We start from the raw sequence: 115343 nt of genomic DNA, 5'->3' as shown, positions 1-115343 counted from the left end.
TGCCCGAACCTTCTTTGCCGATCTGCCGCAAAACCATGCGGTCATCTGGAATGACAGCCCCCGCCTGACCGCGCTGGAATCCCATCTGCGTGAAATGGGTCTGGCCCCGCAAGAGCCGGGCAAAGGCAAAAACGTATGGTCCTGCATCGGTTATCTTCTGGCCTGCGCCGACAGTTCGGTGATGGCGATCCATGATTGTGATATCGTCACCTATAACCGCGAGATGTTGGACCGGCTGGTCTATCCGGTGGTCAACCCGACTTTTCCCTTTCAGATGGCCAAGGGGTTCTATCCCCGCGTCGGCAACGGCAAGCTGAACGGCCGCGTCACGCGCCTGTTGGTAAGTCCGCTGCTGATTGCGCTGAAAAAGGTCATTGGCGACCGGGATTACCTCGATTACCTGCGCAGTTTCCGTTATCCGCTGTCGGGCGAATTCGCCATCCGCACCCCTACCCTGCCCGACTTGCGTATCCCCTCGGATTGGGGGCTTGAGATCGGCGTGTTGTCCGAGGCGTGGCGTAATCTGGCTCCGAAATCCGTCTGCCAAGTCGAAATTGCCGATAACTATGACCACAAGCATCAGGACTTATCACCCGAGGACGCAAATCGGGGGTTGTCGCGTATGTCCACGGATATCTGCAAGGCGATCTTCCGCAAATTGGCCGCTGACGGCACGGTGTTCACGCCTAACACCTTCCGCACACTCAAGGCGACCTATTACCGTTCGGCGCTGGATCTGCTCGAGGGTTACTATACTGACGCCAAGATGAACGGGCTGGAACTGGATCGTCACAAGGAAGAGAAATCCATCGAGCTGTTCGCCGAGAACATCATCCGTGCCGGGCAAATATTTCTGGACAACCCGCATGAGACACCCTTCATCCCCACGTGGAACCGCGTGCATTCGGCTGATCCAGAGTTTCTGCTACGTCTGAAAGCCGCCGTTTCCGACGATCTGGACGAATTCAGCCCGCGTTCGTGATCCAACGACACTGATATGGGGCCAGTACTATGTCGGGACCGTTGGTGGTAAGGATTTCGCCCGTCAATGCGTCGGTCCAGACCTCTTCGGCGATCATGTTGATCTCGGCGGGGCTGACATGGACCTGCTCGGCCGAGACATTGTGCAGCGCAAAGATCGACTGGCTGCGATCCAGACTCTGCCGCCAGATGCCAAAGACGCGATCATCTAGCCGCAGAGTAAACTGCGTGGCGTTAGGGTGAAACGCCGGTTGCTGCGACCGCAGGCGCAGACGTTTGGACAGCTCCGACAACACCAGCGCCTGATTTGACCCCGGATCTGCCAGACGTGCCAACAAATCGGGATAGTGCCAGCGATGCCTGTTGATCGCCCGGTTCATGCCGCGCCGTTCGACCGCCTCGTGATCATTCGGCGTGGCCAACAGGGAATGAATGTAGAAGGCTGGTATCCCCTCTAGCGACATCACGATGGTCTGCGAGCAGATGAAACGCGCCAGATGGTATTGATCGGGGCCGTGAAATGTCTCGGTCATGGCTTCAAAATAACCGCAGTTCAGCTCGTAGGGTTCTTCCCGCCCGTCCGGCAGTGCGCGCATCGAGACCAGCCCTCCGATCCTGCGGACCGTGTCGATCATGCGGTCTTTTTCGTCCGGCGGCAGCAGTCCCTCAGCAGGGCGCATCCCGATACCGTCGTGAGAGGCGGTAAAGTTCAGATACGCGCAACCCAATTGCGCCGGGGGCATGGCGGCCTGCCATTCGCGTAGAAATTGCGCTGTGCCTGATTGCAGCGCGTGCAGGACCAACGGTGGCAGAGGGAAATTGTAAACCGCGTGCGCCTCGTTCCGGTTGCCAAAATAACTAAGGTTCTCGGTCCGGGGTACATTGGTTTCCGTCAACAGAACCAGCGTTTCGGTCGCATAGTCGCACAGCAGTCGCAGCAGCTGCACGATGGCATGGGTTTGAGGCAGGTGAATACAGTTTGTTCCAATTTCCTTCCAAACAAAAGCAACCGCATCAAGGCGCAGAATACGAACGCCTTTGTCGATGTGGAGTCGTATGATCCGCAGCATTTCGATCAGAACTGCGGGATTTGAGAAATCCAGGTCGACCTGATCGTGGGAAAATGTGCACCAGACGTATTTTTCACCTGTGCTGGTCTCGACTTGCCGCAGCAAGGGCGTGGTGCGCGGCCTGACAACTTGCGACAGGTCGTCTTCGGGAGAGGCTTCAAAGAAAAACCGATCATGTGGCGCTTTGCCCTGCAAGTAGTTTGTGAACCAGCTGCCCTGACTGGACACATGGTTCAGGACCAGATCGGACATCAGATGAAAATCAGTGGCGATACGGGTGATATCAGGCCAATCCCCAAGCTGAGTACTGACGCTGTAGTAGTCTGAGACTGCAAAACCGTCATCGGAGGTGAATGGAAAAAACGGCAGGATATGCACACCGTTGACCACCCCACTTAGATGTCGCACCAAAAAGTCGTGCAGCAGGTCAAGGGGCTTGTGGACCTGATCTTCGATCGAGTTGCCATAGGTGATCAAGACGCTGTCTTTTTCCGACCATAACTTGTTCCCCGGCTTGCGACCTTGTCTGCGTCGGTGCGTTTGCGATGGCCAAAATGCCTGTGTAATCTGCTCGGCGAGTGCGACCTGATCGTGATCCGGATAAATCCGGTCGAGCAACTCGCCCAACCGGCGCGAAAAACTGTTGGAGTCACTGGTCAATGGTCGAATACCCTTAGCTTGCTGTGATCAAGGGTTCTTCAGAACGCGCAACCTGTCAAATCTAAGGACGGCGCTGTGCAGGATGTTGAAACAAGTGCTTAAATTTTGGTCAGTTCAGGTTGTGCCCGGTCGTCATGCACCGTACCGCGCCATGAACATGTCGACTGCTTGCGAAGCTATTTCATCAATTTCGTTTTGTGAGAAGCTTGTCTGAATACCAAAGGCCGACAATGTCCAAATCCGCACCTTGCACAATTCCGAGAATTGTTCAGCAGCAAGTTGAACATCGTCAATAAGCAGTTCCCCTTTGTTTACCGCTTTTTGCAGATACTCGGCGATGTGGCCGGTGCCGTGTTTTGGTCCGGCCTCGTAGAATGCTTCGCCCAGTTCTGGGAACCTGTCGCGTTCGGCCACGCAAATGCGAAAAACCTGCTGCGCAAAATCTGAGACCAAGAAGGCCGTCAGTTGTTTGGCCGTGATCATCATGACTTCGCGTGCCGGAAGTGAGTCATCGACCAGGGACACCACATGCTCGGCCATACGTGTGCATTCGGTTTGGGCAACTTCCATGAACAAAAGGCGTTTGTCGGGGAAGTAACTATAAAGTGTTGCCTTCGAGACGCCGGCAACGCGGGCGATGTCATCAACGCTTGCACCTTCGAAACCATCGGCCATGAAGACTTCTCGCGCGCCTTTCAGAACCTGATCGAATTTGCGACCTGTGCGCAGAATGGCTGCGGTTTCAGACATGCTCTCTCCCAACAGTATATGTAGGAGTTTATAAACCGGTCAGTTCAGATACAACGATTCGCACCAAAGCAATTCTGAACGCGCAATCAAATATTGTAATTTCGCCAGTCAGGCTGTCGAATATCGGACCTTGCGATGGAGCTTGCCGCGCGATCAATCTGTGCTAACACTTCCGGCATGGTCGATATCTTTCTGCGCACGCTTCCTTTTTTTGCGATCATCGGCCTTGGATATTGGGCGGGTCGTACCCGGTTCTTCACCGAGGAAGCGACGGCTTATCTGACCAAATTCGTGTTCTATTTTGCCTTGTCGGCCATGTTGTTCCGCTTTGCCGCGACCCTGCCCTTTGCCGAGATCTTCAACCCCAGGCTTGTTATCGGGTATCTAGCGGGAACAGTAGTGGTTTATCTGCTGGCAACGCTTGTCGCCTGGTTCCGAGGGCTGGACGTGCCGACCGCAGCGGTAGAAGCACAGTGCGCAGCCATCGGCAATGTCGGTTTCCTTGGCTTGCCTATGCTGGCCCTTCTTTTCACAGAAGCCGCCATTGGCCCCGTGATGCTGGTTTTGACGGTTGATCTGGTGGTGTTTTCGTCATTGATCGTGATCCTGATCAACGGGGGCAGAGACGGACGGCTCACCCCAGCCACTTTCAAACTGATTGGGTTGGGTCTGGTGAAAAACCCGATGATAGTCTCGATTTCGGCAGGGATGCTTTGGTCCGCGTTTCAGATGCCTGTTCCCGCGCCGCTCAATGATTTTCTCACGATCCTTGGGGGGGCTGCTACGCCCGGCGCTCTGTTCGCTATCGGAGCCTCGCTGGCCAGCAAGTCGGCTGAGCGCGTGCATGTGGCCGGTTGGCTGAGTTTCTGCAAACTTGTCATCCATCCGGCATGTGTGGCCATTGCGCTGCTTTGGATATTTCCCATCGCGCCCTTCCCCGCTGCTGTCGCGATTGCGGCGGCCGCGCTGCCGGTCGCTGGGAACGTCTATATGCTTGCGGCGCATTACAACGTTGCGCCACATCGGGCGTCGGCCGCGATCTTGCTGTCAACTGCGGCCAGCATCCTGACTGTGCCATTGGTGATCGCTTGGGTCGGAACGCCCTGATCTTCACCTTTTTTAAAAATGCCAGCAGTATTGACCACCGCACTTTACGAGCCGTGTTGGGAACGTTAGCCATGGCGCAAACCTAACGTAAGGACAAAAGCCAGATGGAAACCGTTTCGGAAAACACCTGCTTCGGAGGCGTTCAGGGCGTCTACCGCCATGCCTCGACTGCCTGCCAATGTGACATGACCTTTGGCCTGTTTCTGCCGGCCGAGGCCAAGGACGGCCCCGTCCCGGTCCTCTGGTATCTTTCGGGCCTGACCTGCACCCATGAAAACGCCATGACCAAAGCGGGCGCGCAGGCCTGGGCGGCGGAACAGGGCATCGCGGTGGTGTTCCCCGATACCTCGCCCCGTGGTGAAGGCGTGGCTGATCACGAGGACTACGATCTGGGTCAAGGTGCGGGCTTTTACGTGAACGCGACCCAGACCCCCTGGGCACCACATTTCAACATGTGGGATTACGTGGCCGAGGAGCTGCCCGCCCTGCTGGCCGAGAACTTTGCCATCGACATGGATCGTCAGGCCATCACTGGCCATTCGATGGGCGGCCATGGTGCGCTGACGCTGGCAATGAACCTGCCGGGGCGCTATCGCTCGGTCTCGGCCTTTGCGCCGATCTCGAACCCAACGGGGGCCGATTGGGGCCGCAAGCAGCTGAGCGCCTATCTGGGTGAGGATGAGGCCGCATGGGCCAAACATGACGCCTCGCTTATGATGAAGGAAAAGGGCTTTGACGGCCCCGTCCTGATCGACACCGGCGCCAGCGACCAGTTCATCGACCTGCTACGCCCCGAGGCGCTGGCGCAGGCGATTGCGGAGCGTCGCCAACAGGCAACCTATCGTCTGCAGCCGGGCTATGACCATTCGTATTTCTTTGTGTCGACCTTCATGGAAGATCACATCACCTTCCACGCCGAGGCGCTGTACGGGGACTAACGCATGAGCGATTACGATTACGACCTGATTATCATCGGGTCTGGCCCTTCGGGACGGGCTGCTGCGATTCAGGCAGGCAAGCTGCAACGCCGGGTGCTGGTGATCGACCGCAAAGATCGGCTTGGCGGAGTGTCGGTACATACTGGCACCATCCCATCCAAGACCCTGCGCGAAACGGTGCTGAACCTGTCAGGCTGGCGCGAGCGCAGCTTTTACGGCCGCTCGTATCGGGTAAAAGATCAGATCCGGGCCGAAGACCTCAAGGCGAGGTTGCACATGACGTTGGACCACGAAGTTGACGTGCTGGAGCATCAGTTCAACCGCAACCATGTGGAAACGCTGAACGGTCTAGCCAAATTCACCGGTCCACACGAGGTCGAGGTTGCTACCGATGCGGGCGAGACCTCTCGCCTGACTGCCGCCAAATTCCTGATCGCCACGGGCACCAAGACCTATAGGCCCGATTACGTGCCCTTCAACGGCAAGACCGTGGTCGACGGCGACGATTTCCTTGAGATGGCTGAAATCCCTCGCTCCTTGTGCGTGATTGGCGCGGGCGTGATCGGGGTGGAATATGCCACCATGTTCTCGGCACTGGATGTGCGGGTCACGCTGATCGAACCGCGCGACACGTTCTTGGATTTCGTCGACAGCCGGTTGATCCACGATTTCACCCATCAGATCCGCGAAAACGGCGTGGATTTGCGGTTGGGTTCGGCGGTCGAAAAGATCGAAGATGCAGGCGGTCATGTCGAAGTGACGCTTGATAACGGCCGCCATGTGCGGGCCGAGATGCTGCTGTTTGCCGCCGGACGCATGGGCGCGACATCGGCCCTGAACCTGTCGGCGGTAGGTCTTGAGACGGATCACCGCAACCGGATCACGGTAGATCGCAAGACTTATCAAACCGCTGTGCCGCATATATATGCGACGGGCGACGTGATCGGGCACCCCTCGCTGGCGTCAACCTCATTGCAGCAAGGCCGCGTTGCGGCGTGTCACGCGCTGGAGACCCCGACCCTGCCGGAAAGCCCGTGGTACCCCTACGGCATCTACTCCGTCCCCGAAATTTCCACCTGCGGCATGTCCGAGGAAGAATTGCAGGAACGCGGCATCCCCTATGAGGTCGGCGTGGCGCGGTTCCGTGAAACCTCGCGCGGTCATATCATGGGATTGGAACATGGCATGCTGAAGATGCTATTTTCGCTGAAAACCCGCCGGGTTCTGGGGGTTCAGATCGTTGGCGAAGGCGCGACCGAGTTGATCCACATCGCACAGGCTGTGCTGAACCTGAAGGGCACCGTGGACTACTTTGTCCAGAACACGTTCAACTACCCGACGCTGGCCGAGGCCTATAAGATCGCCGGATTAGATGCGTTCAACCGGATGCCGATCCCCGAGGAGTTCAAGGTTAAGAAAAAGCCCGCTGAGAAACAGGCTAAGAAGTCGTGACGACGCTCTATATCGACGGCGACGCCTGCCCGGTGAAAGCAGAGGCAGAGCGGGTCGCCACCCGCCACAAAGTACCTATGGCGCTGGTTTCCAATGGCGGGCTGCGGCCTTCAGCCAACCCGTTGGTGCAGGTCGTGATCGTCTCTGAGGGCGCGGATGAGGCGGATAAATGGATCGCCGAACGCTGTGGGGTTGGGGATGTGGTAGTGACGTCCGACATCCCCTTGGCCGCGAAATGCGTCGAGGCAGGCGCGCGGGTGCTACGCCCAAATGGCGAGGCATTCACGGCGGCCAATATAGGGCAGCAACTGGCGATGCGCGATCTGATGGCTGATCTGCGCGCAGCCAACCCCTTGGGTGCGGGCGGCGGCGGTAAACCCTTTGGCAAGGCTGACCGGTCGCGGTTTCTGGATGCGCTGGAGCGGGAACTGAGGGCGGCGCTGAGGGCGTAACCCTCCCGCCGGTTGTCTGCGCTTCAAAGATGCGCGTCCTCCCGTTGGGCCAGGCAGCGCGTTCCGCGCTGCGGTTTCGCCTTGTAAATTGCGTTGGGGATTGGTTCAGTTGGCGCAATCACAGATTGATTTGACAGGGGCGCAGCATGCCGATTGAAGCGGTGATTTTTGACATCGGGAATGTGCTGATCGAATGGCAACCCGAGCGATATTACGACAAGACCATCGGCGAGGATCGCCGTCGCGCCATGTTTGCCGAAGTGGACCTGCACGGCATGAACGATCTGGTCGATCAGGGGCATCATTTTACCGACACCATCTATGACTGGGCCGAGAAATACCCGGAATGGCGCGATGAGATCCGTATGTGGCATGACAAATGGATCGAACTGGCGGCCCCTGAAATTCCGCACTCGGTCCGGCTGCAGCGGGCGTTGCGGACAAAAGGTGTTCCGGTCTTTGCGCTGACCAATTTCGGGGTGCAGAATTTTGACTATGCCACCACGGTTTATCCGTTTCTGAATGAATTTGACCGGCAGTATGTCTCAGGGCGGATGAAGGCGGTCAAACCTCATGCGCCGATCTATGAAATGGTCGAGGATGATTGCGGGTTATCGCCTGCATCGCTGCTGTTCGCTGATGACCGGCTGGAAAATCTCGAAACAGCACGCGCGCGCGGCTGGCAGACGCATCATTTCGATGGTCCGCAGGGTTGGGCCGACCGGCTGGTGGCTGAAGGATTACTTGACTCGGAAGAGGCGCTCTAGCTCAGGCGGCGACTGCACTGCGGTTTTCGCGGATCGGTAGGTGGACGATGGCGCTGAACGCGCCGATGGCGACGCCGATCCACCACACCATCGTGTAATCTCCGTAAACGTCGTACATGCGCCCGCCCAGCCAGACACCCAGAAAGCTACCAAGCTGATGGCTGAAGAAGATGATGCCATAAAGCGTGCCCATGTAACGCAGCCCATAAAGATGCGCGACCAACCCCGAGGTCAGGGGCACCGTCGCCAGCCACAGCGATCCCATCACCAGCGAAAAGACGATGACCGAGATTGGCGTGATCGGAAAGACGATAAACGCTGCCGCCGCAAGTGTGCGCGCGGTGTAGACCCCTGCCAGCAGGTATTTCTTGGGAAAGTGGTTGCCCGCCCAACCGGCCAGTAAGGTGCCGCCGATATTGGCCAGACCGATCAATGAGATCGAGATGGCCCCCAGTGCGGATGTCGAGGTGATGCCGATGGAATGCAGGACGCCTCCGGGTTGGATGGGACCACACATCTCGGTCACGAAGGCGGGGAAATGGGCGGTGATAAAGCCCAGCTGATAGCCGCAACTAAAAAAGCCCAGAAATATCAGTGCATAAGACGGATCACGAAAGGCGCGGCCGACGATCTGGCCCATGCTCTCTTCCAGTTGCGCGCGTGTGGCGGGTTGCGGCGCGCGCATGAAGGGTAAGGTCAGCACAAGGGCCAGAATCGCCACGGCAAAGACAATGAAGACCTGTTGCCAGGGCAGAAAGCTCAGCATCCACTCGGCAGTGGGCGCGCCCAGCACCTGTCCGAAACTGCCCGCCGCCGTGACGATGGCCAGCGACATCGAACGGTTTTCGTCTGACGAGGCCCTGCCTACGACGGCCAGAACCACGCCAAATCCGGTGCCTGCGATGCCAAACCCCACCAGCCACGCATAGGTCTGATGTTCAAACGGGGTCACGGACCAGGCAGACAAGACCATCCCAGCCGCATAAGTCAGCGCACCCAGTATGATCGCGCGTCTGTCGCCCACTTTTTCGGCAATCGCACCAAAAATCGGTTGGCCGATACCCCAGGCCAGGTTCTGGATGGCAATCGCCATCGAGAAATCGGTACGTAACCAGCCGAACTCCTCGGCAATGGGGATCTGAAACACGCCGAACGAGGCGCGCACGGCAAAGCTGACTGTGATGATGATGCAGCCCACGATCAGGATCGGATTAAAAAGACTCGCAGAGTGGGGCATTCAGACCTCGAATTTCCTTTTGCCAGAACGCTAGAGGTTTTTGGCTATTGGTCAAATCAGCAGATTTGCCGCTTCAGTTAAGGAAATTTGATGCGTCAGGAAAATGCCCGCTTTTCAAGCGGCAACCCGGCGGGTAAGGCTCGGGCCTATGACGGATTTGATTTCGCTGTACGAGGCCCGCGTCGCCGATGGCACTTTGACGCGAGATGACGCGCAAGAGGCTGTGCTGCCCCATTTCGAACGCATCCGCGCGGCCCTGTCCGTGCCGGTCAAGCGGGGGTTTTTCCGCAAGGCCCCGCCCGCGCCGCAGGGGCTTTATCTGTGGGGTGGTGTCGGGCGCGGTAAGTCGATGCTGATGGATATGTTCGTGGACGCGCTGGACGATATCCCGGCGCGGCGGGTGCATTTTCACGCCTTCATGCAGGAAATCCACGCCGGGATGCATAGGGCGCGGCAGGAGGGCGTCGAGGATGCGTTGGCCCCGGTCGCGCAGGAGGTGATCAAATCGGTGCGCCTGCTGGCTTTTGATGAGATGCAGATCACCGATATCACCGATGCGATGATCGTGGGGCGGTTGTTCGACCTGCTGCATGCTGGAGGCGTTGTGGTCGTCACCACGTCGAACCGGCACCCGGATGAACTATATAAGGACGGCTTGAACCGGCAGCTGTTTCTGCCTTTCATCGCGCATATCAAAGAGCAGTTGCAGGTGTGGGAGCTGGTCTCGCCCACCGATTATCGCCAGAACCGGCTGGAGGGCGTTCCGGTCTATTTCACACCGATTGGCCCCGAGGCGCGGCAGAACGTGCGCAGCGTGTGGAATGACCTGTCGGGTGGGACGGCGGAACCGCTTGTGCTGCAGGTCAAAGGGCGTGCGGTTGAGTTACCGGCCTTCCGCAACGGCGTGGCGCGGGCTTCGTTTTATGATCTGTGCGGGCGGATGCTGGGTCCAGCGGATTATCTGGCCATTGCCGAAGAGTTGAAGGTGTTGGTGCTGGAGGATATCCCCCGCCTGTCGCGCAACAATTTCAACGAGGCCAAGCGGTTTGTGACGTTGATCGACGCGCTGTACGAGGCAAAGGTCCGGTTGATTTGCTCGGCTGCCGCAGAGCCCGAGATGCTGTATGTCGAAGGAGAAGGGACGTTTGAATTTGAACGCACCGCGTCACGCCTGCGGGAGATGCAAGATCGGGACTGGGGGGGATAGGGGGCTCTGCCCCCGTCGCGCTGCGCGCGCCTCCCCCGAGGTATTTTTAGCCAGATGAAGCTACGCGGATTTGGTTCATCCGTTTTCGCGCAGGATGTGACCGGCCAGATAGAGTGAGCCACAGATCAGGACGCGGGCCTGCGGGTTTTTGGTGGTGATGGCGTTGAGGGCATCAGCGACGCTGTGTGCGGTGGTGGCTGGCAGGTTGACTTTGGCAGCAGCGGATGCGGTGTCTTCCGCGCTGAGTGTTGCGGCCTCACCGGGGATGGACACGGCGGTCAGGCTTTGGGCCTGTTGGGCCAGCGGGGCCAGATAGCCGGTGACGTCTTTAGTGTTGAGCATCCCGCAGATCATATGCGTGGGGCGTTGCGGCAGTTTCGCCAGCACATCGGCCAGAGCAATCCCGGCGGCGGCGTTGTGCCCTCCGTCCAACCACAGTTCGGCCTGGGCGGCGGCCTCGACCAGCGGACCTGTTTTCAGGCGCTGCATTCGTGCGGGCCATTCGGCACGGGTCACGGCAGCCTCATAGGCGTCATCGCCCATATTCAGGTGGCGCAGAACTGCGACTGCAGCGCCTGCATTCTGATTCTGGTGTGCGCCCAACAGGTTCGGCAGCGGCAAGTCGCGCAACCCGGTTTCGTCCTGATAGATCAGGCGTCCGTTTTCCTCATGGACATGCCAGTGTTGGCCTTGGATCAGCAGCGGAGCGCCCAGACGAGCGGCGGTGTACTCGATAACCTCGAGCGCCTCATCCTGCTGCGGCCCGACGATACAGGGCACGCCGGGTTTGATGATGCCTGCCTTTTCTGCGGCAATCTTGCCAAGCGTGTTGCCAAGGAACTGTTCGTGGTCAATGGACACGGGCGTGATCACCGTCACAGCGGGCTCATGTATCACGTTGGTGGCGTCCAGACGGCCACCCAAGCCCACCTCGAGCAAAGTGTAGTCCGCTTGCGTTCTGGCAAAAGCCAGCAGGGCGGCGCAGGTCGTGATTTCGAAATAGGTGATGTTTTCGCCATTATTCGAGGCGTAGCATTCGTCCAGTACCTCGGTCAGAGCGGGTTCCGAAATCAACTGTCCGGCAAGACGGATGCGTTCATGAAAACGAGCCAAATGCGGTGAGGTATAGGCATGAGCCGATAGCCCTGCCCCTTCAAGACCGGCTCGGATCATGGCCTGTGTCGAGCCCTTGCCATTGGTGCCCGCGACATGGATCACCGGTGGCAGTTTGGTCTGCGGATTGTCCAGTGCGGCCAGCAAACGCCAGACGCGGTCCAAGGTCAGGTCAATGATCTTGGGGTGCAGCGCCATCATCCGGTCAAGGATGACGTCAGAAGAGGAGGATATCATTTTTCAGCCGAGGGTGCGGCCGCTTCGGCCTCTTGGGGTGTGGGTGCAGGCAGATCGCCTTTGACCGCGGGCGGCTGGTTCATCAGCATACGGGTGATGGTGATCAGTTCGTCGCGCATTTCGGTCCGTTTGGTCACACGGTCCAGCATTCCGTGATCCAGAAGGTATTCGGCCCGCTGGAACCCTTCGGGCAGTTTTTCACGAATAGTCTGCTCGATCACGCGGGGGCCGGCGAAACAGATCAGTGCGTTGGGCTCGGAAATATGTACGTCGCCCAGCATCGCATAAGACGCGGTCACACCCCCGGTAGTCGGGTGGGTAAGGACGACGATATAAGGTAGGTTCGCTTCCTTTAGCATCTCAACCGCGACCGTGGTGCGGGGCATCTGCATCAGGCTCAGGATGCCTTCCTGCATCCGCGCTCCACCGGCTGCAGAAAACAGGATCAGCGGGCGTTTCAGCTTTACCGCCTCTTGCGCGGCAGCGATGATGGCATTGCCTACGTACATGCCCATCGAACCGCCCATGAACGAGAAGTCCTGAGCAGCGGCAATGATCGGGGTGCGGCCAATTTCGCCAGCGGCGACCAGCATCGCCTCTTTTTCGCCGGTCTTTTTCTGCGCTGCCTTCATGCGATCGGGGTATTTTTTCTGATCGCGGAACTGCAGCGGATCATCCTTGGGGGCAGGTACGTCGACTTCGGTGAAAATGCCGCCATCAAAGAGATGCGCAAAGCGATCGCGCGGGGTGATTGCCATGTGATGGTCGCACTGGGTGCAGACATTCTGGTTTTCTGCCAATTCGCGGTGAAACAACATGGTTCCGCATTCGTCGCACTTGTGCCAGAGATTTTCTGGCACTTCCCGGCGAGAGAAAATCGAGTTGATCCGGGGGCGGACGTAGTTTGTGATCCAGTTCATATCGGAACCTTGCTGATGCGGCTTTGACGTCAAATAAGACGCTACGGAAAGAAATGCAATCAACGCCTGAGTGCAAGTCGCGCAGCGAGCCATCCGACAATCATCACAGCGAAATCGACAAGTAGCCACTGCCGCAGAACATCGGTGTCCGACATGTCGTATGGCAGCACGTAAAGCGCAAGACTGCTGAGGCTATCAGGCAGCGAGATAAACAATAACGCAATGATGTTATTAAAGAAGTGTAGCGCGATAGCGGGCCCCAATGTGCCTGCTCGGGCCGTTAGGTCCGCAGCCAAAACGCCAAACATGCAGGACCACAGCGCAATAAGACCAGCATTGGAACCGGCGGTTCCGGGTGCGTAGTGACCAGCTGCAAATAAAATGGACGGCACACCGATCCAAATAAGTGGCGACCTGAATCGCGCCGCCAAAGACTGTTGTATATAGCCGCGGAACAGGATCTCTTCGGCGCTTGTTTGAATCAGGACAGCTGCAAGCGACAAAGGTAAAAACATCAGCCATGTCGCAAGTGGTGTATTGGAGATCAACTCGGTGCCCATGTCGTAAGGTGGCAAAACGGCAACGACCGCTCCAAGCAAGAGCAATGTCCTGAAAACGCGCCAGAATTGGACAAGGGTTTCCGGAAACGGGCCCAAGACCGATCGCAAGTTTCTGTGGTGTACTTGCCGTACGGCCAATCTTACTCCGACAGTCACGAATGCAAAGCTGGCCAGCAACACAAGCAGCGCGAATGGTGTCGATCCGGTCAAAAGCCCAGCGGCCCAAGCGGAGGATCCCACCCAAGCCGCGAAAGCGAAAATCGCAAGGTTCAATGCGATAACGACCGCCACGATCAATCCTAGACCCGCAAAAAGCCTCCACAATTCAGGGTTTGATCTGGCCTGGGCCACCAACACTTCATGGGCCGAATAAGTCGGACGTGTTCGCTTGCCCATGTTCAAGTTTCCGGACCTGCAGCGTCGGTGCCTTCAAAGAAAATGGTCGAGTCCTTTTCGTTTACACGGACGGCGAGTGATGTCAGGTATCCGGCCACTGTTTGCAACAGCTGCGTTGCGACTTTTGCGTCGCTATCAACAACAGCGCGTAGCTCCTCGGCTCCTATCCGTAAAAAAGAACAATCGCTAACAGCCACGAGGTCCAATTGGCGCGGATCGCCTGTGATGACGGACAGATCCCCAATCAGTCGACCAGGTTCGACATCTGAGATCGGCCGCGCTTCTCCGCCTTCTTCAGGCCATTCCAGCCTTGCTTGACCAGAAATACACAAATAGGCGGCATCTGGAGCCTGTCCGCGTGAAAAGATCACCTGACCGGCGGTTGCGTCATACCATTGGGCAGAAAAGGCCAGCAGTCTTTGGTTGCGGCCATCGACGCCCGAAAACAGCTCGGTCGAGGAAATGATCTTGAGTTTGCGGCTCAAATCGGCCGTGGCATCTGGCTCGTCTTCAACGCGAGCTTTAGATACGCCATCAATCCGACCGTCCTTGATTTCCACAAAAAGGTCATAGGCTTCGGGATGGTCAAACCGGTTTTCCATGAAAATCATGATTGAGTCGGGCAGCAATTCACGCAGCTTAAGACGTGTACGCAAACGGCTTTCCGAATCGTGGCTTGCCAACGCTGTGTCCAGAATCAGAACGTCGGGCCGCTTGATCCCTGCACGGGAAAAGGCCGCACGTTCCTGGAATACTGTCGGGAGATTGTTCCCGCCCAGACCCGATGGCAGGTCATAGATGATGGCCGCTGCGCGGCGGCGCAGACCCGCTTCGTTCATCGCTTCGGCGACTACATCTTCGATGTCTTCGGCGTGGGCACCCGCAGTAAGAGAAATCCGTCCGAACAGTGCGTTTTCCATAACGGTCATGCGGTCGATATAGGTGTCTGGGGCGACAGGAATGAACATGCCATTCATTGAGGCGCGCAACCTTTCGGCCTGACCGCTGCGGATGGAAAGAATCTTTTCCTTATATTCATCGGGAAAGTCGGGGCCAATTTGCTCGGCAGTCAACAAAAACGGAACGGTTAGCAGCAATGCACGCTCACGTTCGTTGATGGCATCGTCGCCCTTGGCCTTACGGCGATCTTCGATGTCCAGCAGACGGTAGTACATGTCCTTTGTCATGCCCAGCCGCAGAAACAGAGGGTGATCTGTTCCATCGCGCCCGAAAGTCTGGTTCAGCGTGTGCAGAACGGCCCGGGCTATAGCCATTGCTTCGTCATCCAGATCATGTGCCCGCAGCATTGCCAGAAACCGCCCGTCACCGGCCAGAATGTCCGGAGAAATATCGCGGGACGGGGCTGCATACAGCAAGTTGCCGCCCAACGGCACAGCCGGGTTAAACCGGTCGGGATCGAACCGGTACACATATCGGTCCAGGTTCTTTTCGCGCAGCCGCTGCGCGACGCTCTCGCGAAGCGCTACAACGTCGCGCGCCAGCGCCGGATGTTGCGCTGGATCAAACTGTGTACGCAAAGTGCGGCGGAACATGAACTCGTCGATCCCCATCGCTTCGACCAGCTCGAACCACCAGTCGCGAATCTGGTCAGCGTTTTCCAGCCCCGCAAGGCCCGGATCAATCCATTCCGCGGAAAGTGAGTCGGTTGGGTTCCCGGATCGCTCGGCTTCTATCTTCCACCGTGTTGGGGTATTCGCTTCATCATCTGATTGTTGCGGATGGGTGCGCAGCGGCATCAAGAGGTTGTCGCCCAATGTCCCGTCAAACAAGTACGGGCGTGAATAGGCGTATCCGATACGGGCGGCAATGACGGCTTGATGCAGGCTCGCAAGGTTATGGCCTGCGATCTTGATATCGCCCTGAACTGGTAACAACTCGCGTGTCAGCACCTGTGCCAGAGCACTTCGTTCTGCTGCGCTCGACGACTTGATGGCGACCCGAGCGCCACTTGGTATCGTCAGGTCGATGTCTTCGAGGATCGTTTTGCCGTCATCGTCGCGGACAGTCACATTGTGCAACTCGATGTCGCCTGTAAGGCGCGGGATCGTTTCAGGCTCACCTACGAACAGCTCTTCCGGGATCATGTTGTCCGGCGCAAAACGCTCGGTAACGATTTCCCAGCGCAATGACATGTCCTGAACTTGATTGTAGTAGGTCAGAAGATCCTTCCAAGGGCCACTCAGATCTTTATACGCGCCCAGAGCCGCAACAAGCGCGCCGACCGTGACCTCTCCGGTGATCGCAAGATAACCGCCGACCGAATAAAACAGAAAGGGCGTCATCTGAGTGATCAGATTGTTGAGGAACTTCATGAAGAACTTTTTGTTGTAAATCTTGAAGCGGATCTCGAACAAAGTCCCAAGTCGGTAACTGAACTGCGCCAGGCGATAACGCCATCCACCGTTCGCGCGCAGATCACTGATGCCAGCTGCACTTTCGCCAATCTCCGAGCTCAGCTGTCGCACCTGCTGAATACGATCCTTGTTCAACAGGTTAATCTGGCGCTGCAGTTTTGGGATCAGCCACGCCTGCAATGGGATCAGGGCGATACTGGCAAGGCCGAACCACACACTTTGCATGAACAAAAAGGTCACGATGGTCATCATCTGGCCGAATTGGAACACTGGTTGTGCGATGGCGTCACCCATTAGCCCGCCCATCGGTTCGGCCTCAGACGTGATCATCGACACCAACTCACCCTGACTGGTGGTGGCAAAGTACGATTTGGGGAACCGCATGGTGCGGTGGATCAAGGTGAATCGCAGACGCCGCAGCATCCGCTCGGCCAGCACGCCCTTCATCGTGTTGATGCGCATCTTCATCAACCCGCTGGCGATGACCGTGGCCAGAAATGCCACACACAAGATCAGCAGGTACTGAACTTGTGTGACCGTTATTCCGAACACTGTGACGGTATCTGCCGGCGCGCCAATCGCGTCATTTATGATCTGTTTCGGCAACTCCAATGAGGCGTAGAGAAAAGGAAAAGACAAGACGGTGAGCACCAACAGAATTAGCTGCTGTTTCTTGGAATATTTCCAAATGAATGAAAAAAGAGTGGGTTCCATGCCCCGGCCCTGCCTCACGGTTTTGGTACGTAGTATTCGGATGATCCACGGCAATCAGGTGCCGGACGGTACGCATTGGCCCGACCGATTGCAAGAACGGTGGATCGCCTATCAGACAACAAACTGCCTGCCCACTAGAAAGCGTTAGCTAAAAATCAAAATTTAATCCCCGCTACACCGTTTGCGCCTTATCTTTGACCCGGTCTTTGATTAAAGAAAGGCAATTTCAGGCGATGGGACCATGGGCAAACTTCTGGATCGCTATATTCACCAACGGGTTCTTGCCCGTTGGCGCCAAGCTGCGCAGGATGCGTCGGCTACAAAAACGCTGCAGTTGAGAAAACAACGTGATGAAGCCCGCAAACTGCGCTCTCATCTGGACAGTTTGATTTCTCAAGCTGACAGTAGGTTAAGGTGGCCGTCGGTCGGGTCCGAGCAGTTTCCCAAACCTCTTGGAACGGATTGGTCTTGGCGTCCGGATTTGTGGCGTCGGCCCCTGCCCCGCCGAGGCGTCGCGTCGGTCCCGCGCAAAGCAGAGTTGGACGGTCAGGTGACATTGTTCCATGACTGCGCCCTGTGTGAGATAGCCGCGCGACAAATTAGAAATGCCACGGATAAAGACCTCGCTCCATTCGGCCTAAGCACAGAGGTATTTGCGTTCAGCGGGTCGTTCCTATCGGTATCAGTGGAACTTCCATCTGAAGCGACCTGGAATCTGACCAAAGAGCATCTTTTCCGGGTCGATCTCGGTTTGCAGGCGGAACGCGAGATAAGCGCCATGGCCCGGCTTAACATACAGCACGGACCGAACACAGATCAGGTGCTGCGCGGGTTAGAGCGATGTGATATGTCCCACGCGATCGATTTTGACCTGGCGCATCTGCCTTTGAATGAACAGCGGATTCAGAAGGTCTGGTTGGACGTGATTTTTGACCGTCCTTCTATGAACAGCGTTGTGCTGCACGATCTGACTTTCTGCCGACACCACCGAGCCGATTTGTGAGGCCCCGTCAATGAAACAGCTTTCTCTCACGCCTCTATTTCTTGAAAACGGCATTTGGCAAGCTCATCTGACCGCAGACGAAGAACCTTGCGTCAAGGTCAGATACCGTGATCAGGAAATCGTGGACACCGAACTGACAGAGATGGATGACGGATGGCGTTTAACTGTGCCGGTCCCCAATTCAGCTTTATCGGATGGGGTGCACACATTTTTAGTTGTCGATGAAGCGACCTCGGAAAAGCTAGGCGATTTCTCGATCATTGCAGGCTCACCGGTTGAAAATGATCTGCGGGTCGAGGTTGAGCTGTTGCGTGCCGAGTTGGATATGTTGAAGCAAGCGTTCCGCAGGTCACACAGCGCTTCGGACTAACCTTCTGCGAATACGTTCCCTCTTTTTTCTATCTTAAAAACCAATTTCATGCATCACTGGTTCCATTTTTTAGACTCAGGATGTTTACATGGATCGCACCAGCATAATCAAAGTCATCGCGTTGATGGTGACTGGGTTTGGCATCGGAATAGATTTTACCGGTGCATTGATCCTGGTACCGGCGATCGAAAACAGCTTTGACGCGGATATCACCAGTACTCAATGGGTTTTGAACATCTATGCTCTGTTCTTTGCGATGACGATGGTCGCCGGAGGACGGATGGGAGATATGTTTGGCCATCGTCGTATGATGCTGAACGGCCTTATTATTTTTCTGTTCGCGTCCCTTATGTGCTTTTTTGCGCCCAGTTTGGATTTTCTGATCGTGTCTCGGGCGTTACAGGGCATCGGTGCGGGCTGTGTCTGGCCGTGTACATTGGCCTTTGGTGCGACCAAAATATCGAAGCCTGAACATCGCGCGATAATTATGGGGATGATCCTCGCTGGCGTCACGACCGGGAACGTCATCGGACCGCTGATCAGTGGCGCGGCGGTCAGTTTTGGTGACTGGCGTTTGTTTTTCCTGGCTAACGTGGTGTTCTCAACCATTTCAATGGTCACCGCGCTGGTGCTGATGGAGCGGGAAACCCAACACAAACAGGGCGAACATTTGGATTTTGCCGGGATGGCCGTTTTGTCTTTTGCCGTTTTGCTTTTACTTTACGGGCTGGACGTTGGTGCGGATTGGGGATGGGTGTCGCCGCCGCTTCTGATGCTGTTCTTCGTTAGCGCTGCTTTGTTCGTTGCCTTTCCAAAGGTCGAAAAGCGCGTGAAAGAACCGTTGCTGTTGCCTCAAATGATGCAAAATCGCGAGTTTCGGATCACGTTGGGCCTGAATATGTTCAATGTGTCGGCGGTTTTTGTAGGGTTACTTTATTTCCCTCAATACATGCAAAAGGTTCTGGGCTGGTCCGTCTTTCACTCGGCGCTGGGATTGGCGCCCCTCACCATATTGCTGGCAGTCGGATCTATTGTATCCGGTACTCTGTACAACGACTTCGGTCCCAAACGCCTGTTGTTATGGGGGTATCTGTTCGCCACGTTTGGAGCAATCAGCATCGTGGTGATGCCAACTGGGCTTGGATACTTCCAGATATTGCCAGGCATGGCCATGATCGGGCTTGGTGCAACATTAACGGTCGGGCCTTCGGGTACAGCCGCCGTGAGCGCAGTCAAGCCTGAACGCGCCGGACTTGTAGGCGGGTTGAGCTTTATGGCCCATCTCGTGTACGGGGCGATCTCGGTCGCGATAGCCACGGCCATTATGTACGTCACCAGCTTGTCCAGCCTTGCCAGACAGCTTGGTGCGGACGGGATTCAGATGTCTGAGACCGATCAGAGGGCCATAAACGGCGGCACGCTCACCACGGACTCTGCAAAAGCTGTCATGGCTAAACTCAGCTCGGCCGAAGCTGAAAAGGTTAAAGCCGCGATCGCTTCGGCGTTTGATGCTGGAATGAATATGGCCTTTGTTTTTGCCGCCCTCTCCGTTTCGGTCGGAGTAATCCTTGCCCTACGGTTGAACGAAGAAAAATTACGAAAGATCGAGGAGTAGAAAAGGGCCGCCTTTTGAGCGGCCCTTTCTTGTTATTGGGATGGGCCGTTCGGGTTGAAGGCCGACAAACCCTTAAGGATATCAATTGCGTAGGCCAACTGATAATCCTCTTCGCGCAACTCCGCTGTTGCTTCGGCTTTCGCGCGATCTTCCTCGATTTGCCGGATTTCATCTTCGCTGAGGCTGTCATTGTTCAGGCTGCCACGCAGGTCAGCTTCGGAGCGTGAGGGACGGTTGTCTTCCTCTTCTTCGGTCGCCGGCGCGGGGCGTGGCTGTTCCACGATGATATCCGGGCTGACTCCAAGTGCCTGAATCGAACGTCCTGATGGAGTGTAGTAGCGCGACGTGGTCAGACGCATCGCCCCATCCCCACGCAACGGCATGACCGTTTGGACCGAGCCTTTGCCAAAGCTCTTGGTGCCGACAACGATAGCGCGGCGGTGATCCTGCAGTGCGCCGGCCACAATCTCGGAGGCCGAGGCAGAACCGCCGTTGATCAGAACCACGATCGGCTTGCCCTCAGCCAGATCGCCAGCGGTAGCGTTGAACCGTTCGCCCTCGCCCGGATCGCGACCACGGGTCGAGACGATTTCGCCTTCGTTCAGGAAGGCGTCCGAAACCTTGATGGCTTGTGTCAGCAACCCGCCAGGGTTGTTTCGAAGGTCCAGTACGACGCCGTTAACTTTGTCGATTCCACCGATTTCTTTGATCTGTTCGTCCAGACCGGTCTGCAGGTTCGGGAAGGTCTGATCGTTAAATGTGGTCACTCGCAATACAACGCTGGTGCCCTCAGTCCGCGCGCGTACGGCGGTCAGTTTGATAGTATCGCGAACAATTGTGACGTCGAATGGTTCCTGCTCGCCTTCGCGCACCACGGTGATCACGATCTCGGACCCAACCGGGCCACGCATCAGATCAACGGCCTTGTCTAGCGTCAGACCCAGAATGCTTTCACCATCGACATGCGTGATGAAATCGCCCGCCTCGATTCCAGCTTCGTCCGCCGGAGTGCCATCTATAGGCGAAACGACTTTCACAAACCCTTCTTCTTGGGTGACTTCAATTCCCAACCCGCCAAATTCGCCTCTGGTCTGCACGCGCATCTGTTCCGCGTCATTCGGGGACAGGTAACTGGAATGCGGGTCCAACGATGTCAGCATCCCGTCAATTGCTGCTTCGATCAAATCTTCCGAGTCGACCTCTTCCACGTACTGTGCGCGAATGCGTTCGAAAATGTCGCCAAACAGATCAAGCTGTTCGTAGACACTGGCCTTGCTTTCGGCCTCTTGCGCCAGCAACGGCCCAGCAATCTGAGTTGTTGCAATTACGCCTGCCAGGGTTCCGGCCAGACCGGCCATCACAAATTTCTTCATACTCGTTTATCCATCCTTGTCGGTCCGAAACCAAGATTCCGGGTCCACGGGGCTATTATCCTGTCTTACCTCTATATAGAGCGTTTCTGACCGGTCAGTTCCAGTGCCATCACCGCTTGTTGACAAAATAGCGCCGATTTCTGGCGTCTCACCCGGCATTAACCCCACCGGAGAGCCTTCGGGGATAACCTGTCCGGTCTCACCGTAAACCTCCTGCAGGCCCGAAAACACAAACAAAAGCCCAGGTTGAGGTTCGAGAATTACCAGATTCCCTAAATCCAGCAGTGGTCCGCGGTATCGGATCGTTGCCGCTGTCGGAGATGTAACAATTGCCCTAGGCCGCGTTGCAAGCACAATACCGGGACGTGTTACGCCCGCAGCATCTGTTTCGTCCGCGTGATGCAGAATGACACCCTGAGTTGGCAGCTGTATCTGCCCTTTCTTACCAGAGACATCCGCGTTTGTGGCTGCAATCTCACCCTCGGAAATCTGAGACAACCCGCTGGCGAACCCGTCCAGAGTTTCGGTGGACGAGATCAGGATCGCTGTGCGGATCGGATCTTCGACAAAGCGGCGGGGCAAGTCGGTACGGTCAGCGATGGCTTCGCTTAAACGGGTGCGCGCGGTTTGTACGCCAGCCAACCCCTCGACCAGTGTCTCGGATGCATTTTGCTGCAGCAAACGTAGTGTTTGTACTTCTTGCAGGTCTCGCGCAAGCGACTGCGCGCGGGCGTTCAAGCTGGGTGTGACCTCTGACAGCATCATCCCCGCGCGCGCCGACCCGAGCGGGCCGGACGGGTGCAGCATCAAAACAGGCGGGCTTGTAGTTTCTATGGTTTGTAAAATACCAAGCAGCTGCGCGACGTCCTTTTCGCGCGCCCGCAGCTCGGCGGACAGTTGCGCTTCACGTGTTGCCGCTTGTCGAAGCCCGTCGCGCATGGCCGTCAATCCAGCCTCATAGGCCTGAATGGTTGCTGTCAGGGCGCGAACCCTGTCACGGGCGCTGTCTGCCTCGGTTAGGGTGATTGACGCTTGCTCCAGTTGCCGGGCTGCATTCAACGCCGCCGTAGCAGGATCTGTCTGCGCGTAAACGGGTGATCCAAGAATGACAAAAGCAAGAGCCGCACGTAGCCTCATGACAGCAGGCTCTGCCCAGTCATTTCCGGCGGTTGGTCCAACCCCATCAGGTTTAGCAAAGTGGGGGCCAAATCGGACAGGCGTCCGTCGCGCAAAGCCGCGCCCTCAGGACCACCAACCAGGGCCACGGGCACCGGATTCAGCGTATGCGCCGTGTGCGGTCCGCCGGTTTCGGGGTCGAACATCATTTCACAGTTGCCGTGGTCGGCGGTCACGATCATCGCACCCCCTGCCTTGTTCAGCGCCTCGATCACCTGCGCCAGCCCCTGATCCACCGCCTCACACGCCTTGATCGCCGCCTGCAGATCGCCGGTATGGCCGACCATATCCGGGTTGGCATAGTTGGTGACGATCAGGTCATACCCGGCCTCAATCGCCTCAACAAATTTCGCTGTCACCTCGGCCGATGACATCTCGGGCTGCAAATCATAAGTAGCGACTTTGGGCGATTTGGGCATGAAGCGGTCCTCGTCCACTTCAGGGGTTTCTTTGCCGCCGTTCAGGAAGAAGGTGACATGGGGGTATTTCTCGGTCTCGGCCAAACGGAACTGACGCAGACCTTGTTTGGCCACCCATTCACCGAGGGTGTTCACAATGTCTCGCTTGGGGAATACAGTGGTCATATAGGCGTTGTGGCCGTCTGAATATTCCACCATTCCCAGCAAAGCCGACAGATGCGGACGCGGCCCGGTGTCGAAATCGGCAAAACCCGGCTCGCCAATCGCGCGCAGGATTTCGCGGGCGCGGTCGGCGCGGAAGTTCAGGCAGAAGAACCCGTCGCCATCGTTCACCCTGTCGAACCCCTCCAGCACCGTTGGCACGATGAATTCATCGGTTTCCGACTGATTGTAGGCGTGGTCGATGGCCCCATGCGCCGTGCTCGCCGCCCGCCCCTGCCCGTTGATCATGGCAGCATAGGCTTCGCTGACACGCTCCCACCGATTGTCGCGGTCCATCGCAAAATAGCGCCCGCTGACGGTGACGATGCGTGCGCCTTTGGGCAGACGCTCTTCCAGCTCGGCGATATATGTGAAAGCCGATTTGGGCGCCACGTCCCTGCCATCGGTCACCGCGTGAAGCGCCACGGGCACGCCCGCATCTGTGATCGCCTTGGCCGCCGCGACGATGTGGTTTAGGTGCCCATGCACGCCGCCATCCGAGACCAAACCCATCAAATGCGCAGTTCCATTCGCCGCCCTAACGTTAGCGATGAAATCCTGAAGGGCCGCGTTGTCAAAAAATGTCCCATCCTCGATCGCCAGATCAATCTGCCCAAGATCCATCGCCACCACGCGGCCTGCGCCAATATTGGTATGGCCGACCTCGGAATTACCCATCTGACCGCTGGGCAAACCCACGTCAGGCCCGTGTGTGATCAGCTGCGCGTGCGGCCCCCGCGCCATGATTGCGTCGAATGTCGGGGTCTGCGCCAGATAGGGGGCATTGGCCTTGGTGTCCTCGGACAGACCCCAACCATCAAGAATGCACAGGACGACAGGTTTGGGCGCGGTCATTCGGACTCTCCGGGATTGCTGCTCTTGCCTGACCTTTTACCCCTTGGCCGACGCCGGGTGAACCGCCTTTTGGCGTAGACGCGGTGAATTTAATCCTTGCCGACAATCTCCCGATACGGGCGCGCTTTGCGGCCTCGGTATTTCACCGTCAACTCCAACGGCATGTCGTTTTCATCATAGATGCCGACAACAACACCCCTGCCCCGGCTTTTGGTCCGCATCTCGATCAATTGCGCCTCGGACCGCGTGGTGCGCTGAGACTGCCTGCGGGTCCACGCAAACAGATGCTCATACATTTGCGCGATGATGTCGGCGTGGTCGGCGCTGTCGCCCAGATCGGTCAATTCCTGTGGATCGTTTTCCAGATCAAACAGCAAAGGACGATGGCCACCCTCGCAATGGATCAGCTTCCACTTCCTGTCGGCGACCATGAACATCACCGCATCGCGGACCGAGGCATTCAGTTTCTCCGCCAGTGGCGAGGCCGAATAATCATATTCGCAAATCACCACATCCCGCGGAGTTTCCGCCTGTGTCCCATGCAGGATCGGCAACAGGGAATGTCCTTCGAGGATATGCGAGGCATCTGCGCCACCGGCCACATCCAGAAAGGTCGGGGCAAGATCGATGGATTCCACCAACGCATCACAGGCCGTGCCGCGCGTGGCGTCAGCGGCGGACGATGGATCATAGATGATCAGCGGCACTTTGGTCGAAGCGTCGTGGAAGAAGGTCTTCTCCCCCATCCAGTGATCGCCCAGAAAATCGCCGTGATCCGAGGTCAGCACGATCATCGTGTCCTCGATCCGGCCGGTTTTTTCCATCCAGTCGAACAGGCGGCCCATCTGGTCGTCGGCCTGTTTGATCAGACCCATGTAGGCGGGGATCACCGCCTCGCGCACATCCTGCCGCGAGAATGTCTGGCCAATCTTTGTGTCCATGAAAGCGCGCAGAACGGGATGTGCGTTGTCACGCTCAGCCTTGGACCGGTTCACCGGCAGCACGTCATCGGGGCCGTATATCGAGGCATAGGGTTCGGGCACGATATAAGGCCAATGGGGCTTGATGAAGCTCAGATGGCAACACCAGGGGCCGTCATGAGTATCCATGAACTCGATCCCGCGCCCGGTCAGGTATGGGGTTTCGCTGTCTTCCTCGGCGATATTTGCCGCCTCGGTCGAGTGCTTCAGGAACCAGCCAGACAGTACGTTGCCATCTGCGTCCAGACCGGAATTGGCAAAATCGTGCCACGGGTTGTCACTCTCATACCCTTTGGCAGTGAGGTACTTGTTGTACTCTTTCGCGCCGTCCGGATCGTAATAACCATCCGGCCCCTCGGGCAGCATCCCGTCATCGCGTTCGAACACGTCAAAACCGCATTCGGCCACACGGGCCCCAATCAGGCTGTCAGGCTCCAGACCCAGCCGGGCCATCCCCTCGGCATCCGCGCGCATATGAGTTTTGCCGACCAGCCAGCACTCCATTCCGGCCTTGCGCAGGTGATCGCCCATCGTCATCTCGCCGACCTTTAGCGGGATGCCGTTCCACGAGGCACCGTGCGAATGCACATAGCGTCCGGTATAGGTCGACATGCGAGAGCTGCCGCAAATGGGTGATTGGATATAAGCCCCGTCAAATCGCACACCGCGCGCCGCCAAACGGTCAATATTCGGCGTGTGAAGATGCGGGTGGCCGTTACAGCTCAGGTAATCCCAGCGCAGCTGGTCGAACATGATGAACAGGATGTTTTTGGCTTTGGCCACGGATGCGCCCCTTTGATCGTCCGGGGCTGAGGCTACCCAATTCCGCGTCAGCGGCGAAGCGGAATTTACACCTGCGCTTCGCGTTCCATCTGTTCCAGCATCTTCTTGGCGCGCTTGCACTGCAACTGATCACGCAGCGGGCTGTTCGGGTCGACATCTTTCTGACAGACCACGCATTTATCCGCACCCGAGATCGCGTTCAGACCGCCACAGCTGCCCTTGATGGTCTTGCCCATCAGCATCACGCCCAGCGACATGCCGACCATCACAAGAGCCAGCAGTATGAAAGCCAGAATAAAGGTGCTCATGATCAGTATCCGTCAGTTGCTGCCCAACGCGTCTTTGAACGCGCTGCTATGGACCGTGATATAGGCATCTTCGCCCCCTGTCACATCCCGCGAGATGAAATACACGGCAAGTTTATGCTTTTCGGCCAGTTCCAGCCCTTTTTCCTGCCCCAGCGCCAACATGGCCGTGGCCCAGGCATCGGCCATCATCGCGTTTTCCGCTAGCACCGTGACCGAGGTGGTCCGGTGCGTGATCGGGCGGCCTGTCACCGGGTCGATAATATGCGAATAGCGCACGCCGTCCTGTTCGAAGAAGTTCTTGTAATCGCCCGAGGTCGCCATCCCCAGATCGTCAAGCTGAACGATCAACTGAATGGCCTGCACGCTGGTTTCAGGTTTTTCGATCCCGATCCGCCAGGCCTCGTTCTTGCCATTCTGACCCATAGTAACCAGATCGCCGCCGATCTCGACCATGTAATTCTCGATCCCGGCGTCGCGCAGCGTTTCGGCCACCGCATCAATGCCATAGCCTTTGGCGATGGCCGACAAGTTGATGCCTACACCCGCATCCGATTTGGCCAGCGTCCCAGCCTCGCGGTCCAGCGTCAACAGGCGGGACTGACCGACGCTGTCTAACGCGGCCTGAATTTCGACATCCGATGGCACTGGATCTTCGGGTTTGCGCGGGCCAAAGCCCCACAGCTCGATCAGCGGGCCAAGGGTGACGTCAAACGTGCCGCCCGATTTCTCGTGCACGTCATTTGCCGCATCAATCACCAACGCAAATTCGTCAGATACTGCCACGGCATCGGTGCTTTCCGACGCAGAAAAGGTGGACACCTCGGAAGTCGGATCCCAGTTGGACATCTTGGCGTTGACCTCGGCCAGAGTCTCATCGACCGCGTCTGCCAAGGCTTCTTCGTCCACGTCCACGCCGATGGCGGTGATGTTGAAGGTCGTTCCCATGGTTTCGCCAGACAGGCGCACGACCTCTGGTTCTTTGTCGAACAAACAGCCAGACACCAGCGCAGCAACAGCCAAAACGGGGACAAGACGCATCACAGCACCCTTTTAAGAAAACGTGCCCGGCATATGCCAGCGCCTCTGATCAGAGTCAAACCAACGTCAGAGTTTAAGCGGCATGAAGCCTAAAACCAAAAGGCCAATGCCGGCAGGCAAACCGAACAGCCAGGCTTTCTTCTGCCAACCCGGCGCTTGCTGTTTCCATGTCATGCGAAAGTTGTGCCCGCAGACCACCACTGCAAAAAAGATCAATGCCGCGATGGGCGGTGTCAAATAGAGGTCGGACAAAAGATCAGATATCCTTGGTTTTTGGCAGTTTTCCCCGGATAGGGCAATTGCACCCTATACAGGTCGCTCGGCTGCGCTAAGGTAAATAACAAAGCAGAAGGAGATTGCCCATGGCCCCAAGCTCTTACCAGCCACCGACCCGCGGCGATAAAGCCGATACCAGCACTCGCAGCCAGTCGGTCGACTCGAACCTGTCACACTCGCAGACGACCGTGGCGAAACTGCTTGAGGGCAAGGGCGACGCGGTCTTCTCGGTGCGTCCGAACGATACGATTCACTCGGTGGTGAACACGCTGAAGGAAAAGAAAATCGGGGCGGTTCTGGTTACAGACCAAAACGGCGCACTGCAAGGCATTCTGTCGGAACGCGATATCGTGCGCCGCATGGCCGACACCCCCGGTCAGACGCTTCCTCAATCGGTCGAGGACCTGATGACGCGTGAGGTCAAAACCTGCGCACCTGATGACCCGCTGAACCAAGTTCTTAAAACCATGACCGAGGGGCGGTTTCGCCACATGCCCGTTCTTTCTGACGGTGCCTTGCGCGGTGTGATCACCATCGGCGACGTTGTGCATTTTCGTCTGAAAGAGCTAGAATACGAAGCCCTTCGCATGAAACAGATGATTGTTGGCTGATCGAATGCAGCGAAAATCCCCTTGACCTCGGCCCCGTGACAGTATCCCTGATGCAGCATCAAACGGCGATGAAACAGAGGGTTGCATGAAACGGGTTCTTGTCACCGGAACGGCCGGGTTCATCGGGTTCCATCTGGCCAAGCTCTTGCTGGCCGAAGGCTTTCGTGTGCACGGCTATGACGGGATGACCGACTATTACGACGTCACCCTCAAGCAGCGCCGCCACCAGATGCTTCTGCAAAATCCGGGCTTTTCTGCAACCGAGGACCTGCTGGAAAATCACGACCGCCTGAAACAGATCGCCGATGACTTCGAGCCCGAGGTCATCGTCCACCTCGCCGCACAAGCCGGGGTTCGGTATAGCCTGGAAGACCCGCGCAGCTATATCAACTCGAACGTCGTGGGCACGTTCAACGTTATGGAGGTCGCCCGCGAACACAAAGTTGCGCATCTGCTGATGGCCTCGACCTCATCCGTTTACGGTGCCAATGAAGAGATGCCCTTTACCGAGGTCGAAAAAGCCGACACCCCCCTGACTATCTACGCTGCCACGAAGAAAGCAAATGAGGCGATGGGCCATTCCTACGCTCATCTGTGGAACCTGCCGACGACGATGTTCCGCTTTTTCACTGTCTACGGCAGTTGGGGCCGCCCCGATCTGGCGCTCTATAAGTTTGTGGACGCCATTCTGGATGACCGCCCGATCGACATCTATAACCACGGCGACATGTACCGCGACTTCACCTATGTCGAGGATCTGGTGCGGGGTATCCGCCTGCTGATCGACGTGCCGCCCGAGCGCCCGGACAGTGCGGACCAGATTGCCGAGGGCGACAGCCTGTCTCCGGCAGCGCCTTGGCGGGTGGTGAATATCGGCAATGGCGACAAGGTGCGGCTGATGGACTTCATCGAGGCCGTTGAGGATGCCTTGGGCAAAAAGGCTATCCGAAACTACATGCCCATGCAGATGGGCGATGTGCCTGCGACATGGGCCGATAATGATCTGCTGCAATCCCTGACAGGGTACCGCCCGCAAACCGATTTCAAAGAGGGCATTGCCCGGTTCGTCGCGTGGTTCCGCGACTATCATGGTAAATGACGGCGATGTTTGAAGCAGACCCCAACGCGCGCAAGATCGCGGTGATCGGACTGGGCTATGTCGGCCTGCCGCTGGCCGTGGCCTTCGGCAAAATAGGCCCTGTGATCGGCTTTGACATCAACACAGCCCGGATAACCGCCCTACGCGCCGGTCAGGACGCAACCCATGAGGTCGAGCCCGAGGATCTGCGCGCCGCAACCGGCCTGTCCTTCACCACCGATCCGGCAGATATCGCGGAATGTGACACCTATATCGTAACCGTCCCCACCCCGATCACAGCGGGCAAGCAGCCTGACTTAACACCGCTGCTCAGCGCGTCTGAAACGGTTGGACGCGTGCTGAAACCTGGTGATCTGGTGATCTACGAATCCACCGTTTACCCCGGCGCGACCGAGGAAGACTGTGTACCAGTGTTGGAACGCGCCTCGGGCCTGGTGTTCAACCGCGATTTCTTTGCAGGCTACAGCCCTGAGCGGATCAACCCCGGCGACAAGACGCATCGGATCGCGGATATCTGCAAGGTTACGTCCGGCTCGACCCCCGAGGTGGCCGACCTGGTTGATGCGCTCTATGCGCGGATCATCTCGGCGGGCACCCACAAGGCCGAGAGCATTCGCGTCGCCGAGGCCGCAAAGGTGATCGAGAACACCCAACGCGACCTGAATATCGCATTGGTGAACGAGCTGGCGATGATCTTTGGCCGGATGGATATCGACACCGATGCAGTTCTGCGCGCCGCGGGGACCAAGTGGAACTTTTTACCCTTCCGCCCCGGTCTGGTGGGCGGGCATTGCATCGGCGTAGACCCGTATTACCTGACCCACAAGGCCGAGGCCGTGGGCCATCACCCGCAGATTATTCTGGCCGGGCGGAGGTTAAATGACAGTATGGGAGGCTATGTGGTCTCGCAACTGGTCAAGCGGATGATGCGCGAGGGGATCAATGTGGCCGCCGCCCGCGTTCTGGTAATGGGGCTGACCTTCAAGGAAAACTGTCCCGACCTGCGCAACACGCGTGTGGTGGATATGATTGACGAGTTGCAAGACTACGGCGTCGCCGTCGATGTCCACGACCCCCATGCGGATGCAGATGCCGCGCAGAAGGAATATGGGATTTCATTGACTTCGCAGCCTGAAACCGGCGCCTATGACGGCATCGTTCTGGCGGTTGCGCATCAGGAATTTCTGGCGCTCGCCCCTGCCGAGATACGCGCCTTTGGCAAGGATCAAAGCGTGTTGTTCGACGTCAAATCCTGTCTGCCGCCAGAGGCCAGCGACCTGCGGCTGTAAAAAAACCGGCGCTGTCCTGCGCCGGTTTTTCCTGTCTTATCCGCCGAAATCGTCCAGCATGATGTCTTCGCGGTCCACGCCCAGATCCAGCAGCATGTTGATGACCGACTGGTTCATGATCGGCGGTCCACACATGTAGAACTCGCAATCCTCGGGCGCAGGGTGGTTCTTGAGGTATTCCTCGAACAGAACGTTGTGGATGAAGCCGGTATAGCCTTTCCAATCGTCCTCGGGCTGCGCGTCCGACAAGGCGACATGCCATTCGAAATTGTCGAACTCTTCGGCCAGTTGGTCGAAATCCTCGACAAAGAACATCTCTTTCTTCGACCGTGCCCCGTACCAGAAGCTGATCTTGCGATCGCGGTTCTGCAACCGCTTGAGCTGATCGAAGATATGGCTGCGCATGGGGGCCATGCCTGCGCCACCGCCGATGAATACCATCTCTTTTTGGGTGTCGCGGGCGAAGAATTCACCAAACGGACCCGAGATGGTGACCTTGTCACCTGGTTTCAGGTTGAAGATATACGACGACATCTGACCCGCTGGGATACCTTCCGACCCCGGAGGCGGCGAGGCCACGCGGACGTTCAGCATGATCATGCCCTTTTCATCCGGATAGTTGGCCATGGAATAAGCCCGCTCAATCGGTTCGGCCACGACGGATTCGTATTGCCACAGATTGAACTTGTCCCAATCTTCGCGGTATTCCTCTTCCACGTCGAAATCGGTGTATTTCAACTGGTGCGCAGGGGCTTCAATCTGGATGTAACCACCGGCGCGGAAGTTCACATCCTCGCCTTCCGGCAGGTCCAGCGTCAGGGCCTTGATGAAGGTCGCCACGTTTTCATTCGAGCGAACGGTACATTCCCATTTCTTGACGCCAAAGACCTCTTCGGGGACTTCGATGTCCATGTCCTGCTTGACTGCGACCTGACAGGACAGACGGTCACCGCACGAAGCCTCGCGCTTGGTGATGTGGCTTTCCTCGGTCGGCAGGATCGAGCCGCCGCCAGAATGCACCCGCACCCGACACTGCGCACAGGTGCCACCGCCGCCACAGGCAGAAGGGACGAACAGCTTCTCGGCCGCCAGGGTTTGCAGCAGCTTGCCCCCGGCAGGGACCGAGATGGTTTTCTCACCGTTGATGGTGATGTTCACGTTCCCGGTCGACACCAGCTTGGACCGCGCAGCCATGATGATGGCCACCAGCCCCAACACGATCAGGGTGAAAAGAACGACGCCTAAGCTAAAAGTTTCCATGCGTCCCTCCTTACAGTTTCACGCCCGAGAAGGACATGAAGGCCATCGCCATCAGACCCGCGGTGATGAAGGTGATCCCAAGCCCTTGCAGGCCGTCGGGAATGTCCGAGTATTTCAGCTTTTCGCGCACGCCCGCCATCGCAGTGATCGCCAGCGCCCAGCCAAAGCCCGAAGACAGACCATAAGTCGTCGCCTCAACAAAGTTATAGTCGCGTTCCACCATGAACAGCGAGCCACCCAGAATGGCGCAGTTCACCGTGATCAGCGGTAGGAATATCCCCAGCGCGTTGTAAAGCGGCGGGAAATACTTATCCAACACCATCTCGAGGATCTGAACCATCGCCGCAATCACGCCGATATATGAGATCAGGCCAAGGAAGGTCAGGTCCACATCCGGGAAGCCCGCCCAAGCCAGCGCACCCGGTTTCAACAGATAGTTCAGCAACAGGTTGTTGGCAGGCACGGTGATGGCCTGCACAACCATGACCGAGATGCCCAGACCCAGCGCGGTCGAAATCTTCTTGGACACGGCGATGAAGGTACACATCCCGAGAAAGAAGCTGAGCGCAAGGTTTTCGACAAAGATGGCCTTTACGGCCAGTGAAATCAGACCTTCCATCAGTGGGCCTCTACCTGCTGAATTTTGTACTCACGCTCTTCCACCTGGTTCGGCTTCCATGTGCGGAAGGCCCAGATGATCAGACCGATTATGAAGAACGCTGACGGAGGCAGCAGCAGCATGCCGTTGGGCACGTACCAGCCACCGTTGTTGACGGTCTCCAGAATGGTGATGCCAAACAGCGACCCGGCCCCGAACAGCTCGCGGATGAAGCCCACCAGCAGCAGGATCAGGCCGTAGCCCATACCGTTGCCCATGCCGTCGATGAACGACGCGACGGGCGGGTTCTTCATCGCAAACGCCTCAGCCCGGCCCATCACGATACAGTTGGTGATGATCAGGCCGACAAAAACCGACAGGGTTTTCGAGATCTCAAACGCATAGGCCTTAAGGATCTGGTCCACCAGGATCACCAGCGAGGCGATGATCACCATCTGCACGATGATCCGGATCGAGCCGGGAATCTGGTTGCGCAGGCATGAGATGAAGAAGGACGAGAACGAGGTCACGAAGATCACCGCCAGCGCCATCACCATCGACACTTGCAGCGACGAGGTCACCGCCAGCGCCGAACAGATGCCCAGCACCTGCAGAGTGATCGGGTTATTGTCGACAAGCGGGTCGACCAGCATCTCTTTCTTGGTCTGAGACATCAGATTTCTCCTGCTTGCAGTTTGGCCAGGAACGGAGCGTAACCCGCATCCCCCATCCAGAATTTCACCAGGTTATCGACACCGACCGAAGTCAGCGTGGCACCGGCCAGCGCGTCGACATAAAAGTCCGGGCCAGCCGCGGGCTGCGATTTGGCGACGGTGATCTGAAGCTCACCCGCGTCATCACGCAGACGTTTTCCATTCCACAGTGCCTTCCAGCGCGGGTTGTCCACCTCAGCCCCAAGGCCCGGCGTCTCACCATGCTGATAGAATTGCAGACCGAAGATATCGTTGCCGTTGTTCTCCAGCGCGATAAAGCCATAGAGCGTGGACCACAGGCCATAGCCATGCAGCGGCAGGATCACCTTGTCCAACTCGCCCGCATCGTCGCGCAACAGATAGATCACGCGGTACTTGGACTGACGTCCTATGCCCGCCGGGTCATTGTCCAGCGCTACGCTCAGGTCGGGATCGCTGGCCGCAGCGATGTCATCAAACGTGGCTGCATCGAACTGATCATCTACGAATGCGCCGGTCGACAGCTCCAGCACATGCGGCTCGAACGCGGCGAATGCCTCGGAGACATCGACACCCGGCTCATAGACACCGGCGACTTGCAGAACGTTGACTTGCTTGTCCTTCAGCGCGTTGGCTTCTTGCACAGGGCGCAGGCTGACGGCTGCGGCGGATACGACCATCGAGGCCACAAGGCAGACAGCGACCGCGACAATGATCGTCTTGCCGACAGAATCCGGCGAGGCGGCCAGAAACTTGGCAATCGCGCCCTTAGGTTCTTGGGACTGCGTATCAGACATGGCGACGCGCCCTCCGTTTAATGTTGGCCTGCACGACGAAATAATCGATCAGCGGCGCAAAGACGTTTCCGAAGAGGATAGCCAGCATCATGCCTTCGGGGAAAGCAGGGTTAATGACGCGGATCATCACAACCATGACACCGATCAGCGCACCGTAGATATAGCGGCCCATGTTGGTGTGGCTGGCCGAAACCGGCTCGGTAACCATGAAAGCCAGACCAAAGGCGTAGCCGCCCAGAACGATGTGCCAGTACCAAGGCATCGCAAACATCGGGTTGGTGTCTGACCCGATCAGGTTCAGCAAGAGCGAGAAGCCGATGGTTCCCGCCAAACAGCCGAGGATCAGGCGGTAGTTGGCGATTTTTGTTGTCAGCAGGAAGGCCAGGCCGATCATACAGGCCAGCGTCGATGTCTCACCGAAACTGCCCTGAATGGTGCCGAAGAACGCATTGGCCCAGGTGATCCCGTCACCCGCCAGCGCCTGAACGCCCTCGGCTGCGGTGATCCCCAACGCGGTCGCGCCCGAGAACCCATCCACCGGAGTCCAGACCGAATCCCCCGACATTTGCGCAGGATAAGCGAAATACAAGAACGCTCGCCCCACCAGTGCGGGGTTGAGAAAGTTCTTACCGGTGCCGCCAAACACCTCTTTGCCGATGACAACGCCGAAGATTATGCCCAAAGCGACCTGCCACAGCGGTGTTGATGCGGGCAAGATCAGCGCGTAGAGCATAGATGTGACAAGGAAGCCCTCGTTCACCTCATGCCCGCGCACGGTGGCAAAGATCACCTCGAAAATACCACCCGCAACCAGCGTCGTGATGTAGATCGGCAGGAAATAAAGCAACCCGTGCAACACGTTGGCAAACAGGCTGGATGGATCCAGCGAGATACCGAACATCTGCAGCAAAACAATCCGCCAGCCGGTAGCCGCATCCGGGCCAAGCGTCGCAATAGCTGAATTCGCCTGATAACCCGTATTCCACATCCCCCACAGGATGCAGGGGATCGTAGCGATCACGACATAGGTCATGATCCGCTTCATATCCACGTAGGACCGTGCGTGTGGGGCAACGGTGGTGACGGTTTTCGGAGTGTAGATGAAGCTTTCGACCATCTCGTAGATGGGGAAAAACTTCTCGTACTTGCCGCCCTTGGTAAAGTTCGGCTCAATCCGATCGAAGAAGCTGCGCAAACCCATGTGGATCAGCCCTCCTTTTCAATCTTGGTCAGGCAGTCGCGCAGCGCCAGCCCGTATTCATATTTTGCCGGACAGGCAAAGCCCACAAGGCCCAAATCCTCCTCGTCCAACTCCAGCGCACCCAGCGCCTGTGCCGTGTCCGTGTCCATGACAAGCAATGCGCGCAACAGCTGCGTGGGCAAATAGTCCTGCGGCATCAGCTCTTCGAACACGCCCGTCGGCACCATCGCACGACGCCCGCCGTTCAGGTTTGAAGTGAACGCATACAGCTTTTTTGCAAAGGCCGAGCCCAATACCGGCTGTACGGCGAATTTCGACGGCATTGGAAGAATCCAACCCATCGTGTGTTGATCGTGATCTTCACGGATGATTGAAACCTGCCGCGCAAAGCGCCCCAGATAGGCGGTTGGACCTTCGGCCTGTGCGCCCGACAGGATCGAGCCCGAGATAATCCGGGGCGTCCCGTCCACATCAACCTCATCTCGGGTCAGATCGTCGGTCGACGCGCCCATGACCGTTCGGATCAAGCGCGGCTGTCGCGCGCCCGGACCGGTCAGAGCGATCACGATATTGGGGTCCAGATGGCCGGTCTGCATCAGGCGACCAATGGCGATGACGTCCTGATACCCGATGGTCCAGACCTGCTTGTCTCCCGCCAGCGGCTCGAGGAAATGGATATGCGTCCCCGCCAGCCCCGACGGGTGCGGACCTGCAAATGCGGCGGCTTCAACTCCCGCCACATCGGCACCCGGTACCGAGTCACCCTCTTTGTGGCACAGATAGGTCTTACCTTCGGTCAGGTTCGCGATCGCCGCCAGACCCGCAGCGAACGCATCCCCTGCATCAGCGATGATCACTGCTGCATCACCCGCCAGAGGCTCACTGTCCATCGCCGTCACGAAAATCGCCGCGGGTGCGCTTCCGGGTTCAGGCATCTTGGAGTAAGGCCGGGTGCGGAACGCCGTCCACAAACCCGCTGCGCATAGTTTCTCGGTGATCCCTGCCGCACTGTCGCCATTGCCCACGCCCGAGAAATCAATGCCAGTGTCATTCGGGTCCGAGACCTCGATTACCACGCTATGCAGCACGCGTCGCGCGCCCCGGTTAATGGCTACGACCTTTCCGGTCATAGGGGCCACCATCATCGCGTCCGGCGCGTCCTTGTGGCAGAACAGTGCCGTGCCGCGCTGAACGGCATCGCCCTCTTGCACCAGCATCTTGGGTTTCAGGCCAATATAGTCGCCGCCGAGAACACCGACAGTCGAAAATTCGGGCCCCGGATGAATCGTCTGATCCGGCGCACCTTGCACCGGCAGCTCGAACCCTTTTTTCAGTTTGAAAGTTTGCATGTCGCTACGGTCTTCCAAGCCTCTTTCCCGTTCTGCCGTGTCTTTTTGCCGGGTGTCCGCCAAAAATCACTGCAGAGATAAACGCCAGCACCCGGCAATACATAAGCTAAGACTGCCTATGATGCGTGACTATGTCATAATCACGGTCCCTTTACGCGGGGAAACGATCAAACGCAAACCCGTTACCGCCCAAAGTGACCCGAGAATGTCACTTTCGTTTGAGAGAGCCTAATAAAATGCATATCGCACCCTGTGCGTGACCGTTGTAAGCACGCTTTATGGAACACACAAATGATCTTGAGATTTTTCTGGTCGCAACACCCGGCCTAGAAGCACCCCTGCATACTGAGGCTGTTGAAAATCGGTTTCAAAACGCCAAAATCGTCCCCGGCGGTGTGAGCTGCCTTGGGTCATGGTCCGAAGTCTGGCGCGCCAATCTGTGTTTGCGCGGCGCGAATAAGGTTCTGGTTCGTCTGGGCAGTTTCCCAGCTGTGCATCTGGCGCAACTGGACAAGCGTGCGCGAAAATTTCCGTGGTCCGAAGTTCTGCGGCCCGATGTTGCCGTCAAAGTCGAGGCGACCAGCCGGAAGTCCCGGATTTACCACGCAGGTGCTGCTCGGCAGAGGATCGAACGCGCGATTGCGGAAACTTTGGGCGTCGAGATCTCGGCGGAAGCTGGTTTGCGTGTGCTTTTGCGTATAGAAAAGGACATCTGCACTTTGTCAGTAGACACCTCCGGTGATCCTTTGCACAAACGCGGCCATAAACCTGCCGTTGCCAAGGCGCCAATGCGGGAAACGATGGCCGCAATGTTCTTGCGTGAATGTGGATTTGATGGGTCCGAGCCTGTTTTGGACCCGATGTGTGGTTCCGGGACGTTCGTCATCGAAGCAGCTGAGATCGCTTTGGGCCTTCACCCGGGCCGCTCGCGAAAGTTCGCTTTCGAAGACTTAAAAAACTTTGATCAAGATAGCTGGAACGAGATGCGAAACGCCACCTCCGTCAAAGAGACCCAAGTGGTGTTCCGAGGCTCGGACCGCAACAGCGGCGCGGTTCAAGCGGCCAGCACCAATGCGGACCGCGCCGGGGTGTCGACCGTTACGGATTTCCAAGCTCGGGCTGTGGGCGATATCAAACCAGGTCACGAAACAGGTGGATTGGTGATCGTTAATCCGCCCTATGGCGCTCGAATCGGGGACGAGAAACGTCTCAGGTCGCTCTATGGTTCATTTGGCAAGGTTCTGATGTCCAGGTTCAGGGGGTGGCGTGCAGGGATCATCACCAGCTCTCCGTCCCTCGCACGCGCGACCCGCCTGCCTTTGCTGCCTGCAGGCCCTGTTGTCGATCATGGCGGTACCAAAATCCGTTTATACAGAACAGAGACGTTGCGCTGAGAGCCTTGGCTCGGGGACTGGTACTATATGATCTGTGTGTTCGAATACCTCTTGCACATCCAAAAGCCGGGGTATAGATCACGCGCCACGGTCGGAGTGTAGCTCAGCCTGGTAGAGCACTGTCTTCGGGAGGCAGGGGTCGGAGGTTCGAATCCTCTCACTCCGACCAATAAAACAAGGCGCCCTAGGGCGCCTTTTTGTTTTTAGAGGAATGGCCGCAACGATATCCGCAACGTTTCGTTCGATAGATGTGCTCAGTTCGTTCACTACGGGCATCCACCAACTGCCGAATTAGCACTTCATATCTTCCAGTCCAAAATTCCCGCTGCGTTCTTAAGCGCATCTTCAATGACGCGGAGGCCTTTCAATGGGCGTGTGACATAATCTGTTCCAAAACCGCTTGAATAAGATTCGAGCCAGATTTGATCGTTGCTTCTGAGGCTCGCAACACTCCTGTAGCAAGTAAAATCAAACCGGCGAGACACCATTCACATTCAGGTAGATCGCGTAAAGGCTGCTGGTTCCGGCTGCGAACAGCCGGTTCAGCTTGGCGCCGCCAAAACACACATTTCCGACCATCTCGGGTATGTGCACCTTGCCGATCAGATCTCCTTGGGGGTTCAGGCAATGAATACCGTCTGCGGCGGAACTCCAGATGCGGCCTTCACGGTCTGGCCTGAAACCGTCGAACAATCCGGCAGAGCAATTGGCGAAGACCTCACCTCCTGAAAGGGTTTTTCCGTCGTTCGATACGTTGAACCGGCGAATATGGGCCGGGCCTTCGGGGTCATGCGTGATACCGGTATCCGAGATATAGAGTGCGCTCTCATCCGGTGAAAAAGCCAAGCCATTAGGTTTGACGAAATCAGTTGCAACCGTTGTCACCTCGCCCGATGCCGGGTCCACGCGATACACGTGGCAAGCGCCAATCTCGCTGTCGGCGCGCTCTCCTTCATAGTCCATCATGATCCCGTAGGAGGGGTCCGTGAACCAGATGGACCCATCCGATTTGACAACCACGTCGTTCGGTGAGTTCAATCGCTTTCCCTGCCATGCGTCCGCCAGAACCGTGATGGATCCATCATGCTCGGTTCGGGTGACACGCCGGGTCAGATGTTCGCAGGACACCAGCCGACCCTGCCGGTCCACAGTGTTGCCGTTGGCATTGTTCGAAGGTTCCCGAAACACCGAGGCCGAGCCATCGGTATCGTCCCAGCGCATCAGACGATTGTTGGGAATGTCAGACCACACCAGATAGCGCCCGGCGGCGAACCACGCAGGCCCTTCGGACCAACGCGCGCCGGTCCACAAACGTTCGACCCTTGCGTGGCCGATGAAACAGGCCTCGAATTCTCTTTCCATGACTTCAAAGCCGGTGCCGTCGAGAACGCCGTACATCCGTTTGCTCCTTTGTTTTTGTAACCGTCACCGGACATGCAGGTCGACAGCGGTTTGGGGTCACAGGGCACCGTCGGGCGGCGTTACCCTTTCACTTCGTCCGGCAGCAGCGCGTCGGGCATGTTCTGGTAACTGACCGGACGCAGCCAACGCACGATACCCAGAGTGCCGACCGAGGTTGCGCGTATGTCGGTGCTGGCTGGGTATGGCCCGCCATGCATCATGGCCGAGCACACTTCGACACCGGTGGGGAAGCCATTAGCCAGCAATCGCCCGGCTTTTTCTTCGAGAACGGGCAACAGGTCGCCAGCAAAGTCTTGATCTGCGTCGTCCAGATGCAGGGTCAGGGTCAACTGCCCTTCCAAAGCTTCCGCCACATCCCGCATCTCATCCAGTGTATCGCACAAAACGATGATACCCGCCGCGCCAAACACTTCGTGCTGCAATTGGGGGTTCGCCATCCACTCTGCGGCGCCGACTTTGAACAACGCGGGCAGGGCTGCACGCTTGCCGGTTGCGGCACCGCAAGATGTGACCTCAGTCATCAGATCACGGAAGGCGCGCACGCCCTGCTCGTAAGCCGCGTGGATGCCATCGGTCAGCATCTTCTGCTCGGCCGTTTGGTTAAGTGCGGCCACACAGGCGGTTTCCAACGCATCCGCGCTCGGTCCTTTCAGCATCACGGCCACGCCAGGATTGGTACAGAACTGCCCGGCTCCCATAGTCAGCGACGCGGCCCATCCCGCGCCAATTTCGGCAGCCCGGGCTCCCATCGCTGAGGGCAGACAGAACATCGGGTTGACCGAACCAAGTTCGCCATAAAACGGAATTGGGTTCGCCCGTGCGTGACACAGATCATAGAGCGCGCGACCACCTGCCAGCGATCCAGTGAAGCCAACCGCCCGAATATCCGGGTGCTGCACCAACGCTGATCCAACCTCACGCCCGGTCCCCTGCACGATCTGGAAGGTGCCCGCAGGCATCTCGCAGAGCTCAATCGCCTTGGCGATGGCTTGAGCCACCAATTCAGCGGTACCCGCATGGGCGCTGTGTCCTTTGACGATCACCGGGCAGCCAGCGGCCAAAGCCGAGGCGGTATCCCCGCCCGCCGTGGAGAAGGCGAGCGGGAAGTTTGACGCCCCAAAGACGGCCACGGGGCCGATGGCTTTGTGCGTCAGGCGCAGATCGGGACGGGGGAGTGGCGCCCGATCGGGTAGTGCGCCGTCTTTGCGGATATCAAGATACCCGGTCTCTTCGATCAGGTCGGCAAACATGCGTAACTGGCCCGTTGTGCGTCCACGTTCACCCACCAGCCGCGCCTCGGGCAGGCCGGTCTCAGCCATGCCGGTTTGCGTGATCTCGTCGCCCAGCACATCCATCTGTTCAGCAATCGTGCGCAAGAATGTGGCGCGCTCGGCCCGCGACTTGCTCGAATAAGCGCGGAAGTCGCGACGTGCGGCGCGGCAGGCGTCATCCACCTGCGCGGCGGTTGCCTGAGCAAAGCTTTGGCCGTCAAGATCGTCTGAGGCACGCAGATTGTCTGACCCGACCCATGCGCCGTCGATCAGATTTTGTCCAAGTATCATGCTATTTTCCCCAATTCAGGACCATTGGGTCCAGCGGTTTTAAAAGGTCGATCAACCGGTCTCGGATGGCCGGTTGCAGCGGATCAATGGGATGGCGGCAGAACTCGGACCCGATGACGCCCCCTTCGACCATCGCCGCTTTGCAGGATTGCCAGCCGCATTGGCGGTTTTCATGGTTGATAACCATCGCCACCCGGCCATAGGCCGCTGTCGCCTCGTCTACGCGGCCAGCAAGGTGATGCGTGATGACCGGCTTTATCTGGTCCACGATCATGCCCGAGGTCATCGAACCCGTCGCCCCCGCATCCAGATCGGCGAGCAGGGTGATACCTTCCTCGCCATCAAAAGGTGCTTCAATCGCCTCTCCACCTTCGGCAATCAGCGCCCGCAGCTTGTTCGCTGCCCGAGGGCATTCGATCTTGAACAGCTTCACCATCTCAATCTCTTGCGCCATGCGCACCAGCAACGGCACTGGCAGATCAACGCCCGACAACGGCGCGTCTTGCACCATGATCGGGATGCCGACCTCGCCCACGGCGGCAAACTGATCATAGGTCTGCTGCGCGTTCCCCTTCAGAAGCGCCCCGTGATAGGGCGGCATCATCATCACGATGTCCGCGCCCAGATCTTTGGCGAATTTGGCCCGTTCCACTGCGATCTGCGTCGCAAAATGGCTGATCGTCACGATCACAGGCACGCGGCCCGCGACATGTTCAAGGCTGAGCCGGGTCAGGATCGCGCGCTCCTCATCCGAGATCAGGAATTGCTCTGAGAAATTAGCCAAAACGCAGATCCCATCCGCGCCTTGATCGATCAGGCAATCCAGAACGCGCTTCATCCCTTCCAGATCAAGTGTTCCGTCATCGTGGAATGGTGTCGGCGCAACGGGCCAGATACCGGTATAGCTCATGGACTACTCCGTAATCTCAAAGTGTTTCAGGTGTTTGTCCGTGATCTCGATCCCCAGACCAGGCTTATTGTCATCCAGATCAAGGAAGCCGTCCACCGCCTCGGGGTCGCCTTCGAAGATGTAGTAGAACAGCTCATTTCCGACCTCGACATCGAAGACAGGGAAATACTCGCTGATCATGCAATTGGCGTTGGCCATGGTCAGATGATAATTGTGCATTTGACCCGCATGCGGGATGACCGGTATCTGATGCGCCTCGGCAATCGCGTTGATCTTTTGTGCGGCCGTAATGCCGCCCACGCGGTTGGTGTCATATTGCAGGACGCTGACGGCCTTTTTCTCGATCAGGTCCTTGCACCCGATGATCGAGAATTCATGCTCACCCCCTGAGATCGGGATGATGTTCATCGCATTCAGCTCGCGATACCCTTCAACGTCATCAGCGATTACGGGCTCTTCCAGCCAGCGGGGCTCATATTTGACCAGCTTGGGCAGCATGCGTTTGGCGTAGTCCAGGTTCCAGCCCATGTAGCACTCGACCATCAGATCAACGTCATAGCCGATGACCTCGCGCACGGCCTCAACCCGTTTGAGGTTTTCGCGCATACCGGCCATGCCGTCCTTTGGCCCCCAACCGAAACGCATTTTATACGCGGAATAGCCGTTCTTTTGCGCCTCGGCGGCCTCGGCCTGCATCACATCGATCGGGCCGGAATACAGCTTGGAATAATATACCGGGATCTTTTCCTTGGTGCGGCCACCCAGCAGTTTGAACACTGGCTTGCCCGCCAGTTTGCCCATCAGGTCCCAGATCGCCAGATCAACGGCCGAGATCGCGATCATCCCGATCCCTTTGCGTCCCCAGGCGTGGCTGCGGCGGTACATCTTTTCCCACAGATAGGCATAGTCGAACGGGTCCTCGCCGATCACCAAAGGCGCAAACCATTCGTCAATGGCGGCCTTCACCACCGAGGGTGCGAGGGCTGCGTTGCCAATGCCGATGGTGCCGTCTTCGGTCTCGATCTCGCAGGTCAGCCATTGGTGAAACCGGAAAGACGACATCGCATCGCCTTTGTCGTACAGCACGTCCGAAGCGTTGGTGCAGAAATTGCCGGTGGGCGGAACGGTCGGCCCAGTCCAGTTCCAGACGCGGGTGCGTACGGATTTAATCTTGGTCATCTTTGTCCTCTCAGTCCGCGCTGCGTTCGGCGCGATGTGTTTTGGCCATGCGCACCAGCAGGTCGAATGCCTGCCGCGTTGCGCCCGGATTGGCCTTGTTCTGTCCGGCGATATCAAAGGCGGTGCCATGGGCGGGGGTGGCCACCGGAATGGGCAAGCCACCCGCCACGGTCACGCCGCGCTCAAACCCCATCAGCTTGATCGCGATCTGGCCCTGGTCGTGGTACATGGTGACGACCGCATCGACCTCACCCCGCTGCGCCTTGAGGAACACAGTGTCCGAGGGCCACGGGCCGGTCACATTCATCTGTTTTTCCTGTGCCTTGCGTACGGCGGGTTCCAGAATGTCGATCTCCTCTCGACCGAACTTTCCATTGTCGCCCGCATGCGGGTTCAAGGCCGCGACCGCGATGTTCGGGCGCGCTTTGCCCGCCTTGCGCAGCGTGTCATTGGCCAGATTGACCGCCTTTAAAATACCCTCTTCGGTGATATTGGCCGCAACATCCTTGAGCCCGATATGAGAGGTCACGCGGGTGGTCATCAGCTCTTCCAGAACATTCAGTTCCGAATGATAGCCGGTATGCCCCATGTAGCGGGCCATATAGCGGTGCTCATCCTCGGCATTCAGCCCGGCGGCGGTCATCGCGGCCTTGTTGAACGGCCCAAAGAGAATGCCATCCACTTGCCCGGCCATCGCCAGATCCATCGCCTTGTCCAGACAGCGCAAGGACGTGATGCCCCCTTCGACCGTGACCTCGGCGATCTGCACGTCTTCGGGCGCAATAGTGTCGAGGTTCATGTGAATCAGGCCGGTCTGATCCGCCACCTCGTCCACCGTGTTCAGCGGCACCTCCAATTCGGCCTGTTCCGCGCCACGCTGCCACAGGTGGGTGTCACCCACCAACACGATATCTGCGGCCTCGCGAACACCGTCTTGGTTCAAGAGCTTGGCGATTAACTCGGGCCCTATCCCGGCGGGATCTCCGGGAACGATAGCGATGCGGGGTTTGGTCATACCGCGGTCTCCCAATATTTTGAAAATCCATCGGGCAGGATGACCATCACATCAGGTTCCTTGCCCGTTTCAAAGGTTTGCACCATTTCGAATGTATCCAGATTGAACCGCTGTACCTGCTCACAATCGATGGCGATGTAGGCGAATGCAGCCTCATCATCGATGCAAAGCGCAAGCGGATTGGCCGGGGTTTTCTGTTCGTGCAGCATCTCACCCGTCGCCTCATCAAAGACCGAGAATGAGCCGCCAAAATGGTTCATCGTGACCAGCCGGTTGCGCTTGTCGTCATAATAGATGCGGCAAGGATCATCCGGAGTTGGAAAGGTGCGCTCAATCTCAAGCGTGTCGGTATTGATCACGGCCACCGTATTCGAAATACGTTGCGAGGTATAAAGTGTGCGGACGTCTTCCCTTAGACAACGCCCTTCTGGCTTCTGCCCGGTTCGAATTGAGATCGGCTCAACCGAAGGTTCATAAGGGTTGAAGACTGTCACGTCGCCTGATGTCAGGTTCATAGAATAGGCCGTGTGCCCGTCTTTGGTCAGCGCGAACAGATGGCACTTTGTACCTCCGGTGGGGGTGATGTGATCCCAGCCTTGATCAAAAGCACGGGGGTTTTCCTTAACCAGCAAGTGTCCCGTCCATTCGGACAGCACATAAAGCCGCCCCTGCTGATCCAACCCAATCCCGTGAGGCCGGGCGTGTTCGCCCAAATCATAAGTATGCACGACCTTCTGTTTACGGATATCGATCACGATCACGGATCGGCCGTCGGTGCCATCAATACCCGAGTTCTGCACGCCATAGTGACCGACATACGCGTAATGGAAGTCATCATCGACGACGAATTCATGAGGAAAATGCGGCAGATCCAACCGCCCCTGCCGCGCGCCGGTTTCTATGTCATACCAACTTACGCAATGGCTGCATTTTTCAATCAACATCATGGATTGCGCCATGCGAACCCCCTTTTTCAGTAGTGTTATTTGAGGTGTCTGTGGCCGGCCACTCGCATGCCGGCCACAGACGGTTTCCTTAGCGTTCCAACGCACCTACGCCAGAAAAGCGGAACGCTTCCTGCTCGAGCGCGTTCAGTTCGTCCGTGCTCATCTGGTCATGGGCAACCGTGATCCGGCCAAGGAAGACAAAGGGCAGTTCATCCTGGCGGTCTTCCAAATGAGCTTTAATCGCCTCGGCTGTTGCAGCACCCACGTCGTCACCCATGCGCATTGGCGTCGCATCAAGTTCACCGCGTCGGATGGCGTCCAATTCCAATCCTGTGCCGCCCCAACCGGTCGAGAAGACCTCTTTTTCTTTTCCAACCGCAAGCTGCGCTTCAACGGATCCCATCGCCATGGCGGTGTTGGCGTTGTGGATGATGGTGGCTTCTGGATAGGCCTGCAGGATCAGGCTGGTGCCTTCAAAACCACCTTCGCGTTGGTACTCACCGTAGTGCTCATAGACGGTGGTCCAGTTTCCCTTATCTTCCACGCAGGCTTTGAAATCACCAGATCTCTGGTCGTCGGTGATACCGGGGATACCTCGGTTCATCGCCATGGTAACGTCTGAGCCGAGGCGCTCTAGCATATAGTCGCACATGGTCAAAGCGCCTGCAGCCGAGCTGAAATCGAACCAGGCATCAGGTTGATTTTTCAACTCTTTTGGCGGCGTATGGAACGCCCAAACGAAGGTTGCAAACCCGTCGGTGCCTGCCATTTTGTCGATATTGTCGGCTTGAATGGCCAGTTCAGAGGGACCAAAGATCACGAAGTCATAAAGATCCTCGTCCTGAACCACCTGATTGGCATAGGTCGATTGCAAGCTGTGCTCGATTTGACGGCTGGCGAATTCGGTTGTCTCGTATTCGATCCCCAACTCATCCAACCGTTTGGTCATTGCAAGATAGTTACGCGCCCAGAAATCCGATGTATCTGCCGATGGATAGATCAGCGCGATCTGCAATGGTCCATCCTGAGCTCCGGCATAAGGCACCGCAGCCGCTCCAGTAGTGGCCTGTAGTGCTTCCAGCTTGCCATCTGCGTTCACTTCGCTAGGAACCCAGTAGTCGCGGTCTTCGATACCAGGCAATTCCCTGAGTGGTAGATTGGTTTCCGCTCCGGCCACGGCGGCACACATGCAAAACGCGCTTGTCGCCAGTAGTGCTTTGTTCAATTGTTTCACGGTAAGTCCTCCCTTTCGCGAATAAGTGGGGTCTTGCAGGTGTGCCGGGGCTCCTACCTCCCGGCACACCACTATTGCTGCCTTAGCCACTTGGCGTAGGCTCAGTTGCCAGCCCCGCCCCAAGGGCCAGCAACAGGATCAAGGCGCCGATCAATGCGGCTGAGAAACGGATAAGCTTTTGGGCTTCTTTGCTGCGCAACCCGGCCAGCAGGCCGTGCGCCCCATCGCGGTCTTTCTTCTGCATCCAGGTGTAAAGCGCGACAGAGCAGACGATCACCACGCCTGAGGCAACGGATTGCCAGAAGAACTCGATCCGCAGAGTCACCAGTGCGTTGATCATCATCGACAGCAGCAGCACCCCGGCCAATGATCCGATAATCGAGGCGCGCCCGCCGAACAGGGACGTACCACCGACAACAACCGCCGCGATGACGTGCAGGTTGAAATATGGGGCGGAGGTTGCCTGAATGGCATTCAGCTTGCCGGTCAGCATGACGCCAGCCATGGCCGCTGCAGCGCCCATCAGTACATAGGCGTAGATCTTGTGGCGATCGACGGCGACACCGGTCATCTCGCTGGCCTCGGGGTTCGAACCGATGGCAATGGTGTAGCGCCCGAAATAAGTGCGGGTCAGGACCACGTAGCCGATGGCCATCGTAATCAGCCCTAGAACCACCGGGACTGGAATGAAGCCCGGGATCTGACCTCGTCCAATATCTGTGATCAGGTCCGGGAAACGGGCCAGAACCAGACCTTTGGCGATGACCAGCGCCAAACCGCGATAGACCAGGTCCATCGCCAGCGTGCCGATCAGGTCGGGAACTTTGAACCGGGTGATGACCAGACCATTGATCAGACCCATCAGCGCCCCAAGAACAATTGCCAAAGGAACGGCGACCCAGGCGGGAAACCCGTATTGTTTGACCAAAAACGCCATCAGGATCGCGGACAGCGCCGCGATAGAGCCAATAGACAAGTCGATCCCACGCTGGGTGATAACGAAAGTCATCGCCATGGCCATCGGCATATAGAGCGCCGCGTCCAGCAGGATCAGGTTCAGGTTGGTCAGACGGAAATATCGCGCCGGTTCAGCAATGCCCATAAAGATGAGGATCGCCAGGATCATCACCATTGGACCAATGAACGCCAGATAGGGCTCTAGCCGGTCCATGATGGTCTTTTGTTCGGGATTTGTGGTGGTTGCGGACATGTCGTTCTCCTTCACGCTGCCGCATCCTGGGCGCCGACGATCAGGCCCAGTACGTCTTGAACGGAACTATCCGCAGTTTTGACAACGCCAACGGCGCGCCCTCGGCGTTGCACATGAACGCGATCGGCGACCTCAAAGACGTCGTCAAGCGAGTGTGAAATCAGTATTACGGCCAGACCCTGTTCGCGCAGCGCCTTGATCAGTTTCAGCGTCCGCGCGGTTTCCTGCGGACCCAAAGCTGCGGTGGGTTCATCCATCACCAGCAAGCGAAGGTCTTCGTGATAGACCGCACGCGAAATAGCAACCGCCTGACGCTGACCGCCCGAAAGGCTTTCTGTCATGACATCCATTGACCGTAACCGGACACCAAGGCGTTCTTCCAAAACCCGCGCGGCCTCGGTCTTCATGCGTTTGTTGTCCAGAAACGGAATGCCGAAAACGTTCTTGGTCAACTCATTGCCAAGAAACATGTTCGCCGCTGGCGACAGATGATCAGCCAACGCCAAAGTCTGATAAACCGCATCAATGCCATTCGCGATTGCGTCAGAGTGGCTGGCCATCTCCAACGGTTTTCCATCCATCAGAATGTGACCTTCGGTGGGCTGATACACTCCCGTCAAAATCTTGATCAGGGTGGACTTACCTGCCCCGTTATCTCCAACAATGGCGAGCACTTCGCCCGCATATGCAGTCAGATCCACTTCCTGCAGCGCCGTTACGCCGCCAAAACGTTTGGTTATTCCGAGCATTTGAACCAATGGCTGGTCGCTCATGGTTTCCTCCTCTGCGCAAAGCTCCGCCATGGCGGTCAAAAGACCGCTGAGTTGGCTGTGCGCTGTGTCATTTTTTGAACGAGGCCCCTACCGATTCAGGCAGGGGCCGCCTGTTCGCTTACTTGCCCCAAATCTTTGCGTAAGCTTCGCGGTAGGGGCTGTCGGGATCGAACTGATTGCTGTCGCCCAGTTTTGCCAAGCCTTCCTCGGTCACCAATGCAGGCGACGTGACATAGCCCGAGCATGGCTTGCCCTGAATGGCGCGGTTCAGTTCATCGACCAATTGCCAGCCCTGCAGGTTCAGCGGCTCGGCCACTGTAATTGTCTGGTAGTTGCCGCTGCGGATACGTTGGAAAGCGGCCTCTGATCCATCACCAGCAGACCCAGCCTTCGGCCCATCTTCGGACGAGATACCGGCCGCAGCCAATGCAGGCCCCATGAAGTCGAAGTATAGATCATTGATCGCAAGCGCATGGGTCCACTGATCACCATATTTCTGCAACAGACTGGTAGTCAGCGGCCCCATCCGCGCCGAGGTATCGGCGATGGGCGTGTCGACATATTCAAGCACCGTACCGCCGGCAGCTTCGATGGTTTCCTTGATCCGGTCCGCTTTGTCGATGGCGATCTGATAGGTTGAATCGGTGAAGATGATGGCACCAACGCCATCGGCGCCGTCATCCATCGCCCATTCCGCGGCCACCTCAGAGACGGTCATGGCATCGGTCGAGACATTGGCGAAAATTCCTCCGGGTGCGTCACACCCGATCTTGGGGCCGGAATGCCAGGCCACCATAGGAATGCCTGCGTTCACCACGCCTTCCAGCGCGGCCTGCTGTTCAATGGCATCGAAGCCGTTGATGATAATCCCGTCAGGTTGCAAAGCCAGTGCCTGGCCAATGGCCCCGGTCCGGCCCTGAATAGAACCCGCACCGTCCAGAACGCGCACGTCCCAGCCAATGGTTCCGACAGCTTCCTCGACGCCATTGGTTACGCCCAGAATACCGCCGTTTTTCAGATCGCCCGCGACGACGACAATGGATTTGCCCTCGGCGGCTTTGGGTCCGCTGGTGGGGCCGTCGAACGCCGTCTCGGCGGTCACCGGAAGTCCTAAACCCGTCAGAAGCGCAGCAGCGGATACTGCCATGAAAGTCCGTTTCAGCATAATCTCCTCCCTTATGCTGTTTACTTGTTGGCGCCTTTGCGACGCTGAGCGTAACCGGCAATACCGATTGCAATCAGCAGCGTGACACCGTTGAACATCGGCTCGACCCAGAAGGATCCTCCGAATTGCTGAATGCCCGAGATGCCAACAGCCAGGATCGCGACACCCACGACTGTTCCCCAAACATTCACGCGTCCCGGCTTGATGGTCGTGGACCCAAGAAAGGCCCCAACCAAAGCAGGTAACAGGAATTCAAGACCGACCGAGGCTTGCCCGATCCGCAATTTCGACGCCAGCAACACCCCGGCAAAAGCCGTGATCAGCCCCGAAGACATGAAAGCGCCGATGACGAATTTCCGGGTCGGAATACCGTTCAGTTGAGCGGCGCGTTGATTGGCCCCAATCGCGTATAGGTACCGGCCAATCGGCGTGTATTCCAGGATCAGCCACATCGCGACCGTAATACCCAGGACATAAAACCCGGTGATCGGCAGGCCGAACACAAAGGTGCCGTTGATCGCGTAGAAACTATCCGGCAATGCGCCGACCATCTGACGCCCGCCGGTATGCCACAGCGCCAGAGCGTAAAGAACCGTGCCCGTGCCCAAGGTCGCAATGAAGCTGTCGATCTTGGCTACCTCGACCAGCAGTCCGTTCAGGAACCCGGTTAGCAAACCCAGCGATAGGACGATTGCCACAGCAATCGGCCATGGAATTCCAAACGTGGTTTGCAACGAGATAGCAAGGATATGCCACAGCACGATCCCGTATCCCACGGTTAGATCGATACGACCCGCCGCCATCGGAATCATCGCCCCCAGCGACAGAAGCGCGATAATCGCTTTGTCCGAGATAATCGCCCGCAGGTTCAGAAGCGTTGGGAAGGTGTTGGGCAGAAGGATCGAGAAAAGGATGATCAGAAAACCTGTCAGCAAAACTAGGCCATAGACCGGTAAGAACCTGAGGATCCTCGTCTTTAACGAAACATCTTTCAGCTCAGCCTTGGTTGGTTCCAGCGCATTGGATTCAAGCGATTGCATTCTCGTATTCCTTAACTCGCGACGGCGTTCGAGGCCGAAGCAGCTTGTATCAGGTTTTCAGTGGTCAGTTCGGTTCCGGTCAATTCGCGCACGATCTGACCCTGACTGAAGACAATGGCGCGATGGCAAATGGCTGCAACTTCCTCGAAATCGGTGGAAACGACGATGATGCCGACGCCTTCTTCCATTGCACGGTTCAACAGCGCGTAAATTTCTGCTTTCGCACCAACATCAACCCCCGCGGTCGGGTCTTCGCAGATCAACAGCTTGCGTTTGGTTTCCAGCCAGCGTCCGATGACCACCTTTTGCTGGTTTCCGCCCGACAAGCTTTCAATCGCCATGCTTTGATCATTGGGAGACAAGGCGACGTCCGCACCGATCCGGGTGGCGCTCTCTGTTTCAGCTTTGTGGCTCATGAACGACAACAGCGACCGCCCGATCGCGGCAGGGTTCAGGAACGTGTTCTCTCGGATGGTCAGTGACATGGCGACGGACTCTTCAGTTCTGTCCCGCGCAACCAGCCCGATCCCTGATGCCATCGCCGTTTGCGGCGTGCTCAGGTCAGGCGTTTCACCATGCAGGGTTATCTGGCCGCTAAACCCTTCCGACCCAAACAGCGCGCGCGAGACATTCTCATGACCCGCCCCGCGCAGCCCAACCAGCCCGACGATTTCATTTGTCTGCAACTGGAAACTGACGTTGTGCGCTGCTTCCATGTTCAGGCCAGACACCTCAAGCAACGTTGCACCCGGCGGCATGTCTGGTTTCATCACCTGCCGAGTCTTGCGGCCGACGATCATATAAACCAACTCTTCGGGTGTAGTGTGGTCAATGCTGCGCAGTCCGACCATCTCTCCGTCTCGTAGCACGGCAACCCGATCAGCAATCTGAAAAATCTCATCCAGCCGGTGCGATACATAGATCATACCGACACCTTGTTCCTTCAGTGGGCGCAAGGCTTCGAACAGTCGTTCGACCTCGTCCGCAGGTAGGGATGCGGTTGGTTCATCCAGCACCAGATAGTCACAATCCACGGCCAAAGCGCGGGCAATCGCGACGAGAGACTTCTCGGTCCGCGACAAGTCCTGAACCCGCGTGGTCGGATCGAATTCACATCCCACCTTGTCCAGCGCGTCCTGTGCAAAGCTCTCCACGGATTTCCAATTGATCAAACCGCCCTTTCGCGAATAGCCCAGAGCAAGCGCAATGTTCTCGGCCACGGTCATCCATTCGATCATGCCGAGATCCTGATGGATAAACGCCACGGACTGACGCTCGCCGAACCCACCTGGACGATGTTCGTAGGGTTCACCGTTGATCAGAACCCGCCCTTCATCCGCTTTGTGAATTCCGCCAAGGATTTTGATGAGGGTCGATTTCCCGGCTCCGTTTTCTCCCAGTAGGGCAACAATCTCTCCGCGTTCGACATTCAGTGACACGTCACGCAGCGCATAGGTGCCTCCGAAATGCTTCTTTATCCCGTCAAAGAACAGATTGTTTTGTGCAGTGCCGGGCACGGCTGTCTCCTCCTGGACTTGGGTCACCCTGATGCTCCTCAACATCGTATTGAGTTACCCGTAACGTTACGCTAGCATTCGCACAGACCCGCCCATTGTCAATAAAAAAGAGTTACCCGTAACGTAAATGAGCAGCGACACTGATAAATCAAATAAAAACAATAAAGTAAGCCTTGCCGAGGTAGCGAAAGCTGCGGGTGTGTCCAAGATGACGGCCAGCCGAGTCTTGCGCGACGAGGGTGGGTTTTCGGAAAAAACACGCGCGAAGGTTATGGCCGAGGTGGACAGGTTGGGCTACCTACCGAATCGGCTAGCGACGGTTTTTGCGGGCGACAAGAAGTCCACTTTTGTCGGGGTCAGCATCCCTGAACTGGGCAATGAAATCTTCGCGCAGGTTCTGGAGGGCATCGACCGTAAACTCGGCGCGTTCGGACACCAGACTGTACTGGGCCTCACCGAGCATGAAATCGATCACGAGGAAAAATGGATCGAGACCGTGCTGTCCTGGCAACCTGCCGGGCTGATTATCACGGGCCGCTCGCATAGTCAGAAGGCGATCCAAATGCTACGCGGCGCGGGTATCCCGTTGGTAGAAATCTGGGACTTCAATTCCAGCCCTTTGGATATGTGCGTCGGACTTAACCATTTCGACAGCGGTTATAGTATGGGTCGCTATTTGGCCGGGATGAACTACCAGAAATTCGGCTATGTCGGCACCTCTCATGACGTGGCAAACGCGGCAACCGCACGTCTAAACGGCTTCTCCAAAGCCATCGAAGATGCAAACGGACGTCTCGAAAAACAATTGCTGCTGAAGGACACGCCAGGCTTTTATACCGGATTTTACGGCACCGAGCAGCTGCTTGCGTCCCACCGCGATATCAAGGTCATTTTCTATCAGAACGACAACATGGCGATTGGTGGACTGCATTACGCCCAGAAAATCGGATTAAGCGTTCCGGATGACATCGGCATCGCCGGATGGGGCGATTTACCGATTTCAGCGATACAACCTTATCGGCTGACGTCAATTGCGGTGCCCCATCTGAAAATTGGCCAGATTGCAGCGGAAATGGTTCTGGCCCAAATCAACGGCGAACCAACCAAGTCCACGACTGATGTCGGGTTTCGACTAATTCCCGGGAGTACAGTAAGGAAGTCGCGGCCGACTGAGTAAACACTGCAACGATACGAGGAACGCATGCCAGTAACCCCGGCCCTTTGCTGCCGTTAGGCATGGCCAATGATGCTGCGAGGCAGCCCAAAAAATCGACCATTCACCGCATATGGAGAACAGGGCAACTGGGTTCGCGCCTGCTATTTCTCCTTAACCAGAAAAATGGCAGGTCCAGAGTTAGAACCAGTTCGAAACCGAAACTCAGAGACCAGTAGACGGTTCAAAGCTGTGCAGCTCGAAAGTACTCTTTCCATCGGCGCTGAACTTCCGGACTGAGTCCCCGACACGCAGCACTGTCATGCAGCGATAACGCCCCTTGTCGGCGGCCATGGAAACGCAAACCTTGTCTGTATCGGTGATGGCAAATGCGCCGGCACCGCTCCATCCACCGTTCACAAGCTCTCCGCTCACGACATTGTTCGGGTCATAGAAAAAGCGAAATCGCTTCTCTCCCGACGTGGCTGTCACAGTATTTCCGATCAGTAGCTCTGCGATCTGATCGGCATTGAGGCGCTCGGCACCGTTGTTCAATGCCGCATCAAGATCCGTTTCAGCGAATGCCATGCTTCCCGCCAGAGCGAAGGCGGCAGCCATGCAAAGTGTTTTTAGTTGTGCCATATCGTGTCTCCTTTTTGCTTCAGATAACGTTACGGAGCGCTAACCCCCGAAAATGCTACGCCCGGCGAACACGCCGGGCTTGATCGGATGCTGATTTTTTCTGACATTCATCTGACAATCCGCAAACTTCGTTGAGCCAAAGACATGGCGGAGTGTAGGTTTCAGTATGTACCGTTTTTTAGAGTTCCAACTTGATCCGACACAGGGATTGAAACGCGGTGGCGAACCGGTTGCTCTGGAACCTCAGGCCCTTCAATTGCTGGAATTTCTCGTCAGGAACCGAGACAGGATTGTTAGCAAGCAAGAGATTATTGACGAGATTTGGGCTGGCGCAGCGATCACGGACGCGGCGCTGAACACGCGCATTCGGTCCGTGCGCAAAGCCTTGGGCGATTCTGCGGCAAGCTCAGACTACATCAAGACCTTTCCAAAGCGCGGGTTCCAATTTGTGGCTCCGGTTGCATCGGACGACCCGCCTGAGCGTATTGCCCAGGCGCCCAAACGTGGCGTTTTTGTTGCGGGTGTGCTGTTCGCTTTGGCAGTCGCTATGCTGTCGCTCTCCATATTTGCCGACCGGCAGCGATTGCCGGACACCGGAAAACCCTCTTTGGCCATTGTGCAGTTTGACAATATCGGGGACGAAAGAACGGGTCAGTATTTCGTCGATGGTCTCACCGACGACCTGATCGCGCATTTGTCGCGCAACCGGGAGTTGTTCGTTGTGTCCCGCGCAACGATGTTCTCTTACGCGAAGGATCACGCAACCCCGATCGAAATCGCGCGCGACCTCGGGGTTGGCTATGTGGTCCGCGGCAGCGTCCGCCGCGCCGATGGTCAGATGCGCGTCAGCGGAGAACTTATTGATGTCGACAGTGCCCAAACCATCTGGGCCGAGGTTTTTGATCGTCAGGTAACGGATGTCTTTGAGGTTCAAGACGAGATCAGCCGGGCCATCGTGGGCCAGTTGTTGCCTGAGATATATCAGTCCGGCGAAGCACGGTCGCAGGAAAAACCGACCGAAGACATGGGTGCATGGGATCTGTATTTGCGCGGTCGGGCGCGGCAGGCAGTGTTTTCGCAGGAGGCTCAGCACGACGCAGTGACGTTTGCACAGTCTTCCATCGCAGCGGATCCGGAATTCGCGGCAGCACACAGCCTGTTGGCCCGCGCGCTGGGAACGATATTCTTCTTTCAGTGGTCAGATACTCCTCAGGACACGTTGATTGCCGCTACTGAGGCGGCCAAGAGAGCAATTGAACTGGACGATCAGGACGCACAGGCACATGCGGCTCTTGGCTATATCTACCGCTTTACAGGAGAGGCCGATCCAGCCATCGCAAATCTCGAACGCGCTGTCGCGCTCAACCCCAATGATGCGCGTATACGGCTGGAATTGGCGCATACCTATGATTGGTTCCGCATGCAGGACCGCGCCCTGCCCGAGATAGAGATGGCGATCCGGTTAAGCCCGCGCGATCCGATGTTGCAAAACATGTACTTCTACCAGGGTCACATCTTGTTTCATCTGGGACGCTACGAAGAAGCGCTGGACGCAGCCCGGCAGTTGGGCGCGGTGGCAACAAGCAATACTTGGCGACTGTTTCATCACCTGTTAAGCGCGGCAACTCTTGCCGAGATGGGCAAACAAGACGATGCCCAAGAGGCCGTTAACGATGCGCTTGAGATCAACCCCAAACTGTCCATCTCAGCGATGCGCAGGCAATTCGCTGGATCAAAAAACCACCCCGAAAACCGACGGATCTGGTTGGCTAGTTTGCAAAAGGCGGGCGTGCCCGAATAAGAATCGGGGCCAGACTTGGCGCTACCCTATGCCTTACCGCGCCCTATCGGTTAGCCTGCACTATCCTGAAGCGGGGCAAACTGACCTTCGGGCATGTCAACAGCTCTGTAGGCTTCCACGAAAGGCTGGATGTGTTCGTCGGGGCGCGCAAAGCGCCGATACATCCAGACAATGTCAGCAATTTTTATACCCGGACGAATTTTGTTTAGCCTGTCCCGCGCGGAAATGGCGGCGTCGCGCGGACCCAGTTCAGCCAGAATCGCAACCTCGATGGACACCGACCACCAAATATCCGGCTGAGCTCCCTTGCGATAGGTGCTCAGCGCTGTTTCATAATCTCCGTTCAGGAAATGATACTCGGCCAGCGCCTGATACCAGTTCGGGTCTGCTGCATTTGGATCAAGCGCAATTGCATTCTCAACAAGAGCGGCGCCCAATTCCAGACGCCCGGACCAAATGAATTCATAGCCGATCTGCCCTTGAAGATACCGATCTGTCCCCAATGCCAGCGCTGTTTCGGCGGACGAAAAGAACCCGTCAAGATCGCGCTGTATCTGTAACACAAGCGCCAGAAGAAAATGAGCGCGCGCAGAATACGGGTTGAGCGACACCGCGTTCCGCGCTGCCTCTTCCGCGCGTTGGATTTTCTCATCCTGTGTTCCTGGATACAGCCCGGTAAACAGCTTCACATCTGTCAGCAGTGCCTCGGCCAATTGCGCCCACCCGCGCCAATACTCAGGTTCGTCTTCGACAACCCGCAGGATACAGCCGCGGACGCGCTCTTGCATATCTCGTCGGTTCAGAAAACCAACGCGCAGCAGGGAGCATTCATAAGACGAGAGATATTCCGGAGGTTTCGCACGCGCATGACCTGCGTGAATGCGCTTGATCGCCCCGCCCGCGTCACCCACAGCCGAGGCTACTTTTTCTGTAATGCTCAGTTGAACGTCCAGAATATTTGAAGCCGTGAGACTTTCGTCATACGCCCCGGACCAGACCTGAAGCCCCGAGCTTGTGTCTATCAGTCGCGCTGTTACGCGCAGACGATCTGCAACCTGCCGTACAGAACCTTCCAGCACATAGTCCGCGCCGAACTTCTGTCGGATACTGCGCAGATCACTTTCGTCCGGTCCGACGGAATGGGTGGATTGGCGGGACAGTACGTTGAGGTCCTGGTAGCTCCCCAGCTCAACAATGATGTCTTCGCCAATGCCAATAGCCAATAAATCGCGGGCGTCCGTATTGCTGAGGTTTTGAAACGGCAGAACCGCAACGGTCGGACCTGTAGGCTCTGTCAACAAAGCAGCTTCATCAAAGGTCATGGCATCAAGCGGCTCGTGATCAAAGCCGATCCACCACGTTAACAAGCTCATAACGCCCAGACCTACTAAAACCGATGCACCGGCCATCAATGGAAGTTTGTTTGATCGCCATTTGGGTATGGGCGCACTGTCGGTTATGACACGGAAAACCCGAACCGGTTTGGCGATGTTTTTCAGGTTTTTCAGACCCAGATCCTCAAATCCGGCATCTACCTTGCCCGCTGCCTGCTGTGCGACACTCTCAGAAACTGCGACACCGCCTGGGTCAGCCAGACTTTCAATGCGGGAGGCAACATTCACCCCGTCACCATAGAGGTCCCCATCAGCGATCATGACATCACCGAGGTTTATCCCGATCCGAAGCTGCAACCGCGACCCGTTGGCAAGTGTCGGAGCAGCCTCAGTCATTGCCCGCTGTATCTCGACGCCACAAGCTACGGCATCGACCACCGAAGTGAATTCCACAAGAGCACCATCCCCCATTAACTTGACGAGGCGCCCGTGGCTTTTTGTAATTGCGGGATCAAAAATCTCTGAACGCAGAGTTTTGAGGGCGGACAATACCCCTGCCTCGTCGCTTCCCATCAACGACGAATACCCAACGACATCGGCAGCCATGATCGCGGCGAGTCGGCGCTGCATAGGACCCTCCTGATCGCATTCTAACGGATGTCACGAAATCTCGACAATGCACGCCCTTCAGGTAATCCAACTAATTTGGTTGTCACGGCATAGACTAAATGTCAGCTTCACCTCGACGGCTCCCACTATTTGCGCCCGCAACGAAAGTCAGCCTTCCGCCTCTGTGGTATAAGCGAAGTCCCGGAAACAGCCTTTGGATGCGACAGGGATGCGTTCTGGCGCCAACGAGATTTTGAGGTTCAATGCTCGCATGGATATAGCGTTAGGGAACTTCTTCATTGGGCAGAAAGTGCCTGCCAAATGTTGCCTTCAATGTGGAAGTGTTTCTAGAGGCGTGTAACCAAGGTCACGCATTCAGAAGCCCGTATAACAGCGGTATAGAGCCAATTCCTCGCATATTTGTCGAAGATGTGACTTTCGTCCTCTATAATCACGTGGCCTCACTGGCTGCCTTGGGCTTTATGAACTGTCAACGCATAGCCATATTTAAACTGCTGAGAATTTTTTCGTTCCTGGTCCACATCCAATATCCCATCGATCTCAAGACTCCAGTCCGGTACCACACGGCTGTTGCAATAAGCACCGTATTTCAACGGTTTCCCTTAACGAGTGTCTGTCGCCAGCCGTAGGACCGGGCTGTCCTTGGCATGACTGCGGATTTCGGGCAGCATGGCGCCAGGCTTGGCGTTGGTGAAGTAACTCTCGCCGTCCACCGCCGGCAGCTGCTCAAGATCACCAAGTGCGAGGATGGGAGTTCCGAAAGACATCAGGTCACGCGCTAAGTTTACATCAACCATTGAGCACTCATCGAGCACAATCAAGTCCGCATCCGCTGCTGCACTATCCGGACCGAGGTAGAAACTGAATTAACTATTCGGTCCCTGCACAGCCTTATAGATCAGACTGTGGATGGTGGAACCTACTGCTGAACTGGCTACTGACGGGTCAGGTCAACAGTGGATCAGTTAATGCGAAAGGACAGAGACAGATTGAGTTGCTTGCCCGGATGGAGGGTCGTCAGGTGGCGGCAGTAGCCTAGTGCCGTTTGACATAACTTCGGAACAGACGTTCCAAACTCGTAGAGAGGCCGCCCTGCGCGGCCTTTCGCGTTTCTGGACAGGGCGTCCGTCTAAGTTTGGGCACATGACTGAGTGGTACGTCAGCAACCGCTAGTGCGTGTAATGCAATGCAAAGAAAGCGGCGGAGCGAGATCGGAAAAGACGAGCAGCCTATCCATCATGTCGTATGTTTCGGTCTGTGCAGCACCGGTCTGGCCAAGCACTAAAGCGGCGGCCTGCCCATCCGAAGTGGTCGGTTGATCTCTGGAAACCTTAAAACAACACCTTGAGGTCCAGTTCTCGGACGGCATGTCATGGTATCGGTATGGTCAATGTGAGGTGGACCACTTTATACCTCTTTCGTCTGCCCGGTCTTTGGAACACCTCATCGAACTCTGCCACGACTGCAATCTTCAACCACATTGGATGCGGGACAACCTAGCAAAGGGCGGGATGTAAACCTCGCCCGTGCGGGATGTCATCTGTTTTCTTTCGGTAAGCTCGCAATAATCTAACGCGAATAAAACCCGTCACGTAGTTCTTGCCTTAAGCGCAGACGCTCGGGGTATTCTTTCAGGAATAGTTCGGGTGGTTTGCCCTCCCAAACTTGCGCATAAACTCGCATCTTGTTACCGCCATAAATCTTCGCAAGGTCCTCATTGGAATAACCCCTGGCCCAAAGGTCATCGGTAATCGCCGCAAGAATTTTGGCAAGTTCACCGTTGCCAGTGGCCCCTTTGTTGAACGCATCGATCATGTAGCCGCCATCATCGTACATGCTCGCGTTTGCAGTTGCGAACTGTACGACCAGTTCGAGCGAGAACATATCATCGGTTGCGATCCCAACATGGTCGACCCCGACAAGCTGGACATAGTAGTCGATCATATCAGCAGCTTGCTCGGGCGAGATATCCTCAGGCCAAACACCGTCCATCATCCATTCGGTGAAGGTCGGAGAAATGTAACCACCTGATTTGGCCGCACGTAATGCTTCGTCGTCGGGAATGGCCCGATAACAACCGCGTGGCGTGGCGTTAGGTTCATTCGCATAAAGCCCAGCTGGGACAGAGAGCGTACAGACATATGGCACGCCGGGATAGTTTTCATCCATGTAGTCCATGGCGTCGTTGGCCGTTTTTGAACCCGTGTGGCTTAGGTCGAGCAGGATGCCGAACCGTACCATTTCATCGATGACTGACTTCCCCCAAGGCGTCAGACCAATGTCGCGGCCGTTATAGGCCGCCAACTGCCCAGAACCAGTGCGGAAAATGTCATTGTAAGCAAGGATCATGCTTTTGATCCCCATATCCTTGAGCACTGCCATTTTCCTTAGATCGCCGTCCAGAATCGTGGCAGTTTGGCTGTTCCAAATGACCGCCGTTTTTCCCTGTATATGGGCAGCCTCAATATCGCGGGTTTCATTCACGATGAGGTAGTTTTCCGGTTGCTGGGCCATGGCAGCGCGAAAGTGGTAATGCTGATCAAGAAAGGTATCGAAAGACATATCCGCAGCGGCCAGCGTCATCTCGTGTCCCGTAATGCCGTTGTCCCGGGCACGTGCGAAGTAAGTGTGAAGCTGCTCGTCTTCGGTCCAACCGGTGCCATACGGGCTGGCCAACATGCCGAGGACAATTGTGTCCTGCACAAACTGCTTCGCCTCTTCTGACGCCTCCCACGTCTTGCTTTCCTCGCTCGCGTGTAATGCGCAAGCAAAAGTGATCGCTATGGCGCTCACGGCCAACAGGGTCCTCATAACAGAGCCTCCTCAGCTGTTTTGTTTTGCCACCGCATGAGACCCCCTCAGAAAACGATCCGGGTTCTGAGGCCGAACAGTGTGATGTTGTCCTGAGTGGGGTTCAGCAGCGGGTTGGAAATGAACTGCAGTGATGGCGTGATCTGCAGCCCGGGCGAGATTGAAAACCGGTAGAATGCTTCGACCGTGAATTGGTCACCGTCTATGCCTCTTGCCTCGGCCCAATTCAGGCCCAGGCCGGCCAAATCGGTATTGCGACCATAGTAGCCCAGACCTGCAGAGATAGACCGGTCATAAAGCGCTGCGGTCCCCTTTGAGGCCCCAGCCCGAAAGAACGGCATCCACTTATTGTCAACGAACCATGCGGCAGAGAACGCTGCGCCGTAATCTTCCGCTCGACTGCCATCGTCAGCCGCATCCGCATGCCAAAGGGTCAAATGGATGTTGTCGAAGTAGATGCGATCAAAGCCGGAGGTGTACCCAAGTTCGAGTGATTTGAAGAGGTTGCCATCGCTAAACACATCAAAGTTTGGATCGGACGGGTCGGCGTTTGCGTCTGATACGCTGGCAACGGCGTAGAGGTTCTCGCTCAGCTTTACCCCACCGGCAATACCAAGTCCTTGGTTGGGCGTGTTAATTGTCGGATTGGTATTGAAAGACAGATTTTGGAAACCACTGTAGGGGCTTACCAATCCATAAATATCCACAAAGTCTGTTACATCAATCTGCCCGACTTGCAGCGTCCACGAACCGTTCTCGGCCCTTTGGGTCCAGAACAGGTTAGTCAATAGCAGACCATTGTCGTTGAAGGCTGTTCCCGTGATTGAAAGGGCTCCGCCATCCAGCCCGAGAAACTGCGGAGCAATGTCCGTATAACTGTGCCGGTCTTCGATCTTGAATGTCAGGGAACCCCGTTCAGTTGCCTGCCAATTCCCGTAGAAACGCGCAATTCCGCTGGCCGCTTCGCCGGCTCCCAGATCCGCGTTCGTGGTTTGGCCCAACGCCAAGTAGTCTATGTTGAACCGAAACCCACCCTCAGCCAGTCGGTCTTTCCACTGAAACCAACCCGGTGCGATGTTGCGCGGAAAATCGGAACGGTATTGTGGGTCGGTCAGCCCATCTCCGGTCTCTAGATCAGCTTCGACCGAAGATGGACCGGATAATCCCTGAGCCGACGCTGCGCCAGCAAAGGCAATGCTCAATGCGGCAACCAAAAGTCTTATCATTCAGACGCCCTTGCCCCGCCGGTCTTGCGGTTGCCTGCCGCGCGGATGCGATCAGCTGCACGCTGCTTCCATTCCAGCCTGTCTGCCTCGGTTTCCAGAGTTTCGACACGTTCCGTTTCCAACTGGAAAGTCGCGTTCATCGGCATGAGGCCATCCACAACCATCATATTATGTACGGAAGGATCGATAGTCAGCTTACCGGTCAGCCGAACGGGTTCGTGGACATAGCTGGGCGTCCAGTCCCCGTTCAGCCGCACGCGGATCATCTGGTTCGGCGGAGGCGGAGGCATATGACTGCACATCCCTCGTTCGGGCACCAAATACGCAACAGGCCGCCCGTCCGGATCACTCGGAGCAGGAATGGCAAAGCCCGCCAGTGTGATTGTTTGACCGTCGAATTGTGGATTTCCGTTGGTCCCAGCCTTTCTCCGACGTTCCGTTACCACCTCCCGCTGATCGAGTAGCCAGTCGATATCAATTCCATCAGCTGCCAAGGCATCCTCAGTCTCGACTAAAAGCGCTTGCCACTTTTGCCGCTCGTCTTCACTGCCATCATTCTGCTGTAGCCTGCCACGCAATCGTACGACGTAGAGGACATCGTCGAATTGTTCGGGGCTGAGATCACGGTAGGGGTCGTCAAAAACCTGCACGGATGGGTCCGGCAGGTCTGCCCAGTCAAGCATCGCGCCTGGTGCCGCCATGGCAAGAGCGCCGCACCATAATAATCCAGCGCATACTGCGAAAAGCAGCGAATGGCGCATGATCGCCAGCGGTTGCTCCGTGCGTATCATTCCAGGGTATCTTTGTAGATGATACCGTCTTTCATAATGACGTCGATCGTGTCGATTGGCGTCCACTCAGGGTCGGCATCAAACCAAGCCGTGTTGCCACCGATCACTGTGATATCTTCCAGTGGGTTGCCATCCACGAGAATGATATCCGCATAAGCGCCTTCCTCGATTACGCCAAGTTTTCCTTCTTTATAGGGGTTTCTGGGACCAGCCAGCGCAAGCATTTCACCTGCTATCGAAGTCATCTGTTTCAGCACTTCGAAGTTGCTGTCAAACGTTTGAGTACGCCACCAAATTTCGTAGCGACGAGCGCGCTCGGCATCAGCGTTGACACCCACGTAATCGGACGCAAAGACGACCTTTACGTTATTCTTGAGCAGGTTGCGGCCGAAATCAGCGTATTGCTTCCCAAGCTCCTGTACTAACGGAATCTTAGCCGGCGGCATCAGAGGGTTTTTGGCAAGATCGGGTGAAATTCCCCACATTTGCGGGACAACGTAGCCCCCTTCGGCTGCAATGCGCTGCATTGTCTCTTCCGAAAGGAAGAAAGCGTGCTCGAAGGTTCTGACACCACAATCGAGCAGTCGATGTACAGCGCGGTCTGTAAATACATGCGCGGCGACATAGGTACCCCAGTCTTTGGTGGCTTCAACAATCGCGCAGGTTTCTTCCACTGAGAATTGTGTCGTATCGATCGGATCGAAGCGAGACGAACCTCCGCCACCGGCCATGATCTTGATCTGCGTCGCCCCATTGCGGAGATTTAGGCGTGTGGCCTTCAATGCGTCAGGCACACCGTCAGCCACCATTCCGATCCCCATACGTTCAAAGTTCGATAGATCACTGGCGTCGTTGACGCTGAAACCGGCATCTGCCCTGTCACGAAAGTCACCATGTCCTGATGTCTGTGAAATGAAGGCTCCCGACGGATAGAGACGAGGTCCAGTGATAAGGCCACTGTCGACGGCCCTTGCTAGCCCGAAGGCTGGTCCACCCATATCACGCACAGAAGTGAAACCGTCCTGCAAGAATCTCTCCATTACAAGGACAGCGTTGTAGGACAGGTCAGTGATATCGCTGTCTCGCTCGATCACACCATAGTCATTATTGATCATGACATGCGCATGGCCGTCTATAAGGCCGGGCATCAAAGTACGCCCACTGCCGTCAATAACAGTAGCATTGGGGGCATCAATCGCATCGGTCGAGATGGCCTTGATCAGATTACCTTCGACCAGAACACTGGCGTTTTCGATGCGCTGTTCATTCACGCCATCGAAGATATGCACGTTAGTAAACAGCGTTTGGGGTTCTTCTTGATCCTGAGCTTGTGCAGACGTTGCAACTAAGAGACCTGCAGCGACAATTGACGCCGAGCAAAGCGACATTCGTAGACCGGACATGGGTACTCCCTTCATATTCATGTTCTGCCAACTGTAGTCCGGAAAGTTTTGCCTTGGTTGCCACTTTTGAATTAGGATGTTCGAATGTGATTATAAAAATGGCCACTGAATAAAACTGCCAATCCTCACAAGGATGACGAGCTTGCCTTTCAACGCCACCTCCCGAGAGCATAGCGAGGGCTTTATTCGCCTCTCATTAGCTGCTCCGTTTCTGCAATACCTCACCGAACGTAAGATCAATCCGCAACCAGCTTTGGATCAGGTCGGGTTGAAGGCCGAACTGTTGTCTGACCCATCCGTGTTCGTTCACTCAGAGTTGGTCTACGGCTTGGTAAATGCCTTCTCAGAAGTGTCAGGGGATCGATATCTTGGACTGAATGTAGGCGAGACGTTTAACCTGCAAGAGTGGCCTCCGTTCGCTCAAGCCCTGCAAACTACAAAAACGCTGTTCGAGTTCTTTACCCGCTTTGTTGGGCTTGTCCCGCAGGAGTCTAATTCTGTGCGGCACAGCCTTATCATTGAAGCGGACAAAGCGACTTATCGTATCGATGGGCAACAGGAACCAACTGTTCCACCCGTTCAGGTGACCGGTTTTGGCGCCGCAATCTATGTACGTCTATTGCAGACCGTCGTCGGCGATTCCTGGGATTCTTCGCGCGTACGATGGGAAAGCAGATACATCAATGGTCTACCTATCGACTACAAGGGGATCGAGGTTGGCCTTGGACCCGATCCCGGAATGCAAATTAGTTTTCCTGTGGAATGGTTGTTTTTGCACCATGTCTCTGACGGCTCTGCCAAGCCGATCGCCTCACCGCAACAAGATGAAGAAGTAACCGTGGTGGCTGCATTGCGCTCTGTCTTGCGCGACAAACTGGATGAAACCGATTTGGGGCCGGAGATGGTGGCCAGGTTGCTGGGAATACAGCCGGAACGCTTCCTGAAAGCGCTTCAGCAACAAGGCACAACACTACCCCGCGAAATCAAACGGCTGCGTGTCGATATCGCCAAGGAGCACCTAAAAGAAGACCGGATGACAATTGCGGAGATTGGTCTGATGCTTGGCTATTCCGACAAGTCCCACTTCACTCGCTTTTTCCGAGGTCAAACCGGAATGACACCGACCAAGTTCCGCCTTGGCTTGTAATTAAGTAGCAAATACCTGGAGTGGTTTTCCACTGCTTAACAAGTTTGGGCCGACAAGACAGTGTCAGACTTCAAACACCTTCAAATCGGCGAAAAGCCAAAGCGATCAACCCGGCTAGGACCATATAGACCAAGGCCAACAACAAAAGCGGCTCGTATACGATAAACGTGTCAGATCGAACCCGCGAAGAGACGGCGTAAATCTCGACCACCGTGATCGTTGCAACCAAGGGTGTCGCTTTGAGCTGCAGGATCGTTTCTCCGCCCAAAGTTGGCAGCACGTTGCGCACAGCCTGGGGCAGCCATATCCGGCGGAACATCGTAAAACGTGGCATTCCAAAAGACTTTGCAGCCTCAAGCTGCCCTTTCGCTACACTGGAAAACGCACCCCGCATCACCTCACCTTCATAACCAGCGAAGGACAAGGTCAACGCAAGCACCGCGTAAGGCCATGCTTGGCGCAGGTAGGGCCACAGCTCTGACGACCTTATCCAAGGAAACTGCGGAAACAGCGAACCCAGTCCGTAATACAACAGCCAAATCTGCAACAGCAGGGGCGTGCCTCGGATTATGGTGCAAAACACTCGGGCAGGTGTTGCCAGGTACCAAGGGCCGATCGCCTGCGCCAAGCCCAGCGGCACCGCCAATAAAAACCCCAGAACGGTTGTCACCACCAGCAGCCAGATCGTCGTCCAAAGGCCCTGCAACGCCAGCGGCGCGTATTGCGGGATCCAATCCCATCGCAACGAAAAGGCACACCAGATAATCAGGGCTGCAAACAACAGCATCATGACGATCCGGTGCGGCTGCATCAGCGCTTTCACGGTGATCATGAGGAACCCCCTTTCAACGAAGGCTGACCACGGCGCGCCCATTTCTCGATACGGGCAAAAACCGCACCCGAGAAAAGGGTGACCATGAGATACAGAAAGCCCGCCGCCAGAAAGAAGGTAAAGTAAGCACGGGTACTGCTTGCCGCCTGTCGTGTTTCAAGTGTCAATTCACTGAACCCGACAACAGCCAGCAAGGCCGTATCCTTGGTCGCGATAAGCCACAGATTGGCCAAGCCTGGCACCGCAAATCCCATCATTGCAGGGATCGTCACCCGACGCATGATCATAAATGCTGGCATTCCGTAGGATTTTGCCGCCTCAATCTGCCCGACCGGAACCGCCTTGATGGCCCCACGAAGCACTTCGGTGGCATAGGCCCCCTGCACAACGCCCAAGACCCAGATGCCTGCGGCGACACCGCTGATTTCAACTCGACCTCCACCGAAAGCCTCAGAGATCTTGTTGATGATATCGCTGCCGACATAGTACAGGATCAGAATCAACACCAGTTCAGGCACCGCCCTGATCACCGTTGTATAAATGGCAAGAAGGTCACGTGTGACCTTCCCCCCATAGAGTTTCCCGTAGGCACCGAACAGCCCGATTACCAGCCCCATTCCAAAAGCGCCCACGGCGATCTGCAGGGAATTGGCAAGCCCGCGCAACAGGTTGCCGCCCCAGCTTGACAGCGACAGCAACTCGGCGCTGGCGCCGAGGCCCAGTGTCTCGAATAGTCCGGTCACAACAGCGCCTTAGTAGATGCTGGTGGTGAAATAGCCCTCGGTGATTTTCTCGTGCGTACCGTCAGCCAGGATCGCCGCAATCCCTTTGTTCAGTGCTTCCAGAAGCTCGGTATCGCCCTTGCGTACGCCTGCACCCACACCACGGCCCAGAATCGCCGGATCATCCGCAACGGCTCCCTTGATCTCGCAGCAGCTGCCATTGTCCGAGTTCACGAAGTCCGCCATCGCGATGCTGTCTGCCTGGGTTGCATCAATTCGGCCTGCGAACAGATCCTGATTGGCTTCGTCCTGAGTCTGGTAGACTTTCAACTCGGCGTCCTTGAAGTATTCCTGCGCATAGGCTTGGTGAATCGTCGAGGCCTGAATGCCAATAATCTTGCCAGCCAGCGATTCAGGCGTAGGCTCGATATCAATTGATTTGTCGGCCACAATCACCGCAGGCGTATTGTAGTACGCATCACTGAAGTCGATGGTTTTCAACCGCTCTTCGGTGATCGACATCGAGGCCATGATCGCGTCGATCTGCTGACCAGTCAAAGACGGAATGATGCCGTCCCAGGCAACAGGCGTAATCACGCAGTCAAGCTCGGCCGCAGCACAAACCGCTTCGATGACCTCAATTTCCCAGCCGACCCAGTTGCCCGCGCTGTCCGGCGAGGCGAATGGTGGATAGGGTTCAGCTGCAATGCCAATCTTGACTTGCTCGGCTGCTGCACCGCCTGCCGCCAGCATGGCTGCGGCAGAGACTGCAGTCAGGAATGCTTTGATTTTCATAAGTTTCTCCGTGTTGATAGCGTTTATTTTTGTTTTATCCGACCGAGCTGAGGAATTGCTTCAGCCGCTCGGATTGCGGATTTCCAAAGAGCTCGGCAGGTGGGCCCTGCTCTTCGATACGACCTTGATATAGGTAGACGACGTGGTTCGCGACCTCGCGGGCGAACTTCATCTCATGCGTGACCAGTAGCATGGTGCGCCCCTCAGCGGCCAGGTCACGGATCACGGTCAGAACTTCTCCGACCAGTTCAGGGTCTAGCGCGGATGTGGGTTCGTCAAACAGCATGGCAGACGGATCAACGGCCAACGCCCGTGCAATCGCGGCCCGCTGCTGCTGACCACCCGAAAGGTAAGCGGGAAACGTGTCCTCCTTACCGCCCAGGCCAACCCTGACCAGCAATTCACGCGCGCGCTCTATCGCTTCTGCCTTTGGGACCTTCAGGACATGCACCGGCACCTCGATCACGTTCTCTAACAAGGTGCGGTGCGTCCACAGATTGAATTGCTGGAACACCATCGCCAGTTTGGTGCGAATACGTTCGATTTGCTTCTGGCTGGCCGGGCTGCCATCTGCCCGCATCGCGACCTCTTCGCCGCCGATGACGATTTTGCCCGACGTTGGCGTCTCCAGAAAATTGATGCAGCGCAGCATGGTTGACTTACCAGAACCCGAACCACCGATGATCGCAACAACATCACCTTGATGCGCGATCAGATCCACGCCTTTCAGAACTTCTAAATCGCCAAAGGATTTATGCAAATCCTCTACCCGGATCGCCTCTCGGCGGGTGTCGGGTTGCTGTGCTGATGCGGCAGCGGCTGTGTCCATTTTTTGCGACCCCAATTTTCCGATTGCAGTAAGCCGCGAACATCGTAATTATGCAAGCGTATAATTAATGCAACCAGCGAAAACGAGCCAGTTGTGAGCGAAGAACGCAAAAAATTCAGGCGCGAGTCGGCCGAATCCCGGCAGGAAGCTTTGATTCTAGCCACGCTGGAACTGGTTGCTGAACAGGGCGTGCGCGGCGCCACGGTGCGGGGAATCGCAGAACGCGCAAATGTCACGGGGGGGCTGATCCGCCACTACTTCAGCTCCAAAGAAGATCTGATCGTGGCCGCCTACGAGCACCACATGAACACGATGACCGACCAGACCTTTGCACTTGCGACGGGCACAGAGGTCGGCGCGCAAACCAGGCTCGCCGCTTTCGTGACGGCGTCTTTGACACCACCCGTTGTCGACCCCCGCGCCATCGCCCTGTGGGCCAGCTTTCTGAACAAGGTGCAGCACGACCCACAGATGAAAGCGACGCATGAACGGACATATGCCTATTTTCGGGACCAGCTTGAGGAACTGATTGCAGCCTCGCTGAACGAAGTTGACCGGCCCGCGCCCCCTGCCCGTTTGCGGCAATTGGCCATTGCGTGCAACGCGGTGATCGATGGTCTGTGGCTTGAAGGCGGGGCGCTGCCGGACGCATTTGAACAAGGTGAACTGGTTGAAATCGGGCTGCAGTCCGTTTCCGCCATTCTCGATTTGGATCTAACGCAGGAGAGCAAGCCCAAATGAGGCTGACAGCAATCACCGAACGGCTGGCCGGATTGGGCGGCGGCAAGTGGGAAGTCCACCTGAAGGCGCGCGCATTGGCCGAGGCAGGCGCAGACCTCGTGGAAATGACGATCGGCGAACCGGACGTGCCAACACCGCAAGAGTTGTGCGACGCGGCGGCCTTGGCATTGCAATCGGGCCGTACCGGATATTCAAACGGGCGCGGAGAGGCCGGGCTTTGTGCAGCTTTGGCCGAAACATACACCGAAAGCCGTGGGCGGCAGTTTCTGCCTGAAAACATTCTGTGTTTTCCCGGCACGCAGACAGCACTTTTTGCGGTGATGCAGGGCCTCGCAGAAGCCGGGTCCGAAGTTCTAGTCGGCGATCCCATGTATGCGACCTATGAGGGTGTCATCCGCGCCAGCGGGGCTGAACCAGTTCCGGTGCCGCTGCGCGCTGAAAACGGGTTTAGACTTCAGGCTGACGATCTCACCGCGCGTGTCACGCCGCGCAGCCGGGCGATACTGCTGACCACTCCTCACAACCCGACAGGCGCGATCCTGACTGCGGAAGATATCGGTAAAATCGGTAAAATTGCGCAACAAAATGACCTGTGGATCATCTCGGACGAAGTGTACGAGCATCTGGTGTTCGATGATGCCAACTTTGTGTCGCCGCTTTCTGATCCGCAGCTGGCAGACCGGGTCATCGCGGTCTCGTCGATATCGAAATCCCACGCCGCCCCCGGTTTTCGCAGCGGCTGGTGTGTGGGCCCGGCCGAGTTTTGTGCAGCGCTTCTGCCGGTCTCCGAAACCATGCTGTTTGGCAATCAACCCTTCATCGCGGACATGACGGAAAAAGCAGTACGGGACGGATCGTCGGTCGCGGCGGGCATGGCGTCCCGCTTTGCAAGCCGCGCCCTGATCCTGGAACATCGGCTACACGCCGAAACCGGGCTTGTCGTACACCGCCCAGAGGCCGGCATGTTTGCGTTGGTCAATGTATCAGCCTGCGGCATGGATGGGGACACTTATGCTTGGGACCTGCTGGAGCATGGCGTTTCCGTCATGCCTGGCTCGGCCTTTGGCGAAAGCCTTACAGATTGGGTCCGGGTCGCCTTGACGATTGACGACGAGCGTTTCGCAAAAGCACTGGACCGCATCGTTGCCCATGCAAACCTCAGCGATCGGAACGTCGCATGACCAACCAAACAGTGGGCGAAGCATTGGTCGCAGGGCTGAAACAGCGCGGCGTGTCTTGTGTCTTTGGCATTCCCGGAGTGCATACGGTCGAGCTGTACCGCGGCCTTGCGGCCTCTGGAATCCGTCATGTCACCCCTCGGCATGAACAGGGTGCGGGCTTTATGGCTGACGGCTATGCGCGCGCGTCGGGTAAACCTGGCGTAGCTTTTGTTATCACCGGTCCCGGCCTGACAAACAGCCTGACCCCGATGGCGCAGGCACGCGCGGACTCCGTGCCAATGCTGGTGGTCTCGGGCGTCAACGATACAGATACGCTCGGCCAAGGATATGGCCATTTGCATGAACTGCCCGATCAGCACGCCCTTGCCAAAACTGTGGCGCTGGTTTCTGAACATGTGAGCCTGCCCGGTGATCTGGACCCAGCTCTGGAGCGCGTTTTTGCGACCTGCTGCTCGGAACGTCCCGGCCCCACTCATATTGAGATCCCACTGGATGTGGCAGGACACGCAGCCGAACGCGCCCCTATCGCCAAGACCCTACCCAGCTGGGCCCCGGACGGCGACGTGATCCAACAGGCTGCCGCGCAGCTCTTGGCCGCAAAACGCATTGTCATCCTGGCCGGTGGCGGTGCGAAAACCAGCGCCGAAGGCCTGAAAGCCTTAGCCGAGCGCCTGGACTCTCCAGTCGTGCAAACCGTCAACGCGCGTGGGTTGATGCATGATCATCCATTGACCGTTCCCGCTAGCCCCAGTTTGAAATCTGTACGCGTACTGATCGAAGACGCCGATTGCGTTCTCGCTTTAGGGACCGAGCTGGGCCCAACAGATTATGACATGTACGCTACGGGAAAGATGCCCATGATGCCCGGTCTGATACGTGTTGATGTTTGCCCGGATCAATTGGCCCGTCATGACACGAAAATTGCCATACAGGCCCGGACTGATCAGGCAATATCCGCATTGCTTGCTACCCTGCCCGACCGGCCCGACCAGCGGGATGGCGCAGGTCGCGCCAAAAAAACCCGCGCCGCAGCTTATGAAGAGATCGGCCCAGACTACCGCGCCCAGGTCGAGATCCTGGCAGCCATGCGCGCGACTGTCCCCAACGCGCTTATAGTGGGCGATTCCACGCAACCGATCTACGCAGGTAACCTCTATTATGACCACGACCGTCCGGGCGGATGGTTCAATGCCGCCACCGGTTATGGCGCGCTCGGGTATGGCATTCCGGCCGCCATCGGTGCAGGAATTGCCGATCCTCAGGCCCCTGTGATCTGCATCGCCGGCGATGGTGGCGCCCAATTCTCGCTGCCCGAGATTATGGCCGCGGTGGATCACAACCTGCACATTACCTTTGTCTTGTGGAATAACCACGGCTACGGCGAAATCGCGACGTCAATGCAGGATGTTGGGGTTGAGGTGATCGGATGCGACCCGACTCCACCTGATTTTGCCGCCACCGCAGCCTCGTTTGGCATACCACATGAACGGGTTTCTCAGAATCCCGCTGAGATAGCGGCCGCGTTGGCTTCGGCCCGCGCGCGAAACTGCCCTTCAATTCTGGAAATCGACATTACCGGGGATCGCCCGGATCAGGAGTAACTCATGCGGAATCCGACCTTTGAATTTGCACGTGCCATCACCCGCAAGCCCGCCACGACAATTGCAGAAGGGTTGCGCGCCGAGGATATCGGCAATCCAAACCTGGACGGGATGCTGGCCGCGCATTCGGCCTATGTCAGTGCGCTGCGCAGCACTGGGGCAGAGGTGATCGAGCTTGAACCGCTTGACGCTTATCCTGATGCACAATTTGTCGAGGATACCGCACTTTGCCTTCCACAAGGTGCAATTCTGATGCGTCCCGGCGCGCCCTCTCGCATGGGTGAAGTGGCGGAAATAGCATCGACGATCCGTGCCTGCTATCACGACGTCCGCGAGATCAAAGGCCCCGGCCATGTAGAAGGCGGCGACATTCTGGTGACCGGAAAAGAAATCTTGGTGGGCCGTTCGGATCGCACCGACGCGGCAGGCGTGGCCGAGCTGGCGGAAATTGCCAATGAGTGGGGCCATGCTTTGCGTGAGGTGTTTACGCCTGAAGGCGTGTTGCATTTCAAGACCGATTGTTCGCTGATGGATGCCGAGACCATCCTTGCAACCAAGCGCCTGGATGCGTCCGGGTGTTTTGAAGGCTATAGGGTTTTGCATGTCGCCGACGGTGAAGAAGCGGCTGCCAATGCAATTCGTTTCAATAATCTGGTACTGATGGCAGCAGGTTTCCCGCGCACAGCCGACACTCTGGACAAGGCGGGATTTGAGGTTGTTCAGATCGACAATACCGATTGTGCTAAGCTGGATGGCGGAATGTCCTGCCTGTCCTTGAGGTTTTGAGGGTCTCAGGGACAGGCAGGACAACTGGACTTGAAGCATAGTTTATGTCTCAAGCCTTTTGACAATCTGTTTTGGATTAGGCGAGCAGTTCCCCAGATTGACCGACCATTAGCGTTCCACCATTGGCCACCTCGACATAGACACCCATGTCCATATGACCCATCACCTTTCGAATAAGATAGGGTACATTCAAGTCCCGCTCGGCCGTTATCGGGTTAACTTCAGTTGCTGCGCACCTTTTGGTTCGCGAGAGAATTTTCAGCTTAACATCACCAAATCTCAAAACTGAACCAACGGAATCCAGCTCGGCAAACGCAGGTAACCCGTCAATCTCGATATTCGATCGGAAGCGCGCTGGGTGGACATTCGCGTTCAGTTGCTTGCCCAGTTCTTCTACAGAAGCCAGATTCAAAACGGATATCGCGTTCATCATTTTCGGTGATACCACAGACACATCCGTAAACCGATGAGGCGAAGACGAGACGAACTTTGGCGGTGCGGGATCTTTTAAACCAATCTCCGACGAAAGAAAATTTGCCGCGCTCATCCGATCTTCGGGCGTTCGCATATTAAAGCGTCGTATCTTGCTGTCAGCTTTGATCTCAAGAGCTTGGGTCTCGGGGTCAAAATTTGTTTGAATGCCTGCCAGAGCAGCCTCATTTAACAAAACGACAAAACGATCTTTCGGCAGTGGTTTGGGGTTCTGCTCATCGAAACCCGAGTTGTATCTAGCAAATCCGAACAACCGATCACCAGGAATGCCCTCTCCTGCTCGCAGCGTCACAGTTTGCATAGGCTCCGAACTCAAGCCTTTTACTGGGTAGCGGCTCATTCGGACGATAGAGAGATTTTTCATACGTCTGCACCTTACCAATCGAGTGACCCAATACCCAGAGCAGGCTGCGCTGTTTGACGCTATCTACAATTCGCAAAGGTATCGACCAAATAATCTGTGAGCGCTTCAGACGCGGCTTAGCTAAACCTACTGGTTGCATGATGACTGCGATCACGAGCTTCGCCAATTTTAGTCGATATGGCCATTTAGAATATCTCCGCCAAAACCACTCATGCATAAAACTGATTTTATAGTATACATAATAATCAGATGCTTATAGCAAATCGTTGCGATTTTCTCCTGTCTATTGAGGTACGAACCTCAAAAATTTCTGGACTTGAGGTGCGTACCTCAAATAGCCTTGGTCATATGCCGCGATTCGCACATCCTCGATTGACGGCGCAAAAAAGGGAGGAATGGATGACTTACACAAAACTGGCTTCGGCCAGCGCAATAGTCCTTGCCGCTACTACTCTTTCTACCACGGCAAATGCTGAAGATCTGACACTATGTTGGGCTGCGTGGGATCCGGCCAACGCGCTTGTCGAGCTGTCAAAAGAATTTGAAGCAGAGTCTGGCCACACGATGAACTTCGAATTTGTTCCATGGCCAAATTTTGCGGACCGGATGCTAAATGAGCTGAACTCTGGGGGTAAACTCTGCGACCTGTTAATTGGTGACAGCCAATGGATCGGCGGTGGTGCCGAAAACGGTCATTATGTCCAACTCAACGAGTTCTTCGATGCTGAAGGCATAAGCATGGACGACTTCGCGCCAGCCACTGTCTACGCTTATTCGACCTGGCCCAAGGGTACACCAAACTACTATGCGCTGCCTGCGATGGGCGATGCGAATGGATGGTTCTACCGCAAGGACTGGTTTGAAAACCCCGATATCCAAGCCGCCTACAAAGAGGCGACCGGTCAGGATCTGCGCGAGCCTCAATCGCAGAAAGAGCTCTTGCAGATCGCGCAGTTCTTCCAAGGTCGTGAGATCGACGGCAAGACGGTTTACGGAGCCGCAATTTTTACCGAGCGCGGCTCGGAAGGAATAACAATGGGTGTGACCGGGGCACTGTATCCATGGGGCTTCAAGTATGAAAACACACCTGGCTCGTATGACATGGAAGGTGCCGTAAATTCACCAGAAGCAGTTGAAGCACTGGAATTCTACAAAGAGTTCTACGAAACGGCTACACCTCCGGGATACACCAACTCTTATATGGGTGAGAGCTTGGACGCCTTTAAATCCGGTCAGGTCGCCATGGCGATGAACTGGTTTGCCTTCTTCCCTGGTCTATATGCCGACCCCAATACCGGCGGTGACAAGATCGACTTCTTCGTGAACCCACCGCAAAATCAAGCGGGTTCAACACTGGGCGGACAAGGAATTTCTGTAGTCAGTTACTCCGACAAACAGGACGCCGCGCTCGAGTACATAAAGTGGTTCGCGCAGCCAGACGTTCAGGCCAAATGGTGGGAGCTGGGCGGTTACTCGGCACATAACTCAGTGCTGGAAGATCCCGGTTTCGTTGATAGCCAACCGTTCGCTGGTGACTTCCTGGAAGCAATGGGCGGTGTGCAGGATTTCTGGCAAGAGCCTGCTTATGCTGAGCTTCTGCTGGCAATGCAGAAACGCATCCACGACTACGTGGTTGCTGACCAAGGCACAGCTCAAGAAGCGTTGGATCTTCTGATCGAAGATTGGACGGAAGTCTTCGAAGACGAAGGCAAGCTGTAACCCGGACACAGGTACGAGCGGGAGCAATCCCGCTCCACCTTCACCCGTGAGTCCGAAACCAACAAGAACTGGCAAAGAGATGTCTGACAGGACCGTAGATCGCGTTGCGCAGGCAACGCCCGAGCGAGTTGCGCGAAAAATCCGGGGATTATCCGATCGCGCGATCGCCTGGATATTCATCTCCCCAACGATATTTCTATTGCTGGCGATCAATATCTTTCCGTTGATCTGGACCATCCAACTGAGCTTTACCAACTACAAGGCCAATCGGATCGGGCGTGAAGTCAAAGATGTCGGTCTCAGGAATTACGAGCGTATCCTGACGGACTCTGACACTTGGCTGAACATGCAGGCGACGGCGCATTTCCTGTTCTGGACGATCTTTTTTCAAGTTCTGATCGGGTTCACGCTGGCGTGGTTAATCAACAAAAAATTCAAGGGCAACGATCTTTGGACAACGATCATCGTGCTGCCGATGATGTTGTCTCCGGCGGTTGTAGGAAACTTCTGGAAGTTCCTGTACCAGCCTCAGATTGGCCTGTTTAACTACATCGTGTCCTGGTTTACCGGCAAGGACCCATCGAGCTTTGAAATGCTAGGATCGGTCACGTTGGCCCCATGGGCGATTGTGATTGTCGACACCTGGATGTGGACCCCCTTCGTGATGCTGATCTGTCTGGCCGGTCTGCGCAGCATTCCCGATTACATCTACGAGGCGGCTGAGATCGACAGGGCCAGCAAGCTGCGGCAGTTCTTTACGATTACCATCCCGATGGTGCTACCGTTCCTTATGTTGGCGGTGCTGTTCCGGGGAATTGAGAACTTCAAGATGTTCGACCTGGTGGTTCAGCTAACTGGCGGTGGTCCGGGTTCTGTTACGGAACTCACCTCGATCAATCTAAAACGAGAGGCGTTTGAAAAGTGGCGTACAGGCTATGCCTCGGCCTATGCGATCATCCTTTTCGTCACCGTGTTCGGCCTTGCGTCGATCTACGTCAAAGCCCTGAACAAGGTGAAACAGAGATGAGTGGTTTTTCCGTCACTGAACCTTCGAACCGGTCCAAGTGGATCGCAGGCTTTCTGGTCATCACTTATGCGCTGATCACGATGATCCCGCTGGTCTGGATTTTGCTGACTGGCTTCAAATCCCCGGCCGATGCGATCAGCTATCCGCCCAAAGTGGTCTTTGACCCAACGCTTGAAGGGTATGTGAATCTCTTCACCACGCGCACGCGGCAAACGCAGGAGTTTCTGGAAGCCAACCCGCCGCAGAACTGGGCCGATGAGATCGTGCGCCAATACGACATGGTGATTGTCGGGCCATCAAAGTTCGGTGAGCGTTTTATGAATTCGGTTATCATCGGGTTCGGCTCGACCTTCCTGAGTATTTTCCTTGGCACGCTGGCCGCCTATGCGTTCAGTAGGTTCAAGGTCCCGCTCAAGGACGACCTTCTGTTCTTCATCCTAAGTACAAGGATGATGCCGCCGGTTGCTGTTGCTATCCCAATCTTCCTGATGTTCAGGAACCTTGGATTGAGCGATACGCACCTGGGAATGATCCTGCTTTATACAGGGGTTAACATCTCACTGGCGGTTTGGTTGCTGAAGGGTTTCATCGACGAAATCCCACGAGAGTACGAAGAAGCCGCCCTCATAGATGGCTACACGAGGTTTCAGGCATTCTACAAAGTGGTGCTGCCGCAAGCCGCCACGGGCATCGCATCAACTGCGATCTTCTGCCTGATCTTCGCGTGGAATGAATACGCATTTGCCGTGCTGCTGACCTCCGCGAACGCGCAAACAGCGCCGCCATTTATCCCGACCATTATCGGTATTGGCGGCCTGGACTGGCCTGCCGTGGCGGCAGGTGCCACGATCTTCCTAATCCCTGTCATGATTTTCACCATCCTAATGCGCAAACATTTGCTGCGTGGGATCACATTCGGAGCCGTGCGCAAATGAGCGAGTTTCTTACCGGATTACTACGACTCCGCCGCGGCCCATGGGAGATGGTCGCAACCATCCTAATTGCACTGGGTGTCTTCATGCTGATGCAGCCCTTTGTCCTTTGGGCCTTCACCTACTCTTTCATCGTCACGCTGATCGGAACCGTTATGTTCATTATCGTCAGCCATTTCCCGGAGTAGAAATGGCCCAGATCGTAGTCAAAAACGTAAAAAAGATGTTCGGCGACTTCACCGCTGTACGCGAAAGCTCGTTCACGATTGAGGACGGTGAGTTTTTCATGCTTCTTGGGCCATCCGGTTGCGGAAAGACGACGACGCTGCGGATGATCGCAGGATTGGAACTTCCAACCTCGGGTGAAATCTACTTGGACGGTGAAGAGATCGGCCAGCGACCGCCATCAGAGCGGGACATTGCTTTCGTGTTCCAGATGTTCGCGCTGTATCCCCACATGAATGTGCGCAAGAATATCAGCTATCCACTGATATCGCAGGGTATGTCCCGCGCCGCTGTAAAGGCCAAAGTCGAGGAAGTCGCAGGAATTCTGGGGATCAAGGACATCCTCGATAGCCCAGTAGGTGGGCTTTCAGGCGGCGACAGGCAGCGCGTGGCACTGGGGCGCGCGATTGTTCGCGAACCCAAGGCGTTCATGATGGACGAACCACTTGGCGCTTTGGATGCCGAATTTCGCGAGCATATGGCAGAAGAACTGCGCGCTCTTCATGATCGCATGGGCGCAACCACTGTGTACGTTACGCATGATCAGCTGGAAGCCATGCAAATGGGCGACAAGATCGTGGTGATGAACAACGCTGTGATCGAGCAATTCGGTACACCTCAGGAAATCTACGACAAACCGGCCACAATGTTCGTTGCAGATTTTATTGGATCTCCTTCGATGAACTTCCTGCCGTTTCAGGGAAAGGTCGCGCCTGGCTCGGAAATGGTTCGACTGAATGGCCATGACGAAGCCGTGCCCAAACTGATGGAAGCGGCGGAAGGTGACCTGGTTTTCGGCGTTCGTCCCGAGCATGTTTTTCTGTCAGACGACAGCGCCTACCGGGCCAAAGTCCTGGCAGCGGAATATCTGGGAACCACCCAGATCGTGACACTGCAAAGCCCGAACGGAGAGCTGAAAGCTCGCATTGACGCGCGTGAAGTGGTTAATCCCGGCGAGACGGTAGGATTGGAATTCCGCTCACCTGCAGTAACCCTGTTTGAAAAGTCTACCGGACGCGCGCTGAGGTCCGCTTTGAACGACGAGGTGCTAAGCAATGGCTGAAGTCGTTTTACAAAATATCTCGAAGTCATTCGGTAGTCTAAAAGCGGTGGATGGTATATCGATGACGATCCCCAACGGTGCTTTTGTGGTGTTGTTGGGGCCGACGGGCGCAGGGAAAACAACGACGCTAAGATTGATATCCGGGCTTGAGAAACTGGATTCAGGAACGGTGCACATTGCCGGTCGTGACGTTGGAATAGATACTCCTGCCCAGCGTGATGTAGCGATGGTTTTCCAGCAATACTCGCTATACCCCCATATGACAGTACGAGAGAACCTGTCTTTTCCCCTGCGGTCACCGATCCTAAAAACACCCGAAGATGAGATCGTCAGGAAGGTTGGCGAGGTCGCGGAAATTCTCCAAATTCCGCACAAGCTGGATAACAAAGCAACTGAGTTGTCCGGCGGCGAAATGCAGCGCGTTTCAATTGGACGGGCGCTTGTGCGGGACCCCCAGATATTCCTGATGGACGAACCCCTCAGCTCTTTGGACGCCAAACTTCGAGCGGATTTGCGTGTGGAACTGAAAAGGATTCAGGCAGACCTGGGATCAACCTTACTATACGTGACCCATGATCAGGTCGAAGCCATGACAATGGCGACGCATATCGGCGTTTTGGAAAATGGCAGGCTGGTTCAGTACGGTACCCCTCGCGACATCTATGAAAATCCTGGAAGTGTGTATGTTGCTAGCCGCCTGGGTCTGCCACGGATCAACATCCTGCCGTCCGCGTTGTTCGGAGGCGATCACAAAGGTCCGCAGATTGGTCTTCGCCCCGAAAACATCATCGAAGGTGAAGGCACGGATGCACGTGTAGTGCGTGCCGAACACTTGGGAGATCAAACGCGGCTGCACCTAGACTTAAACGGCCACCCGGTTGTGACCCTGATTGATATCCATCAGGACTACCCCTCTGGGAAAGTAATAAAAATCCGCCCACACAACCCATTGTATTTTGACGCGTCCGGCACGCGAGTGACTTAAGGAGCAAAAGCATGGCCCAGTTCCTCAACACGAAAGAAACTCTGGTGACAGAGGCCATAGATGGTCTTCTTGCGTCATCCGGGGGACAACTTACCCGGCTGGACGGTTACCCGCACATCAAAGTCGTCTACAGGTCCGATTGGGACAAGTCGAAAGTCGCTTTGGTTTCCGGCGGAGGGTCTGGGCACGAGCCAGCCCACGCGGGTTTTGTTGGCGCGGGTATGCTGACAGCAGCAGTATGTGGAGAAGTTTTTGCATCCCCATCAGTAGAGGCGGTTTTGGCTGGCATTCTCGCCGTTACGGGGGAGGCTGGGTGCTTGCTTATCGTCAAGAATTACACAGGTGATCGGTTGAACTTTGGTCTGGCGGCTGAGCGCGCCCGCGCATTGGGCCGCAAAGTAGAGATGGTTGTTGTCGACGATGACATCGCCCTGCCCGACCTTCCGCAACCGCGTGGCGTGGCAGGAACGCTGTTCGTGCACAAGATCGCTGGTGCGCTTGCTGAAGATGGTGCTGACTTGGACACCGTTACCAATGCCGCAAGAACCACTATAGCGAAGGTCGTCAGCATAGGTATGAGCCTGGACACCTGCACCGTCCCAGGTTCTCCGAAAGAGGACAGGATTGCGCCCGGAAAAGCGGAACTCGGCTTGGGCATCCATGGCGAGCCCGGTGTACAGCAGGTGGAATTCTCGAATGCTGTATCGGCCATGTCCACAGTGGTGGGGAAGCTGAAACAACGGGTGGGTTCCGGGGATTGTGTGGCGTTGGTCAATAACCTTGGCTCTACAACACCATTAGAAATGGCTGTTCTCACACATGCCTTGTCCGAGACTGATATTGCCAGCCATATAATTGGCCCAGCACCAATGATGACATCGTTGGATATGCACGGATTTTCTGTTTCTATTCTGCCCGTAGATCAACACGAATTGTCAAAACTAGAAGCTCAGGTTGATCTGGTTGCTTGGCCCGGTGTCAAATCCATCACCCCAATAAAAGTAGCGCCTTTGCCTGATGGTTTGGCTCCGATCGATCCAATTCCTTCGAATAATTCTGCGACGAAGGAAACGATCTCTCGTTTGTCTGAACTTCTCATCAACGCTGAGAAGAACCTGAACGAGCTGGACGCCAAATCCGGGGATGGCGACACGGGGAGCACTTTGGCGACTGCAGCAAGGGCGTTGCAAGGTAGCCTTGACCGAATGCCGCTTGCTGACTTGACACAACTGTTTCCAGCGTTGGGCAATGAATTGAGCCAGACGATGGGTGGTTCTTCCGGCGTAATACTTGCAATCTTCTTTAACGCCGCTGGAGATGCCTGTGCGAGCGGCGCTTCGGTACCGAAGTCTTTGGTCGAAGGTCTGAACCGCGTTAGCCAAGTCGGCGGCGCCAAGGTCGGTGACAGGACCATGATTGACGCCTTGGCACCTGCGCTTGCCGCACTCCCATCTGGCCTTACTCACGCGGCAAAGGCAGCTCGCGAAGGTGCAGACAACACGGCCAAAATTCGCCGTGCGAAGGCGGGCCGGGCAGCCTATGTTCCCGAAGAAAACCTAGTTGGACATAACGATCCCGGCGCTGAGGCTGTTGCTTTGTTGTTTGAAGGCTTAGCGCGGGAGATTGAAGGCTGAAGAACACGTGGAAGACCAAAAACAAAAACTAGAATTGGTTAAAAAGCCAACTGTCAATGACATCGCGCGTGTTGCGGGTGTCAGTCTGGCGACTGTTGACCGGGTCTTGAACAGACGCCCCGGCGTGCGGGCCGTAACCGTACAGAAAGTACAAAAGGCAATTGATGAGCTGGGCTATGTGCGCGACACGGCTGCGGCCAACCTTGCGCGAAACCGAGTTTACAACTTCCTCTTTGTGTTACCGGACACGGATAACGAGTTTGTAGAGGCGATTAGCAGTCAGATCGCAGAGCAATCTCGTGACCAATTCATCGAGCGGACACGTACTTCGATAAAGAAGGTAGCTCCGTTTGAGCCGCAGGATATCGTCAACATTCTGGATACTGTCGAAAGCTTGGACGTTGATGGAGTTGCCGTTTTCGGTCCTGAAACACCTTCTGTCCGCGACGCCGTAAAGAGGGTCAGAGATAAGGGTGTTCCAGTCGTCGCCTTGGTGTCTGACTTGCCGAGTTCTGAGCGGGACCACTTTGTGGGGATCGATAACGTGTCTGCAGGACGCACAGCCGCCCAGTTGATGGGGCGATTTGTAGATCGCAAAGGCAAAGTACTGGTCCTGACAGGCTCTCGTTTGGCACGCGATCACCTAGAAAGGCGTCAGGGTTTTGATATTGTTGTGGCAGAGGATTTCCCTCATCTCGAAGTCGTGGCATCTGTCGAGGGCCGGGATGACCCAGATCTAATCTACACTTTGCTGCCCGAAATTTTTGAAACCTACCCGGATCTGGTCGGAATTTATTCGTCAGCTGCGGGCAATGCAGGTCTGATTCAATTTCTTTCCGAGAACAAGCTCAGCGAAGATCTGGTGATCATTGCTCATGAGCTCACACCGCTTAGTCGGGAAGCGCTTAGGCTGGGTACATTTGACGCTCTAATCTCGCAAGACACCGGCCACATCGTTCGTTCTGCCGTACGTCTGCTGCGCGCAACTTCGGACAAGGTTCCATTCAACAAAGCGCAGGAACGCATCCGTATCGACATCTATCTGAAGGAAAATTTACCGCCATAGAGGCATAGGTTTTGGGGAGGAATTATTATGAAGACGATCAAAGGTCCAGCTTTGTTTCTTGCGCAATTTGCGGGGGACGAAGCACCGTTCAATTCGTGGGACGCGATCACCAAATGGGCGGCGGATTGTGGATACAAAGGCGTTCAAGTGCCCAGTTGGGACGGCCGGCTATTCGACCTTGAACAGGCCGCGTCCAGCACCGGTTATTGCGATGACTTCAAAGGCAAAGCCCAAGAAAATGGCGTCGAAGTTACCGAACTTTCAACGCACCTTCAGGGCCAGTTAGTCGCCGTTCACCCAGCCTATGACAGTGCGTTTGATGGCTTTGCAGCCGAAAGCGTTCGGGGGAACCCGAAAGCCCGCCAAGAATGGGCCGTAGATCAGGTTAAAAAGGCACTGTCAGCATCAAAAAACTTGGGCATTTCGGCACATGCAACATTCTCAGGCGCATTGGCATGGCCCTATGTCTATCCTTGGCCTCAGCGACCCGCAGGCTTGATTGAAACGGCGTTTGATGAACTCGCTCGTCGTTGGGTACCGATCCTTGATCACGCCGAAGAATGCGGCGTTGATGTCTGCTACGAAATTCACCCCGGAGAGGATCTCCACGACGGCGTGACCTACGAAATGTTTCTTGAGAGGACGGGCAATCACCCTCGCGCGTGCATGTTATACGACCCGTCGCATTACGTTCTTCAGTGCCTCGACTACCTGGACAACATCGACATCTACAAGGACCGAATACGCATGTTCCATGTTAAGGATGCCGAGTTTAATCCAACCGGTCGTCAGGGCGTTTATTCCGGGTATCAAAGCTGGGTAGATCGGGCCGGACGGTTTCGGTCGCTTGGTGATGGCCAAGTGGATTTCGGTGCAGTCTTCTCAAAGATGGCCGCGAATGACTTTGATGGCTGGGCTGTGGTCGAATGGGAGTGCTGTCTCAAACACCCCGAGGATGGTGCGCGCGAAGGCGCTCGGTTTGTGTCAGATCACATTATCCGTGTGACCGGGAAAGCTTTTGATGACTTCGCGGATGGTGGTGCCGACGAACCCGCAAATCGTGCAATGCTGGGGATCAAGTGATGGTCACAGGACGCAGCGAAGAAACGTCAGGACGCATTCGACTTGGCATGGTTGGCGGCGGAAACGACGCTTTCATCGGCGGCGTTCATCGCATAGCCGCGCGACTGGACGACAAGTTCGAGCTGGTTGCCGGAGCTTTGTCTTCGACACCACAGAAATCTCTTGAAAGTGGTGAGGCATTAGGCCTCGAACGAGTTTATGAAGACTTCAAGCAGATGGCGATAAGAGAAGCCCGGCTGAAATCTGGGATCGAGGCGGTGTCAATCGTTACGCCAAATCACGTCCATTATGCAGCCGCACGTGAGTTCCTGAAACGCGGTATTCATGTCATTTGTGACAAGCCACTCACCTCGACCCTTTCTGATGCAAAAAAGCTGGTCAAAGCGGCAGAAAGCGCGAACGCTCTATTCATTTTGACCCACAATTACACGGGCTATCCGATGGTTCGGCAGGCGCGGGAAATGGTTGCCAACGGCGATATTGGCAAGATCCGCGTGGTTCAGGTTGAATACCCGCAGGACTGGCTGACCGAACAGCAGGACTTCAAACAGGCGGAATGGCGAACCGATCCCGAACGCTCGGGCGCAGGTGGATCAACCGGTGACATCGGAACCCATGCTTACAACCTTGCCTGCTTTGTGACCGGGCTGACAGTGGAAAGCTTGGCGGCGGACTTGCAGGCCTTTGTGCCGGGGCGCAAAGTCGATGACAACGCGCATGTCTTGCTTCGTTTCGAAGGCGGAGCGCGTGGTATGCTGTGGTCTTCTCAGGTGGCACCCGGCAATGAAAACGCACTTCGTTTGCGCGTCTATGGCGAAAAAGGGGGATTGGAGTGGTCTCAGGAAGATCCCAATTACCTTTGGTTCACGCCATACAACGAGCCCAAGCGCCTGATCACCCGAAATGGAGCTGGAGCTGGTGACGCTGCCAATCGGTTGAGCAGAGTTCCTCCGGGCCATCCCGAGGGATATCTAGAAGGTTTCGCTAATATCTATGGAGAAGCTGCTGAGGCAATCCTAGCTTTCCGAAACGGGATTTCACCTGACGCTTCGATTGTTTATCCAACGGTTCACGACGGGCTCAATGGTGTTAAGTTTGTAGCCGCTTGCGTGCAAAGCTCTTCAAGGAATGCGGCTTGGGTCAAGTTGGAATAAATCCCGGTGCATCGTTCAGATTACACACCACTGCAAGATCTTCGAAACCGGGGATGAAAGCTGGCGATTCAAAAACAGCGAAAAACGTTAATAACAAACCCCGCAGGCCCGCCACAACTGCGTTAAATGGAGGTTGCGCGGCGCCGGGCCGGTTCATCACTAAGGGGGTCAAAATTGGATGACGACTGACACAGCCTTGATTTTGTAAGCGTTGCATGTAGCCCCGGACCAGGGTCCTTCGACGACAGAACCGTCGCAGTAAATTGGCCTCACGAACATGATACAGCACCCAAAACGATGGCTGGTTTCTTCAGCAAGTCTTTAGAGATTTGATCGCAGCGAAGTGAACTGATCAGCTTGTCCGTTGTTTGTAATAGGTGTCTTTGTGCACAATTAGCCCATCGCGATAGGTCAGGATGTCGACGCTGAAGAACTCTTCTTTCGAACCATCCTTGTGCGTCGCGGTGCGCCGGTATTCACAGTAGGCTTTGTTGCCCGAGATCGCGCAGTCCAGCGTTTCCCAGTGCACGTTTTCGACTTTTTCGAACAGCGCAGAAAATGCACCCCGGATCGTTTCGGCGCCTTCCAGACGCACGCCATGCTCGTCCGGACCGACGGCGTGATCAAATGTGGCGTCGTCTGCGAAATGCTTCATAACGGCATCGATGTCATTGGCATTAAACGCGTCGCCGACGGCGTCGACGAGGTCTCGGGTCAAAGCGGTCATGATTGCGGTCCTTTTCCTTGAAGCATATCGCAAGTGTGCGTGAAGAACGGGCTTGCCGGGTCGACAAGCACGTTCAATTCGTCAAAGTGATCGACGTCCGGGACGATGTAGAGGCCGACCTCGCGGTCTGCGGTCCCATATTTTTCGACATACATCCGAGCTTGCCGGTGAAATTCGTCGGTTTCCGCGCCACCGACAACGACCAGCTGCGGTGCATTCGTGATTGGCGGGTGGTTGGTCATCGGGCTTTCCGCTTCGGCCTCTTTCGGCGTCATCCGGATACCGGCATTCAGCGCTTCAGTCAGGCGCACCGGTTCCAGATAGCTGAGCGGGGACACCGGGATGCCGGATTTGATCAGGTCTGCAGGAAGATCGTTGCCAAGCGAGGGCCAATCGGTCGCCATCATCATCTGCGTAATATGGCCGCCAGCCGAATGACCCATCACGGTGATACGGTCTGGATTAAGACCCAAATCACGTGCATTGCGCCAAATAAAAGCCATCGCTTCGCGGATTTCTTCGGAAATACGCGTGATGGTTACCGATGGGCACAGGTCATAGCCGACGATTACAACATTGCACCCTGCCGCGACAAAGGGCGGAGCGATGAAGCTGTAAATCGACTTGTCGCCGCGTTGCCAATAGCCGCCATGGACATACACCAGTGTTGGGGCATCCACATCCGGACAGCGGAAAACATCGAGCTTTTGTTTCTCACCTTCGCCATAGCGGATATCGAGGCTGCAATCGGATGTGGCGCGCGCGGCCTCGCTGTCGCGGCTCCATGCGGGAATGACAGTCTCTTCATAGTCAGGCCGCCCTGCCCGCAGATTGTATTGCGCGTCGAACTCATCAGGACTGAAGCGGGTGTGATAGGTCAGATGATCTTTCATGGCGAAGCCTCGGGTTGGGGTGCTGAGAAAAATGCACCACGGCAATAGACAAGTGGGGGGATGGGCACGTGGGTGTAGTTAACGACTCGACCCAGAAGGATTTCATGATCGTCGGCATCGACCCTGCTGTGAACCGTGCATTCCAATTGTGCCGACGCTCCGGGGATCAGCGGGGTCGCGGTTCCGGCGGTCCATTCGGTATCGGTAAACCGGTTTTCGACATCACTGGCGAAGTGCATCGCCAGGTCTTTCTGATCGGCCGACAGGATATTGACGGCGAAATGATCGCATTGCGACAGCGCCGGAAAGACACGGCCGGACTTTGCGACGCAAACCGAGATAACCGGCGGCTGCAATGAGACCGAGGTAAAGGAATTGGCGGTCAGGCCCCATGGCGCACCGTCCGCGTCATAGGTGGCGATGATGGTCACCCCCGTCGGAAAGGCACCAAGGGCGCGGCGATAGTCGCGGACGTCCATCATAGCACCCCTTCGCTGGCACAGGCTTTTTCCAGCGCAGCCCATTCATCGGGGTTGGTCCCGAAGTGGCGCATGACGTGATCGCGGTACGCGGGGCGGGCCGCGAGTCGCTGGTACCAGGCCTCGACATTTGGCAAGGGCGGGCGGTCGACCTCGACGTTGAAGTAACGATAGGCCACACAGCCCAAGGGAATATCGGCCATCGTAAAGCTGTCCCCGCAGACATAGGCACGATCCGCAAGGTGTTGATCCAGAAGGGTCAGGGCTTCATGCGCCTCATCACGCAGCTTGGCGATCTTTTCCGGGTCGCGCTGGTCGGGTTGCGTACGTACCGTTGCGAAGAACAGGTAGATCACCGGCCCAAAGGCACGACTGGCAGACCACTCCATCCACTGATCCGCAGTCGCACGGGTTTGAACGTCCGAAGGGCTCAGCGTTCCCGCACCGTAGCGGTCACAGAGATAACGTACGATGGCGAGGCTTTCCCACAATGCAAAGTCGCCATCGCGGATCGCCGGGATCATCCTGTTAGGATTGATCTGCGCGTACACTTCGGTGTCGAGCTTGCCAAAGCTGCCGCCGGCCAGTTGCAGCGTATAGTCCAACCCCAGCTCATTCGCTGTCCAGATCACCGGAATCACATTCGATGAATAGGGACGCCCCCATATTTCAAGCATGTTCCAGCATCCTTTTTTGCGCGATGGATTGCGTGCCGAACTTGGGAACCACGTGCTCGAACAGGCGATGCCAGCTGGCGAGGATCTTTTTGTAAGCCACACCGGTATATTGCTGCATCAGCATGAGGTGATCGAGGCCGATGGTTTCCTGCCGCTCGGCAAAGCGATCCGCGACGTATTCGGCATCGCCCACCACAATGATCCCGCGCTTGTTGAGGAAATCAAACCAGTCCATATCCTCATCTTCCGGCGTCATCTGTTCACCGACATCCAGATAGCCATGCTTGGTCCATTCCCCTTTGGGACGCGACCCGCCGAGGAATTCATAATAGGCATTGATCGGGCCGCGGATCGTGTTCACCGCCTCTTCCATGCTTTCACCGACATAAAACGCCGTGCAAACACCAACGCCCTCGCCCAGCTTTACTTCACGCCCTTCGCGTTGCGACAGAGCCTGACGATAAGGCTCCCAACAGGCCAGCGTTGCCTTGGGACCCGCCGCCATCGAGATCACGCCCCAGCCACGTTCGCCTGCCAGTTTGAATGTGGGCGGAGCGTTCGACATCAGCCAAACCGGCGGATGCGGGTTGGAATAGGGGCGCGGATGCACATACATCGCTTTGTATTCGCCGTCTTCGTCGTGGTAGCGCGGGTCGAGAGGATCAAAGAACCGGTTGGTCTCTTTCCATCCGGGAACCGGGAACTGATAGAACTCACCGTGATGGGTGAACGCCTCGTTGGTCCAGGCTTTCAGGATAATCTCAAGGCTTTCCTGATACAGTCGCATCACCTTAGCATTGTCGCGCCGGTCCGCGTCCTTATTGAATTGAAGGGTCGAGCGTTCGTTGATGCCCTTGGCAACGCCAAAATCAACCCTGCCTTGGGTCATATTATCCAACATTGCAGCATCTTCGGCGACACGCAGGGGGTGCCAATCGGGCAAGATGATGGGGGCCGTCCCAACCCGCAGTTTCTTGCAGTGCGCGGCCACATGCGTACCCATCTGGATCGGGTTGGGCGGCGCATTCATATAGCCATTGTGAGCAAAGTGATGCTCGGTAAACCATGCGGTCGTGAAACCAGCCTGCTCGGCTAAGGAACACTGTTCGAGGATCATTTCCAGCGTGCGCGCCCATGGAATCGTCTCGCCGGGGCTAAAATTGGCAATCAAATCAAAGCGCATAGCTTCCTCCCATGCAGTCCAAGCGTGGTTGATTTTTTTCCTATATTTCAACTAAGTTGATTTTGTATCGATAAGTCAACTGAAATCATTTATCCTGAACACATGAAAAATGACGTGTCCCAGACTGACGCCCAACGGCTTGGCAGTGAAATTCGCGAAGTACGTAAAGCGCGTGGACTGACCCTGCAGCACCTGTCCGAAGCGGTGTCATGTTCCAAAGCCTATCTCAGCAGGATTGAACTTGGCGCGGCCAAGGTATCAGAGGACCTGCTTGCAGAAATCAGCGATGCGCTGGCTGTTGACCCGGGTTGGTTCTTTCCCACACAGTCGGGAGAAGGTCCGCTGGAACGCAAGCACGTCGTGCGACGCGAAAACCGCAGGGCGCTGTCTGCGATGTATACGCGGTCAACAGATGAACTGGGCTTTGAGGACGAACTACTTTCCAGCACGTTGTCCGGCCAGTGTTACCTGATACTGTCGCGATTCCGTCCCGGCGCAGGACAACCGCCCGAGCCGCTGGAGGGGTATTCCTTTGAAGGTGAGCAACACGCCATCGTCTTAAGCGGTGAAGTTGAACTGCGTCTCGGGGACGAGACCATTTCTTTGCGTGAAGGAGATAGCTTCTCCTACCCGTCCATGATCTCGCACCGCTTTCGCAACAAGACAGAAAAAGAAGCGACAATGGTCTGGGCGATGTCACCTATACGCATCACCTGGTGACGTTTGGCCTTGTCAAAGGCTATCCAAGAAAAGCTATGCGTATGTAGCGGTCGCAAACGTTTTGGCCGCCGTTCGTCCCACCTGCTTGCATTCGACGGTGACCAAGGATTTAAGTTCGGAAATTGCTGCCGTCCGCTCTGTCAATTCGAGCATCAGCGAGCTGCGTATTTAAGATTTTCTTGTTTGTTAAGACAGCAATGATCCCGCTGCGGGACAAAAAGTGGCGTAGATTTTATTGAAAGTGCTGACAACTATTCGGTCAGACGGACGGCCTTGTAAAGCTGCCGAAACCGCGTCAATCTTTCGAACAACGGCGCCAAATCTGCGGGCTCGAACCTGTCGGTTGATGGCGGTTGAACTGCAAGATCAGTTCTCTCCAAAGCGCCTAAACCCAAGGCTGCCAGCCTTGCCGCACCATAAGCCGGACCGGAATCTGCCCCAGCTGACCGCACAATTGGCTTTCCGGTCACCGTCGCGATCAGCCTCAACAACAGATCTGATTTGCTGCCTCCTCCTATCGCCGCGAGCTCCGGCAAATCTTCGATTGTGCCGCCGAAACTCTGCGCCGCATCGGCAAAGCAGAAAGCAATCGCCTCTACCACGGAACGGCAGATGTCTGCGCGTGTTGTGGAATCCTCCAGTCCAAAGAAACAGGCTCGGATATGCGGGTCGCCATGAGGGCTGCGCTCACCCGTCAGATAAGGTAGAAAGACTGGAACTCGATCCCTGCTGGCCGTTTCGGCAAGCGCGACAACCTCGGCCGCGGACAGTTCCAACTGGCTGCCTATCCATGAAATCGGCCGTGCACCATTCAACATTGCTGCCATTTGATACCATCGGTCGGGCAGTGTGTGCGCAAAAGCATGTACATAGCGTTCGGGGTTTGGCTTGTAGCTTCGATCTGCCACAAACAGCTGACCAGAAGTCCCCAGGGATATAAATCCGCGACCCGGTTCGGTGGCGCCCAAAGACACAGCGCCTGTTGCTGCGTCTCCGCCTCCGGCAACAACTGGAGTTCCAGGTTTCAAGCCGGTCTCAGTCGCGGCTTGCGCTGTCACAGTCCCAACGACACTGTGCCCATCGAACACCTGCGGCAGCCAATCCAATGCTACATCTGTGGCTTCGGCGATACCTGCGTGCCAGCCGCGCGTCGCCTGATCGAGCCACATTGTCCCAGCAGCATCGGACGTATCAGTTCCCAATTCGCCATGCAGCCGTAAACCGATGTAGTCCTTGGGCAGCAGGATGTGAGCCAGTTGGGCATAGTGCTTTGGCTCATGCTGTTTTAGCCATGTAATCTTGGGCGCGGTGAAGCCCGGCAAAGGGAGGACCCCAGCGATTTGACCAATCTCCGGCAAGGTCGTTCGCAGTTCATCGCACTCTCGCGCTGCCCGGCTGTCATTCCACAAGATGGCCGGGCGGATTGGGCGCAGGTCACGGTTCAGCAATATGGCCCCGTGCATCTGACCTGACAACCCGATTGCCTTCACCTCTGACAGTTTGGTTTGCTTAGAAAGCTGGCCTAAGGCGTCGCGTGTCGCCTGCCACCAAAGATCTGGGTGCTGCTCTGACCAACCGGGCTTAGGAGAAGAGGTCTTTATACTCACCGAAGACGTTTCAAGAATTCGACTGGAATCCACGCAGACAAGCTTGACCGCTGACGTGCCGATATCGATCCCGAGATACATTCAAACCCCTTACCTGCACAAAAGTCCGGAACTTGTCTTGCTATTGATCTTTTTAGCGCGCGCAAAGAATATGTAAAAATAGGATAAGATCAAGGCGGCTGAGATCCGCAGGCAGACTGGCATGACCAAGATAAAGAATATGGAAGAATTCGCAGCCCTCAGCGGGATCTCGCGTCCCACTGTGTCTAAATACTTCCACGATCCAGACAGTGTTCGTCCATCGACGAGGGCTCGCATCGAAGAGGCGCTGGAGCGGTTCGACTACCGTCCGAACATCTATGCTGTGAACCAGAACCGTAAACTGACCAAGAATATTGGCATCGTCGTGCCCTATTTGGCCGATCCATTCTTTGCCGAAATTGCGCGGTATCTTGAGCAAAGCTGTATCGCAGCGGGGTATCGCCCGTTTCTGTTCAGCTCTCACGGTGAACAAAAGTTGGAAAACGAAATCCTGGACGGTTTGCAATCTTTGAAACCAGCAGGCGTGTTGTTTGCGCCCTTGGGACGTATCTCAGACAAATCTGCAATTGAGAAATTCTGCGCTAGCGTGCCGACAGTTCTGTTTGACAGCAACCTCGACGGTTTGGGCGCAGCGTTTATCGGGTCCGATAATTTCAGCTTTGTGTCTCAGACCGTGGAATACATGACCCGTACTGGCGAGCCGCCTTCGTTCTTCGAAATGCGGACACCTGCAAACCCCAATGCAAACAAACGGCGAAAAGCTTATATCGAGGTGATGGAACGTCTGGGTTTTGAGCCGCATGTGATCAAAATCGAAGGTACTGGTTGGGCCTTTGAAGAGATTGGGCGGCTCGGCACGCTCAAGGTGCTGGATGAACGCAAGTTGCGCACGGATTCAGTTCTGTGCAGCAATGACCGATTGGCCATCGGCTTTCTGGCAGCGTGCTTTGAACAGGGGATTCGCGTCGGGCGAAAAGACGATTGCGCTTTGCGTGTGGCTTCAAATGACGACCATCCCTTTGCAAAATTTACCTGCCCGTCACTGACTACCGCGGCGCACGATTATGATAATGTGGCGGCACGAAGCGTCGAAACTCTTTTCGAACTCATTGAAAACGGAGGGAAATTAGAAAATCGGACGGAGACCCTTTTCCCGGCTCGATTGGTTTTAAGAGAATCCGCATAACACTACAAAATTAACGCGCGTAAAGTTTTTATTGACTGCGCGACAATTTGCGATCTAACCTCTCTGCACGACATCCAAGCTCAGGGAGGACAGGGATGTATCTGAAGCACGCACTTCGTGCGGCGACTGCAATGACTTTCGTCGCAACGGCAGCGGCCCATGCGCAATCCATCACTATCGCGACTGTAAACAACGGCGATATGATCCGGATGCAGGGCTACACAGACAAATTTACCGAAGCGACTGGAATTGACGTCGAGTGGGTAACGCTGGAAGAGAACGTCTTGCGCCAGCGCGTCACCACCGACATCACCACCAACGGCGGTCAGTTCGACATCATGACAATCGGCATGTACGAAACCCCGATCTGGGGTGCGAACGGCTGGTTGGTTCCGCTGGATGGTCTGTCCGAGGACTATGACGTTGGCGATATCCTGCCCGCAATGTCAGGCGGCCTGAGCCATGAAGGGACGCTCTACGCGGCGCCGTTCTATGGCGAAAGCTCGATGATCATGTATCGCACCGACCTGATGGAAAAAGCAGGCATGGAAATGCCCGAAGCGCCAAGCTGGCAATTCATCAAAGAGGCCGCGGCGGCCATGACCGACCGTGACGCTGACATCAACGGTATCTGCCTGCGCGGCAAAGCCGGTTGGGGCGAAGGTGGCGCGTTCATCACAGCCATGTCCAACTCGTTTGGCGCGCGCTGGTTTGACGAAGACTGGAAGCCCCAGTTCGACCAGCCAGAATGGGCCGACACGCTGAATTTCTACGTTGAAATGATGTCGGAATCTGGTCCCGCAGGCTATGCCACAAACGGGTTCAACGAGAACTTGTCCCTGTTCCAGCAGGGCAAATGTGGCATGTGGATCGACGCAACCGTTGCGGCGTCATTTGTGACCAACCCCACAGACTCGACCGTAGCGGATAGCGTTGGTTTTGCACTGGCACCTGACACCGGATTGGGCAAGCGCTCCAACTGGCTTTGGGCTTGGGCATTGGCCATTCCGGCCGGCACACAGCAGGAAGACGCAGCCAAACAGTTCATCGAATGGGCAACGTCCAAAGACTACATTGAGCTGGTTGCCGAAAACGAAGGTTGGGCAAATGTTCCGCCGGGTGCGCGCACCTCTTTGTATGAGAACCCGGAATACCAGAAGGTTCCCTTTGCCAAGATGACGCTGGACTCGATCCTGTCCGCTGATCCGAACAACCCGACGGTCAAGCCGGTTCCATATGTTGGTATCCAGTTCGCTGCGATCCCGGAATTCGCAGGCATCGCGACCCAGGTCAGCCAAGAGTTCTCGGCGGTCTATGCCGGGCAGCAAACGGTCGAGGAAGCACTGGCCAAGGCACAGGCGTTTACCGCAGAAGAAATGGAAGCCGCAGGGTACTGAGGTCTTCTCCCCGCGGGCGGGCAGTAATCTGCCCCCCGCCTTACCCTTCCACAATTCGCGTTTTTCTCGCAGGCTGAGTTACGCCTGAACAGAGAGGGTTTGCGTTATGGCTACTCAACATTCCCGATCCGTTGCTCGCCTGATGATGGCACCTGCAGTGGTCCTGCTACTTGGCTGGATGCTCGTGCCGCTGACGATGACGCTATATTTTTCCTTCAAGAAGTACCTGCCTCTGCGGGGCGGTGATCTGGGCTGGGTCGGTTTAGACAACTATGTTCGATTTGTTTCATCCAGTTCATTCTGGCCGGCAGTTCAAGCAACACTTGTGATTGTCGGAGGGGTCCTTGTCATCACTGTTGTTCTGGGCATCCTTCTCGCGATGCTTTTGGATCAACCGATGTGGGGTCAAGGTGTTGTCCGCATTCTTGTAATCGCTCCATTCTTCGTCATGCCCACCGTGTCCGCTTTGGTCTGGAAGAACATGTTCATGGACCCGGTCAACGGCCTGCTGGCGCATCTGTGGCGCTTTTTCGGGGCCGAGCCAGTCTCATGGCTGTCCGAAGCATCCATGACCTCGATCATCATGATCGTCTCGTGGCAGTGGCTGCCCTTTGCGACGCTGATCTTACTGACCGCTATCCAATCTCTGGACAGCGAACAGCTGGAAGCGGCCGAAATGGATGGCGCACCGGTTCTGAAGCGCTTCTACCACATCATTCTGCCGCATCTGAGCCGCGCGATCACCATCGTAATCCTGATCCAGACAATCTTCCTTTTGTCGATCTTCGCCGAGATCTTCGTGACCACCGGCGGCGCATTCGGTACCCGTACACTCACCTACCTGATCTTCCAGCGTGTGTTGGAGAGCCAGAATGTTGGTCTCGGATCAGCCGGAGGTGTCTACGCAATCATCTTAGCCAACATCGTTGCCATCTTCCTGATGCGCATCGTCGGCAAGAACCTGGACGCGTGAGGAGGTAAGACCATGGCCCGCACCGTCACAACCCGCCGCAAATCGTTCAATACCGCCTTGGCCTGGGCCGTTGGTCTGCTGATCTTTTTCCCGATCCTCTGGACCATCCTGACCAGCTTTAAGACCGAGGCGCAGGCGATCGCCAGCCCACCGCTGTTTTTGAACTTCAACTGGACGTTGGAAAACTACGCCATCGTGCAGGAACGCTCGGACTATATGCGGTTCTTGTGGAATTCGGTCATTATCGCCGGAGGCTCGACTGTTCTGGGTGTCATCATCGCGGTACCCGCCGCATGGGCAATGGCCTTTGTGCCGTCCAAGCGCACCAAGGACATTCTGCTGTGGATGCTGTCCACCAAGATGTTGCCTGCAGTTGGTGTTCTTTATCCGATCTACCTGCTGTTCATTCGGTTGGGCCTGCTGGATACGCGCGGAGGGCTGGTGGTTGTCCTGATGCTGATCAACCTGCCGATCATTGTCTGGATGCTTTACACCTATTTCCGTGAAATCCCCGGCGAAATTCTGGAAGCCGCGCGGATGGACGGGGCGACGTTAAAAGAGGAAATCCTCTATGTGCTGACCCCCATGGCCATCCCCGGCATCGCCTCGACCGTTTTGCTGAACTTCATCCTGGCCTGGAACGAGGCATTCTGGACCCTCAACCTTACTGCCGTCGACGCGGCCCCGCTGACGGCCTTCATCGCCAGCTATTCCAGCCCCGAAGGCCTGTTCTTTGCCAAGCTTAGCGCAGCTTCGACAATGGCAATCGCTCCAATCCTGATCCTTGGCTGGTTCAGCCAGAAACAACTTGTCCGCGGCCTGACCTTCGGCGCTGTGAAATAAGGAACACGACACATGGGACGTATTCAACTCAAGTCCGTGACCAAAAGCTTCGGCGATGTGCAGGTCATTCCGCCGCTGGACCTGACCATCGAAGATGGCGAGTTCACCGTCTTCGTCGGCCCCTCAGGCTGCGGTAAATCCACCCTTTTGCGTCTGATCGCTGGATTGGAGGATATCACCTCGGGCTCTATCGACATTGACGGCGCGGACGCCACCGATGTCCCGCCCGCGAAACGAGGGCTGGCGATGGTGTTCCAGTCCTATGCTCTGTATCCCCATATGACCGTGCGCAAGAACATCGCCTTTCCCCTTCGTATGGCGAAACTGGATCAGGCCGAGATCGACAAGCGCGTCGAAGGCGCCGCCAGCGTCCTGAACCTGACCGACTATCTGGACCGCCGTCCAGGACAACTATCGGGCGGCCAACGCCAGAGGGTTGCGATCGGGCGCGCGATCGTGCGCGAACCGGCGGCATTTCTGTTCGACGAACCTTTGTCGAACCTCGACGCGGCGCTGCGGGTCGGCATGCGGCTGGAGATTAGCGAATTACACGAACGCCTCGCCACCACCATGATCTACGTGACCCATGATCAGGTCGAAGCCATGACGATGGCCGACAAGATCGTCGTCCTTCAGGCCGGAGTAATCGAACAAGTTGGCAGCCCGCTAGAGCTGTATCGGACACCGCGCAACCTGTTTGTTGCGGGTTTCATTGGCTCCCCAAAAATGAACTTCATTGAGGGCGACGAGGCCGCAAAACACGGTGCTCAGACCATCGGAATACGGCCTGAACATATCACAGTCTCAGAAACCGAAGGGGACTGGTCCGGGGTGGTGAGCGTTTCCGAGCATCTGGGTTCGGATACATTTTTCCATGTCCACGAGACCGGGCTGGCTGACACAATCACTGTCCGCGCTGATGGCGAGGTCGGTTTCCGTCACGGCGACCGCATTCACCTGACACCACGCGCCGATGTGATACACCGGTTTGATGCCAAAGGCTTGCGGATCGAATGACACGTCTGGCTAGCAAAACCGCCCTGATTACTGGGGCCGCGCGCGGCATAGGGCTGGCCTTTACGAAAGCCTATGTTGCGGAGGGAGCCCGTGTCGCCGTAGCCGATATCGACATCCAGCGTGCGCAGCAAGCCGCGACTGAGATCGGTACTGCGGCTTTGGCCGTGGAAATGGACGTGACAAACCAGCCGAGTATCGACGACGCCATCGCCTGCACCGCAGCTCAATTCGGCCCGATCGATATTTTGATCAACAACGCAGCGATCTTCACCGCCGCCCCGATTGTTGATATTGAGCGCGCCGACTACCAACGTGTCTTCGACATCAACGTCGCCGGCGCCTTGTTCACCATGCAGGCCGTCGCGCGCCATATGATCGCGCATGGCACCAAGGGCCGTATCATCAACATGGCGTCACAAGCAGGGCGGCGCGGTGAGCCTCTGGTCGCCGTTTATTGCGCCAGCAAGGCGGCGATCATTTCCCTGACTCAATCTGCAGGGCTGAACCTGATCGCACACGGGATAAATGTGAACGCCATATCTCCGGGTGTGGTGGATGGCGAGCACTGGGACGGGGTAGATGCGTTCTTCGCAAAACACGAAGGAAAACCCCCCGGACAGAAGAAATTAGAAGTGGCCGCAGAAGTTCCCTACGGCCGCATGGGACGGGCCGAAGACCTGACCGGGATGGCGGTGTTTCTCGCCTCGGACGAGGCAAAATACATCGTTGCACAAACCTACAATGTCGATGGCGGAAATTGGATGAGCTGATGAGCCCTGTGACACACGCAACCCCACCGATCCAACTGCGGCGAGACAAGCTTGCAGAGCTGCCATCTACCGTTGGAACTCCTAGCTATCAGCATCCGGACTTGACGCCCGGTATCGTTCATATCGGCCTTGGTAATTTCCACCGCGCCCATCAGGCTTGGTACATTCATCAGCTCATGCAGCAAGGCAAGGCCCGCGATTGGGCCATCATCGGAGCAGGAGTACGCAGTTATGACGCTGAAATGCGCCAGAGGCTGCTAGCGCAGGGCTACCTGACCACTCTGATTGAGCTAGACCCTAAAGGCGTATCGGCGGAAGTCATAGGCCCGATGATCGACTATCTGCCGATTGAGGCAGGAAACGCTGCACTGGTCCGCGGGATGGCTGATCCGTCTATCCGCATTGTATCTTTAACTGTGACTGAGGGCGGCTATTTTCTGGATGCCAACACCAGCGCTTTCGACGCGGATCACGATGATATTCTCCACGATGCGGCAAACCCAAATCGCCCCCGCACCGCTTTCGGCGCAATTGTTGCAGCGCTCGGGATACGTCGTGCAAATGGCTTGACCCCCTTCACCGCGCTGAGCTGTGATAACCTGCAAGGCAACGGCACTATCCTTCGAAACTGTATCGTTGGGTTAGCGCGCCTGTCGGACCCTGATCTTGCCGATTGGATCGACCGGAACGGCGCATTTCCCAATTCGATGGTAGACTGCATCGTGCCAGCGACTACAGATCAAGTGATTTCTCAATGCCACGCGCTTGGTGTTGACGACCACGCCCCAGTTTCACATGAGAACTTTCGCCAATGGGTCATCGAAGATGACTTTTGTGCAGGGCGTCCACCTTTTGAACAGGTTGGGGTCACACTGACCGATGATGTTCACGGATACGAGGCATTGAAGCTACGCATATTGAACGGAGGCCACCAACTGCTTGCGAATGTTGGCGAGATACTAAATGTCCCGACGATTTCAGCCTGCATGCAAGACTCCGACATACTTGCGTTTTTTAAAAAGGTTCAAATAGAAGAAATTCTACCCCATGTCGACGCTGTTCCTGGAACGACCCCGCAAGAGTACCTTGGGCTGGTTGAACGTCGATTTGAAAACACGGCAATTCACGACACAACGCGCAGGGTCGCGTTCGACGGATCGGCGCGTCACCCTGGGTTCGTGCTGCCGTCGATACGCGATGCAATTGCTTCAGGCGCTTCCATAAAAGGACTGGCTCTAGCTGAAGCTTTATGGTGCAGGATGTGCGCTGGGATTCGCGAGGATGGCTCAGAAATCGCCGCCAATGATCCTGTTTGGGAAGATCTGAGAAAAACTGCGCTAGCAGCCAAAACTGATCCCGGACTTTGGCTTGCGCAGGATCTGTATTGCGGGGAATTCGGCGATGGCTCACAGTTTACCGTAGCCTTTGACCATTGGTTGGACGGGATTTGGAAAAATGGGAGTAGAGCGGCCCTAGCTGAATATACTTCTCATAGCTCTTCTTCGAACTAGCTTCCCGCAATTCCAATCAAGCAGCAGAGCGAACACTGGTTCTAGCCAAGTAAAACAGCGTCAATTTTCGAGACAGTACCTAACAAACGATGCAGCTACAGTGATTTTCAGCTTCGCGCTCAGCCCTAAGTTTAGACATGTCTGCTTCGGGTCGAGGCCACTCTTCAGCAACCATTGAGCCAACGGCAATCCTAAGATAGGGCATCACCTGTGCGGGGTTGCGACCAGCGGTTTCAACAATTTTCATGCCGCCATCGATGATCACTTTGATCAACGCCGGATAGTCCGGCGCGTTGACGGTTGGCAGGAAGGTGACGTTCACGGCGACTGGTTTATCGGACATGTCCTTGCATTGCGCGATCTCATAGGCGGGGTCGGCGGGCGTCTTTTGCGTCAGCCCCGTGATGGTGCCCAAACCACCTGCATTTAAAACGGCGGTCACCAGTCTCGCAATTCCTGCTCAGTGCGTTCCGGTTTGAATAATTGGATGCTCAATTCCAGACATTTCAGTGATTGCTGTCTTCATATCGTGAGCTCCTGCAACCTCGGTTCTGGCCGTGGGTTTTCAAGCGCAACAAAGACTGACGCATTGTGGAAGCAAGAATATCCCATCTGGGTTAAACACTCAGCCTGCCCTAAGCGGGCAGGCTCTTGGTGATTTTGTTAGTTCTCTTGGTCGCCCATTTCTGCTTGTAGATGGGTCACTCTGCAGCGACGCTTTCCATTGCGTCACCTCTACTTCTCCAGCGGAAATAGAACATGAATGGCAGAACGACCAGATACATCGTGATCGAATACAAAGCCGAAGGCAGCGCCATGGGGACTTCCCCGAGTGAAGAACTCGTGCCAGTGATCACAATGGCCAGTGTGATACCCAGAGGCGAGTTTTGGACGCTGGTTTCGATACCAACCGTTTTGCCCTCGCTCTTGTTAAGCCCGAGAATTTTACCAAAAGCCAAACCAATTAGCATCAGCACCAACGGCAGGGTCATGGTCGAATACCCGAGGGTGGGCATGTAAGCGATAATCAGATCTCGGTTTGCCACAAATAACGCGAGGATCAGCAGCGCCCAAAAGACGACTGCCGTATTCTGAAGGGGATGCTCCAGCCTACGCGCCATGTTGTTGAAGAGGTGCCGCACGATGATGCCGGTTATGACGGGCAAAGTTGTGACGAGGAAGGTGAAGATCGCTATCTCGAAAAACGAGAAATCGGGTGCGCTTTCGCCCATGAAATACAAAACCGACCAAGTGGCCAGCGGTGGTACAGTTATGAAGGCCATGACGCTGGTGACCGCAGTCATCGAAACCGAGAGCGCCAGATCACCACGCGATAGTTTGGTAATAACGTTGCTGCTGACACCGCCGGGGCAGAAGCTGAGTAGCATTAATCCCGCCGCCATGACCGGCGGCAGATTGAATGCCATTATGACGCAAAACGCAGCAATCGGTAGCAGAACGATCTGCGAGAATGCCCCGATGGCGAAGGCGGTGCGGCGACGGAACACCCGGCGGAAATCGTCGATTTCCAGACCAAGCCCCAATGAGAACATGATGAAGGCTTGCGCCGCCGGTACCACCACGTTGATTGCGAAATCCATTGTTTTCCTCCCTCTTTAGGAACGCGGGTCCGCCTGCCTCGCCTCCCGCGATTCCCCGGCCGACCCGCTGATTTTGATGAATGGCGTTACATATCCACAGTGAAAGTGAACTGACCCAAAGCGTGACGCATCGCATCCTCGCCACTGTTCAGCGAAAGCTTTGCTACGATGCCGCGGCTGGAATCCTGCACCACCTCGAGTGATCCGATCTCGGCTGCGTGCCAACCCGCCAGTTCACGGATGGTGCGTTCGATTTCCAACATGTTCAGCGTGACCTTGTGGATTTTACCCACAGCGGTCACCGGCAGGGCGTCGAGGCTGATAAAGTCCTTCGGCACCGCCGCACGTTCCGAGACATGCTCTTGCGCAAAGGCGGCCAGATCAGCCAGGTCAACATCGACCCCGGTGGATTTCTGGTAGTACATGACCGGAACCTCACCCACCTTGGCGTCGGGGCGACCGATCACGGCAGCCATGGCCACGGCAGGGTGCTTGTGCATCGCCTCTTCGACGATCTTTGGGTCGATGTTATGACCACCACGGATGATCAGCTCTTTCTTGCGGCCGGTCATCCAGAAATAGCCTTCGGCGTCGCACCGGGCCAGATCGCCGGTGTTGAACCAGCGCTTGCCGTCCTGCTCCAGCCAGATGCCCCTGTTTTGGCTTTCGATCAGATAGCCGTCGAACACGTTCGGCCCGGTGATGAAGATCACCCCGGCTTCATCCACATCAGCCCAGCGAAGGAATTCGTCATTGTCGTCCAGGATGGCGATTTTCATGTCCTGATAGGGAAAACGCATCCCGATCGATCCAATGCGTGGATTGTCCGTTATGATCGGGTTCATGGACGAGGCCAGAACGCCTTCGGTCATGCCATAAGCTTCGATGATCTTGACGCCCGTCTCATTGACGAAGGTGTTGAACAGCTCAACCGGCATGGGCGCGGCTCCGCAGGCCCCAAAGCGCAACGAGCTTAGGTCTTTGTCCTTATGCGGCACCTGCAGAAGCGCGCCGTAGATGGTGGGCACACCGGAATAGGAACTGATGCCGTAGTGTTCCACCATGTCCCAGAACCCGGCGATCACACCATCGCCGCGATAGCCTGAGGGAGAGGCCAGCACGACGTGGCCACCATGCATCCAGGGCAACAGACCTGTCACCAGCATGGCGTTGGTGTGAAACAGCGGAAGGCCACACAGCGCGGCGGTGCCGGGGCCTACGTTTTCGGCACCGACATACAAGCTGGGGCACCACGAGTTATAAACCTCGCCGAAATGGGTTCGGCGCACGATCTTGGGCAGGCCGGTGGTGCCACCGGTACACAGCATGGTCGAGGTGTCGTTGGGGCCAGGGCCTTCGAAATCCAGACCGCTCGCATTTTCGCCTGCGATCTCGTCCAGCAGACGGGTCAGGCTGATGTCATCGCGACCTTCGATCGTGGCCGAAACGGGCGGCAGCGGCATCGCGTCGCGCCACACGCCTTCGCCTTTCATATAGGCGGTAAAGTTGACCAGCAGGATATGTTCAAGCGAGGGAACATCCTTGGCTGCAGCACTGGCTTTTTCCCAGATATCGACGCCCGGTGTTTGCTCCAGCGTTATCAGGATTTTGACGCCCGCACCTTTCAGCAGATCGGCCATCTGATCGGCTTCCATCAGCGGGTTGATGGCCAGAATGCCACCAGCCGCACTGCCACCCCAGATGGCGAAATGCGTCTCGGGCATGTTGGGCAGGATATAGGCCGCCACATTGTCGCGACCCAGGCCCATCCGACGCAGCGCGTTGGCGGTTTGAGTGATGCGCGCCAGCAGTTGCCCGTGGGTCAGCGTATAGGGCGTGCGCATGGCAGCCGCGCTCAGGAAAAAGCTGAGAGCAGGTGCGCCAGGGTCGATGGCCGCCCCTTTTTGCAGCGCCTCATAGGTGGTCCGCGGCAGATTGCGATCCTGCAGAGGAGTCTGTTCGAACGCCAGAATCTCATCCATGTTTTTCAGAACAACGTTGGTGCTCATCTTCTTTCCTCTTGTTCCTGCGCACCGCGATCGGCGCGCAGTTTTGCGTTAGCTTGCGGCCTTAATCATGTCGGCGGCTTTTTCTGCGATCATCATGGTGGGCGCATTGGTATTGCCCGAGATCAGGTTCGGCATGATCGACGCATCGACCACGCGAAGTCCCTCAAGCCCGCGCACCCGCAACTGCGGATCTACGACGGCCATGTCATCGGTACCCATCTTGCAGGTGCCCACCGGGTGATAGATCGTGTCTGCACGTGAACGGATGTGTTTTTCCCAATCCGCATCCGTCTTGGCGTTTTCGGTACCGAACATCTCTTTCTTGCGGTACTTCGCCAGTGCCGGAGCCTCAAGAATCTCCCGCGTTAGTTTCGCGCCCTTGATCATTGTTTCAAGATCGCGGTCATCGGCCAAAAAGGCCGGATCAATGGCGGGCATGGCGAAGGGGTCCGCACTGTTCAGCGTGACCGAGCCCCGGCTTTCAGGGCGCAGTTTGCAAACATGGCAGCTGAAGCCGTAGCCATAGTGCAGCTTGCGTGAATGATCATCGACCAGAGCGATGGTAAAATGCAGTTGAATGTCAGGGCGATCCAGATCGGGCGAGGTTTTCAAAAAGGCCGCGCCTTCGGCAAAGCAGGTGGCCGCCATCGATACACCGGTTTTGCGCCAGCGGTTTAAGTGACCCATCAGCTTCATGCCGCCCAAAAGGCCAATGCCGAAATTGTCGGTATCAGCCGATTTGTAGGCCAGCGTGAAGTCCATGTGATCCTGCAGGTTCTTGCCCACACCGGGAAGGTTGTGACGCACCTCGATCCCGTGCTTCTCAAGATCCCCGGGGTCACCAACGCCGGACAGTTGCAGCAACTGAGGTGTCTTCAGCGCACCGCCGCACAGCAAGACCTCGCGCGCGGCTTTGACCTCGATATCCTTGCCCTTGCCGTTTTCCTTGTAAACCACACCGGTCGCGCGTTTGCCGTCAAAGGTCAGACCCTTGGCATGGGCTTTGGTGATAACCGTCAGGTTCGGCCGATCCATGACCGGAAACAGATAGGCTGCAGCGGCCGAACACCGTTCGCCATTCTTGGCAGTGTCGTGGAATTGCGTGACCTGATAGTAACCGACGCCTTCATTGTCGCCGGTGTTGAAATCCTTGCGTTCGCGAATTTGGAGTTGCTTGGCGGCCTCAATGAAATCCTGAGTAATTGGACGCGACTCTTTTTGGTCAGAGACCTGCAGGGGACCCGAGCCACCATGCATGTCATTGCCGCCATGCTCGTTGTTTTCTGACTTTTTGAAATAGGGTAGAATGCTGTCCCAATCCCAACCCTCACAGCCCAGATTTGCCCATTCGTCGTAGTCCTCGCGCTGACCACGCACGTAAAGCATGGCGTTGATCGCGCTGGAGCCACCCAGAGCCTTACCGCGCGGCTGATAACCTTTGCGCCCGTTCAGCCCCGGCTGCTCGACGGTTTCAAATACCCAGTTATTGATCTTGGCGGGCTTTCCCGGAAGCATGGCCACGACGGCGGCTGGCATGCGGACAAGGATACTATCCCCACTGCCGCCCGCTTCCAGCAAACAGACAGTAACGTCCGGGTTTTCCGTGAGACGGTTGGCCAGCACACATCCCGCTGAGCCTCCACCAACTATCACATAATCAAACTGCATCGCATTCCTCCCTGTCGCCAAAATGGTCAAAGGGTTCTCGTTGCAATAGAGTTGCATCGGTCAATTGTTTGACACTTTCGGCCATTCAATTGTTCTACGAACTCGGATCGCTGCTCACACAGAGCAGTAACTATCCACCATGCGGGCGAATTCAGTGGAAACCCAAAGGTGAACTTCACGAGCCTGAGGCGTTTGCGGGGCACTGTCTTCCATCGCATGAAAAACCCCGTCAAATGTGCGGAAGGTGACGCGGCAACCCGCCTGTTTCATCCGATCGGCCATTAATTCGGCCTCGGCCCGAAGTATGTCTAAATCACCGACATAGCCAAGTGCAGGCGGCAGGCCTGAGACATCTTCGGCCAATGCCGGAACCGCGTAGGCCGGGATGTCGTATCGCTTTCGCGACCGCAGTTCGCGTAGCAACAAGTGCCAGGCAAGTACCCCGTGTTCGCGCGTCCACGTGATTTTGTTCCTTGGCAGCTTGGTCCAATTGGACGCGCGGTCATCGATCATCGGATAGAACGGCATTATGAATGCGATCTTTATGTCTCCGGAATCCCGCGCGCGCAGAGCTGTCGACAGAACCAACCCACCTCCCGAACTGTTACCGGCCAGAATAAGGTTGTCCGCGTTGCCACCCAATTGCTCTGCATTGTCACGTACCCAGAGTAAGGTATCATAGCAATCGTCGTGTCCCGCGGGGTAAGGCGCTTCTATCGATAGTCGGAAAGCTGGGGCAACGATGATGCAGGGCCGCGATGCCATTAGTCGGTGATAAAACGCGTGATGGCGTTCCGGCCAACCGGTCGCGTACCCACCGCCATGGAAGAATACAACGATAGGTAACGGTCCCTTCGCGTTAGCGGGCTTGTAGACCCGTATCCGCACTTCGCCGGTTCCATCCTGTCGTGGTATCAAGACGGTTTCGTTAACGGCATTATCCAGTTGTTTGTGAGCGGCTTTCTTTCTTCCCTGTGCCGAGAGCTTTAGGCCTAGGGGGCTTTTGATCAGCCGCATTGCCACCTTTTGGCCGAAAGGCCGATGGTCTGAGGTTCTCATTTGTTTTCCTGAGTGTCTCAACCGATCTACCACTTCTGGGCGGCGGGCAAAGCGCGCCGGCCAGAAACGTATCCATTCGGTTATTGAGGCTGAGGTTTCGTGTCGCCCTTCGACGGTTTTTGCTCGTCATTCGCATCGAAATAGAGCGTACCGAAAATCCAGTCGAACAGAGGAAGCGTGATGTTAAAATTACCTTCGACCATCAAGTCGCGATTGTGGTGCACGGTGTGGAACAAACGCAGATACGTCCAGCCGGGGATCAGACGAAATATGCGCTCGGTCACTGACCCTCGCTGCAAGTGGTAGCTGAAGTGCAGCACTTCATACAGAAGGTAACAAGACGTCATCGTGATGAAGAAAAGATAGCCGTAGTTGCCACCGAAGATGAAGTAAGACACCAGACCTCCGGGGATTGAAATGGCTACAGTCGTCAGGACGAGCAGATAAATCGGGAAGATCACGACCCGCCAATCCAGAACCATCTGATACTCCATGTCCGTATCGACGAAGAAGGTATGGTGGTCGCCAGTATGGCGTTGGTAGAACAACTTAAAGAGCTTGGTTTTGTGATGCCCCCAATAGTTGTGAGACGCCCATTCGCCTAGATTGTAAGCGATATATGTCATCACAACGAACCATAACTGGTAAAGTTTGAAATCAACCAGTTTGGTCGTTCCCCAACAAATCAGCGATCCGGCACCAAGCACCACGACGGACAGATGCAAAAGGCCGCTGTAATTTGGGCTTACGCCTGCGCGGTATTTGGCGCGAAACTTTTCTCGTGCCTCGTCATTCATAACTGGGTCCTCCCTAACCAAAAGTTGCCAGTCAGAATACGGAGATTTGATATATCCTCTAATTTATATTACTTAAGGATATTATCACTGAATGGAATAACGGGGTTAATGCTAAGAAATCACGACCTGAATTTGCTTCCGATCTTCGATATTTTGATGCGCGAACAGCATTTATCCAAGGCGGCAGAGCGCCTGAACATGAGCCAACCTGCGGTCAGTAATGCGCTAAAGCGGCTGCGTCTTGGATTCGATGACGAGTTATTTGTACGCACGGGGCGCGGCCTTAAACCGACGCAGCGGGCTTATGATTTGCACACTCAAATCGCGCCAGCGCTCATGCAGATAAGAAGCAGTTTCGAGGAGCAGGATTTTTCTGCCGAGACGTTTTCTCGAACCATCGACGTTTCAATGAATCACGCGGTTGAACATATCTGGGGGCCGGCTTTGATGGACCAGGCCCGCAGCAAGGCGCCTAATCTGAAGTGGAAAGTACACCCCGATTACCTGGACGACATCCCCGGACGTTTGAAAGATGGGCGGTTAGGATATGCAGTCGAATACACATCTATGCCAGAGGAGCACTATGACTCTTTGCTGCTGTTGCGGGAGTCTCTGACTCTTATCTGTGCAACCGATCACCCCTGCGCTTTAACCGGTGTATCGCTGGAAGAGTTTCAAACGCTGGCGCAGGTTTCACTGGTGCGCAGGTCAGGAATGGTCCGCAGCCAGAATAGTCGCCGAACCACGCCCTTGGAGTTCCTGTTGGGAAACGCTCTGCCAGCCCGAAATATCGCTTTGCAAATGTCGAGTTTTGTTTCGATTCCACCGGTTGTGGCAGCAACCGACCTGATTGCCGTCGTACCGACCCGTCTGGCTCGTCCCTTCGTGGATGCTGGTGAACTGGCTTCACACAACCTTCCATTTGACTACCCCGAAATTGAGGTGCGCTTGTACTGGCACAAGAGCCGGAACACTGAGCCGGGTCACGAATGGCTTGTGGAATTGCTGGCGCAATCAGCAGCAACGATTAGCGAAACCCAGAACCTGCAGGGTCAACTAGCCGATTAACTTTTTTCTCCGTAACGCGATGAAGTCTTCAGACTGCCGGGTGAATATCCGTACTTCTTTGTAAAGGCTCTTACAAAGCTGGAGGGTTCAGAATAACCGGTTCTCCACGCGACCGTTGAAACATCCAGGCCAGCAGTGCTGAGCAATTCGTGCCCGATTGCCAGTTTGGCTTCAGTGTGGATCTTTCTGAAACTGGTGCCCTCTTGTGCCAGGCGACGGCGCAGCGTGCGTTCACTGGTTCCGAGTTTGGACGCGATCGAAACGATTGTTGGATCGTTGTTCATCTCTAGAAGCGTAGCTTCGCGGACTTGTGCTGTCATTTCCGGAACATCAGAGTCTTCTAAGTTCAACAGGCTCCGACACTGCCGCAGACAACTCTCCATAGTAGCTGGGTTGTGTTGAGGCAACGGCAGATCCAACAGCTTGTTGGACAGCACAATGGCGTTCTTGTCGCAGCCCAGCTTAACGTTGACACCCAGCATGGACTTGATTGCTTCGGCAATTTTCGGGTCATCCAATGTTGTTTCGAACGTTACCTTGGACAGTGAAAACTTTGGAAGAAACTGCGATGTGAAGTTGCTGATGACAGTTAGGTGCCGTTCCAGAACGAAGCCTTCGACCGATTTCGGCAAGCCGCTGATGTCCAAATTCAAAACCGGCGGGTCTTGAAGCTCGTTCAACCGCAAGCGAGCGATTAGGAAGGACAAATTCGCAAAGTCCATCGCGGTTTTCAGCCCTGCGCGAACTGTTGGACTGCTTAAGATCGCATATCCCCATATTCCAAACACTTCGGGTCGATACCGGCGTCCAATCTCAATCCCCATACCCGGGCGCCCCGGAGCGTACTTGATAAAGTTGGCAATCGCAGAAACTTCCTGCCCAAGGGTTACTGTTGCTTCGTTCTGATAGAGGTCGAACGTCACAAGCCCGGTTCCTTCAAGACACTGTTCAGCAGTCACACCATAATTTGGCGCTTCTTCGCACAGAATGCGGATGCTTCCTGGGGACCGTTTCTGGGACTCATTTTGCATGTTCGGATGCTAGCCACCTTGGCCGATAATGTCAAAAAGATGTCCGCTGCCATCATCCAAATTTGAACCCCAAAAACCAAGATTAATGGCAGGAGGACATCATGCGATCACTCATTGCCATTCAGGAAGGTCAGATCTCACTCGAGCAGATCAAAGCGCTCGAAGAGGTCGTGCGCAAGCTGTACGCCGAGCATATTTGCGACGACAAGCTGACGATTATCTGGAACGTCGCCGCCAAGCAGCACACGATCACGGATCGCCGCTGGTCCCGGTCTTCGACTGTCTCGATGGAAGTTCCGGACGGTTTCGAAACGCAGCGCCGCGAAGCCTTCATGCTGGAGGTTGATAAGTGCTGGCGCAAGATCACCGGTCAGCACCCTGATCAGGTGTCGGTGGGCGCATTCGATCAGTCCCGCTATGGCGACATTCTGAAGGGGAACCTGAGGCGATTATCGCCGTGGGGGCGTTTTACCTATCTATTCAAGCTGTTTTCGCGCGCAATGATCTCGAAGATGCGGCACGGCGTGCTGATCACGCAGTTCAATCAATAGGAGAGGAATTGAAATGCCGCTTTATACACTTGCATCCAAGAAACCGTTCCCCGAGCAGATCCGTTTTGACATCGCACAGGTCATCACCGACGTGCATTGTGGCCTGACTGGCGCGCCGTCCGAGTTCGTGAACGTGGTTTTCATGACCGGCTATAGTATGCGCCGCGGAACTGTTTTGGGCGTGAACGGCAACGTTCGCATGGGCGGAGACCGGACCGCCGGTCTCTATGAAAAACTGAACGAGCAAATGCACACGCGTATCTCCGAGGCGGCCCAGCTCGACAAAAGCAAGGTGCTGGTCACGCTGATCGGCATCGAATCCAACTGGGTGGTCGAAGGCGGCATGGTTCTGCCCTTCCCCGGCGACGAAGCCGACTGGTTGGAGCGCAAGAACGCCACCCATGCCGCAATGGGGATCGGCCCCGTCACCGATTACGTTTAAATCCCGGAGGGTTTGACAATGTCCGCACCGCACCTGACACCCGTTTCGTCGGAAATACCTGATCTGGAAGCGCTGCTTCTGGCGCAGAAAAAAGCCTATCTGGCCGATCCTATGCCTGATCGGGCGGCTCGGGTGCGGCGTCTGGACAAGCTGCACAACGCGCTGATCGACAACAAGGCGCGCATCATCGCGGCGGTCAGCAAGGATTTCTCGAACCGGTCGGCGGCTGAAACCGAACTGGCCGAGATCATGCCACTGCTGGACGGCATCGCCTTTTACCGCAAGCGCCTGCGCAAGTTCATGAAACCACAGCGCCGCCACGCGCCACTGACCCTGATGCCTGCTAGCATTCAGGTGCAGTATCAGCCCGTGGGCGTGGTCGGCATCGTGGTGCCGTGGAACTTCCCGATCTTTTTGGCCCTGTCGCCGCTGGTTGGCGCGCTGGCTGCGGGCAACCGCGCTATGCTGAAATCATCGGAATTTGCACCGGCCTCGGGCGAACTGCTGAAAGAAATCATTGCCGATATCTTCACCGAGGACGAAGTGACCGTTGTCACCGGTGGTGTCGAGGTCGCGACCGAGTTTACCAAGCTGCCGTTCGACCATCTCGTGTTCACCGGCTCGACTCAGGTTGGCAAGATCGTGATGAAGGCCGCGGCCGACAACCTGACGCCGGTTACGCTGGAACTGGGTGGCAAATCGCCGGTCATCATCCACAAGGACTTCCCGATCAAAGAAGCCGCCAGCCGGATCGCGTTTGGGAAAGGTATCAATGCCGGTCAGGTCTGCGTGTCGCCCGATTACATCCTTTGCCCGCGCGACAAGGTGGACGCGTTCTGCACCGCATTTGCAGATTCGATGAGCAAGGCCTACCCAACCCTGCGCGACAATCAGGACTATACGGCGATCATCACCGACCGTCAGAAAACCCGCCTTGAAGGCTATCTGAAAGACGCCGAGGCAAAAGGCGCCGAGCTGATCACCATCAACCCCAAAGGCGAAGAGTTCAACAACACCCGCAAGATGCCGATGACCCTGATCCTGGGCGCGACTGACGAGATGCTGGTGCTGCGCGAAGAAATCTTTGGCCCAATCCTGCCGGTGATCCCCTACGACTCGATTGATGAAGCTGTGGCTTACGTCAATGACCGCCCGCGTCCGCTGGCCTTCTACTACTTCGATTGGGACAAGAGCCGCGCCAAAGACATTCTGGCCCGCACCCATGCGGGTGGTGCCTGCATCAACGACACCATGTCTCATGTGATGGCCGATGACATCCCGTTCGGCGGCATCGGTCCGTCGGGCATGGGTCACTATCACGGTGAAGAAGGCTTCCGCAATTTCTCGAAAGCCAAGGGCGTGGTCCGCAAAGGCCGCATCAACGCTACCGCTTTTGTTGCCCCGCCCTGGGACAACTTCATGTTCAACAGCCTGAAAAAGCTTCAGGCGATGCGCTTCAAGCGCCGCAAATTCAAGGAGTAAGACCCAATGGTTGCTGCTCAGAAAATAGAAACGAACGAAACGACGATTCAAGGAAACACGCAAATGGCAACGCTTGGGGATTCCCTGACGCTGAAATCGGGAACTGTTCTGCGCAACCGGATCTGCAAAGCTTCGATGAACGAAGCGCTGGCCACTCCGGACGGCAAGGTCACACCTGCTCACGTCTCGCTGTACGAAGCATGGGCCAACAGCGGTGCAAGCCTGCTGATCACCGGCAACATGATGGTTGACGGCAAGCACATGAACGAGCCGCTGGTCGTGGATGCACTGCTGGACAGCAACATGGACTTGCTGCGCAAATGGGCGGCCACCGGCAAGGCGACCAACACCCATATCTGGCCGCAGCTGAACCACCCGGGCAAGCAGTCGCCCAAAATGGTCAACGACGCTCCGGTTGCACCGTCGGTGGTGCCAATCCCGAATGAGATGTTCGCCCCCCCGCGCGAGCTGTCCGATTCCGAGATCGAGGACATCATTGACCGGTTCGCCGAAGCCGCCGCCCGTCTGGAAGAGGCAGGTTTCACCGGCGTCCAGCTGCACGGCGCGCATGGCTATCTGATCGGCCAGTTCCTGTCGCCGCATCACAACCGCCGCGAAGACAAATGGGGCGGCAGCTTTGACAACCGCTTCCGCTTTGTCGAAGAGGTCTACAAACGCGTCCGTGCCCGTACCGGCGACGGTTTCAACGTCGGCATCAAGATCAACTCGTCCGACTTCCAAAAGGGCGGCTTCACCGAGGAAGACTCGATCGAAGTGGCCAAGCGTCTGGACGGTCTGGGGATCGACCTGATCGAAATCTCGGGCGGCAGCTGGGAAAACCCCGTAAACCGCAAGGGAAAAGCCGAAGTCAAAAAGGAAAGCACCCTCAAGCGCGAGGCGTATTTCCTGGAATATGCCGAAAAGGTAAAAAGACAGATCTCGACCCCTCTGGTCGTGACCGGTGGTTTCCGTTCTTCCGAGGGCATGAGCGAAGCTCTGGCAACCGGTGCTCTGGACATGGCCGGTGTGGCCCGTCCATTTGCGGTTGATCCCAAGTTCGGCCAGCACGTTCTGCAGAACCCCAAGCACGTTTCGCATGTTGCGCCCATCCGTTCGGGTCTGAAGAAGATCGACGCAATGGCGATCATGGAGATCAGCTGGTACACCATGCAGATCGAACGCATCTCGCAGGGTAAGAAGGTGCAGACCAAAGCAGATGGCGTCTGGCCGGCGCTGCGGGTGATGTACCGGTTCTGGAAAAACGGCAAAGCGGTCAAAAAGGTTCGCGCCTGATCTCGCAGAACCCTGCTCGCAACATGGGAAGGTTAGATGACACATTCCAACGGCATCTGCAGCTGCGGGCAGGTTCATTTCAAAACTCAAGGTCGCCCGCTGTTTCGGGCGATCTGTCATTGCACCATCTGCCAGCGGTTCAATGATGCCGAATATGGCGATATCCTGCTGTTTCGCGCTGCAGACGTGGATCAGGCCGGGTGCGGTGAGATTTCATATGAAACTCTGCGCCAACCACCTTTGCTGGCGCGCGGGAAATGCACCACTTGCTGCAATCCTGCGCTGGAAAAGCTGAACATGCCGCTGTTTCCCAAGCTGATGTTGGTCCCGTCCGCCCGCATTGTCGAGCAAGCTGATTTGCCGGATCCGGAATTCCACATCTTTTACAATCACCGGGTTCGCGACGCACAGGATGATTTGCCGAAATCCAGCGGCTATTTGCCCAGTCAGACCCGGTTTGCGACCCATTTGCTGCGCGGTCTAATGCATGGGAGAGGTTGATAGTTCATTCAAGGAGGAGAACAGGATGCAGAATCCCAAAGGCGCTTGCCTGATTATCGGGGCTGGGGGTGATACCGGCTCGGCCATTGCTAGGGCTTTCGCGGCCGAAGGTCTCACCGCTTGTGTCGTGCGCCGCGACCGTCACGCCGATACGTTGGAAGAATTAGCCGCCTCGATCCGTGCCGAGGGTCATCAGGCCCGCGCCTATCCCGCCGACGCGCGGGATGAGACCGAGATGCACAACCTGATCGACAGGATTGAGGAAGAGGTCGGCCCGATCCAGGTCGCCGTTTTCAACATTGGCGCGAATGTGCGTTTTGGCATCACCGAGACCACCCCACGCGTCTATCGCAAGGTCTGGGAGATGGCCGCTTTCGCCGGGTTCTTGATGGGTCACGAGGTCGCCGCCCGAATGCTGCCGCGCGAACGCGGGACGATCATTTTCACCGGAGCATCGGCCAGTATGCGTGGCAATGCCGGGTTCTCGGCCTTTTCGGGCGCGAAACACGCGCTGCGGGCGCTGGCGCAGTCCATGGCGCGCGAGTTGGGGCCGAAAAACATCCACGTCGCCCATACGGTGATCGACGGTGCCATCGACAGCAATTTTATCCGCGAACACTTCCCGGATGTGGACCAGATGCGCGATGAAGACCGTATCCTGAAGCCCGAACATATCGCGCAAAACTATGTGATGTTACACAAACAACCCAGAACCGCGTGGACGCATGAGCTAGACCTGCGTCCCTGGAAAGAAAGCTGGTAGTCGGAGCGAACCATGTCAGTTCAGGTTGATTTTATCTACGACTTCGGAAGCCCCAATGCTTACCTGGCCCATCGTCTGGTCAAGGGCATTGAGGAGAGAACCGGCGCGACGTTCAACTATATCCCTTGTCTTCTGGGTGGGATTTTCAAGGCAACGGGCAACCGGTCTCCGTTTTTGATGTTCCAGAACGTCAAAGGCAAGCTGGGCTATGACCGCATTGAGTTCGAACGGTTTATTCGTCGGCACAAACTGTCTGAGTTCCTCATGAATCCCCATTTCCCGGTCAACACGCTGCTTATGATGCGGGCAGCAGTAGCGGCCGAAATTGACGGATTCCAGGACAACTACATCGCGGCGGGGATGGCAGCGATGTGGGAAAAGGGGCTCAAAATGGATGATCCGGATATTTTTGTCTCGGCCATGAACGATGCAGGTGTCGACGGACAAACACTGTTGGCGCGCGCAAATGAAGACTCTGTGAAAGAGCACCTTAAGAACAATACAAACGCGGCTGTTGAGCAAGGTGTCTTCGGCATCCCCACCTTCTTTGTCGAAGAGGAGATGTTCTTTGGTAAGGATCGATTGGAACAACTGGAAAGAGAGCTTTAGGGCCTCGAAAGCGCGAGACAGGCATTGTGGGTGGCAGGCCGCCACCGATCAAACAACGCTCTTGAACCTCAAAACAGGTAACTTGATTCACAATGACTGATGACTTGGCAGCCCATTCGGACACACAGAACCACCCTGTGACGATCTCTGTATCCCGAAAGGTGGTACCGGGGCGCGAGGCCGAATTCGAGGATTGGATCCGTGGCGTCGCCGAGGCAGCATCGCATTTTGAAGGGCAACAGGGATTGAGCATATTGCGCCCGTCTGACCAGACCGGCGGTCGCTATGTCATGATATACCGTTTCGACAGCTACGAACATGCCGCAGCTTGGGAAACGTCACCTGAGCGATCCCAGTGGATTGCAAAGCTGGAAGGGATATCCGACGGCGATGCAGATCGCAAAAGCGAAACTGGCCTCGAAGTGTGGTTCGATCTGCCCGAGGTCCCGGCGACCGTTCCGCCACGCTATAAGATGGCTGTCCTGTTGATCGTTGTTATCTTTGCTCTTGTTTTTGCACTACAGGTTTTCCTCGTTCCCTTTCTGGTTGGCTGGCCGCGTTGGGCACAGACGCTGAGTATCGTCACCATTCAGGTTGTGTCGATGACATACGTGATAATGCCAATCATAACTGTGCTGCTGAAACCCTGGTTGTTTCGCAACCAAACTCAGGCAATCAGATAAAGCATCTTGCTGGGGTATATCACATAATGACCGACCACATATCCTCACTTGCTGATTATCCGAACTCCTTCTGGAAACGGTTCAAGATCACGACGGTCGTTCTTGATGGCTTTCACCATGTAAACAACGCTGTCCATCTGAAATGGATGCCACCGTTTGGGAACATTGCCTGAAGTCAAACACTCAACTCGTTTCTGAAAAGAAGTTTGAATTGAGGTGCCTTCTAATGTCGAACGTTCATCGCTTTTCTGGTCCAACTATGGCGGTTGAGTCAGGTTCGTGTGACGTTCAACAGGAAATGTGGAATGTCACTGATTTTTGACGCCATCAACAGCCAAAACTTCAATAAATCTGCAAATCGAGTCATTTGTTTCTTACCCAAACGTCAAGCATTTCTGGCTCAATCCGAATAGCGGTCCTTCATCAACGCTGCGGCTAAGGTCTTTATTTAGCCCAGTAGAGGTGAAAAACTTCACTTGTTCCTATCTGATCTATTTCCCGACCCCTATTCGCGCTCAATAGATGATCTGCTTCGCTGTAGTATTCATCCGGCGCTTTCAACCTGAATTCAATCTGACGACTTGGCTCTGCGCGGAGTTTATGAACGAACCTTTCAAAAAAGAACTTAAAGACAACTTGCTGAAAGTCGACTTGTCGCATCGACTGTTTCGTCCCCATTGCGCTGATCTGATCAATCGGCATCAAACGATCTGTCTCCAGATTTTTGCGACGATGGTGACAGCGAAGTATCGGTGCCCTAGCTGTCGCCATTATCTGACTGTTTTCCATCTATTAGCACTCTAAGTGGGCGCTTCCGCGACCGTTTAGTTGCATTTATAAGGGAAAACATGAGGTTTCCAGATCTCCCACTGTTTCAAGGCAAACGCTTCGGCATCGAAACGCATTAATACAGTACCTTTGGCCCGGTGAAACAGGCGGATGAGGGTCCGACATTCGTACGCCACGCAGGACGGGTGTCCCAAGTCGTCATGACTGAGGATCTGTTCGACGCGCTTCGGCCAGACCCGCGACGTGCCTAGGGTATTTACGAAATGACACTCCGCGAGGAGCTTCTCCCATTTGAAGCTTTGAACAGGTCAATCGCCGAGAATGAGGGTGACGAGAGTTGGAAGTCTGACGTCAATCCGGGCGTAGGCGGTCCGTCACAGCGTCTGAAATTTCGCGACCCATGGATGTTTGACGCTCCAATAAAGAATATGAACGTCGGGGTATGGGTGATATGTGAAACAATCTTTGGCTGAGTAATCAGCCCACCCTGCGGTGCCTACACATCATCACTTTATTCTGCTTACTAGCGGACATTGATCCTGTTTATAGAGAAACCCAGAGATGAGCCGAGATTGCATTTCTTCTGCATTGCCGCGAATGTCTACATATGAAAAAGCCGACCAAAAGTGACCTCTTTCAAAGAGCCAAACAGGAGTTGCTCAGACGGATTAACTCGCCCGCAGTGTCCTCTGATTGCCTTTCCCAAAACGGAGCGCCGGCTGACCTGATCGAATTTGCTTTGAGTGCAATTATGCGTTGTGCTGAAACACAGGCTGCTAGAATGGTCTTCTCCGGGAAGTCCAGAAGACTTTACCAGCTGTTTGTTTCCATCGAGCGTGATTCAGAAAATAGGGTGTAAGTCTTGATCTGCGAACCAGCAGGACATGTGTTAAGCTTGGGGAATCGCTCGATAGTTACGATTGATGCTTTCTACTTTAAGGCGACCCTTGCTTCTACCTTGTCGAACGCCTGTTTCGTACAGTTTCTACAAGGCCCCCACTCCATTTTCTGCTTCACACCTCGAAGGGCGGCTTTGAACAGCGGCGTTGCTGTACCCGGCTCAGCTGGGCGTCGACAAAGGTCTCCATAGCAGACGCTCCGCAGCTCGAAATGCTGCGGCGCAGCACCGACAAGGCTCCAACGGCCGCAAAGGGCCGAATATGACTTGTTGCATTCAGCCGTTAAACCAAATCGGCGCATCGTCTT

Annotated in this window: 106 protein-coding genes and 1 tRNA gene (1 of these 107 running past the window's edge); 49 read left to right on the top strand and 58 right to left on the bottom strand. The window is 56.0% G+C overall.

Annotated elements, in window-relative coordinates; genetic code table 11:
- Positions 1 to 982 carry the 3' portion of a glycosyltransferase family protein gene (locus GOW48_RS19465; protein WP_170755764.1) on the top strand. It extends 248 nt beyond the left edge of the window, so the window shows 982 of its 1230 coding nt (coding positions 249-1230); its start codon lies beyond the left edge, outside the window; its stop codon occupies positions 980 to 982.
- On the opposite strand, the gene GOW48_RS19460 is transcribed toward GOW48_RS19465, so the two are convergent.
- Positions 966 to 2711, bottom strand: a complete 1746-nt coding sequence (locus tag GOW48_RS19460; RefSeq protein ID WP_170755763.1) for a sugar phosphorylase — start codon at positions 2709 to 2711, stop codon at positions 966 to 968. The two genes, GOW48_RS19465 and GOW48_RS19460, sit on opposite strands and share 17 nt — an antisense overlap.
- Before the next feature lie 132 nt (positions 2712 to 2843).
- Entirely contained in the window at positions 2844 to 3461 is a 618-nt protein-coding gene (locus GOW48_RS19455; protein WP_170755762.1) for a TetR/AcrR family transcriptional regulator, read from the bottom strand.
- A 177-nt stretch (positions 3462 to 3638) separates the two neighbouring features.
- Between GOW48_RS19455 and GOW48_RS19450 the strand changes: the two genes are divergently transcribed.
- From GOW48_RS19450 to GOW48_RS19430, 5 genes are all read left to right on the top strand, one after another.
- Positions 3639 to 4568 carry an AEC family transporter gene (locus GOW48_RS19450; RefSeq protein ID WP_170755761.1) on the top strand — a complete coding sequence of 310 codons (930 nt, stop codon included), beginning with the start codon at positions 3639 to 3641 and terminating at the stop codon, positions 4566 to 4568.
- Between the two features lie 104 nt (positions 4569 to 4672).
- Positions 4673 to 5506: an S-formylglutathione hydrolase gene (gene fghA, locus GOW48_RS19445; protein WP_170755760.1), complete on the top strand. Its 834-nt coding sequence runs from the start codon at positions 4673 to 4675 to the stop codon at positions 5504 to 5506.
- 3 nt (positions 5507 to 5509) lie between these two features.
- Positions 5510 to 6958: a Si-specific NAD(P)(+) transhydrogenase gene (sthA, locus tag GOW48_RS19440; RefSeq protein ID WP_170755759.1), complete on the top strand. Its 1449-nt coding sequence runs from the start codon at positions 5510 to 5512 to the stop codon at positions 6956 to 6958.
- Positions 6955 to 7410: a YaiI/YqxD family protein gene (locus tag GOW48_RS19435; RefSeq protein WP_170755758.1), complete on the top strand. Its 456-nt coding sequence runs from the start codon at positions 6955 to 6957 to the stop codon at positions 7408 to 7410. The genes sthA and GOW48_RS19435 overlap by 4 nt, the downstream gene beginning before the upstream one ends.
- Before the next feature lie 146 nt (positions 7411 to 7556).
- The gene (locus GOW48_RS19430) at positions 7557 to 8177 is read left to right on the top strand and encodes an HAD family hydrolase (RefSeq protein ID WP_170755757.1); all 621 of its coding nucleotides are present in this window, start codon (positions 7557 to 7559) and stop codon (positions 8175 to 8177) included.
- A gap of 1 nt (position 8178) precedes the next feature.
- Here the strand turns inward: GOW48_RS19430 and GOW48_RS19425 are convergent, their stop codons facing one another.
- Entirely contained in the window at positions 8179 to 9414 is a 1236-nt protein-coding gene (locus GOW48_RS19425) for an MFS transporter (RefSeq protein ID WP_170755756.1), read from the bottom strand.
- 148 nt (positions 9415 to 9562) lie between these two features.
- Between GOW48_RS19425 and zapE the strand changes: the two genes are divergently transcribed.
- Positions 9563 to 10621, top strand: a complete 1059-nt coding sequence (gene zapE / locus GOW48_RS19420; RefSeq protein ID WP_170755755.1) for a cell division protein ZapE — start codon at positions 9563 to 9565, stop codon at positions 10619 to 10621.
- A 75-nt stretch (positions 10622 to 10696) separates the two neighbouring features.
- Here zapE and GOW48_RS19415 read toward each other — a convergent pair whose 3' ends face one another.
- The 4 genes from GOW48_RS19415 to GOW48_RS19400 all read right to left on the bottom strand — a co-directional run bounded on the left by GOW48_RS19415 (position 10697) and on the right by GOW48_RS19400 (position 16936).
- A complete protein-coding gene (locus GOW48_RS19415; protein ID WP_170755754.1) occupies positions 10697 to 11971 on the bottom strand; it encodes a bifunctional folylpolyglutamate synthase/dihydrofolate synthase in 1275 nt (424 codons plus the stop codon).
- Positions 11968 to 12891, bottom strand: coding sequence for an acetyl-CoA carboxylase, carboxyltransferase subunit beta (accD, locus tag GOW48_RS19410; RefSeq protein ID WP_170356541.1), 924 nt, complete (start codon positions 12889 to 12891; stop codon positions 11968 to 11970). The genes GOW48_RS19415 and accD overlap by 4 nt, the downstream gene beginning before the upstream one ends.
- A 59-nt stretch (positions 12892 to 12950) precedes the next feature.
- Positions 12951 to 13490, bottom strand: coding sequence for a CPBP family intramembrane glutamic endopeptidase (locus GOW48_RS22745; protein ID WP_331251876.1), 540 nt, complete (start codon positions 13488 to 13490; stop codon positions 12951 to 12953).
- Between the two features lie 359 nt (positions 13491 to 13849).
- Positions 13850 to 16936: an ABC transporter transmembrane domain-containing protein gene (locus GOW48_RS19400; RefSeq protein ID WP_170755752.1), complete on the bottom strand. Its 3087-nt coding sequence runs from the start codon at positions 16934 to 16936 to the stop codon at positions 13850 to 13852.
- A gap of 241 nt (positions 16937 to 17177) precedes the next feature.
- On the opposite strand from GOW48_RS19400, the gene GOW48_RS19395 reads away from it, so the two are divergent.
- The 3 genes from GOW48_RS19395 to GOW48_RS19385 all read left to right on the top strand — a co-directional run bounded on the left by GOW48_RS19395 (position 17178) and on the right by GOW48_RS19385 (position 19924).
- Entirely contained in the window at positions 17178 to 17939 is a 762-nt protein-coding gene (locus GOW48_RS19395; protein WP_170755751.1) for a DUF6478 family protein, read from the top strand.
- A gap of 10 nt (positions 17940 to 17949) precedes the next feature.
- A complete protein-coding gene (locus GOW48_RS19390) occupies positions 17950 to 18309 on the top strand; it encodes a hypothetical protein (RefSeq protein ID WP_170755750.1) in 360 nt (119 codons plus the stop codon).
- An 88-nt stretch (positions 18310 to 18397) separates the two neighbouring features.
- Positions 18398 to 19924, top strand: coding sequence for an MFS transporter (locus tag GOW48_RS19385; RefSeq protein WP_170755749.1), 1527 nt, complete (start codon positions 18398 to 18400; stop codon positions 19922 to 19924).
- A gap of 32 nt (positions 19925 to 19956) precedes the next feature.
- Here GOW48_RS19385 and GOW48_RS19380 read toward each other — a convergent pair whose 3' ends face one another.
- The 7 genes from GOW48_RS19380 to GOW48_RS19350 form a co-directional block, all read right to left on the bottom strand.
- Positions 19957 to 21297, bottom strand: a complete 1341-nt coding sequence (locus GOW48_RS19380; protein WP_170755748.1) for a S41 family peptidase — start codon at positions 21295 to 21297, stop codon at positions 19957 to 19959.
- Positions 21298 to 21303: 6 nt separating this feature from the next.
- Positions 21304 to 22434, bottom strand: coding sequence for a murein hydrolase activator EnvC family protein (locus tag GOW48_RS19375; RefSeq protein ID WP_170755747.1), 1131 nt, complete (start codon positions 22432 to 22434; stop codon positions 21304 to 21306).
- A complete protein-coding gene (gene gpmI, locus GOW48_RS19370; RefSeq protein ID WP_170755746.1) occupies positions 22431 to 23948 on the bottom strand; it encodes a 2,3-bisphosphoglycerate-independent phosphoglycerate mutase in 1518 nt (505 codons plus the stop codon). The genes GOW48_RS19375 and gpmI overlap by 4 nt, the downstream gene beginning before the upstream one ends.
- An 89-nt stretch (positions 23949 to 24037) precedes the next feature.
- The gene (locus GOW48_RS19365) at positions 24038 to 25711 is read right to left on the bottom strand and encodes a sulfatase-like hydrolase/transferase (protein WP_170755745.1); all 1674 of its coding nucleotides are present in this window, start codon (positions 25709 to 25711) and stop codon (positions 24038 to 24040) included.
- A 65-nt stretch (positions 25712 to 25776) separates the two neighbouring features.
- Positions 25777 to 26019, bottom strand: a complete 243-nt coding sequence (gene nqrM, locus GOW48_RS19360) for a (Na+)-NQR maturation NqrM (protein WP_170356551.1) — start codon at positions 26017 to 26019, stop codon at positions 25777 to 25779.
- A 12-nt stretch (positions 26020 to 26031) separates the two neighbouring features.
- Positions 26032 to 27057 carry an FAD:protein FMN transferase gene (locus tag GOW48_RS19355; protein WP_170755744.1) on the bottom strand — a complete coding sequence of 342 codons (1026 nt, stop codon included), beginning with the start codon at positions 27055 to 27057 and terminating at the stop codon, positions 26032 to 26034.
- A 66-nt stretch (positions 27058 to 27123) separates the two neighbouring features.
- Positions 27124 to 27309: a hypothetical protein gene (locus GOW48_RS19350; protein ID WP_170755743.1), complete on the bottom strand. Its 186-nt coding sequence runs from the start codon at positions 27307 to 27309 to the stop codon at positions 27124 to 27126.
- Positions 27310 to 27419: 110 nt separating this feature from the next.
- On the opposite strand from GOW48_RS19350, the gene GOW48_RS19345 reads away from it, so the two are divergent.
- The 3 genes from GOW48_RS19345 to tviB all read left to right on the top strand — a co-directional run bounded on the left by GOW48_RS19345 (position 27420) and on the right by tviB (position 30332).
- Complete coding sequence (locus GOW48_RS19345; RefSeq protein WP_170356554.1) at positions 27420 to 27944, top strand: CBS domain-containing protein; 525 nt, start codon at positions 27420 to 27422, stop codon at positions 27942 to 27944.
- Positions 27945 to 28029: 85 nt separating this feature from the next.
- Positions 28030 to 29043: a GDP-mannose 4,6-dehydratase gene (locus GOW48_RS19340; protein WP_170755742.1), complete on the top strand. Its 1014-nt coding sequence runs from the start codon at positions 28030 to 28032 to the stop codon at positions 29041 to 29043.
- Positions 29044 to 29048: 5 nt separating this feature from the next.
- On the top strand, positions 29049 to 30332 hold the full coding sequence (gene tviB, locus GOW48_RS19335; protein WP_170755741.1) for a Vi polysaccharide biosynthesis UDP-N-acetylglucosamine C-6 dehydrogenase TviB: 1284 nt from the start codon (positions 29049 to 29051) through the stop codon (positions 30330 to 30332).
- A 36-nt stretch (positions 30333 to 30368) separates the two neighbouring features.
- On the opposite strand, the gene nqrF is transcribed toward tviB, so the two are convergent.
- Genes nqrF through GOW48_RS19305 form a run of 6 tightly spaced genes read right to left on the bottom strand, consistent with a single transcriptional unit; the run spans position 30369 to position 36229 of the window.
- The gene (nqrF, locus tag GOW48_RS19330) at positions 30369 to 31592 is read right to left on the bottom strand and encodes an NADH:ubiquinone reductase (Na(+)-transporting) subunit F (protein WP_170356557.1); all 1224 of its coding nucleotides are present in this window, start codon (positions 31590 to 31592) and stop codon (positions 30369 to 30371) included.
- A 10-nt stretch (positions 31593 to 31602) separates the two neighbouring features.
- Positions 31603 to 32211: an NADH:ubiquinone reductase (Na(+)-transporting) subunit E gene (gene nqrE, locus GOW48_RS19325; protein ID WP_170755740.1), complete on the bottom strand. Its 609-nt coding sequence runs from the start codon at positions 32209 to 32211 to the stop codon at positions 31603 to 31605.
- Positions 32211 to 32864, bottom strand: coding sequence for an NADH:ubiquinone reductase (Na(+)-transporting) subunit D (locus tag GOW48_RS19320; protein ID WP_117873115.1), 654 nt, complete (start codon positions 32862 to 32864; stop codon positions 32211 to 32213). Before GOW48_RS19320 ends, nqrE begins: the two co-directional genes overlap by 1 nt.
- On the bottom strand, positions 32864 to 33679 hold the full coding sequence (locus GOW48_RS19315) for a Na(+)-translocating NADH-quinone reductase subunit C (protein WP_170755739.1): 816 nt from the start codon (positions 33677 to 33679) through the stop codon (positions 32864 to 32866). Before GOW48_RS19315 ends, GOW48_RS19320 begins: the two co-directional genes overlap by 1 nt.
- Positions 33672 to 34880 (bottom strand): NADH:ubiquinone reductase (Na(+)-transporting) subunit B, encoded by a 1209-nt coding sequence (locus GOW48_RS19310; protein WP_170755738.1) that lies wholly within the window; start codon positions 34878 to 34880, stop codon positions 33672 to 33674. Before GOW48_RS19310 ends, GOW48_RS19315 begins: the two co-directional genes overlap by 8 nt.
- Before the next feature lie 5 nt (positions 34881 to 34885).
- Complete coding sequence (locus GOW48_RS19305; protein ID WP_170755737.1) at positions 34886 to 36229, bottom strand: Na(+)-translocating NADH-quinone reductase subunit A; 1344 nt, start codon at positions 36227 to 36229, stop codon at positions 34886 to 34888.
- 278 nt (positions 36230 to 36507) lie between these two features.
- Between GOW48_RS19305 and GOW48_RS19300 the strand changes: the two genes are divergently transcribed.
- Positions 36508 to 37623, top strand: coding sequence for a THUMP domain-containing class I SAM-dependent RNA methyltransferase (locus GOW48_RS19300; protein ID WP_170755736.1), 1116 nt, complete (start codon positions 36508 to 36510; stop codon positions 37621 to 37623).
- A 92-nt stretch (positions 37624 to 37715) separates the two neighbouring features.
- Positions 37716 to 37792, top strand: a tRNA-Pro gene (locus tag GOW48_RS19295).
- 299 nt (positions 37793 to 38091) lie between these two features.
- Here GOW48_RS19295 and GOW48_RS19290 read toward each other — a convergent pair.
- From GOW48_RS19290 to GOW48_RS19235, 12 genes are all read right to left on the bottom strand, one after another.
- Entirely contained in the window at positions 38092 to 39021 is a 930-nt protein-coding gene (locus GOW48_RS19290) for an SMP-30/gluconolactonase/LRE family protein (protein WP_170755735.1), read from the bottom strand.
- Positions 39022 to 39104: 83 nt separating this feature from the next.
- Positions 39105 to 40607: an aldehyde dehydrogenase (NADP(+)) gene (locus GOW48_RS19285; RefSeq protein ID WP_170755734.1), complete on the bottom strand. Its 1503-nt coding sequence runs from the start codon at positions 40605 to 40607 to the stop codon at positions 39105 to 39107.
- A 1-nt stretch (position 40608) separates the two neighbouring features.
- On the bottom strand, positions 40609 to 41517 hold the full coding sequence (locus tag GOW48_RS19280; protein ID WP_170755733.1) for a dihydrodipicolinate synthase family protein: 909 nt from the start codon (positions 41515 to 41517) through the stop codon (positions 40609 to 40611).
- A 3-nt stretch (positions 41518 to 41520) separates the two neighbouring features.
- Positions 41521 to 42696 carry an L-rhamnonate dehydratase gene (locus GOW48_RS19275; protein WP_170356566.1) on the bottom strand — a complete coding sequence of 392 codons (1176 nt, stop codon included), beginning with the start codon at positions 42694 to 42696 and terminating at the stop codon, positions 41521 to 41523.
- A gap of 10 nt (positions 42697 to 42706) precedes the next feature.
- Complete coding sequence (locus GOW48_RS19270; RefSeq protein WP_170755732.1) at positions 42707 to 43711, bottom strand: 4-hydroxythreonine-4-phosphate dehydrogenase PdxA; 1005 nt, start codon at positions 43709 to 43711, stop codon at positions 42707 to 42709.
- Positions 43708 to 44670 (bottom strand): YncE family protein, encoded by a 963-nt coding sequence (locus GOW48_RS19265; RefSeq protein ID WP_170755731.1) that lies wholly within the window; start codon positions 44668 to 44670, stop codon positions 43708 to 43710. Before GOW48_RS19265 ends, GOW48_RS19270 begins: the two co-directional genes overlap by 4 nt.
- Before the next feature lie 76 nt (positions 44671 to 44746).
- On the bottom strand, positions 44747 to 45892 hold the full coding sequence (locus GOW48_RS19260) for a substrate-binding domain-containing protein (RefSeq protein WP_331251836.1): 1146 nt from the start codon (positions 45890 to 45892) through the stop codon (positions 44747 to 44749).
- A gap of 82 nt (positions 45893 to 45974) precedes the next feature.
- Positions 45975 to 47102, bottom strand: coding sequence for an ABC transporter permease (locus GOW48_RS19255; protein ID WP_170755730.1), 1128 nt, complete (start codon positions 47100 to 47102; stop codon positions 45975 to 45977).
- Between the two features lie 11 nt (positions 47103 to 47113).
- Entirely contained in the window at positions 47114 to 47875 is a 762-nt protein-coding gene (locus GOW48_RS19250; protein WP_234899526.1) for an ATP-binding cassette domain-containing protein, read from the bottom strand.
- Positions 47876 to 47993: 118 nt separating this feature from the next.
- Positions 47994 to 49040: a substrate-binding domain-containing protein gene (locus GOW48_RS19245; protein WP_170755728.1), complete on the bottom strand. Its 1047-nt coding sequence runs from the start codon at positions 49038 to 49040 to the stop codon at positions 47994 to 47996.
- Positions 49041 to 49060: 20 nt separating this feature from the next.
- Positions 49061 to 50080, bottom strand: a complete 1020-nt coding sequence (locus GOW48_RS19240; RefSeq protein WP_170356573.1) for an ABC transporter permease — start codon at positions 50078 to 50080, stop codon at positions 49061 to 49063.
- 11 nt (positions 50081 to 50091) lie between these two features.
- Positions 50092 to 51624: a sugar ABC transporter ATP-binding protein gene (locus GOW48_RS19235; protein ID WP_331251835.1), complete on the bottom strand. Its 1533-nt coding sequence runs from the start codon at positions 51622 to 51624 to the stop codon at positions 50092 to 50094.
- 100 nt (positions 51625 to 51724) lie between these two features.
- On the opposite strand from GOW48_RS19235, the gene GOW48_RS19230 reads away from it, so the two are divergent.
- Positions 51725 to 52774 carry a LacI family DNA-binding transcriptional regulator gene (locus GOW48_RS19230; RefSeq protein ID WP_170755727.1) on the top strand — a complete coding sequence of 350 codons (1050 nt, stop codon included), beginning with the start codon at positions 51725 to 51727 and terminating at the stop codon, positions 52772 to 52774.
- 201 nt (positions 52775 to 52975) lie between these two features.
- On the opposite strand, the gene GOW48_RS19225 is transcribed toward GOW48_RS19230, so the two are convergent.
- Positions 52976 to 53392, bottom strand: coding sequence for a hypothetical protein (locus tag GOW48_RS19225; RefSeq protein WP_170755726.1), 417 nt, complete (start codon positions 53390 to 53392; stop codon positions 52976 to 52978).
- A 166-nt stretch (positions 53393 to 53558) separates the two neighbouring features.
- Between GOW48_RS19225 and GOW48_RS19220 the strand changes: the two genes are divergently transcribed.
- A complete protein-coding gene (locus tag GOW48_RS19220) occupies positions 53559 to 55193 on the top strand; it encodes a winged helix-turn-helix domain-containing tetratricopeptide repeat protein (protein ID WP_170755725.1) in 1635 nt (544 codons plus the stop codon).
- A 50-nt stretch (positions 55194 to 55243) separates the two neighbouring features.
- On the opposite strand, the gene GOW48_RS19215 is transcribed toward GOW48_RS19220, so the two are convergent.
- The 6 genes from GOW48_RS19215 to GOW48_RS19190 all read right to left on the bottom strand — a co-directional run bounded on the left by GOW48_RS19215 (position 55244) and on the right by GOW48_RS19190 (position 63388).
- Entirely contained in the window at positions 55244 to 57157 is a 1914-nt protein-coding gene (locus GOW48_RS19215) for an adenylate/guanylate cyclase domain-containing protein (protein ID WP_170755724.1), read from the bottom strand.
- A gap of 602 nt (positions 57158 to 57759) precedes the next feature.
- Positions 57760 to 57954 carry a hypothetical protein gene (locus GOW48_RS19210; RefSeq protein ID WP_170755723.1) on the bottom strand — a complete coding sequence of 65 codons (195 nt, stop codon included), beginning with the start codon at positions 57952 to 57954 and terminating at the stop codon, positions 57760 to 57762.
- Positions 57955 to 58726: 772 nt separating this feature from the next.
- Positions 58727 to 59968, bottom strand: a complete 1242-nt coding sequence (locus tag GOW48_RS19205; RefSeq protein ID WP_170755722.1) for a membrane dipeptidase — start codon at positions 59966 to 59968, stop codon at positions 58727 to 58729.
- A gap of 47 nt (positions 59969 to 60015) precedes the next feature.
- Positions 60016 to 61194 carry a carbohydrate porin gene (locus tag GOW48_RS19200; protein WP_170755721.1) on the bottom strand — a complete coding sequence of 393 codons (1179 nt, stop codon included), beginning with the start codon at positions 61192 to 61194 and terminating at the stop codon, positions 60016 to 60018.
- Positions 61191 to 61985 (bottom strand): DUF3299 domain-containing protein, encoded by a 795-nt coding sequence (locus GOW48_RS19195; RefSeq protein WP_234899523.1) that lies wholly within the window; start codon positions 61983 to 61985, stop codon positions 61191 to 61193. The genes GOW48_RS19200 and GOW48_RS19195 overlap by 4 nt, the downstream gene beginning before the upstream one ends.
- Positions 61982 to 63388 carry a metal-dependent hydrolase family protein gene (locus tag GOW48_RS19190; RefSeq protein ID WP_214648684.1) on the bottom strand — a complete coding sequence of 469 codons (1407 nt, stop codon included), beginning with the start codon at positions 63386 to 63388 and terminating at the stop codon, positions 61982 to 61984. Before GOW48_RS19190 ends, GOW48_RS19195 begins: the two co-directional genes overlap by 4 nt.
- A gap of 142 nt (positions 63389 to 63530) precedes the next feature.
- Between GOW48_RS19190 and GOW48_RS19185 the strand changes: the two genes are divergently transcribed.
- Complete coding sequence (locus GOW48_RS19185; RefSeq protein WP_170755720.1) at positions 63531 to 64535, top strand: AraC family transcriptional regulator; 1005 nt, start codon at positions 63531 to 63533, stop codon at positions 64533 to 64535.
- A 70-nt stretch (positions 64536 to 64605) separates the two neighbouring features.
- Here GOW48_RS19185 and GOW48_RS19180 read toward each other — a convergent pair whose 3' ends face one another.
- The 4 genes from GOW48_RS19180 to GOW48_RS19165 are packed head-to-tail and all read right to left on the bottom strand — an operon-like array spanning position 64606 to position 67713.
- The gene (locus tag GOW48_RS19180; RefSeq protein ID WP_170755719.1) at positions 64606 to 65367 is read right to left on the bottom strand and encodes an ABC transporter permease; all 762 of its coding nucleotides are present in this window, start codon (positions 65365 to 65367) and stop codon (positions 64606 to 64608) included.
- Positions 65364 to 66110 carry an ABC transporter permease gene (locus tag GOW48_RS19175; protein ID WP_170356311.1) on the bottom strand — a complete coding sequence of 249 codons (747 nt, stop codon included), beginning with the start codon at positions 66108 to 66110 and terminating at the stop codon, positions 65364 to 65366. The genes GOW48_RS19180 and GOW48_RS19175 overlap by 4 nt, the downstream gene beginning before the upstream one ends.
- A gap of 9 nt (positions 66111 to 66119) precedes the next feature.
- Positions 66120 to 66884 (bottom strand): transporter substrate-binding domain-containing protein, encoded by a 765-nt coding sequence (locus tag GOW48_RS19170; RefSeq protein ID WP_170356310.1) that lies wholly within the window; start codon positions 66882 to 66884, stop codon positions 66120 to 66122.
- Positions 66885 to 66918: 34 nt separating this feature from the next.
- Entirely contained in the window at positions 66919 to 67713 is a 795-nt protein-coding gene (locus GOW48_RS19165; protein WP_170755718.1) for an ABC transporter ATP-binding protein, read from the bottom strand.
- 93 nt (positions 67714 to 67806) lie between these two features.
- On the opposite strand from GOW48_RS19165, the gene GOW48_RS19160 reads away from it, so the two are divergent.
- Genes GOW48_RS19160 through GOW48_RS19145 form a run of 4 tightly spaced genes read left to right on the top strand, consistent with a single transcriptional unit; the run spans position 67807 to position 72022 of the window.
- Positions 67807 to 68454 carry a TetR/AcrR family transcriptional regulator gene (locus GOW48_RS19160; RefSeq protein WP_170755717.1) on the top strand — a complete coding sequence of 216 codons (648 nt, stop codon included), beginning with the start codon at positions 67807 to 67809 and terminating at the stop codon, positions 68452 to 68454.
- Positions 68451 to 69635 (top strand): pyridoxal phosphate-dependent aminotransferase, encoded by a 1185-nt coding sequence (locus GOW48_RS19155; protein ID WP_170755716.1) that lies wholly within the window; start codon positions 68451 to 68453, stop codon positions 69633 to 69635. Before GOW48_RS19160 ends, GOW48_RS19155 begins: the two co-directional genes overlap by 4 nt.
- Entirely contained in the window at positions 69632 to 71236 is a 1605-nt protein-coding gene (locus tag GOW48_RS19150; protein ID WP_170755715.1) for a 5-guanidino-2-oxopentanoate decarboxylase, read from the top strand. Before GOW48_RS19155 ends, GOW48_RS19150 begins: the two co-directional genes overlap by 4 nt.
- A 3-nt stretch (positions 71237 to 71239) precedes the next feature.
- Positions 71240 to 72022 carry a dimethylarginine dimethylaminohydrolase family protein gene (locus GOW48_RS19145; RefSeq protein ID WP_170755714.1) on the top strand — a complete coding sequence of 261 codons (783 nt, stop codon included), beginning with the start codon at positions 71240 to 71242 and terminating at the stop codon, positions 72020 to 72022.
- A gap of 76 nt (positions 72023 to 72098) precedes the next feature.
- Here GOW48_RS19145 and GOW48_RS19140 read toward each other — a convergent pair whose 3' ends face one another.
- Positions 72099 to 72878 carry an MOSC domain-containing protein gene (locus GOW48_RS19140; RefSeq protein WP_234899522.1) on the bottom strand — a complete coding sequence of 260 codons (780 nt, stop codon included), beginning with the start codon at positions 72876 to 72878 and terminating at the stop codon, positions 72099 to 72101.
- Between the two features lie 399 nt (positions 72879 to 73277).
- Between GOW48_RS19140 and GOW48_RS19135 the strand changes: the two genes are divergently transcribed.
- The 10 genes from GOW48_RS19135 (at position 73278) to GOW48_RS19090 (ending at position 83766) form a co-directional block, all read left to right on the top strand.
- Positions 73278 to 74597 (top strand): ABC transporter substrate-binding protein, encoded by a 1320-nt coding sequence (locus GOW48_RS19135; protein WP_170755713.1) that lies wholly within the window; start codon positions 73278 to 73280, stop codon positions 74595 to 74597.
- Between the two features lie 79 nt (positions 74598 to 74676).
- Positions 74677 to 75624 carry a carbohydrate ABC transporter permease gene (locus GOW48_RS19130; protein ID WP_170332156.1) on the top strand — a complete coding sequence of 316 codons (948 nt, stop codon included), beginning with the start codon at positions 74677 to 74679 and terminating at the stop codon, positions 75622 to 75624.
- Positions 75621 to 76559 carry a carbohydrate ABC transporter permease gene (locus tag GOW48_RS19125; RefSeq protein WP_170755712.1) on the top strand — a complete coding sequence of 313 codons (939 nt, stop codon included), beginning with the start codon at positions 75621 to 75623 and terminating at the stop codon, positions 76557 to 76559. Before GOW48_RS19130 ends, GOW48_RS19125 begins: the two co-directional genes overlap by 4 nt.
- A complete protein-coding gene (locus GOW48_RS19120; RefSeq protein WP_155150119.1) occupies positions 76556 to 76744 on the top strand; it encodes a hypothetical protein in 189 nt (62 codons plus the stop codon). The genes GOW48_RS19125 and GOW48_RS19120 overlap by 4 nt, the downstream gene beginning before the upstream one ends.
- 2 nt (positions 76745 to 76746) lie before the next feature.
- Positions 76747 to 77844 carry an ABC transporter ATP-binding protein gene (locus GOW48_RS19115; protein ID WP_170755711.1) on the top strand — a complete coding sequence of 366 codons (1098 nt, stop codon included), beginning with the start codon at positions 76747 to 76749 and terminating at the stop codon, positions 77842 to 77844.
- Complete coding sequence (locus GOW48_RS19110) at positions 77837 to 78829, top strand: ABC transporter ATP-binding protein (protein WP_170356301.1); 993 nt, start codon at positions 77837 to 77839, stop codon at positions 78827 to 78829. The genes GOW48_RS19115 and GOW48_RS19110 overlap by 8 nt, the downstream gene beginning before the upstream one ends.
- A gap of 11 nt (positions 78830 to 78840) precedes the next feature.
- Positions 78841 to 80463: a dihydroxyacetone kinase subunit DhaK gene (locus GOW48_RS19105; RefSeq protein WP_170356300.1), complete on the top strand. Its 1623-nt coding sequence runs from the start codon at positions 78841 to 78843 to the stop codon at positions 80461 to 80463.
- Between the two features lie 7 nt (positions 80464 to 80470).
- Positions 80471 to 81529 (top strand): LacI family DNA-binding transcriptional regulator, encoded by a 1059-nt coding sequence (locus GOW48_RS19100; RefSeq protein WP_170755710.1) that lies wholly within the window; start codon positions 80471 to 80473, stop codon positions 81527 to 81529.
- 27 nt (positions 81530 to 81556) lie between these two features.
- The gene (locus GOW48_RS19095) at positions 81557 to 82612 is read left to right on the top strand and encodes a sugar phosphate isomerase/epimerase family protein (protein WP_170755709.1); all 1056 of its coding nucleotides are present in this window, start codon (positions 81557 to 81559) and stop codon (positions 82610 to 82612) included.
- On the top strand, positions 82612 to 83766 hold the full coding sequence (locus GOW48_RS19090; protein WP_170755708.1) for a Gfo/Idh/MocA family protein: 1155 nt from the start codon (positions 82612 to 82614) through the stop codon (positions 83764 to 83766). Before GOW48_RS19095 ends, GOW48_RS19090 begins: the two co-directional genes overlap by 1 nt.
- 352 nt (positions 83767 to 84118) lie before the next feature.
- Here GOW48_RS19090 and GOW48_RS19080 read toward each other — a convergent pair whose 3' ends face one another.
- Genes GOW48_RS19080 through GOW48_RS19060 form a run of 5 tightly spaced genes read right to left on the bottom strand, consistent with a single transcriptional unit; the run spans position 84119 to position 87725 of the window.
- Positions 84119 to 84493, bottom strand: a complete 375-nt coding sequence (locus tag GOW48_RS19080; protein ID WP_170755706.1) for a nuclear transport factor 2 family protein — start codon at positions 84491 to 84493, stop codon at positions 84119 to 84121.
- Positions 84490 to 85386, bottom strand: a complete 897-nt coding sequence (locus GOW48_RS19075; protein WP_170755705.1) for an alpha/beta hydrolase — start codon at positions 85384 to 85386, stop codon at positions 84490 to 84492. The genes GOW48_RS19080 and GOW48_RS19075 overlap by 4 nt, the downstream gene beginning before the upstream one ends.
- Positions 85383 to 85868 (bottom strand): flavin reductase family protein, encoded by a 486-nt coding sequence (locus GOW48_RS19070; RefSeq protein WP_170756539.1) that lies wholly within the window; start codon positions 85866 to 85868, stop codon positions 85383 to 85385. The genes GOW48_RS19075 and GOW48_RS19070 overlap by 4 nt, the downstream gene beginning before the upstream one ends.
- Complete coding sequence (locus tag GOW48_RS19065) at positions 85865 to 86542, bottom strand: glutathione S-transferase family protein (protein ID WP_170755703.1); 678 nt, start codon at positions 86540 to 86542, stop codon at positions 85865 to 85867. Before GOW48_RS19065 ends, GOW48_RS19070 begins: the two co-directional genes overlap by 4 nt.
- Entirely contained in the window at positions 86535 to 87725 is a 1191-nt protein-coding gene (locus tag GOW48_RS19060) for an LLM class flavin-dependent oxidoreductase (protein WP_170755702.1), read from the bottom strand. The genes GOW48_RS19065 and GOW48_RS19060 overlap by 8 nt, the downstream gene beginning before the upstream one ends.
- Before the next feature lie 114 nt (positions 87726 to 87839).
- Here GOW48_RS19060 and GOW48_RS19055 point away from each other — a divergent pair, with 114 nt between their 5' ends.
- Positions 87840 to 88445: a helix-turn-helix domain-containing protein gene (locus tag GOW48_RS19055; RefSeq protein WP_170755789.1), complete on the top strand. Its 606-nt coding sequence runs from the start codon at positions 87840 to 87842 to the stop codon at positions 88443 to 88445.
- A gap of 251 nt (positions 88446 to 88696) precedes the next feature.
- Here the strand turns inward: GOW48_RS19055 and xylB are convergent, their stop codons facing one another.
- Complete coding sequence (xylB, locus tag GOW48_RS19050) at positions 88697 to 90133, bottom strand: xylulokinase (RefSeq protein WP_170755701.1); 1437 nt, start codon at positions 90131 to 90133, stop codon at positions 88697 to 88699.
- Between the two features lie 121 nt (positions 90134 to 90254).
- Between xylB and GOW48_RS19045 the strand changes: the two genes are divergently transcribed.
- The 7 genes from GOW48_RS19045 (at position 90255) to GOW48_RS19015 (ending at position 97791) form a co-directional block, all read left to right on the top strand.
- On the top strand, positions 90255 to 91280 hold the full coding sequence (locus tag GOW48_RS19045; protein ID WP_170755700.1) for a LacI family DNA-binding transcriptional regulator: 1026 nt from the start codon (positions 90255 to 90257) through the stop codon (positions 91278 to 91280).
- Between the two features lie 95 nt (positions 91281 to 91375).
- Positions 91376 to 92677, top strand: coding sequence for an ABC transporter substrate-binding protein (locus GOW48_RS19040; RefSeq protein WP_170755699.1), 1302 nt, complete (start codon positions 91376 to 91378; stop codon positions 92675 to 92677).
- Positions 92678 to 92783: 106 nt separating this feature from the next.
- Positions 92784 to 93650: a carbohydrate ABC transporter permease gene (locus GOW48_RS19035; RefSeq protein WP_170356288.1), complete on the top strand. Its 867-nt coding sequence runs from the start codon at positions 92784 to 92786 to the stop codon at positions 93648 to 93650.
- 12 nt (positions 93651 to 93662) lie between these two features.
- A complete protein-coding gene (locus tag GOW48_RS19030; RefSeq protein WP_170755698.1) occupies positions 93663 to 94493 on the top strand; it encodes a carbohydrate ABC transporter permease in 831 nt (276 codons plus the stop codon).
- A gap of 12 nt (positions 94494 to 94505) precedes the next feature.
- The gene (locus GOW48_RS19025; RefSeq protein ID WP_170356286.1) at positions 94506 to 95510 is read left to right on the top strand and encodes an ABC transporter ATP-binding protein; all 1005 of its coding nucleotides are present in this window, start codon (positions 94506 to 94508) and stop codon (positions 95508 to 95510) included.
- Positions 95507 to 96280, top strand: a complete 774-nt coding sequence (locus tag GOW48_RS19020) for an L-iditol 2-dehydrogenase (RefSeq protein WP_170755697.1) — start codon at positions 95507 to 95509, stop codon at positions 96278 to 96280. The genes GOW48_RS19025 and GOW48_RS19020 overlap by 4 nt, the downstream gene beginning before the upstream one ends.
- Positions 96280 to 97791: a mannitol dehydrogenase family protein gene (locus tag GOW48_RS19015; RefSeq protein WP_170755696.1), complete on the top strand. Its 1512-nt coding sequence runs from the start codon at positions 96280 to 96282 to the stop codon at positions 97789 to 97791. The genes GOW48_RS19020 and GOW48_RS19015 overlap by 1 nt, the downstream gene beginning before the upstream one ends.
- Before the next feature lie 79 nt (positions 97792 to 97870).
- On the opposite strand, the gene GOW48_RS19010 is transcribed toward GOW48_RS19015, so the two are convergent.
- The 6 genes from GOW48_RS19010 to GOW48_RS18985 form a co-directional block, all read right to left on the bottom strand.
- Positions 97871 to 98233 carry a nitronate monooxygenase family protein gene (locus tag GOW48_RS19010; RefSeq protein ID WP_214648682.1) on the bottom strand — a complete coding sequence of 121 codons (363 nt, stop codon included), beginning with the start codon at positions 98231 to 98233 and terminating at the stop codon, positions 97871 to 97873.
- Between the two features lie 259 nt (positions 98234 to 98492).
- Positions 98493 to 99392, bottom strand: coding sequence for a bile acid:sodium symporter family protein (locus GOW48_RS19005; RefSeq protein ID WP_170755695.1), 900 nt, complete (start codon positions 99390 to 99392; stop codon positions 98493 to 98495).
- 86 nt (positions 99393 to 99478) lie between these two features.
- Positions 99479 to 101401 carry an acyl-CoA synthetase gene (locus GOW48_RS19000; protein WP_170755694.1) on the bottom strand — a complete coding sequence of 641 codons (1923 nt, stop codon included), beginning with the start codon at positions 101399 to 101401 and terminating at the stop codon, positions 99479 to 99481.
- Positions 101402 to 101449: 48 nt separating this feature from the next.
- Positions 101450 to 103069: a GMC family oxidoreductase gene (locus GOW48_RS18995; RefSeq protein ID WP_170755693.1), complete on the bottom strand. Its 1620-nt coding sequence runs from the start codon at positions 103067 to 103069 to the stop codon at positions 101450 to 101452.
- 114 nt (positions 103070 to 103183) lie between these two features.
- On the bottom strand, positions 103184 to 104128 hold the full coding sequence (locus GOW48_RS18990) for an alpha/beta hydrolase (protein ID WP_170755692.1): 945 nt from the start codon (positions 104126 to 104128) through the stop codon (positions 103184 to 103186).
- A gap of 80 nt (positions 104129 to 104208) precedes the next feature.
- Complete coding sequence (locus GOW48_RS18985; protein WP_170756536.1) at positions 104209 to 104754, bottom strand: sterol desaturase family protein; 546 nt, start codon at positions 104752 to 104754, stop codon at positions 104209 to 104211.
- 93 nt (positions 104755 to 104847) lie between these two features.
- Here GOW48_RS18985 and GOW48_RS18980 point away from each other — a divergent pair, with 93 nt between their 5' ends.
- The gene (locus tag GOW48_RS18980) at positions 104848 to 105993 is read left to right on the top strand and encodes a LysR substrate-binding domain-containing protein (RefSeq protein WP_170756535.1); all 1146 of its coding nucleotides are present in this window, start codon (positions 104848 to 104850) and stop codon (positions 105991 to 105993) included.
- Here the strand turns inward: GOW48_RS18980 and GOW48_RS18975 are convergent.
- The gene (locus GOW48_RS18975; protein ID WP_214648681.1) at positions 105990 to 107024 is read right to left on the bottom strand and encodes an AraC family transcriptional regulator; all 1035 of its coding nucleotides are present in this window, start codon (positions 107022 to 107024) and stop codon (positions 105990 to 105992) included. The two genes, GOW48_RS18980 and GOW48_RS18975, sit on opposite strands and share 4 nt — an antisense overlap.
- A gap of 101 nt (positions 107025 to 107125) precedes the next feature.
- Between GOW48_RS18975 and GOW48_RS18970 the strand changes: the two genes are divergently transcribed.
- The 8 genes from GOW48_RS18970 (at position 107126) to GOW48_RS18935 (ending at position 113348) form a co-directional block, all read left to right on the top strand.
- A complete protein-coding gene (locus GOW48_RS18970; protein WP_170755688.1) occupies positions 107126 to 107575 on the top strand; it encodes a hypothetical protein in 450 nt (149 codons plus the stop codon).
- A 13-nt stretch (positions 107576 to 107588) separates the two neighbouring features.
- Entirely contained in the window at positions 107589 to 108017 is a 429-nt protein-coding gene (locus GOW48_RS18965; protein WP_170755687.1) for a 4-oxalocrotonate tautomerase, read from the top strand.
- A gap of 18 nt (positions 108018 to 108035) precedes the next feature.
- Positions 108036 to 109499 (top strand): coniferyl aldehyde dehydrogenase, encoded by a 1464-nt coding sequence (locus GOW48_RS18960; protein WP_170755686.1) that lies wholly within the window; start codon positions 108036 to 108038, stop codon positions 109497 to 109499.
- 63 nt (positions 109500 to 109562) lie between these two features.
- Positions 109563 to 110792: an NADH:flavin oxidoreductase/NADH oxidase family protein gene (locus GOW48_RS18955; protein WP_170755685.1), complete on the top strand. Its 1230-nt coding sequence runs from the start codon at positions 109563 to 109565 to the stop codon at positions 110790 to 110792.
- 36 nt (positions 110793 to 110828) lie between these two features.
- Positions 110829 to 111293: a GFA family protein gene (locus tag GOW48_RS18950; protein ID WP_170755684.1), complete on the top strand. Its 465-nt coding sequence runs from the start codon at positions 110829 to 110831 to the stop codon at positions 111291 to 111293.
- A gap of 25 nt (positions 111294 to 111318) precedes the next feature.
- Complete coding sequence (locus GOW48_RS18945) at positions 111319 to 112056, top strand: SDR family oxidoreductase (RefSeq protein ID WP_170755683.1); 738 nt, start codon at positions 111319 to 111321, stop codon at positions 112054 to 112056.
- A gap of 12 nt (positions 112057 to 112068) precedes the next feature.
- Positions 112069 to 112665: a 2-hydroxychromene-2-carboxylate isomerase gene (locus GOW48_RS18940; RefSeq protein ID WP_170755682.1), complete on the top strand. Its 597-nt coding sequence runs from the start codon at positions 112069 to 112071 to the stop codon at positions 112663 to 112665.
- A 92-nt stretch (positions 112666 to 112757) separates the two neighbouring features.
- Complete coding sequence (locus GOW48_RS18935; RefSeq protein WP_170356270.1) at positions 112758 to 113348, top strand: antibiotic biosynthesis monooxygenase; 591 nt, start codon at positions 112758 to 112760, stop codon at positions 113346 to 113348.
- Between the two features lie 1719 nt (positions 113349 to 115067).
- On the opposite strand, the gene GOW48_RS22320 is transcribed toward GOW48_RS18935, so the two are convergent.
- The coding region (locus tag GOW48_RS22320; RefSeq protein WP_214648680.1) for a hypothetical protein at positions 115068 to 115343 on the bottom strand (276 nt) is incomplete at its 5' end.

The organism is Ruegeria lacuscaerulensis (assembly GCF_013033355.1).
Classification (GTDB): domain Bacteria; phylum Pseudomonadota; class Alphaproteobacteria; order Rhodobacterales; family Rhodobacteraceae; genus Ruegeria; species Ruegeria lacuscaerulensis_A.
This window is presented reverse-complemented; position numbering and strand designations above follow the sequence as displayed.

Bases quoted from the DNA above. Each gene is read 5' to 3' on its own strand.
- GOW48_RS19135 (WP_170755713.1), top strand. From the start codon at position 73,278: ATGACTTACACAAAACTGGCTTCGGCCAGCGCAATAGTCCTTGCCGCT.
- fghA (WP_170755760.1), top strand. From the start codon at position 4,673: ATGGAAACCGTTTCGGAAAACACCTGCTTCGGAGGCGTTCAGGGCGTC.
- GOW48_RS19425 (WP_170755756.1), bottom strand. From the start codon at position 9,414: ATGCCCCACTCTGCGAGTCTTTTTAATCCGATCCTGATCGTGGGCTGC.
- GOW48_RS19255 (WP_170755730.1), bottom strand. From the start codon at position 47,102: ATGTCCGCAACCACCACAAATCCCGAACAAAAGACCATCATGGACCGG.
- GOW48_RS19195 (WP_234899523.1), bottom strand. From the start codon at position 61,985: ATGATACGCACGGAGCAACCGCTGGCGATCATGCGCCATTCGCTGCTT.
- GOW48_RS19015 (WP_170755696.1), top strand. From the start codon at position 96,280: ATGAGCCCTGTGACACACGCAACCCCACCGATCCAACTGCGGCGAGAC.
- GOW48_RS19215 (WP_170755724.1), bottom strand. From the start codon at position 57,157: ATGCAGCGCCGACTCGCCGCGATCATGGCTGCCGATGTCGTTGGGTAT.
- GOW48_RS18945 (WP_170755683.1), top strand. From the start codon at position 111,319: ATGCAGAATCCCAAAGGCGCTTGCCTGATTATCGGGGCTGGGGGTGAT.
- tviB (WP_170755741.1), top strand. From the start codon at position 29,049: ATGTTTGAAGCAGACCCCAACGCGCGCAAGATCGCGGTGATCGGACTG.
- GOW48_RS19155 (WP_170755716.1), top strand. From the start codon at position 68,451: ATGAGGCTGACAGCAATCACCGAACGGCTGGCCGGATTGGGCGGCGGC.
- GOW48_RS19400 (WP_170755752.1), bottom strand. From the start codon at position 16,936: ATGGAACCCACTCTTTTTTCATTCATTTGGAAATATTCCAAGAAACAG.
- sthA (WP_170755759.1), top strand. From the start codon at position 5,510: ATGAGCGATTACGATTACGACCTGATTATCATCGGGTCTGGCCCTTCG.
- GOW48_RS19300 (WP_170755736.1), top strand. From the start codon at position 36,508: ATGGAACACACAAATGATCTTGAGATTTTTCTGGTCGCAACACCCGGC.
- GOW48_RS19210 (WP_170755723.1), bottom strand. From the start codon at position 57,954: ATGGTTGATGTAAACTTAGCGCGTGACCTGATGTCTTTCGGAACTCCC.
- GOW48_RS19240 (WP_170356573.1), bottom strand. From the start codon at position 50,080: ATGCAATCGCTTGAATCCAATGCGCTGGAACCAACCAAGGCTGAGCTG.
- nqrE (WP_170755740.1), bottom strand. From the start codon at position 32,211: ATGGAAGGTCTGATTTCACTGGCCGTAAAGGCCATCTTTGTCGAAAAC.
- GOW48_RS19060 (WP_170755702.1), bottom strand. From the start codon at position 87,725: ATGCGCTTTGATTTGATTGCCAATTTTAGCCCCGGCGAGACGATTCCA.
- GOW48_RS19190 (WP_214648684.1), bottom strand. From the start codon at position 63,388: ATGTCCGGTCTACGAATGTCGCTTTGCTCGGCGTCAATTGTCGCTGCA.
- xylB (WP_170755701.1), bottom strand. From the start codon at position 90,133: ATGTATCTCGGGATCGATATCGGCACGTCAGCGGTCAAGCTTGTCTGC.
- GOW48_RS18975 (WP_214648681.1), bottom strand. From the start codon at position 107,024: ATGCAAAATGAGTCCCAGAAACGGTCCCCAGGAAGCATCCGCATTCTG.
- GOW48_RS19245 (WP_170755728.1), bottom strand. From the start codon at position 49,040: ATGCTGAAACGGACTTTCATGGCAGTATCCGCTGCTGCGCTTCTGACG.
- GOW48_RS19230 (WP_170755727.1), top strand. From the start codon at position 51,725: ATGAGCAGCGACACTGATAAATCAAATAAAAACAATAAAGTAAGCCTT.
- GOW48_RS19320 (WP_117873115.1), bottom strand. From the start codon at position 32,864: ATGTCTCAGACCAAGAAAGAGATGCTGGTCGACCCGCTTGTCGACAAT.
- GOW48_RS19125 (WP_170755712.1), top strand. From the start codon at position 75,621: ATGAGTGGTTTTTCCGTCACTGAACCTTCGAACCGGTCCAAGTGGATC.
- GOW48_RS19000 (WP_170755694.1), bottom strand. From the start codon at position 101,401: ATGAGCACCAACGTTGTTCTGAAAAACATGGATGAGATTCTGGCGTTC.
- GOW48_RS19455 (WP_170755762.1), bottom strand. From the start codon at position 3,461: ATGTCTGAAACCGCAGCCATTCTGCGCACAGGTCGCAAATTCGATCAG.
- GOW48_RS19275 (WP_170356566.1), bottom strand. From the start codon at position 42,696: ATGACCAAGATTAAATCCGTACGCACCCGCGTCTGGAACTGGACTGGG.
- GOW48_RS19200 (WP_170755721.1), bottom strand. From the start codon at position 61,194: ATGATAAGACTTTTGGTTGCCGCATTGAGCATTGCCTTTGCTGGCGCA.
- GOW48_RS19070 (WP_170756539.1), bottom strand. From the start codon at position 85,868: ATGATGGACGTCCGCGACTATCGCCGCGCCCTTGGTGCCTTTCCGACG.
- GOW48_RS19315 (WP_170755739.1), bottom strand. From the start codon at position 33,679: ATGTCTGATACGCAGTCCCAAGAACCTAAGGGCGCGATTGCCAAGTTT.
- GOW48_RS18940 (WP_170755682.1), top strand. From the start codon at position 112,069: ATGTCAGTTCAGGTTGATTTTATCTACGACTTCGGAAGCCCCAATGCT.
- GOW48_RS19040 (WP_170755699.1), top strand. From the start codon at position 91,376: ATGTATCTGAAGCACGCACTTCGTGCGGCGACTGCAATGACTTTCGTC.
- GOW48_RS19090 (WP_170755708.1), top strand. From the start codon at position 82,612: ATGGTCACAGGACGCAGCGAAGAAACGTCAGGACGCATTCGACTTGGC.
- GOW48_RS19095 (WP_170755709.1), top strand. From the start codon at position 81,557: ATGAAGACGATCAAAGGTCCAGCTTTGTTTCTTGCGCAATTTGCGGGG.
- GOW48_RS19080 (WP_170755706.1), bottom strand. From the start codon at position 84,493: ATGACCGCTTTGACCCGAGACCTCGTCGACGCCGTCGGCGACGCGTTT.
- GOW48_RS18990 (WP_170755692.1), bottom strand. From the start codon at position 104,128: ATGAGAACCTCAGACCATCGGCCTTTCGGCCAAAAGGTGGCAATGCGG.
- GOW48_RS19310 (WP_170755738.1), bottom strand. From the start codon at position 34,880: ATGGGTTTGCGCAGCTTCTTCGATCGGATTGAGCCGAACTTTACCAAG.
- GOW48_RS19045 (WP_170755700.1), top strand. From the start codon at position 90,255: ATGACCAAGATAAAGAATATGGAAGAATTCGCAGCCCTCAGCGGGATC.
- GOW48_RS18955 (WP_170755685.1), top strand. From the start codon at position 109,563: ATGGCAACGCTTGGGGATTCCCTGACGCTGAAATCGGGAACTGTTCTG.
- nqrF (WP_170356557.1), bottom strand. From the start codon at position 31,592: ATGGAAACTTTTAGCTTAGGCGTCGTTCTTTTCACCCTGATCGTGTTG.
- GOW48_RS18980 (WP_170756535.1), top strand. From the start codon at position 104,848: ATGCAAAAGGCCGCTGTAATTTGGGCTTACGCCTGCGCGGTATTTGGC.
- GOW48_RS19120 (WP_155150119.1), top strand. From the start codon at position 76,556: ATGAGCGAGTTTCTTACCGGATTACTACGACTCCGCCGCGGCCCATGG.
- GOW48_RS19030 (WP_170755698.1), top strand. From the start codon at position 93,663: ATGGCCCGCACCGTCACAACCCGCCGCAAATCGTTCAATACCGCCTTG.
- GOW48_RS19265 (WP_170755731.1), bottom strand. From the start codon at position 44,670: ATGGCGCAATCCATGATGTTGATTGAAAAATGCAGCCATTGCGTAAGT.
- GOW48_RS19375 (WP_170755747.1), bottom strand. From the start codon at position 22,434: ATGAGGCTACGTGCGGCTCTTGCTTTTGTCATTCTTGGATCACCCGTT.
- GOW48_RS19140 (WP_234899522.1), bottom strand. From the start codon at position 72,878: ATGAAAAATCTCTCTATCGTCCGAATGAGCCGCTACCCAGTAAAAGGC.
- GOW48_RS18985 (WP_170756536.1), bottom strand. From the start codon at position 104,754: ATGACATATATCGCTTACAATCTAGGCGAATGGGCGTCTCACAACTAT.
- GOW48_RS19020 (WP_170755697.1), top strand. From the start codon at position 95,507: ATGACACGTCTGGCTAGCAAAACCGCCCTGATTACTGGGGCCGCGCGC.
- GOW48_RS19165 (WP_170755718.1), bottom strand. From the start codon at position 67,713: ATGGACACAGCCGCTGCCGCATCAGCACAGCAACCCGACACCCGCCGA.
- GOW48_RS19450 (WP_170755761.1), top strand. From the start codon at position 3,639: ATGGTCGATATCTTTCTGCGCACGCTTCCTTTTTTTGCGATCATCGGC.
- GOW48_RS19270 (WP_170755732.1), bottom strand. From the start codon at position 43,711: ATGACCAAACCCCGCATCGCTATCGTTCCCGGAGATCCCGCCGGGATA.
- GOW48_RS19145 (WP_170755714.1), top strand. From the start codon at position 71,240: ATGCGGAATCCGACCTTTGAATTTGCACGTGCCATCACCCGCAAGCCC.
- zapE (WP_170755755.1), top strand. From the start codon at position 9,563: ATGACGGATTTGATTTCGCTGTACGAGGCCCGCGTCGCCGATGGCACT.
- GOW48_RS19340 (WP_170755742.1), top strand. From the start codon at position 28,030: ATGAAACGGGTTCTTGTCACCGGAACGGCCGGGTTCATCGGGTTCCAT.
- GOW48_RS19130 (WP_170332156.1), top strand. From the start codon at position 74,677: ATGTCTGACAGGACCGTAGATCGCGTTGCGCAGGCAACGCCCGAGCGA.
- GOW48_RS19355 (WP_170755744.1), bottom strand. From the start codon at position 27,057: ATGCGTCTTGTCCCCGTTTTGGCTGTTGCTGCGCTGGTGTCTGGCTGT.
- GOW48_RS18950 (WP_170755684.1), top strand. From the start codon at position 110,829: ATGACACATTCCAACGGCATCTGCAGCTGCGGGCAGGTTCATTTCAAA.
- GOW48_RS19075 (WP_170755705.1), bottom strand. From the start codon at position 85,386: ATGAAAGATCATCTGACCTATCACACCCGCTTCAGTCCTGATGAGTTC.
- GOW48_RS18970 (WP_170755688.1), top strand. From the start codon at position 107,126: ATGCGATCACTCATTGCCATTCAGGAAGGTCAGATCTCACTCGAGCAG.
- GOW48_RS19220 (WP_170755725.1), top strand. From the start codon at position 53,559: ATGTACCGTTTTTTAGAGTTCCAACTTGATCCGACACAGGGATTGAAA.
- GOW48_RS19035 (WP_170356288.1), top strand. From the start codon at position 92,784: ATGGCTACTCAACATTCCCGATCCGTTGCTCGCCTGATGATGGCACCT.
- gpmI (WP_170755746.1), bottom strand. From the start codon at position 23,948: ATGACCGCGCCCAAACCTGTCGTCCTGTGCATTCTTGATGGTTGGGGT.
- GOW48_RS19005 (WP_170755695.1), bottom strand. From the start codon at position 99,392: ATGGATTTCGCAATCAACGTGGTGGTACCGGCGGCGCAAGCCTTCATC.
- GOW48_RS19285 (WP_170755734.1), bottom strand. From the start codon at position 40,607: ATGATACTTGGACAAAATCTGATCGACGGCGCATGGGTCGGGTCAGAC.
- GOW48_RS19430 (WP_170755757.1), top strand. From the start codon at position 7,557: ATGCCGATTGAAGCGGTGATTTTTGACATCGGGAATGTGCTGATCGAA.
- GOW48_RS19250 (WP_234899526.1), bottom strand. From the start codon at position 47,875: ATGAGCGACCAGCCATTGGTTCAAATGCTCGGAATAACCAAACGTTTT.
- GOW48_RS19290 (WP_170755735.1), bottom strand. From the start codon at position 39,021: ATGTACGGCGTTCTCGACGGCACCGGCTTTGAAGTCATGGAAAGAGAA.
- GOW48_RS19180 (WP_170755719.1), bottom strand. From the start codon at position 65,367: ATGATCACCGTGAAAGCGCTGATGCAGCCGCACCGGATCGTCATGATG.
- nqrM (WP_170356551.1), bottom strand. From the start codon at position 26,019: ATGAGCACCTTTATTCTGGCTTTCATACTGCTGGCTCTTGTGATGGTC.
- GOW48_RS19390 (WP_170755750.1), top strand. From the start codon at position 17,950: ATGAAACAGCTTTCTCTCACGCCTCTATTTCTTGAAAACGGCATTTGG.
- GOW48_RS18995 (WP_170755693.1), bottom strand. From the start codon at position 103,069: ATGCAGTTTGATTATGTGATAGTTGGTGGAGGCTCAGCGGGATGTGTG.
- GOW48_RS19395 (WP_170755751.1), top strand. From the start codon at position 17,178: ATGGGCAAACTTCTGGATCGCTATATTCACCAACGGGTTCTTGCCCGT.
- GOW48_RS19170 (WP_170356310.1), bottom strand. From the start codon at position 66,884: ATGAAAATCAAAGCATTCCTGACTGCAGTCTCTGCCGCAGCCATGCTG.
- GOW48_RS19105 (WP_170356300.1), top strand. From the start codon at position 78,841: ATGGCCCAGTTCCTCAACACGAAAGAAACTCTGGTGACAGAGGCCATA.
- accD (WP_170356541.1), bottom strand. From the start codon at position 12,891: ATGAACTGGATCACAAACTACGTCCGCCCCCGGATCAACTCGATTTTC.
- GOW48_RS19385 (WP_170755749.1), top strand. From the start codon at position 18,398: ATGGATCGCACCAGCATAATCAAAGTCATCGCGTTGATGGTGACTGGG.
- GOW48_RS19025 (WP_170356286.1), top strand. From the start codon at position 94,506: ATGGGACGTATTCAACTCAAGTCCGTGACCAAAAGCTTCGGCGATGTG.
- GOW48_RS18960 (WP_170755686.1), top strand. From the start codon at position 108,036: ATGTCCGCACCGCACCTGACACCCGTTTCGTCGGAAATACCTGATCTG.
- GOW48_RS19065 (WP_170755703.1), bottom strand. From the start codon at position 86,542: ATGCTTGAAATATGGGGGCGTCCCTATTCATCGAATGTGATTCCGGTG.
- GOW48_RS19110 (WP_170356301.1), top strand. From the start codon at position 77,837: ATGGCTGAAGTCGTTTTACAAAATATCTCGAAGTCATTCGGTAGTCTA.
- GOW48_RS19305 (WP_170755737.1), bottom strand. From the start codon at position 36,229: ATGCAAACTTTCAAACTGAAAAAAGGGTTCGAGCTGCCGGTGCAAGGT.
- GOW48_RS19345 (WP_170356554.1), top strand. From the start codon at position 27,420: ATGGCCCCAAGCTCTTACCAGCCACCGACCCGCGGCGATAAAGCCGAT.
- GOW48_RS19150 (WP_170755715.1), top strand. From the start codon at position 69,632: ATGACCAACCAAACAGTGGGCGAAGCATTGGTCGCAGGGCTGAAACAG.
- GOW48_RS19415 (WP_170755754.1), bottom strand. From the start codon at position 11,971: ATGATATCCTCCTCTTCTGACGTCATCCTTGACCGGATGATGGCGCTG.
- GOW48_RS19225 (WP_170755726.1), bottom strand. From the start codon at position 53,392: ATGGCACAACTAAAAACACTTTGCATGGCTGCCGCCTTCGCTCTGGCG.
- GOW48_RS18965 (WP_170755687.1), top strand. From the start codon at position 107,589: ATGCCGCTTTATACACTTGCATCCAAGAAACCGTTCCCCGAGCAGATC.
- GOW48_RS19205 (WP_170755722.1), bottom strand. From the start codon at position 59,968: ATGAGGACCCTGTTGGCCGTGAGCGCCATAGCGATCACTTTTGCTTGC.
- GOW48_RS19115 (WP_170755711.1), top strand. From the start codon at position 76,747: ATGGCCCAGATCGTAGTCAAAAACGTAAAAAAGATGTTCGGCGACTTC.
- GOW48_RS18935 (WP_170356270.1), top strand. From the start codon at position 112,758: ATGACTGATGACTTGGCAGCCCATTCGGACACACAGAACCACCCTGTG.
- GOW48_RS19280 (WP_170755733.1), bottom strand. From the start codon at position 41,517: ATGAGCTATACCGGTATCTGGCCCGTTGCGCCGACACCATTCCACGAT.
- GOW48_RS19380 (WP_170755748.1), bottom strand. From the start codon at position 21,297: ATGAAGAAATTTGTGATGGCCGGTCTGGCCGGAACCCTGGCAGGCGTA.